The organism is Ornithinibacillus salinisoli, from assembly GCF_042684965.1.
Classification (GTDB): domain Bacteria; phylum Bacillota; class Bacilli; order Bacillales; family Amphibacillaceae; genus Ornithinibacillus; species Ornithinibacillus salinisoli.
Window position 1 is genome coordinate 1 of sequence record NZ_JBHUMI010000018.1, and the last position, 115343, is coordinate 115343.

Consider the following 115343-nt stretch of genomic DNA (forward strand, 5'->3'; position numbering starts at 1 on the left):
AGGTGGAAATCCCCCTACAAAATAGACAAAAAGGAGTAAATTTTATTCAAAGATATTCCTTTTTTCAACTCTTTTTACGTTTTTAAAAAAATAGGTTGTTTTTCAGCAGCCTCGCCTTTCCTCCCGCCGGAGTCTACGTGTATTTCTTCCGCTAGAATAGTGGCCAATACAGAAGAACTCTAAAGATCACTGATATTATGATAAAACCATTCTTTAATCAGAAAAACACCACTAGCGAAGTATTCTGCTGGAGCGGGTTTGTAGGACTCTCGATTCAATAAGATTAAGAGAGAAAAACGTTTCAAAGTTACTTCGCTTTTTCTATCATCTAAGAATTAAGATCCAACCGTTAAAAAGTAACATCTTTAACTTCCTATCGTGTAATAGTTCGTATACCCAAGTCATTTCAATAGTTCAAGGACTTCCTCTGAGCTATTCGTTTTTAGCATTCTTTCATCCATATCAAATACTAGGTAAATTGGTAATTCTTCCTTATCTAAATTTTGGGTTTCTAATTTTGAGTGTGAAATTGAGTGATAAATAAATACTTGGTCTGTATTATCAAAATTTGTGGCTCGCATAATTTCAGTTGCTTTATCACTTTCATTAGATTCAAGTCCATCTAAACCCATAACTAAGTTATACTTCCCTTCTTCTGTTGATAGAAACTCATTTTTTTCAGCCTTTTCATTTACACAACCTATAAGAATAATTACGAATAATGATAATAATAGACTTGCCTTAACGATTTGATTAACTGTTGGAAAAATCATCTAATCCTCCTTAATCGGTTACCTTCTTCTTTAACATGCGTCGTAAATCTATTTATCTCCCTATTTCAATGCTAACATAGTATTCCACGTAAAGAAGCAACTGAAATTTAAACAACAGCCTTTTATTTTTTCCGAAAATAAAGATAGAATATAGGTAGGATATGTGAAGGGAAGTAGGTTATAAAATGAAACAGCCACATGTACATCAAATTTTAACGGGGAAGGTTAAACAATTAGGAAGTCCGACTGCTTCAACTCCAATGGAGAAATTGTGGGAAAGCGGTATGTTTAAAAAAGAATGGCAAGGTCGAATATGGCTAGGGGAAACAGGACTCCAGGGAGATGAGGTTGCCGATAAAAAGAATCATGGTGGTCTAGATAAGGCTGTGTTTGCGTACCCAATTAGCCATTACGAATACTGGAAAAACGATCTAGAAAACGATGCAATTGGAATTGGAGCAAATGGGGAGAATTTTGCTGTTGATCATATGGATGAATCAACGGTTTGTATTGGTGATACATATAAAATTGGGGATGCAGTTATTCAAGTTTCTCAGCCTAGACAGCCTTGCTGGAAGCCAGCACGCCGCTTTCGTGTAGTAGATTTTGCCTTGCGAATTCAAAAGACAGGTCGGACGGGATGGTACTTTCGCGTATTACAGGAAGGAGAAGTTGAATCTAATACAAGTCTCGTGTTAATAGATCGACCATTTCCGCAATGGACAATAAGTAAATGCAATGAAGTCATGCATGTTCATAAGGATGATTTACGCTTAACGGAAGAATTAGCGTCCTGTGAATTACTTGCAGACAGATTGAAAAAGACTCTGCAAAAACGTTTATCAGGTAAAAAATCATCTGTGGAAAAGCGGGTATTCGGTCCGAATAAGTAATGATTTTTGCCCCTTCTCCTACTGTAATCGATAACAATAGTAGAAGGGGCATTTCTTCATAATAATCATTCATCCTCTAACAGACGGACATTAATTCTATTCTTACGACTCGAATCAGAAATCAAGCGGTGAAGTTGAATATATACTAGGCCGTGTTTGTATGTTGCTTTGATTTTGTCAGAGCGTACTGGGAAAGGTAATGCAATGCTACGTTCGAAGGCTCCTTGTAAGATTTCCTCTTTCACAACAGTCCCGCCTCCATGAGCAATGTCTATAACTCCTCTTAGTTCTAATGTTGTGTAATCCACATAAATATCTATTTTCTCTAACTTGACTAATCCTGGTACATTTACAATACATAAGAGTTCATGTTCTGTTTGATAAACATTAACTTGGGGAATGTTAGGTTTAATGATACCTTCAAATTGATCCCAAAATTTCTCGCCGAAAAATTGATCCATGTTATTTTTCCAGTCATTCATTTGTTGAAATGGATCCATGTAAACACCTCTTTTTTTGTAGATGTTTGTATTTTATGCATAGTTTGAAGAATAGGTGATTAGCCTAGATGTAGAATGACATCCTTTCATAAGAAAGCAGTTTAAGGTATTCTAGATGAACAAGGATTTTAGGAGGTTTTAGTTTTGCTCAGTAATGCATTTGTCATGGTAGCCATCATATTCATTATTAATGTCGTCTACGTATCATTTCTTACCATTCGGATGATTTTAACATTAAAAGGTAAGAGGTATATTGCTGGTTTTGTCGGTATGTTTGAAATTGTCGTATACGTTGTTGGTCTGGGGCTAGTATTAGATAATCTAAATCAGATCCAAAATGTTGTTGCCTATGCGCTCGGGTATGGGATTGGTGTCATTGTGGGATCGATGATAGAAGAAAAACTTGCCCTTGGCTACATTACTGTTAATGTGATTTCTGGTAATCCAGATCTAAATTTCACACGGAGACTGAGAGAAAAGGGGTATGGTGTTACGAGCTGGTCTGCTTATGGAATGGACGGTGACCGTTTATCCATGCAAATTTTAACACCACGTAAATACGAATTGCGACTTTATGAAGAAATCCAATCCATTGATCCAAAAGCATTTATTATATCTTATGAACCGAAACAAATTCATGGAGGGTTCTGGGTAAAACAAGTTCGGAAAGGGAGATTATTACATCCAAGGAAAAAAAAGACTCCTGATGCAAAGGCTGCCCCACCTTCTGAAACACCCAATAATTTTCCTAGCTCAAAGCCCCCAAAATAAGCAGAGAAAACCCATTCTAAATCGATCGTAAACGGTTCCGTTGTTAAGTACAAAATAGAAAAAACATTATATTTAGCAGATGAAATAGCAGGACAATTATCCTGCTATTTTTTATTGATATAACAACTTTTTTGGAGTTTTAAGGTTTAAAATAGCACCACTTTTGTTTAACAGAACGACAATAGTTGTTGTCACAGCTTTAAATGGTATGCTAAAAGATGTGCTATTTTGTATGCTAAAACAGATGTTAAAAGATGTGCTAAAACTAATGAATTTTATCGAACCAAAAAACAAAAAAGCTCAAAAAGTTGATTGGATGATTTCCGAGCGTGTAAGGCATATGGTCAAATACTACGCTGAGTATTCGGAGTATAACGAAAGCGAGGTTGTAGATTTATTGCTTTCAAATATTATTGATGATGAAAAGTTCATTGATTGGGTGAAAAATAAACGTAATAATAAGCGAATCGTAAGGGATTTGGAATTAGAAAACATATTGGGAGAGGAAAACGTTGGGTAAATTAAAACGAATCGCACTAAAGGAAGATAACCTGGTATGCATTAAAATTCCTATTTCGACACAAGAATTAAATGAACGTAAAAAGCAGTATGATTTATTGCTGCCTAAAAAGTTCGCTTTCAAATTTAAAAGCTCGTTATTTGAGCCAATTGAGTTATATTGGAAAGGGCAAGGAAATTAAATTCAGTTCAATGTTTGTACAAATGAGATTGCTAACTTGATATTGAACGTGAATGATAACGCGGTAAATAGTTTCATTCAAATCATAAGACGCAGGTTGTCTATCTTAGAAAGACCGCTCACAACTGCGCGAAGAGATGTAAAGAGTTACATCTATTCAAATTTCAATCCTAAGTATGCACAAATGGCTTTAACAATTCTTAGGACGTACTACAATTCCTGTATGCCTTATAAAGGAAAATCACCCGCCCAACGTTTAGGATTGGTAGAAAAGCAATATACTTTGAAAGATATCATTTATTTACGGTAGATTGTTAAAAAAGCGCATGGATTTTACTTCATTTCCAAGCGCTTTACATTATTATTTATTTTTCTGTTGTTTAACTAATGCACACAATAGTTCATAACTGAAGTTTCACTTAAATAGGTTACTTTTTTATCTTTCTATAAATACAAAATGACGATCCCATAGCTTTTGGTAGAATCCTTGATATTTGCTTACTTGCCCAGAGTCTTCAATTTGGAAATCTGAATCACTGATCTCTGCTGAATACTCGCTAAACTCATTATCACTTTCTTCAAGTGTGAATTCTATTTCTAAAGACTCATTTTCATTTTCAAACTGAATCACAAGTTTATCATCTTTCAACTCATAAGTACCCTCTTCATACCCCATCGTATTTTTCACTATATTCCCATCTGAAAATTCTAATCTCATTAAAGGTTTATAGTTATCAGAAGGACTATTAGGTGATGACCACATTACACTAACATCGAACGTTTTTCCCGATAATTCGTCGCTGTTGCTACAAGCTGATAATAGAAGGATAGCTAAGAGCAATAGAAAAATTAACCGCTTTTTCATAATGTAACCCCCTTTCCAGTATATACGAGTGAGTACAGTAAAAAGTTTCAATGAACATAGATAATAAGATTGAATAAGGCTTCTTATAAACATTTTAACAAAAATCTAATTTTCCCTTAGTGAATCATCAATTATTATCAATTGGCATAATAAAAAGGTTCCGTCAAGTACTATGACGAAACCGATGTTAATCGTTAGTTTTTTTGGCTAATCTTTTCAACTTCAAAATGTGACCTATTTGATTCTCTTTTTTTAATGTAAATGCCATTTTGTACTCCATAACGGAACCGTTTAAAATCGATCGTAGGATAGGTTTTTGTGTGTTCGAATAACAAACCCTTATCTCCATGAATACATTACTTTAAATGTTCCATTGTAGGAAGGAGATACAAATGACGTATAATAACTATTTTCATGAAGATCATCATGCAACTAGTAGGGAACAATTCCCGCCCCAACATCAGCCTAGACAACCTGGGATAGAATCTTTAATGGTACCTCGACCGATCGTGGAAGACCTCGATTATAAAGGGTCTGGAAAGCTTACAGATAAAGTCGCCATCATTACTGGTGGTGATAGTGGGATTGGCGCGGCTGTTGCTATTGCATTTGCCAAAGAGGGAGCGGATATCGTTATTCCTTATTATTATGAATATGAGAATGAGGATGCCTATCGAACAAAGCAACGTATTGAAGAACTCGGTAGAAGATGTTTGTTAATTGTTGGTGATTTAAGAGATTCCGAGCATTGTAAACATGTTGTACAACAAACCATTCATTATTTTGGAAAGTTAAATATTTTGGTGAACAATCATGCTGTTCAATTTGTACAGGATAGCTTGCTAGACATCACAGATGAACAATGGGATGCTACATTCCAAACAAATATTTATGCGTTTTTTTACATGACGAAGGCTGCATTGCCATACTTATACGATAAGGATGTTATTATTAATACCGCATCCATTGTTGCATATGAAGGAAATGAAAAATTAATAGATTACAGTGCAACGAAAGGAGCAATTATTGGATTTACTCGATCGCTTTCACAAAATATTATTGGCGATGGGATTCGTGTGAATGCTGTAGCCCCAGGGCCAATATGGACTCCTCTTATTCCAGCCAGTTTTTCAGCAGAATTTGTAAGTGAGCGGTTCGGTAAAGACGTGCCAATGAAGCGTGCAGGTCAACCATATGAATTAGCACCTGCCTACGTTTACCTAGCCTCAAACGATTCTTCTTATGTATCTGGTCAAGTAATACACGTAAATGGAGGGAAGATGGTTAGTTCCTAAGTTAAAAACCGAACAATAACAAAAAATAAAATTAAAACGTTCGATATTTTATTGACATGATAACATGCTATTTGTTATGCTTAATGCGTCAAAATAATACGGTACCTCATATATTTCTTGGGATATGGCCTTGAAGTTTCTACCTAGCACCGTAAATGCTGGACTATGAGGGAAGATGAATCATTGTTAGAGGCAATGGTCTGTTTTTTAATGAGTTTTGAATTGGTCTATTCATCTTCTCTCAAATTTGAGGGAGACGAGTAGACTTTTTTAGTTTTTGATAGTTTCATAGAGGATGTTCAAAAAGTCCGGTAAAAATGACACATCGAATTTCTTCGTTGGCTTGTTTCTGCGCTGCTCATGTATCTATTGCATACATTCCGCTGCTCGAAACTACACTGCCTCGAACTTCTCGGTCCTTTTCATCCTCCTTTTTGGACACATTTTTAGGATAAACAACAGATATTGCCAAAGTATAAAAAATGCGATTCATTATAGAAAGAGGAGATAGAATGGCTTTAGTAGGTGTTATCATGGGGAGTATTTCAGATTGGGAAACGATGCAATACACATGTGAAATGTTAGATGAATTGCAAATCCCGTATGAAAAAGATGTTATTTCAGCACACCGAACACCAGATGAAATGTTTACCTATGCAAAGTCTGCTCGAGAGCGTGGACTTAAAGTTATTATTGCGGGTGCAGGTGGAGCTGCTCATTTACCTGGGATGGTTGCATCACAAACAACCTTACCAGTTATCGGTGTTCCAGTTCAAAGCAAGACACTTAATGGTTTGGATTCCCTGCTTTCCATCGTACAAATGCCAGGTGGGGTTCCAACAGCAACAGTTGCAATCGGTAAAGCAGGAGCTACCAATGCAGGAATTCTTGCTGCAGAAATGATAGGAGCTTTTGATGATTATGTAGCTGCCAAACTTGATACGTATCGCCATTCGATGCAAGAAAAAGTTGCGGAAATGAGGGAACAGCTTGCTAACAAATAATATCATCCTTCCACCACAGACTATTGGAATAATAGGAGGCGGACAGCTAGGGCGTATGATGGCGATTGCTGCCAAATACATGGGATACCAAGTTGCTGTATTGGATCCAACTCCGAATTGTCCGACAGCACAAGTATCAGATCAACAAATTATAGCTGCTTATGATGACATGAATGCGATTCAGCAATTATCGGAAATAAGTGATGTTATTACGTACGAATTTGAAAATGTTGATTTGAATGCAGCATTGTATTTAGAGGAGCAAGGTAAATTACCTCAAGGTGCTTACGCTTTAGAAGTAACACAGAATCGTGAAAAAGAAAAACAGTTGATGAAGGATTTACAACTACCAATTCCAGCATTTCATATCGTGCAACTTGAAAAAGAATGTGAGGAAGCTTTAAAAGGAATTACTTTTCCTGCTGTCATGAAAACATGCCGTGGTGGCTATGATGGGAAAGGGCAGTTGAAGCTTTATTCTAAGGAAGACATACAGGCTGCTACCAATTTTGTGAAACAGCATAAGTATTGCATATTGGAAGAGTGGATCACATTCGATAAAGAAATATCTGTCCTATTTACTCGGTCACAATCAGGAATGATTGAATTTTTCCCGATTGCAGAAAATGAACATAAGGACCATATTTTGTATCAAACAACTGCACCTGCAAATGTCACTGACGTGGTACAAAAGAAAGCATATGAATCAGCAAAAATGATAGCTGATAAAATGAATATTGTTGGAACGTTTGCCATTGAAATGTTCGTAAAGGGCGAGGAAATTTTCATTAATGAAATGGCACCACGCCCACATAATTCCGGTCATTACACAATTGAAGCGTGTAATATATCCCAATTTGCTCAGCATATCCGCGCGATTTGTGGTCTACCACTTATTCCTATTGAACAATTAAAGCCAGCAATGATGGTGAATATTTTGGGAGAGGATATGGATGATGTATTACAATCCATGACAAAAACTCCCCAAGGTTTTATCCACTTGTACGGAAAAGGTGAAGCGAAAGCAAAGCGGAAAATGGGGCATATTACGTATATCGGCAATACAACAGAACAACACATGAGACAGTTTGAGGAGGCCAAACAATGATAGAACGATACACCAGAGAAGAAATGGGATCAATTTGGACAGAGGAAAATAAATTTAAGGCATGGTTAGAAGTAGAAATTTTAGCATGTGAAGCATGGAGCGAGCTTGGAATTATTCCAAAAGAAGATGTAAAAAAACTACGCGAAAATGCTTCTTTTGATATCAATCGAATTTATGAGATTGAGCAACAAACCAGACATGATGTTGTTGCCTTTACGCGAGCGGTGTCAGAAACACTTGGGGAAGAAAGAAAATGGGTACATTACGGTCTAACTTCCACAGATGTCGTGGATACGGCACTATCTTACCTATTGAAGCAAGCCAATGATATTATCCGCAAAGATCTATTTAACTTCGTAGAGATCTTAAAAAACAAAGCAGTAGAACATAAACATACCGTGATGATGGGAAGAACACATGGTGTGCACGCTGAACCAACTACATTTGGGTTGAAAATGGCATTATGGTACGAGGAAATGAAGCGGAATGTCGAGCGTTTTGAGCTTGCTGCAGATAATGTCGAGTTCGGAAAGCTGTCTGGTGCGGTTGGTACATACGCGAATATCGATCCGTTTGTTGAACAATTTGTTTGTGGGAAATTAGGATTATCACCTGCGCCGGTATCTACTCAAACCTTACAACGTGATCGTCATGCGGCATATGTTTCTGCATTAGCTTTAATTGCAACATCCATTGAGAAATTCGCAACGGAAATTCGTAGCTTGCAAAAAACAGAAACTCGTGAGGTGGAGGAGTTTTTTGCAAAAGGACAAAAAGGATCTTCCGCTATGCCACATAAACGTAACCCGATTGGTTCTGAAAACATGACAGGGATGGCTAGGGTGATTCGCGGACACATGGTTACCGCTTTTGAAAATGTATCCCTTTGGCATGAGCGTGATATTTCTCATTCATCTGCAGAACGTGTCATTCTACCTGACGCTACGATTGCATTAAACTACATGCTCAATCGGTTCAGCAATATCGTGAAAAATCTAACGGTGTTTCCAGAAAATATGAAGCGTAATATTGATAAAACACATGGTGTTATTTTCTCACAACGCGTATTGCTTACATTAATTGATAAAGGTATGGCACGAGAAACGGCATATGATATTGTGCAACCAAAAGCGATGGAAGCATGGGAAACAGAGACCCATTTCAAGGAACTTGTGAATGCAGATGAACAGATTACATCTTTACTTACGGAAGATGAAATAAATGCTTGTTTTGACTACACATACCATTTAAAAAATGTCGATGCAATCTTTGATCGCATTGGCTTAAGCTGAGGTGACAGACATGAAGGCAGAGCTTTTGTATGAGGGAAAAGCTAAAAAAGTTTATCGTGCGGAAACAGCGACAAATCAACTCGTTTTATCCTATAAAAATGATGCAACTGCATTTAATGGAAAAAAGAAGGCAAACTTCACTGGAAAAGGGCGCTTGAATAACGAAATTTCAGCGCGGATTTTCCCATATTTACATGAAAATCGGATCAAGAGTCATTTTATCCAGAGATTGAATGAGACGGAACAGCTTGTCTATGAAACAAAAATTATTCCGCTAGAAGTAGTTATTCGAAATCTAGCAACTGGAAGTTTAGTAAAACGACTTGGAATTGCAGAGAAAACATCATTCAATCCTCCTTTAATCGAATTATTTTATAAAAATGATGATTTGGATGATCCATTAATTAATGATGATCATGCATTACTATTAACCGATGTAAGTTATGCAGAATTGAACGAGATAAAAGCAAAAGCGCTAGAAATAAACACTGCCTTACAAGAATTATTTCAATCTATCCATTTAGATTTAATAGATTTCAAGCTAGAATTTGGTCGCTTAGCAGATGGGACGATCGTATTATCAGATGAAATATCACCAGATACTTGCAGGTTGTGGGATAGTCATACGAAGGCAAAAATGGATAAGGATGTTTTTCGTCAAGGTATTGGCGATTTGATTGGTGTGTATGAAGAAATATTACAACGACTGGAGGCAAGATAGATTATGAGAAAAGTGACGGTTTTCATTACATTAAAGCAAGGTGTACTAGATCCACAAGGAAAAGCGATTCAAACATCATTACATTCCTTGGGATATCAAGAGGTCCAAGAAGCACGGGTAGGAAAGTATATGGAGCTACAAGTGGAAGATGGTCCTGATTTAGAAGCACGAGTGAAAGAAATGTGTGATAAATTGCTTGCGAATCCAGTAATTGAGGATTACCGCTTTGATGTAGAGGAGGCTGTTCGCTCGTGAAGTTTGCAGTCGTAGTTTTTCCAGGATCGAACTGTGACCGGGATATGTACCATGCAGTGAAGGATGTATTAGGGGAAGAAGCAGAGCTTGTTTGGTATGAAAATAGCAATCTAGCAGATTATGACGGGATTTTATTGCCTGGAGGGTTCTCCTATGGGGATTATTTACGCTCTGGGGCTGTTGCTGCCACTTCAAATGTCATGAATCAAATAAAAGAACATGCTGCACAGGGCAAACCTGTACTTGGCGTTTGTAATGGGTTTCAAGTTTTGACAGAGTCTGGTCTACTGCCAGGAGCATTAATGCGTAATGAGCGATTATCATTCATGTGCCATCAAGAGACCCTGATTGTTGAAAATAATGAGACATTCTTTACAACTAGTTTTACAAAAGGAGAAGCTGTTCGGTTTCCAATTGCACATGGAGAAGGGAATTACTTCTGTGATACCGATACATTAGCTGATCTCAAAGCGAATAACCAAATCGTATTTACCTACCAAAATAATCCGAACGGGTCTGTTGCGAATATTGCTGGTATCGTCAACAAAGAAGGCAATGTGCTTGGCATGATGCCACATCCAGAGCGTGCCGTAGAGTCATTACTTGGAAGTGATGATGGATTAAAGCTATTTAAGTCGATCGTCAGGAACTGGAGGGAATCCTATTATGTTGCAAACGCATGAAATTAGCCCAAAGCAAATAGAACAAGACAAACTCTATCAAGAGATGGGGCTAAGCGACCAGGAATATGACATGATCATCAAGATCTTAGGGCGTCGTCCGAATTTTACTGAGACAGGAATCTTTTCTGTCATGTGGTCGGAGCATTGTAGCTATAAAACATCGAAACCACTATTGAAAAAATTCCCAACAAAAGCACCACACGTTTTGCAAGGTCCTGGTGAAGGCGCTGGAATTATTGATATCGGTGATAATCAAGCAGTAGTTTTCAAGATTGAAAGCCATAATCATCCGTCTGCTGTGGAACCATATCAAGGTGCCGCAACTGGTGTCGGTGGTATTATTCGTGACGTATTTTCCATGGGGGCTAGACCTATTGCATTAATGAATTCATTACGATTCGGAAACTTAACGACGGACCGTGTGAAATATTTATTTACTGAAGTAGTAAATGGAATTGCTGGATATGGGAACTGTGTTGGTGTCCCAACTGTCGGTGGAGAAGTTCAATTTGATGATAGCTATGAAGATAATCCACTCGTGAATGCAATGTGTATTGGCTTAATCAATCATGACGAAATTCAAAAAGGTATTGCAGCAGGAATTGGCAATACAGTTCTTTATGCAGGTGCTCCAACAGGTCGTGATGGTATTCATGGGGCAACATTCGCTTCCGATGATCTAGCAGAGGATTCGGATAAAGATCGACCAGCGGTTCAAGTCGGTGATCCGTTTATGGAGAAATTATTGATTGAAGCGTGTCTAGAAGTAATTCATTCTGATGCATTAGTTGGCATGCAAGATATGGGAGCGGCAGGATTAACATCATCTGCGAGTGAAATGGCAAGTAAGGCCGGAACTGGTATGGAAATGAATTTAGACCTCGTCCCACAGCGTGAACAACATATGAACGCCTATGAGTTGATGCTTTCTGAATCACAAGAGCGTATGCTAATGGTTGTAAAAAAAGGCCGCGAGCAAGAGATTATCGATGTATTTGAAAAATATGGACTACAGGCAGTGGCTGTAGGGCATGTCGTAGAAGAAAAAGTATTCCGTTTAAAACAGCATGGTGAAGTACAAGCGGAAATTCCCGTTGATGCGTTAGCAGAGGAAGCACCAGTTTACCATTTACCTTCTGTGGAAGCAAGATACTTTAAAGAATTTCAAGCGATGGATGTAGCGGTTCCAGCTGTGGAGGATCATGGCGAAATGCTTAAGAAGCTACTGCAACAACCTACTATTGCAAGTAAGGAATGGGTTTATGACCAATACGATTCGATGGTACAAACAAATACCGTTGTTTCTCCAGGGTCGGATGCAGCAGTTGTCCGAATAAAAGGTGCTGATAAAGCGCTTGCGATTACAACGGATTGTAATTCCCGTTATATTTATCTAGATCCGGAAACAGGTGGAAAAATTGCAGTAGTGGAAGCGGCCCGCAATATCGTATGTTCTGGTGCACGTCCACTTGGTTTAACAGATGGTCTTAATTTTGGAAACCCAACAAATCCAGAAGTGTTCTGGCAAATGGAAAAAAGTGTGGAAGGTATGAGTACGGCTTGTAGGGAGCTTGATACACCTGTCATTAGTGGAAATGTTTCTTTGTATAATCAGTCAAAAGGAAAAGCAATTTTTCCAACACCGATTGTTGGTATGGTTGGTTTGCATGAATCATTAGACCATATTACACCTAGTTTCTTCCAACAGGCTGGTGATGTTATTTATCTTGTCGGTGATACGATAGCTGAATTTGGTGGTAGTGAATTACAAAATGTATTGGAAGGCAAATATACCGGAAAAGCACCATCAATTGATTTACAAGTAGAAGCAAAACGCCAAAAACAACTTCTGACTGCGATTCAGCAAGGTATGGTTGCTTCAGCACATGATCTTGCGGAAGGTGGGCTAGCAGTAGCGCTAGCAGAAAGTGTTTTTCATCCTAAAGGGCTTGGATTAGAAGTAGATCTAGCAGGCGATTTAACAGTTGCCCTATTTAGTGAGACTCAATCTCGTTTTCTCGTATCTATTAATCCAGAAAATAAAGAGCAGTTTGAAGCAGTAGTGGAAGATGCCAATCCAATTGGCATAGTAACTGCAGATGGACGTTTAACGGTTAAATCGGAAGGATCAGAGATTTTGGGAGAAGAAGTTGAGAACTTACGTGAACTTTGGAAAGGGGCTATCCCATGCTTGCTGAAATAAGGGGCTTAAATGAAGAATGTGGTGTGTTTGGTATTTGGGGTCATGAAAAGGCAGCAGAAATTACGTACTACGGTCTTCACGCTCTCCAACATCGTGGGCAAGAAGGTGCTGGTGTTGTTACAACTGATGGTGAAAGCCTGAAGCTCCATAAAGAGCAAGGCCTTGTCAATGATGTGTTTAAGGGAGTAGATTTCTCTCAGCTCAGTGGTCATGCTGCTATCGGGCATGTACGCTATGCAACGCAAGGCGACCGAACAATTGATAATGTTCAACCGCTATTGTTTCGTTCGCAGAAAGGAAGCATGGCATTAGCTCATAATGGGAATATCATGAACGCATACAAGCTGCGTGGTGAATTGGAAAGTGCAGGCAGTATATTACAAACCTCTTCCGATACGGAAGTATTAGCCCATTTAATTAAAAGGAACGGAAAAATGAAAACGGAAGACGCATTAATTGATGCACTATCCAATCTTGTCGGAGCATATGCATTTATTTTATTAGAAGAAAACAAGATGTATGTTGCTCTTGATCCAAGAGGGCTAAGACCGTTATCGATTGGTAGATTAGGAGACGCTTATGTAGTTGCTTCTGAAACATGTGCATTTGATATTATTGGAGCTACTTATGTACGAGAGGTTAAACCTGGCGAGTTAATTACGATTAGTGATGCAGGAATGGAATCCATTCGATTTGCGGAACAAGAACAACGAAAGCTTTGTGCAATGGAATATGTATATTTTTCCCGTCCGGACAGTGATTTAAATGAAGTAAATGTTCATGCATCACGAAAACGAATGGGGATTGAATTAGCAAAAGAATCTCCCGTAGAAGCGGATATTGTTACAGGTGTACCTGATTCTAGTATTTCAGCAGCAATCGGCTATGCAGAACAAAGTGGCATTCCGTATGAAATAGGAATGATAAAAAATAGATATACAGGGAGAACGTTTATTCAACCATCCCAGGAATTGCGGGAACAAGGTGTAAAGATGAAGCTATCTCCGGTAAGGGGAATTGTAGAGGGTAAACGGGTAATCATGATCGATGATTCAATTGTAAGAGGAACAACGAGCAAGCGAATTGTGCGGATGTTAAAGGAAGCAGGAGCAACGGAAGTACATGTACGAATTGCTTCACCGGCTATAAAGAATCCATGCTACTACGGTATTGATATGTCTACCAAGCAAGAATTGATAGCTGCAAATTATTCGATTAATGGAATTTGTGAATTAATTGGTGCGGATAGTGTGGCCTATTTATCTGCAGAAGGATTGGAAAACGCTATCGTTAAGGATGATACGATTGATCAGGGAATCTGTATGGCATGTATGACAGGGGAGTATCCAGTAATAGAGAAGAACCAAAAGGAAATTGCATATACAAGATGTTAAAAGGGGGAGGTGTCAACATGGCGAACGTGTATAAAGAAGCTGGCGTAGATGTAGAAAAAGGCTATGAGGCAGTAGAACGAATGAAAAAGCATATCGCTAAAACAGGACGATCCGAGGTATTAGGCGGGATTGGTGCTTTTGCTGGATTATTCGAGTTAACATCTTTCTCATATAAGGAACCTGTATTGGTTTCTGGGACTGACGGTGTCGGAACGAAACTAAAGCTAGGCTTTCAAATGGATAAACACGATACGGTTGGCGTTGATCTTGTTGCCATGTGTGTCAACGATATCGTTGCCCAAGGAGCGCAAGCCTTGTTTTTTCTAGATTACATTGCATGTGGAAAAAATGATCCAGCGATGATCGAACAAATTGTCGCAGGCATTACGGATGGCTGTGTGGAAGCTGGTGCAGCTTTAATTGGTGGAGAAACAGCAGAAATGCCGGGAATGTATGGAGATAATGAGTATGATCTTGCTGGATTTGTCGTTGGAATTGCAGAAAAAGAGAAGCTTGTATCCGGTGAAGCTATTCAAGCAGGTGATGTAGTGATTGGTTTGCCTTCAAGCGGAATTCATTCCAACGGTTATTCGTTAGTACGCAAGCTAGTGGAAGGATTAGATTTGAAAACTACCTATGACGGCTTATCAAACTCGTTAGGTGAGGTCTTGCTTACACCAACAAAGATTTATGCAAAGCCTGTTAAAGCGGTTCTCGAACAAGTAACGGTAAAAGGTATTTCCCATATTACCGGTGGAGGGTTTTATGAAAATATTCCAAGAATGTTACCAGGTAGTTTAGGAGTGTCATTTGATCGTAATGCATGGGATGTTCCTGAGATCTTCTCGTTTTTACAAGCGAGAGGAAGTATTGCAGAAGAGGAAATGTACGGAGTATTTAATATGGGAATTGGAATGACACTTGTAGTAGAAGAAAGGGATGCCGAAAAAGCTATTTCAATTTTACGGGATGCAGGTGAAAATGCAACTATTATCGGTAATGTTGTCGCAAATGAAGGAGTGCATTTTCAATCATGAGTAAAGTAAAGGCTGCTGTATTTGCATCAGGGACTGGGAGTAATTTTCAAGCAATCATGAAAACGGAAAATTTGTCCTGTGAGATTGTACTTCTTGTCTGTGACAAACCTGGAGCAAGCGTGATTGAAAAAGCGGATAGGTTAGGTATCCCAACATTTGTATTCAACCCGAAGGAATATGACACAAAGCAAGTTTATGAAACAAAGCTATTAGAAGTTTTGGCAGAAGCTGGAGTTACATGGATCTTTTTAGCGGGTTACATGCGACTTGTCGGACCAACGCTTTTAGAAAGTTTCAAGGAAAAAATTGTGAATATTCATCCTTCGCTATTGCCGGTTTTTCCTGGCAAGGATGCGATTGGGCAGGCTTTTCAGGCAGGAGTCCGGACTACTGGTGTTACGGTTCATTATATCGATGAGGGAATGGACACAGGCCCGATTATTGCACAGGAAGAAGTAGAAGTTTTACCAGAAGATACGGAACAGACATTGAAAGAACGAATTCAGGAAGTTGAACATCGGTTGTATCCAGCTGTGATAAATACGATTTTACGGTAATTTTGGTAAATGCTGAATTTCACCTAAAAAACATACAAAATTATACCAAGTGAGGAGTCTTTCCATGAATAAACGAGCACTGATCAGTGTTTCAGATAAACAGAATATCGTAGAATTTGCCCAAGGTCTTGTGAAACTCGATTTTGAGGTGGTTTCCACTGGTGGAACCCTCCGAGTTTTACAAGAAGCCGGTGTTCCGGCGGTGTCTATTGATACCATTACAGGGTTTCCAGAGATATTGGATGGTCGTGTAAAAACATTGCATCCATTTGTTCATGCGGGATTACTAGCAAAACGTGGCAACGAAAATCACAGGCAGCAACTCGAAGATAATAATATTTCCCCAATAGATGTCGTCGTTGTAAATTTGTATCCATTTAAAGAGACGTTACGTAAACAAGATGTTACACATGAAGAAATAATTGAAAACATCGATATTGGTGGACCGACTATGTTACGCGCAGCAGCAAAGAACTATGCTGATGTGACTGTTGTTGTAGATCCAACCGATTATCCAGAGATTCTTGATTCACTTCGCTCAGGTGATCTTGACTACACCAAACGGCAACAATTGGCTGCTAAAGTGTTCCGTCATACGGCTCATTATGATGCGATGATCGCTACCTATTTTACGGAACAAACAGAAGAGGATTTCCCAGAAAACTATACAGCTACGTATGAAAAGGTGCAAACACTTCGATATGGAGAAAACCCACATCAGCAAGCAGCATTCTACAAGAATCCACTTGAAAAAGGTGGGAGCTTAGCAACTGCAAAGCAGTTACATGGAAAAGAGCTTTCCTATAATAATATTCAAGATGCAAATGCAGCTTTAGAAATATTATCAGAATATAGGCAGCCCGCCGCAGTTGCAGTGAAGCATATGAATCCTTGTGGAATCGGGGTTAGAGAATCTATTTTTGAAGCTTTTCAAACAGCATATGATGCAGATCCAGTCTCTATCTTTGGCGGAATTGTTGCGCTGAATAGAGAAGTAGATGCAACTACTGCGGAAAAGCTGAGTGAAATATTTTTAGAGATAGTAATTGCTCCAAGTTTTTCAGAAAAGGCATTAGAAATATTAACAAAGAAGAAAAATATTCGGTTGCTGGAATTAACTTTGGAAGATAACAAAATCACAAATAAGGTAACAACTGTCGGTGGAGGCGTATTAATCCAACATAGTGATGATGGAAGCGTTGATGAAAGTCAATTAACTATAGCAACGAAACGTACACCTTCTGAACAGGAATTAGAAGACTTACTGTTTGCTTGGAAGGCGGTAAAGCATGTGAAATCCAATGCAATCGTTTTGGCGAAAGATAAGCAAACGATAGGAGTTGGAGCAGGTCAGATGAACAGGGTTGGTGCCGCAAAGATTGCTATCGAACAGGCGGGAGAAAAAACAGCACAAGCTGTCATGGCTTCTGATGCATTTTTCCCAATGCCAGACACGGTGGAAGCTGCAGCAAAGGCCGGAGTAACGGCTATCATCCAACCTGGTGGCTCCAAACGTGACCAAGACTCTATCGAAATGTGTGATTCGTACGGAATTGCAATGGTATTTACGGGAATGCGTCATTTCAAACATTAATAAGGGGGACTTCCAATGAACGTATTAGTTATTGGCCGTGGAGGACGCGAGCATAGCATGATTAGGAAACTAGCAGAAAATAATCAAGTAGATCGTCTGTATGTTGCCCCTGGAAATGGCGGGATGGAGAACGATGCAACGTGCGTCCCTATCCAAGAAACGGACGTTGATCGTTTGATTGATTTCGTAAAGGAAAACGCAGTCGATTTTACTATTGTAGGACCGGAAAACCCATTATTGTTAGGGATAGCTAATCGATTCCATGAGGAGAAACTAGCTATCTTTGCTCCGACGAAAGAAGCGGCATTAATTGAAGGTAGTAAAAGTTTTTCCAAAGCCTTTATGAAAAGGCATCACATACCTACTGCCGATTATGAAATCTTTTCGGATGTAGCGAAAGCAAAACAATATATTGATGAAAAAGGTGCACCGATTGTAATTAAAGCAGACGGACTTGCAGCAGGAAAAGGTGTAATCGTTGCTGAAACAAAAGATGAAGCACATCGTGCAATTGATGATATGCTAGTATCCAAAAGCTTTGCAGATGCGGGTGCGACGGTAGTTATCGAGGAATATTTACAAGGTAGAGAATTTTCCTTGATGGCTTTCGTTCATGGGGGAAATGTGTACCCAATGCTGCCAGCAAGGGACCATAAGCGTGCTTTTGACAATGATGAGGGACCTAACACAGGTGGAATGGGTGCGTATGCTCCAGTAACTGATATTACGGAAGCCATGATCGTAAATGCTACAAAAGACATTTTACAAAAAGCTGCTGATGGATTAGTAGAAGAGGGACGCAGTTTTACGGGCATATTGTATGCTGGCTTGATGATGACGGCTTCCGGTCCAAAGGTGATTGAATTTAATGCTCGGTTTGGGGACCCAGAAACACAAGTAGTACTGCCTTTATTAAAAAATGATCTCCTACAAGTGATGATGGATGTAGCTAATGGGCAAAACCCCAACCTAACATGGGAAACGAAATCATGCTTTGGAGTTGTTCTCGCATCAAAAGGATACCCGGGAGTTTACGAAAAAAATATTCCAGTTCCAAAAATGGAAGCAGACGATACATTTACCATTTATGCAGGGGTAAAGAAGGTAGATTCGGGGTACGTTTCTGATGGTGGTCGAGTGTTGCTGGTAGGTGCAAAAGCTAATACGTTAACCCAAGCATCGGAATCCGTCTATCGTACAATATTATCATCTATGGATACGTCTGAATTCATTTATCGAAAGGATATCGGGAAAACCCAGGAAAAGACTGGGACAAAAGTGTTTTAGTCAAAGAGAAATCCAAACTATGATTCAATTCTTTAATTAGAATTCGAATTAGTTTGGATTTTTCTATTGGGTTGTTTTCTTACTTTGTTGCTAATTAGATTAAATATAAATTGAGAAGTAACTTTAAATGAAAAAAGTGGTGAAATCTGAGATTGAATTTACTGCACCAAATCTCGCTCCAGAAATACACTTCGCTTTCCGCGGGCGGCTGGTGAGCCTCCTCAAACTCCGTTCTGCGGGGTCTCACCTATGCCTTTCCTCCCGCAGGAGTCTACGTGTATTTCTTCCGCTAGAATAGTGGATTACAACTTCATTACAATTATTGGTTAGAAGAACTCTTTGAATGTTGATAGCATGGGGTTACTACCAGTCCATAACCAGATTACTACCATCAGCGTAGGCAGAATACGTAGACTCCTGCGGGAACAGCACGTGTCCGAAGACCCCTCAAGAAGTGGTTTTCTTCTGAGGAGGCTGAGGCCGTGCCCGCGGAAAGCGAAGTATTCTGCCGGAGCGGTTGTATAGCAATCCCTTCGAAATGTGTGAAAGAAAGTAAATCCAAGCGAAAGTTACTGCACATTTTACATCAACTAAGAATGAATGTCTTACCGTGGAAAAAGTAACCTTCTAAACCTTATCGAAAATCGTTCATCTTTAGAGTCGAAGGGTTTAGTTATGTCCCAGCCACTTGTTCCTTATTGTCATAAAATCTTCACTTTATTTAATAAAAACTTTACAGTGCTAAAGTATAAAATGTGATACAATTGAGAAAATGATTTACTGGAGAGTTGCCCTATGTTAGCAAATGGACAATGGAGAAATTACGAACTGAGAAAACATGTAAAAGTAGTAGATGGGTTGATTGCCCCGACGCTGTTATTAAAAAACGCTACCTATTTGAATGTATTTACTAAACAATGGTTAACGGCGAATATATGGGTTTATCAAGATCGAATTGTCTATGTTGGGGAAAAATTACCGAAGTATGACACAGAAACAGAAGTAGTTGACTGTGAAGGAAAATATCTTGTTCCTGGTTATATGGAGCCGCATGCCCATCCATTTCAATTATATAATCCAGAAGAATTAGCAAACCATGCTGCCACGTTTGGAACGACGACGTTAATCAACGATAATTTAACATGGCTTTTTTTATTAGAAAAAAAGAAAGCGTTTTCTATAATTGAAGATTTTAATAAACATCCTGTTTCCATGTATTGGTGGTCGCGTTATGATCCCCAAACAGCTTTAAAAGATGATGATGAATTTTTTAATACAGGGGATGTGTTGGATTGGTTATCTCACCCTTCTGTCGTGCAAGGTGGGGAGCTAACTTCATGGCCGAGCCTACTTGACGGGGATGATCGCTTACTATATTGGATTCAAGAGACGAAACAACGTGGGAAGCCTGTTGAAGGACATCTGCCAGGAGCATCGGAAAATACGTTAACGAAAATGAAGCTTCTAGGAGTGAGTGCGGACCATGAATCGATTTCTGGAACTGATGTTATCCAGCGCTTGCAGCTCGGTTATCAAGTAGGATTACGGTATTCATCTATTCGACCAGATTTGCCACAACTACTGGATGAATTATTAGAAGCCAATATTACATGCTATGACAACTTAACGATGACAACGGATGGAGGAACACCTGGATTTTTCGAAAAGGGCTTAATGAATGTATGTATTGATATTGCCATTCAAAAAGGTGTTCCCATCATCGAGGCGTATCGTATGGCGTCCTATAATGTTGCAAAGCATTTTCGATTAGATGAGCAATTAGGAAGTATAGCACCTGGTAGATTGGCAAACATTAATATATTACAGAAACCAGATCATCCGCATCCAGAAAGTGTTTTAGCCAAAGGGAAATGGATCGTAAAAGAAGGTGTAGAGAAAGAGGTTCCTTCTATTATGGATTGGGAATCATACGAGATTAAACCACTTACATTTGACTGGGAAATGACATCGAGTGATTTGCAATTTTCCATTCCTATTGGACTAGATATGGTGAACGATGTGATCATGAAACCATATGCTATTGAAACAGATATTACCCTAGATGTTTTACCAACGACAAGGGAAGATGCTTTTTTAATGTTACTTGATCGAAATGGAGAATGGCGTGTTAATACAACATTGAGAGGGTTCACCAATCAATTAGGAGGTCTTGCTAGCTCTTTTTCCCAAACAGGAGACATTGTTTTTGTCGGAAAAAGTAAGCATGACTTGTTACTAGCCTGGAAAAGATTGAAAGAACTTGGAGGGGGAATTGTCCTCGTTCATCAAGGAGAGGTGTTACTAGAAATCCCACTTACACTTAGCGGTAAAATGTTTGACGGCTCCATGAATGAATTAATTCGTAAGGAAACACAGTTGAAAAATGTTCTCCATCAATTTGGTTATCGCTATCGTGATCCAATCTATAGCATATTGTTTTTATCTTCAACCCATCTACCATATACTAGAATTACACAAGAAGGAATAATAGATGTAAAGAAACGAGAAGTACTCTTCCCAGCTACAATGCGTTCGCATATAATAGAAGGATAAATAATTATGGGAAGGGTTAAGTACCTCTTAACCTTCCTTACTAGAATCTAATAAAGGTGTTGGGAGAAATTGAGAAAGTTATTGTTTATGTTGCTCTTTAGTATATTGCTTGTAGCTTGTTCAGAAGATGTTGAGCAAGCAAAAGAAAATGACGAAGAAAATATGGAGGAAGAACCGGAAGAGGAACCAGTTGAGGAAGAAGAGCCAGAAGAAACTGAATTTGAACATGTTTACCCATTAACAGGAATCGGTACAAATGAAGATATTGATAATCGAGTTGTTGGTGTTATGGTAAATAACCATTCAAAAGCTAGGCCACAAACTGGATTATCACAAGCAGATATTGTCTTTGAAATTTTAGCAGAAGGATCTATAACTCGTTTCTTAGCTCTATTCCATAGTGAACAACCAGAAGTAGTTGGACCTGTTCGAAGTGCACGTGAATATTACTTTGATTTAGCTAATCGCTACGGTGCTTTATATGTGTACCACGGTGCAGCGAAGTTTGTTGATGAAATGATCGTCAATCGTGGCATTAACTTTTTAAATGGTTCCATTTATGATAATGATGGTCACTTATTCAAGCGAGAGGATTTTCGGGTAGCGCCACATAATTCTTATTTACTGTTTAACTCCGTTTACGAAGTAGCAGAAGAAAAGGGGTATGATGTAACAGGAGATTATGATTCCTTACCGTTTCTAAGTGAAGAGGAAGTATCGGAGATTTCCGGTGAAGCTGCAGGTCATGTTGCTATCACTTACTACACCAATCCAATGAATCTGGTGGAGTACGAATACGATCCTGTAACAGAAAAATATTCACGCTATAATGATCATGAACAGACAGTTGAATTAGAAACAGAAGAACCAATTCAATTAGATAATATATTTATTGTAGAAACACCTCATGAAGTAATTGATGATGCTGGACGACGCGAAGTTGATTTACAATCGGGTGGTAATGCATATTTACTTCAAAAAGGGAAAATACAGCAAGTAGAATGGGAAAATAGAGATGGGAAACTGATACCTGTTAAAGATGGTGAACCAATTGGCTTTGTTCCAGGTAAAACATGGGTTAATGTGGTACCAACTAATCCAGGTATGAACCAATCAGTTATTATAACGAATGATTAGGGAGCAGGAGGATTAGTATGCAAATTGATAAATTACGGGGAAAACAGTTAGACCAATTATTTGATGCCATACTCTCATTAAAAGATCGCGAAGAATGCTACCGTTTTTTTGATGACATTGCAACGATGGGAGAGATTCAATCACTGTCTCAACGATTACATGTTGCGAAAATGTTAACCGAAGGCTATACGTATAGTGTGATTGAAAAAGAAACAAAAGCATCAACGGCAACAATATCACGAGTAAGAAGATGTATCAATTATGGTAGTGATGGATATAAAAGTGTTCTGGAGAGAATGTCGGATACAGAAGTAAAATAATTTTAAGCCGCCTCCTGTTTGTTGGTGGCGGTTTTTCTTATATATAAAATATGCGAATATCAGAAATAGCAGGATGAACATCAGTTTCTAATCAAGACATCGGACACATAAGTGAGAACATCGGACACATAAGCGAGAACATCGGACACATAAGCGAGAACATCGGACGCATAAGCGAGAACATCGGACACAAGAGCGGAAATATCGGACACATTGCCACGATCAGAAGGCTCGACGGACACAAACTTCGAAGCACCTTACCCCATTAATCATTCTTTATAAAAATTTCATTCAAATGACTAAATTCATATATCAATTTTTGCTATAATAGACTAATGGATTATAATATTGGAGGTTTAAAACCTTGTATACGAATTATAAAGAATGGAAGCACATATTTAAATTAGATCCTGCTAAAGAAATATCAGATGAAGACCTAGAGAAAATTTGTGAATCAGGTACAGATGCTGTCATCGTTGGTGGGACAGATAATATAACTTTAGATGGTGTATTAGATTTATTATCACGTATCCGTCGTTACACCGTTCCATGTATTTTGGAGATATCTGATATGGATGCCATTACCCCAGGATTTGACTACTACTATATTCCGATGGTGATGAACAGTACGGAGAAAAAATGGGTAATGGGTGTTCAACACGAAGCGATCAAAGAATTCAAGGATATTATGGATTGGAATGAAATATCTATTGAAGGTTATTGTATCGTTAATGAAGAGGCAAAAGCATTCCAAAAGACAAATTGCCAACTTCCGAGTGACGAGGATGTTATCGCCTATGCGTATATGGCAGAGCATGTCTTTCACTTGCCGATTTTCTATTTAGAGTATAGTGGGACGTACGGAGACCCGGAGCTTGTGAGAAAAGTGAAACAAGAGCTTAATGATACTGTTTTGTTTTACGGTGGTGGAATTGAAAATAGTTTCCAAGCAAGCGAAATGAAAGAACATGCAGATGTTATTATTGTAGGGAATAGCATTTATACCGATATTAAAAAAGCGCTAAAAACGGTAAAAGCGGTAAAAGATAAATGATTTTAGGATGGTGTTTTACATGAGTCAAACGATGGATGACTTAATAAAAGGATTGAATAAGGAGCAGCAAGAAGCTGTTAAACATACAGAAGGACCATTATTAATTATGGCCGGTGCGGGAAGCGGAAAAACTCGTGTCTTAACTCATCGAATTGCCTATTTAATGGGGGAGAAGGAAGTTTCACCTCGTAGTATATTAGCGATAACCTTTACGAATAAAGCAGCACGAGAAATGAAGGAACGTGTAAGTAAACTAGTGGGTCCAGAAGGGGCATATATGTGGGTGTCTACCTTTCACTCCATGTGTGTACGTATATTAAGAAGAGATATTGATAGAATTGGGTATAACAGTAATTTTACTATTTTAGATAGTAGTGACCAGTTATCCGTTATTAAACAAATATTGAAAGACTTAAATATTGATCCGAAAAAATTTGACCCGCGTGCAATGCTGGGTCAAATTAGTGCGGCGAAAAATGAACTTATAACTCCGAAGAAGTTTAGTGAAAATGTGGGAGATTTTTATAGTAGACAAGTATCGCAAGTGTATACAGAGTATCAAAAACGTATTCAAAAAAACCAATCATTAGACTTTGATGACTTAATTATGCAAACCATTCACTTATTCCAACGAGTTCCAGAGGTATTAGAATATTATCAACGAAGGTTCCAATATATTCATGTAGATGAGTATCAGGATACGAACCATGCCCAATACTATTTAGTAAAGCAGTTGGCAAGTCGATTTCAAAATTTATGTGTGGTCGGTGACTCGGATCAGTCGATCTACCGCTGGCGTGGTGCAGACATTAGTAATATCTTATCATTTGAAAAAGATTATCCGACAGCAAAAACGGTATTCTTGGAACAAAATTATCGATCAACAAAATCCATTCTAGATGCTGCGAATAAAGTTATTCAAAACAATCCTGGCCGCAAGCCAAAAAAACTGTGGACTGAAAATCCTGATGGGAAAAAGATTACCTACTATCAAGGAGCTACCGAGCAGGATGAAGCCCTCTATATAACCGATAAAATTCAGGAGCTTGCAAGAGAAGAAGGATTTTCAGCTGGGGATATCGCTATTTTATATCGTACCAATGCACAGTCTCGTGCGATTGAGGATACGTTAATGAAATCGAATATTTCCTATCAAATGGTGGGAGGAACCAAGTTCTACGATCGGAAAGAGATTAAAGACATGGTTGCCTACCTACGCTTAATAACGAATCCGGAAGATGACTTGAGCTTCGAGCGTGTGGTGAATGAACCAAAACGTGGAATTGGAAAAACTTCTGTTGATAAGCTACGAGCATATGCAGCAGCGAATGACCTTTCCTTTTACCAAGCTGTTGAAGTGGTTGATTTCACAGGCGTATCGAAAAAAGCAGCTAATGCGTTAGACGAATTTGGGAATTTAATTAAAACATTATCTCAACAACAAGAGTTCCTAACGGCAACAGATATGGTGGAAGCTGTACTGGAAAAAACAGGCTATGAACAAATGCTAAAGAACGAACGGACTATTGAAGCACAGAGTCGTTTGGAGAACATAGAAGAGTTTATGACTGTAACACAGGAATTTGAAAAAACAAGCGAAGATAAGACATTAATCGCCTTTTTAACTGACTTAGCATTGATTGCTGATATCGATAAAGTGGATGAGGAAGATCCTGATAACGAAGAAAAAGTAACGCTTATGACGCTACATGCTGCAAAAGGGTTGGAGTTCCCTGTCGTTTTCCTAATCGGAATGGAAGAAAATGTTTTTCCACATAGTCGTTCATTGATGGATGAAGAGGAAATGGAAGAAGAGCGCAGACTTGCGTATGTGGGTATTACGCGTGCTGAACAACAGCTTTATTTGACACACGCAAAAATGCGTACGTTATACGGTCGAACAAATATGAATCCGATTAGTCGATTTATAAATGAAATTCCTGAAGAATTAATTGAAGGAATTGAACAGGCAAAGACAACTATGTTTGGGTCCTCACCTTTTGGACAACCAAGCACTCGAGCGAAACAACCGCAGCCTGCTCCATTGAAGCGAAAAGCAGAAAGAATGCAAAAAACGACTGGTGCGGAGGATCAAACGTGGCAGCCTGGAGATAAAGCAGTTCATAAAAAATGGGGCGTAGGTACAGTTGTAAAAGTTCAAGGTGAAGGAGAAGCGATGGAATTAGATGTTGCTTTTCCAGCCCCAACTGGCATTAAACGACTATTAGCTAAGTTTGCACCAATTACGAAAGAATAAGGAGTGCTTAGGGTGGATAAAAATCAAGCACAAGAAAAAATAAATGGACTAAAAGAAATATTAAATCGATATGCACATGAGTATTATGTTCTTGATCGGCCGTCTGTTCCGGATGCTGAGTATGACCAAAAACTGCAAGAACTAAGAAGCTTGGAAGAGAATTTTCCTGAACTCATTACAGCGGACTCACCTACACAACGTATAGGTGGAGAGCCGCTGGAAGGCTTCCAAAAAGTGCAACATACTGTGCCAATGCTAAGCTTATCCAATGCATTTAATGAGCAGGATTTACGTGACTTTGCTCGCCGTGCTAGTCAGGGAACCGACAAACCGCTATCTTTTGTTTGTGAATTAAAAATTGATGGTCTGGCAATATCATTAACCTATGAAAACGGACAGTTTGTTCGCGGCGCAACTCGTGGTGATGGTACGACTGGTGAGGATATTACGAGTAACCTTCGAACCATTAGAAGTATCCCTTTGTCTATTAAAGAAAACGAAAAGATTGAAGTGCGCGGGGAAGCATATATGCCACACAAGTCTTTCCTAGCTTTAAATGAAGCAAAAGAAGCGAATGAGGAAGAGCCTTTTGCTAATCCAAGAAATGCTGCCGCTGGTTCATTGCGACAGCTTGACCCAAAAATTGCAGCGTCACGAAATCTTGACGTCTTTTTATATGGCGTCGGTCAATGGGAAGCAGATCCATTAGCTTCTCATAGTGAGCGATTGAAATATATGAAAGAACTCGGATTTAAAACGAATCCAGAGTGGAAAAAATGTGATACGATTGAAGAGGTTTTAGCGTTTGTAGAATACTGGACAAACGAACGACCAAATCTGAGCTATGAAATAGATGGTATTGTTATTAAAATAGATGATTTAGAAACACAGGAGGACTTAGGCTTCACTGCAAAGAGCCCACGCTGGGCAATAGCCTATAAATTCCCTGCAGAAGAAGTTATTACGACTTTAAAAGATATTGAATTAAGTGTAGGAAGGACAGGGGTTATCACACCTACGGCAATTTTAGAGCCAGTTAAGGTAGCTGGAACGACGGTTCAACGGGCTTCCCTACATAATGAAGACTTAATTCGTGCTAAGGATATTCGAATAGGGGATACCGTTGTAATAAAAAAAGCTGGAGATATTATTCCAGAAGTTGTTCGTGTGATTACAGAAAAGCGTTCCGGAGACGAAGAAGTATTCTACATGCCAGAGGAGTGTCCTGCATGTGGAAGTGAACTTGTTAGGCTAGAGGAAGAAGTTGCATTACGTTGTATTAATCCCAATTGCCCTGCGCAATTACAGGAAGGGTTAATTCATTTTGTATCACGAAATGCGATGAATATCGATGGTCTTGGAGAAAAGGTAATCAACCAGCTATTCCGAGAAAAACTAATTCATACAATCGCCGACATCTATCGCCTAGAACGAGAAGAACTACTAAAGCTAGAGCGTATGGGCGAAAAATCAGTGGATAATCTACTACAAGCTATTGAAGTATCGAAACAAAATTCTCTAGAAAGACTACTGTTTGGTCTAGGAATTCGTTTTATTGGATCAAAAGCGGCGAAAACATTGGCATCAGAATTTGAAACGATGGATAATCTTCAGCAGGCGTCCTATGAGGAGCTTATTGCAATAGATGAAATTGGCGACAAAATGGCCGATGCAGTCGTACAATACTTTGCTGAAGAGAAAGTAATCGCCTTACTAAATGAGTTAAAAGATTTGAACGTTAATATGGCATATACAGGACCAAAACGCTCCGGTGTTGCCAATGAATCAAGTGTGTTTGCCGATAAAACAGTTGTCCTTACAGGTAAAATGGAGACATTTACACGCAATGAGGCAAAAGAAAAAATAGAGGCATTAGGTGGCTCTGTAACTGGAAGTGTGAGTAAGAAGACAGATATCTTAGTTGCTGGTGAAGACGCTGGGTCGAAGTATGATAAAGCAGTTAAGCTCGGAATTACGATATGGGATGAAGAAAAACTAGTAGAAATATTGGGGAAATAAGGGGTGAGAGCATGAGAAGAATAAGTATCGGGTTAATATGCACCCTCCTACTATTAACGAGCTGCACACCAAATTTTAACGAAAAAGATGAAGTGTTGCAAAATGATGAAGAGTCAAAAGGACAACCATCAATTGTGCCCAGTTATAGTCTTTCAGATGAAAATTACCGTATGATTCTTCCATATCGTACGAGTGAAGCGAGAGGTGTTATTGTCAATCAGCTAGCAAACCGGCTGGATATTGATGAAATGGAAGAAGGATTACGAAGACACTCGAAAGAATTTTTTGATCCAGAGAAGTATTATTTTGAAGAGGGACAATATTTAACCGATGATACGGTTTATACATGGCTTGGAAGAAACTTGACAGATGAGCAATTGGAGGCACAAGTTCAAGCAGAAATAAAAAGACTTCAAAATGCCCAGATGACAGTTAATGAAGAAAGAATTCGTGATCAATTTACGAGAGGTTTAAATCCACCGATTGAAGACGAAGACAGTAAAGATGAACAGGAAGATAACCCAAGGTATTTATCACATATCCTCGAGCAAAACTTTTTGCGAAAAAAAGAAGATAATACGGTAGAATTAGTTGGTGTTTCAATCGGCCTTGCTTTAAAGTCAGTATATCGTTACCAAACAGAAGTCGGTGGGCCGTACTACTATAAAGAAATATCAGAAAGTAAGATGCTCAAACAAGGTCAAGAGATTGCACAAACCGTATTAGAACGCCTCCGTGAAATGGAAGGGTTGGAGAATGTACCCATTATGATTGCGTTATATCGTGAAGAAGCTCAGGGTTCTTCTACTCCGGGGAACTTTGTTGCAAAGACATTGGTTTCAGAAGGAAATAGAACGATTGGTGATTGGAATAATATTAATGAAGACTACGTGCTTTATCCATCCGATGAAGCAGACAAGAAGTATTATGATGATGCTCAAATTGTCAAAAGCTTTGGAGATGATATTGCACAATTCTTTCCGAACTATGTAGGTGTTATTGGGGAAGGATTTTATGTGAATGACGAACTACAACGAATGACGCTTGAAGTCCCGATTGAGTTTTATGGAAAGGGAGAGATATTGGGATTTGCTCAATATGCTTATTCACTTGTGAAAGAAATGTTTCCAGATTACTACGATTTGGAAGTGAAAATTAGTTCAAGTCATCAGACAGAAGCGGTAATTTATAGAGAAGCTGGCCAAAATGACCCGACTGTCCATATTTTTCATTAAAATGTAAACCTAGATTGTTTGAACACTTTATATATTTCAGTTAGAATAGGGGGTGGATGTATTCCACTCCGTTTTTTTATGAAAAGATTTTATAAAATTTTAACGATTAAATAGTGCAAAGTAGGATTATTTGCCTATTCGAAAAGTTAAAACGGATACATGGAATAAATTGGATAATTTTAAGGAGGTTTTTTCATGGTAGTACCATACAAGCATGAACCATTCACTGACTTTACTGTGGAAGAGAACAAACAATTAATGCTCGATGCCTTACAAAAGGTAGAAGCAGATCTTGGGAAAGAATATCCGCTTATTATTGGTGGAGAAAGAGTTACAACTGAAGATAAAATTGTTTCGGTAAATCCAGCAAACAAGAATGAAGTAGTTGGGCATGTATCGAAAGCAAATAAAGAACTTGCTGAAAAAGCTATGCAAGTAGCGGATGAAACGTTTGAAACATTATGGAGAAAATCAGATCCTAAGTTCCGCGCTGATATCTTATTCCGTGCTGCCGCAATCGTAAGACGTCGCAAGCATGAATTCTCTGCTCACTTAGTAAAAGAAGCAGGTAAACCTTGGAAAGAAGCAGACGCAGATACTGCTGAAGCGATAGATTTCTTTGAGTATTATGGTCGTCAAATGCTTAAAATTAAAGACGGTGTCGAAATAAATAGCCGCCCAATTGAGTATAACCAATTTAATTATATACCTCTTGGTGTTGGACTAGTTATTTCACCATGGAATTTCCTATTTGCAATCATGGCTGGTACAACTGCAGCTGCAATGGTTACTGGTAATACTGTATTACTAAAACCAGCAAGTTCAACACCAGTTATTGCTTATAAATTTATGGAAGTATTAGAAGAAGCTGGCCTTCCAGCAGGAGTAGTTAACTACATCCCTGGTTCAGGAAGCGAAGTTGGAGATTACTTAGTGGATCACCCACGGACACGCTTTGTAAGCTTTACAGGATCTCGTGAAGTTGGTACACGTATTTTTGAACGTGCAGCTGTTGTACACGAAGGTCAAAAATGGCTAAAACGTACGATCATTGAAATGGGTGGTAAAGATACGATTGTAGTCGATAATGAATCAGACTTAGAATTGGCTGCTCAATCTATCGTTCAATCAGCATTTGGCTTCTCAGGACAAAAATGTTCTGCATGTTCGCGTGCTGTAATCCATGAAGATGTATATGATCAAGTAAAAGACCGTGTTGTTGAATTGACGAATGAATTATCAGCAGGTAATCCATATGATAATTCTCATTTCATGGGACCTGTTATTGATCAAGGTGCATATGATAAAATCATGAGTTATATTGAAATCGGTAAAAATGAAGGCGAACTTCTTGCAGGTGGAACTGGTGACGATTCAACTGGTTGGTTTATTAACCCAACTGTATTCGGTGATCTTGACCCGAATGCACGTATTATGCAGGAAGAAATCTTTGGACCAGTTGTTGGTTTAACGAAAGCAAAAGATTTTGACCATGCCATCGAAATTGCGAATAACACAGAATACGGTTTAACAGGGGCGGTCATCACTAATAACCGTTCACATTTAGAACAAGCACGTAGAGATTTCCATGTAGGAAACCTGTACTTTAACCGTGGATGTACAGCAGCAATTGTTGGTTATCAACCATTTGGTGGTTTCAATATGTCAGGTACAGACTCCAAAGCAGGTGGACCAGACTATCTAATCCAACATATGCAAGGTAAAACTACATCTGAAATGTTCTAATGTTATAGTAGTTTATGACCTCTTCTTCGGAAGGGGTTTTTCTTTTTATGAAAGTTAGGAAAAAATAGTAGGATCTTTTTGTATGTATAGCATAATATATATATTTTTCTAGTATTTTCAACAAAAACTTTCCTACTTTCCTCAAATTAGGAAAGTAGGAAAGTTTTTATAGGGTTAAAGGGTACTTTCGCACTACAACTTTCCCAATATGAAAATTCTAAATATATGTTATTATATAACTAAGCAAATAGTAATAGAAACGAGCGGGAGGAATAATGATGGAAATTGGTTCCTTTATCAAATTACAGCGCGTTAAACAAGGGATGACCCAAGAAGATTTAGCTGATGGAATTGTTTCTATGTCCTATTTGTCAAAAATTGAAAACCAGCGTACAGAAGCAAGTCCGGAAGTCATAAGTATGTTATGTACACGACTTGGTATTGAGTTAGATAGCGAAAAAGACATCACAATTAAGGAAAAGTGTGAGAACTGGTTCAATATGCTTTTTGAGGTCAATGACAAGAATGAAATTGTAGAAGCATATAATGAACTAAGTGAATTACTAGCAATAGTCCGTTCTGATAGCTTAATGATGTTTGAGATTCATAAAATAAGATATTTTCTTATTTTAGGAGAGTACGCTAATGCATTGGAACAGATTAATAAGTTGAATGAGGTTTCTGGATCGTTTGATAGTTTGCATTTGTTTTATTGGTATAAGTTTAAGGGGAATTTTAGTTCACTTAATGGTGAATTCTCTCAGGCTATGCGAATGTATAAATTATCTGAAGAAAAGCTCAATCAAATTCAGATATCACAGAATCAATTAGCTGATTTGCAATATACAATATCAGTAACCCACAGTAAACTTAGAAATACATTAGAAACAATTGAATATGCTAATAAGGCAATTGATGTGTTTCAGCGTGAGTATAATTTTGTACGATGTGCACAGTGTCATATTGTTCTGGGGATTGCATATCGTAGAATAAAAATGTATGAAAAGTCTATTAAACACTATAATTTAGCTAGACACTTAGGTGACTTAAATAATAGTAAACAAGTAATTCAACAAACAAATCAAAATTTGGGATATTTATATTCTGCAATTGGAGATTCAAAGGAAGCTATAAAATTTTTTGTTGAAGTTGTAGAAGATGATGAAGTTCAAATAAGTGAAAGACTTAGTGCTATTACAAATTTAATAAAAGAACACTATAAGATCCATAACTTTAATGAGGCTATTAATAATATTGAAAAAGCTAATAAGTTATTACAATTAGCTGAAAACAGTCTCTTTTATGAGTTATATTACTACATAATTCACACATTCACTTATGCAATTAATGAAGAAAATGAAAAATTCACATCGTTAGTTATGGAGGATTTTATACCGTACCTTAGAAAGCAAAAAGATTACGCTAACTTAATAGTGTATTCTAATATGCTAGCTAGACACCTAGAACTCCAAGGGCGTTATAAAGACTCCGTTAAATACTATAAACTTGCTAACCTCACATATGAGGAAGTAGTAAATATATAAAGGAGGGGAGATTGTGAAAAAAATGATTGCAGCTTTAGCACTGGGTACGCTTCTTGTAGGTGGATTTTTATTCTCTCAAGAAAATCTACCAACAGATGTAGCAACTGGAGAAGTAGAACCTAGTATCTTATCAATTAGCAAAACTAATTTTCAGTTTTAATTAATGTAAGCTTGTCAGTAATCCAATTTTTTTTACCCTATTACTTATATATGATAGATTTTCCTGGGATAGCGTGGAAACTATTCCAGGGCTTTTTTTTATTTTTTTTGAATAACATAATAATATACCATAAATAAACTTTTTTTACAAGAATTTTCATATAACCCTCGATATAGGTAGAATTTTAAAGTGGTTATGTTATCATAGTAAAAGTGGGGGCGAATTTTAAATATTATAAAAATTTCATGTAAAGAGAGAAATATGACTAATTCGCTTTTACGGTTTGATGGGGCAGAAATCAACAAAGAAAGGGGATCAGTTATGGAAGAATTTGCGTTAACAGGTGCTACATGGTTCTGGTTGTTAGTACCAATGCCAATATTAATTTTACTGTCAGCTGTTTCATTGTTTACAAAAAGGGGGAATTAACAAATGGATCAAACAGTATTAATTACATTTATAGTATATTTAATAGGAATGCTTGTTATTGGTCTTGTCATGTATTACAGGACGAATAACTTATCTGATTATGTATTAGGTGGACGTACACTCCGTCCAAGTGTTGCAGCATTAAGTGCTGGTGCATCGGATATGAGTGGTTGGTTACTACTTGGTCTACCTGGTGCTGTATATGCATCTGGATTCGGTGGAGCATATGGAGGATGGATGGCAATAGGATTGGCGGTTGGTGCATACTTAAACTGGCAATTTGTTGCAAAAAGATTACGCATATATACAGAAGTATCCAATAACTCCATTACAATACCGGACTTTTTGGAAAATAGATTTAAAGATAATTCGCACGTCCTACGAGTTATTTCTGCGCTAGTTATATTACTATTTTTCACCTTCTATACTTCTTCAGGTATGGTTGCTGGGGCAACATTATTTGAGGCTTCCTTTGGATTCTCTTATCAATCTGCACTATGGATAGGTGCTATCGTAGTAGTTTCTTACACATTCCTTGGCGGATTTCTAGCAGTAGTATGGACTGACTTTTTCCAAGGTATATTGATGTTAGTTGCATTAATCGTTGTGCCGATCGTTGCACTTAACGAACTTGGTGGATGGGATGCAGCAGTTGATGCAGTTGGTGCAATTAACCCAGAACACTTAGATATGATGGCAGGTTTAGGTACGTTTGCTGGAGCAATAGCGATCATATCCGGTGCAGCTTGGGGACTTGGTTATTTTGGCCAACCACATATCATCGTAAGATTTATGGCGTTACGATCTCCTAAAGATGTTCCAAAAGCTAGATTTGTTGGTATGACTTGGATGATTCTCGGGTTATATGGAGCATTATTTACCGGATTTGTTGGGTTGGCATTCATTAGTACGCAAGATGTTGCTATTTTAAGTAATATTGGTATAGAGGTAGTTTCTGAAAATGGCGTTCAGTTACTTGATAACTCAGAAGTAATCTTTATTGCTTTTTCACAGCTACTATTCCACCCAGTAATTGCGGGTATTCTATTAGCTGCTATTCTATCAGCTATCATGAGTACAATTGATTCCCAATTACTCGTATCATCTTCAGCAGTTGCGGAGGATTTCTATAAAGCTATTTTCCGTAAAAAAGCTACAGATAAAGAATTAGTTTGGGTTGGTAGAATTGCAACGATTGCAATTGCGCTTGTTGCAGCAATCATTGCAATGGATCCAGAAGCATCTGTTCTTGAACTTGTCAGTTATGCATGGGCAGGATTCGGTGCAGCATTTGGACCAACGATTATTTTAGCGTTATTCTGGAAACGTGTTACTCGAAACGGAGCGTTAGCAGGTATTATCGCTGGTGCTGTTACAGTTGTTGTTTGGGGTAATTTCTTAGAAGGCGGAATTTTCGACTTATATGAAATCGTACCTGGTTTTGTGCTTAACTTAATCGTTACAATTATTATAAGTTTATTAGGGAAGCCTTTACCTGAGATGGAAGCAGAATACGATGAAACAGTAGCTAAATTAAACGAGTAAAATAAACCTGTAAATGAAAGTCACTTCTCCAAATAAGGAGAGGTGACTTTTTATCATACATAATGGATAAATTTGTTGATTCCTTGCTTATCCACCGTCATTTCTGCTATTATCAATAGTATTGTAGCAGTTTTTTTTATGGTTAAATTTAGTAGGATAATACAATAATTTAGTATATGAAATAGAAGAATCTTGGAGGTGCACTAATTGGCTGAAATTTCAAAGGAACAAGTGAAGCATGTCGCAAACCTAGCACGACTAGAAGTATCTGAGCAGGAAGCAGAAATGTTTACGGAGCAACTAAGCTCAATCATTACCTTTGCAGAACAATTAAATGAGTTAGATACAGAAGGTGTGGAACCTACAACTCACGTACTTGATTTAAAAAATGTGATGCGTAAAGACGAGCCGAAGAAATGGATTACGAAGGAAGAAGCTATAAAAAATGCCCCGGATCAACAAAATGGTCAATATCGGGTGCCGTCAATTTTAGCAGAATAGGTAAGCGTTACACTTTGCAATTCTGCATAAGAGCAACTGAGGCTTTCGCTGTAAAAGGTTGGCGAAACCAAGTTTCCTAAGATTAAGGAGGAGGGTTCCCCATTATGTCGTTATTTGATCATAGTATTAAAGAAATTGAAGAGAAATTACATAATAAGGAAATAACTGTTGAAGATCTTGTAGAAGCTTCTTATAACCGAATTAAAGAAGTGGATGATCAAGTACATGCATTTTTAACACTTGATGAAGAAAATGCACGTGCAAAAGCAAAGGAATTGGATCAAGATCCGGATAACAACACGAAATTGTTTGGTATCCCAAGTGGTATTAAAGATAACATCGTAACGAAAGCATTGCGTACAACTTGTGGTAGTCAATTCTTACGTAATTTTGATGACCCGTTATATAATGCAACGGTTGTTGAGAAATTGCGTGCAGAAAAAACTGTTACAATCGGTAAGCTAAATATGGATGAATTTGCGATGGGATCTTCCAATGAAAACTCAAGCTTCACACCAACACGTAATCCGTGGAACACCGATTATGTTCCTGGGGGATCAAGTGGTGGTTCAGCAGCATCAGTTGCTGCAGGAGAAGTGTTGTTTGCATTAGGGTCAGACACAGGTGGGTCAATCCGTCAGCCAGCAGCATTTTGTGGTGTTGTTGGATTGAAACCTACATATGGACTAGTTTCGCGTTTCGGATTAGTAGCATTTGCTTCTTCTTTAGATCAAATTGGTCCATTGACACGTACAGTAGAGGATAATGCTCGCGTACTTGAAGTGATCGCAGGACATGACAGCATGGATTCGACGAGTGCTAATGTTGATATACCAGAATACACGAAAGCATTAACTGGCGATGTGAAGGATCTCAAAATTGCTGTTCCTAAAGAATACCTAGCAGAAGGTGTTAATCCGGAAGTAAAAGAAGCCGTGATGAATGCATTGAAAGTGTATGAATCGCTTGGAGCAACTTGGGAAGAGGTTTCTCTACCACATTCTAAATATGCGGTGGCTACGTATTACTTATTAGCATCATCAGAAGCATCAGCAAACCTTGCTCGTTTTGATGGTGTGCGCTACGGGGTACGTACTGAGAATGCGGATAACATGATTGATATGTTCAAAAAATCTCGTAGTGAAGGCTTTGGGGAAGAAGTGAAGCGCCGTATTATGCTAGGAACTTTTGCTTTAAGCTCTGGTTACTACGATGCATATTACAAGAAAGCACAAAAGGTTCGCACGTTAATTAAAAATGATTTTGATAAAATCTTTGAAGATTATGATGTTGTTATTGGACCAACTACACCAACACCGGCGTTTAAAGTTGGAGAAAAAATTGATGATCCACTAACCATGTATGCGAACGACATTTTAACGATCCCAGTTAACTTGGCAGGTGTTCCAGGAATATCGGTACCATGTGGTTTATCAGATGACGGGCTTCCAATTGGCTTGCAAATCATCGGGAAGCATTTTGATGAAAGTACGGTATATCGTACCGCGCATGCATTTGAACAAGCAACAGATCATCATACGAAAAAACCTCAATTAGGAGGTGCAAAATAATGAATTTCGAAACAATTATTGGATTAGAGGTCCATGTTGAGTTAAAAACACAATCGAAAATTTTTAGTCCGAGCCCGAACGCATTTGGGTCAGAACCGAATACGAATGTAAACCCAATTGATTTAGGATATCCCGGTGTTTTACCAGTATTGAATGAAGAAGCGGTTAACTTTGCGATGAAAGCTGCGATGGCACTTAATTGTGAGATTGCAACACATACGAAATTTGATCGTAAAAACTATTTCTATCCTGATAATCCGAAAGCGTATCAAATTTCGCAGTTTGACCAGCCGATTGGTGAAAATGGTTGGATTGAAATTGAAGTAAACGGAAAGAAAAAACGCATTGGAATTACTCGTTTACACCTAGAAGAGGACGCGGGTAAATTAACTCATGGTGATGATGGGTATTCCCTAGTTGACTTTAACCGTCAAGGAACACCTTTGATTGAGATAGTATCTGAACCGGATATGCGTTCACCAGAAGAAGCATATGCATACTTAGAAAAGCTTAAAACGATTATCCAGTATACTGGAGTCTCTGATGTAAAAATGCAAGAAGGTTCCTTGCGTTGTGATGCAAATATTTCTTTACGACCAATTGGACAAGATGAATTTGGAACGAAAGCCGAGTTGAAGAACTTGAATTCCTTTACGTTTGTTCAAAAAGGTCTAGAGTTTGAAGAAAAACGCCAAGAAAAAGTATTACTATCCGGTGGAGAGATTCTACAAGAAACACGCCGTTATGATGAAAAAACAAAAGAAACAATTTTGATGCGTGTGAAGGAAGGTTCCGATGATTATCGTTATTTCCCTGAGCCAGATCTAGTTCCACTATACATCGATGATGCTTGGAAAGAGCGAATTCGCAACGAGATCCCAGAACTTCCAGGTGCTAGGAAGAAACGTTATATTGATGACTTAGGACTTCCTGTGTATGATGCTGAGGTATTGACTAGCTCTAAAGAAATGAGTGACTTTTTCGAGGATACTATTCAAAATGGTGCAGATATGAAGCAAGCATCGAACTGGTTAATGGGTGAAGTATCCGGTTATATGAATAAGCATTATAAAGAGTTAGGCGATCTAGCACTTACGCCAGAATCCTTAGGGAAAATGATTCAACTGATTGAAGATGGAACGATTTCATCCAAGATTGCAAAGAAAGTTTTCGCCGAATTAGTTGAAAAAGGCGGGGATCCAGAACAAATTGTAAAAGATAAAGGACTTGTACAGATTTCCGATGAAGGACAACTAAAAGAAGTCATTGGAAAGATATTAGATGAAAATGAACAATCCGTTATTGATTACAAAAATGGCAAGGGTCGCGCACTTGGTTTCTTAGTTGGGCAAGTAATGAAAGCAACGAAGGGTCAAGCTAATCCTCCAATGGTTAATAAGATTTTAGTTGAGGAAATGGATAACCGCTAATATAGAAGGCTAGACTACTATTATTGTTGTAGTCTAGCCTTATTAGTGGTAATTACTTCTCAATTCATCAAAAAAGAGCTATGATAGTGACGGAGTAATATTAAAAGAAGATAATTTCAACATAATATACGCAATTACTTGAATAAGCTATCAATGGGGAGGGGACAAATTGAAAAAGGCCCGAATCATTTATAATCCAACGTCTGGTCGTGAGGCGTTTAAAAGAGAATTACCTGTTGTTTTGGAAAAACTTGAAATTGCAGGATATGAAGCATCTGCTCATGCTACAACAGGTGAAGGTGATGCAATCGAAGCAGCGAAAACAGCTGTCGAACGTAAATATGATGTAGTTATTGCAGCAGGTGGAGATGGAACGATTAATGAAGTAATCAACGGACTAGCTGAGCAAGAATATCGACCAAAGTTTGGGGTTATCCCAGTTGGTACAACAAATGATTTTGCAAGAGCTCTGCAAATCCCACGTGATATTCAAAAAGCAGTAGATGTTATTATAAAAGATCATTCTACTTCACTGGATATTGGTAAAGTGAATGAACAATATTTTATTAATATTGCTGGTGGAGGAAAACTTACAGAGTTAACATATGATGTACCTAGCAAATTAAAAACGATGATCGGTCAATTAGCATATTATATGAAGGGTATTGAGATGCTACCTTCTTTAAAACCAGTACAAGCAAAAATCGAATATGACGGCAATATCATAGAAGAAGATATCATGTTATTTCTTGTTTCCAATTCCAATTCGGTTGGTGGCTTTGAGAAATTAGCACCCGATGCAAAGATGAATGATGGTTATTTTGACTTAATCATATTAAGAAAAACAAACCTAGCTGAATTCATTCGAATTGTTACTCTTGCATCAAGAGGGGCGCATCTAGATGATGACCATGTTATTTACGCCAAAGCAAAACACATAAAAGTAGAACCAGATGATAAAATGCAATTAAATATTGATGGTGAGTTTGGTGGTTTGTTACCAGGTGAATTTATCAATTTACAGCAGCATATTGAATTTTTTATCCCAGAATCATTTTTGGAAAAGGAAGGTTACTAAAACGTAGTAGTCTTCCTTTTTCTTTCATATTCTTGTAACTCAACTACCGAATAAGACAAAATAATAAAAAGCCTCTCAATTCTAAGTGGAATCGAGAGGTAAGTCTGCCGTAATTGAACTATTATTTTTTTACAGCGTGGATATAATGAATTGTTTCGAATGCAGATAAATAATCCGTCCGGTTACGAAAGAAAAGATCTTGTATCTCAGAGGGTGATAAATGTTCATAAATTAGTAACCCTGATTTATCTAACATATTCTCCATTTCATCATAAGTGAAACACGATTTCATTGGTTCTCTGCTTGCTGCTGCCATTTTTACCATATTTTCGACTCTATTGGAAATTCCTGTTTCTTCAAAAAGTTTCTCGTCTGAGTAATCAAAAACGATCGAACTTCCAGATGGAACTTTAGCGAATAAATTAGTTAGCAAGTTTGCATTTTCCTCTTTTGTTAAATAATAAGAAACGCCTAAAAGGCTAAAGAAAGTCTTTTTGTTTTCAAATCCTTCATTAATTAAATCTTGATAAGATAACGTAGTGGTGAAATCCATAGACACAAAATGAAGGTTATCCGGAATGTTATAATTGACATGTTCTAGCCTTTTCTTTTTGAATCGTTGAGTAGCTGGATAATCAATTTCGAATATTTCTATACTGTTTTTTAATTCTGGATGTCGGAATCCAAAAGTATCTAACCCAGCTCCGAGTATGACATACTGTTTTAGTCCTAACAATACTTCATGAAGTAATACTTTTTCGCAATAAGCTGCCCGCGCTAATGGTGTTGGAGAAAGCTGGACTTGTGTAATCCATTTTAAAATTTCTTTTTGATCATCTTGAAACCTTTGAGCAATTTCTTTGTTAAAAAACAGTATTCCTTGAGTCATATGTTCACTGATGTCTAAAAACTCTTTTTTGGTAATTATATCTTTTGCAATAAAATCATCGAAAATTTTTGGTGTGTCATATTTACTGTGGTATGCTCGACCAAAAGCTGATATTAAGGAAGTTAAACTGGACTCATTATCGTTCATACAATTATCCTCCCATATAAATAAAAATAAGATTCCCCTGGCCAGGAGAACCTTATTATACAAAACAATATCATAACTGTAAATTATAGCATAAATAAATTATTTTGTCAACTAAAACGTCTGTTGGGATTTAAATTGATTGTGCGCGAATATAAGGATGGCAAATAAGTGGAGAAGTATAGTAATATCTTTGTTTCATATGAATTCCTGCAGTAAGTTATGATAAGATAAGAACACATATTAGATCGTAAAGGAAGATACATAATGGCAAAACAAACGGCACCAATAAAGAAAAATGAAACCATTACTTTGACATTTGAGGATCTTACGCATGAAGGTAATGGCGTTGGAAAAATAGATGGCTTTCCCTTATTTGTACCATATGCTCTCCCCGGAGAAGAAGCCAAGGTAAAGGTTGTCAAAGTCAATAAAAAGTTTGGATTTGGTAAATTGCTTGAAATCAAAAATCCAAGCCCTGATCGTGTGGAGCCACCATGTGATGTGTTCTATAAATGTGGAGGGTGTCAGATTCAGCATATGAGCTACAAGATGCAGCTTGCGATGAAACAAAATCAAGTGAAAAATGTGATGCGTAAAATTGCACATTTGGACCATGTTCCCGTTCATCCTACGATCGGAATGGAGGACCCGTGGCGGTACCGAAATAAGGTTGCTATTCCTGTTGGTGAAAACAATGGTGAGTTGATTACTGGATTTTATCAGATGAGAAGTCACCAAATTATTGAGGACATGGATACCTGTGTAGTACAGGACGATGCCAATGACCGGATTGTGGAAGGTGTACGGCGAATTGCAGATCGACTTGGAATCAAAGCTTATGATGAGAAAAGTCATCGCGGAGTATTACGTCATATTATGGTTCGGACAGGCCACGAAACAAAGGAAGCAATGGTTGTGTTGATTACCCGGACAAAAGATTTACCACATAAGGACGAATTAATTCGTGAACTAACAGAGACTTACCCTCATATAAAATCAGTAGTCCATAATGTCAATACTAGACGTACGAATGTAATTATGGGAGAACAAACGACAGTATTGTGGGGCGAGGAATATATTTACGATGCGATTGGTAATATTCGTTTTGCGATTTCAGCGAAGTCATTTTATCAAATTAACCCTCCACAGACGAGAAAGCTGTATGATAAAGCGTTGGAATATGCGAATACAAGTGAACATGACACAGTAATCGATGCGTATTGTGGGATTGGTACGATTTCCCTATTTTTGGCACAGAAGGCAAAGAAAGTTTATGGTGTGGAAATCGTACCAGAAGCAATTAATGATGCGAAGATTAATGCAAAAATCAATGGTATTACAAATGTAGAATTTGCTGTTGGAGAAGCGGAAAAGGTTATGCCAAAGTGGAAGGATGAAGGTTTACATCCAGATGTGGTTGTCGTTGATCCCCCACGAAAGGGCTGTGATGAAGGTCTTCTAAACGCGATGATAGAGATGGAACCAAAGCGAATTGTGTATGTTTCTTGTAATCCATCTACGTTAGCAAGAGATTTACGGATTTTAGAAGATGGTGGATATGAGACAAAGGAAGTTCAGCCTGTTGATATGTTTCCACAGAGTATGCATGTTGAGGCAGTTTGTTGGTTGGAGAGGAAATTGTCTAACTAAAACAAACTTCTCTCAGTCATAATAAACACTTCCGATTTCGGGGTCTAATCCAATAATTTCTCGGGTTTTCTTCAATAAGAACCCGGGATTTTTTTGGTTTTTTCAATACCAATCAATATCTTTTCAATAGTTTTTTCATAAATAAATTAGGACTCTACCCATTGTCAATACTGGGTTTGTTCAATATTCTATTCATGCTTTATCTCAATAATAACCCTATTCTGGTTCAATACGGTTCGATGTCTTCTTACGTCTTTTTTGTTCTCTTTTCTCCAATATTCTTCCTTCTATTCCGGGAAGAACTTAGTTACAATGGCAGAATATTCTATACAGCCCAGAAAAAAAAGAGGGGTAATCAGGTGATTTAGGGAAGAACTAAGTTCCATTGCCTTGTGGCATAGATGAGTGGATGAAGTCTTGGGGGAGAAGGGGTAAATAGGAAGTTAGGGGAGATACCAACAAAGTTACAGATACATATAGTAGAAGAAAGAAATCATAAGAAATAAAAGAGTAGAGGTGTGTTATAAAAATTTTGAATATTACGGTAAAGTTGAAAGAGATTAAAGAACTTGTGAACTAACAGTCACAAAGGTATAAGTTCATCATTTTAAAGAGTGACATTCACCAAAACACTGGTGAATGTCACTCTTTATTCATCCTTTTTTATCTTTCTATAAATTCAACATTACGACGTGGTAAATCAAAGTAGAATTTTTGGTATTTGCTTACTTGATCAGAATCTTCAATTTGGAAATTTGAATCACTGATCTCTGCAGAATACTCGCTAAAATCTAGATCGCTTTCTTCAAGTGCGAATTCAATTTCTAAAGACTCATTTTCATTTTCAAACTGAATTATAAGTTTGTCATCTTTCAGTTCATATGTCCCTTCTTCGCCATGAAGATGATGATTGATTACTTTTTTTTCATCTAAAAATTCTAATTTCATTTTAGTATAAAATTTATCAGGATCGTTGGGTGATCCCCCCTCACTAACATCGAACGTTTTTCCCGATAATTCGTCGCTGTTGCTACAAGCTGTGATGATGAGTGCGGATAGAACTGCTATAAGTATCATAAAGCCTTTTTTCATGTGAAATCCCCCTTTATTAGTAATACGATGAATGATGTTTATAAGTTTCAAAAAGTTATCGTATTCCTATTTTTGCTTCAAAAAACCTACCTAATGTGCTTGATGAGAATCAATTATCCTTATCTACATGCTACATCGCAATTTTTAGTTCAGATGATGGAACGGTTAACGTCGCCTATTAATTCCCATTGCTTATACTATTATTATAGCATTCAACATTGAAGAATTTTACCATCCTATTATTGGTCATTATGGTGTTAATTTTGTTTCGAAAGACTTTATAGTGGACATTCATCATGGCATGTTATTTCAACGAAATATTAATGTAATAAATATTCCTAATGCAACACCAGAAAAGTTAAGGTCAAATAGGAATTCACTTTTAAATGAAGGTAAAGGGGATAATATACAATATATCCTATATTTCATAAGTAGTAAAGATCCCATGAAATCAAGTCTTTGTAATTTTCTTTTTTCAATGACTCTTATTTCTACTATGTCTAACTAATTTAAACATGCCCTAACCAAAATAAACATTTCCGATTTCCGGGTCTTTTTTATAATTATCCCTTGTCCTGTCTTGGGTTGTCCGTGTTTCCTATATGCAATAAATTGAGAGAACTTTATTTTAAAACGGAAAAAAAGGTGAAAAAACTGGTGGAAAATAAGTGAAAAAACGGTCATTTTTGATGCGAAAAAGTGGAAAAATAGGGTTTCTATAGGTAAACTTTATTTTAACTCTACAGAAATTGTTTAACTAAAAAATAAAACTGCTAGGTAAAATAAACATTTGCGAATTAAGGTTAGCATTGTTTGAATTTCAAATAGCTTGACCTGGGGCCTCAGTATGCTATGTTGTAATTGAAAGAAAGGAATGATCGAATGAAGAAGATAACTATGATTTTTTGTTGTAATGTTGCTCTACTATTGCTCGTTGGATGTGCAAACGACACGAACGAAGAGTCAGAAAAAGATATTTCAGAGAATGACTCTGCTTTAGAATCTGAAGATGAAAGCAACCTAGACGAGGAGGGAGATGAATCTAAGTCCACAACAGGTTCAGGAGAATCCGCAACGGGCGATTCTAATGATACTTCTTCTCAAGAAACAAGTAACGAGGATTCAAATAATACATCAGAAGAAGATTTATTGTCGGAATATTCCGCTGCGGAAATTGAATATGCTCGAGTTTGGTTGCAACTTGGACCCAATCAAGATTTAGATGAATTGAATGTTCGACATATTCCAGCTGGCGAACAAATCAATCCTAATGATGACACCAGCGCTACTTACCCTGAAGATGTTATCCAGTTAGCAGGTTCTCGCTTAGTAGATGGATCAGTAACTTATAGTGGTAATGGGGATGGTACGATTAATGTATACAACGTTCCTTTACGTTGGGATAGCAATGACTCTGCTGATGTAGATGAAGACTTCATGAAAGAATACACAGAGGGTATTATTGAAGATGCAGAGCTAGTGTACGTTGACCCAAATGACGATGAAGAAATCATAGAACTAATTGATATAATGAAAATTCATTAATCAGAGCGTTTTATTGATTTTACGAAAATGCCATAAAAGAAGGGGGAACGGCTTTGATTTTTATCGGCCTATTCTTTTGTGTTATTGCTCTCATCCTTATATTTATAAAGGTATGGTGCATGGTGACTGGGAAATTAGTAGAAGGCTCAATCGTTGGATATGTCCGTGGGTCCAAAGGATTGTATGGATTTGTAGGATATAATTATAGAATAAGATTAGAATATAATGGTGAAATATATTATTCCACTTCTATAGACGGTGTGACTGTTACTAATGGAACCATACCTAAGAAAAATCTAGGGGCAAAATCCTTCGTATACTTTAACCCTAAATCACCAAAAAGTAGAGTAGCTTTGAAAGGCGTTCATCGATTAGAGTGGATGGCTTTCTTATTACTTGTAATCGGAGTAGTATCCATTTGGTTAGGCTTAATCTTACTGGAATAGGTAATAAGGAAGGTATGAAGAATTAGGAGAAATACTTGAGCATATACATACTATAGAATTTGTGAACGCTGATAGTATAATCAATCCCAGGAATTTGTGACAGAAATAGAATCGAAATACTTTTTGGGCAAGTTTATAAAATGAATAAATTGAAGTTAATTAAATTAGTAATATAAGGTTTCTATGATAATAAAAATTTCTTTCTTAGAGTACGGGTTGTTCAAAAATTGGTAGAAAGAAACACTATTTTAAAAACTTGATCATGGTGATTCGCTCTTTAGACATTCTATTTCCTATGTCAAATTAAATTAATATTTCTATTTTGGCCTGGTTTTCGTGAAAATAAACTTTTCCGAATTCCGGGTTTTATTATGCCATTCCCTTCCCGGTCTGCTTACCGTTTAAGGGTATTCGTTCCACCTTAAACAAATAGTGAGAGCTAGTGTGAATTAAATAAGAGGTGTATTTACTTTAATTATTTAGTATGAAAGGATTAATATAATGTTGAGACTGCTTTTTGTTTGAAGATTACTTCTCTTTATTTAGGAATGTAATAAGGGATGCGAGCAAAAAAACGGTGTTAGGACTACTTTTATCTATAAACAACATACATTTGCTTTGATAAGCTGTGTAATTATATATGAAAAGAGGTTATTTCATGAACCTATATTGGGTATGGATCCTGTTAAATGTTATGGTATGGCCATTTTCGTTGCTTTACTTTAATCATCATATAGATGAGCTAACGGCACGCTTGTTTGGAGCTTTCCTTTATTTTGTTATTTTCTTTATCGTTCCTTTAGTTGAACGAAAACCGAATATATTAGTAACGCTATTGAGTATGAATGCTATAGTTACTGTTATAACTTTGTTTCCTTACGAGGATGGATTATTTAATCCATATATTATTCTAATACTTTCCATTCTTATTGCAGAAGGATTTTATCGATTGCCATTTAGTTATAGCATTATCGTAGGGGGAAGTGGAGCATTGGGGTTAATCCTAACTGTTCTTTATTCCGATTTAGAACCATTTGTTCAGATTTGTATAGGAATTTACAGCGTCCTATTAATCATGGCGATGATGTATTATAAGAAAACAAAGAATCGTTCAGATGATTTGAATGCAAGATATCAAGTGCTTCTGGGTGAATATCGTGAATTGAAGCGAAGGGCTATTTCCGAGGAAGAGATAGCTAGACAGGAAGAACGAGTACTTATTGCACATGAAATCCATGATTCAGTGGGACATAAGTTGACTGCTCTCCTCATGCAACTTGAAATGTTTCGTTTGAAAATTTCTAGTGAATATAAAGAACAAGTGCTGTCCTTTAAGAAACTTGCGAATGCCAGTTTAGAGGAAACTAGAAGGGCAGTAAAATCTCTGAAAGCCAGTGATTCTGGAGGACTTCCTGGAATTTTACGTTTAATACGCAAATTGGAAATGGAAAGTTTTATACGTATTCATTTTTCTGTAAAACATGGTGCATTTACTGCTCCGTTAACCGGAGAGCAATCTTTTGTCATCTACCGTGCTGTGCAAGAGGCATTAACCAATATAATGAAACATAGTCAGGCAAGAGAAGCTGAGATTACATTTGAAGCACCTGGTGGGGGTGTTTTTCGCTTTGAAATTAGTAATCCAATTAGAGATAATAATAAATATCAGGAAGGGTTTGGACTAACTTCCATGCGGGAGCGGTTAGAGAAATTTGGCGGTGATCTTGAGGTTTTTAAAACAGAAGAGCAATTTGTTGTCACCGGATTTATAAAAATTGGATATGGGGGATTAGAATGATTCGGATACTATTGGCGGAAGACCAGGTAATGGTAAGACAAGGGTTGAAAATGATGATTGAGTCGGATAAAGAAATGAAGGTAGTGGGTGAAGCAGACAATGGCAAGGAAGCCATTCTCCTTTGTGAAAAACATTCGTTTGACATTGTGATCCTTGATATTCGTATGCCTGTAATGGATGGAATTGAGACTGCTAAAGTTATTCAATCTCGTTGGCCAAATACAAAAATCTTAATTTTGACAACGTTCGATGATGATAATTATGTGTTGGAGACGTTAAAAATAGGTGTTAGTGGTTACATCCTAAAGAACGGAGATACAGATTCTTTACTTCGCTCTATCCGAAGTGCATTGACTGGAGGTTTGTCCATTGAGGATCATGTGGCAGCAAAAGTCATGCCACTCCTATTAAAGAATGAGGAAAAAAAAGTTCCCGATTCATCCTTAACTCCACGTGAGAGAGAAATTTTAAAGGCCATTGGTGAAGGCCTGAATAATGGAGAAATTGCAGAAAGGCTTGCTATATCAATAGGAACAGTTAAAAATAACACCAGTCAAATTTTGAATAAACTAGAATTAAGGGATCGTACGCAGTTGGCTATTTATGCAATTCGCCATAATCTGGTATAAATAGAATAAAAAATGACGAAAGTAATGGATTAATTAAACTATCATGACTGGAGACAGTGGTGCCACTGTTTCTTTTTTTGTACATTAGAAAAAGACCGGGATGAAAAAGAATGTTATTAATTAGAAATATAAAACGGAAGGAGTGCTTCATAGATGCTTGAAACGGTAAATCTCAGTAAAACATTTAAAGACAATAAAGCAGTAGATGGAATTGATATATATTTAGATAAAGGTGAATCAGTTGGATTACTTGGTCCGAATGGTGCTGGGAAATCAACAACCATTTCCATGATTTCATCGCTATTAAAACCTACCACTGGGGATGTACGATTAAATGGAAAAAGTGCAATTAAAGACCCATCTGAAATTAGAAAGATGCTTGGTGTTGTCCCGCAAGAAATTGCTTTATACGAGGAACTATCTGCACATGAAAATCTTAAATTTTTCGGTGAAATTTATAAAGTTAAAAAAAATATGTTAGAGGATCGAATTCAGGAAGTACTTGAGATGGTTGGATTGAAAGAGCGACAAAAAGAGCTTGTTAAAACATTTTCAGGTGGTATGAAAAGAAGAGTAAACATTGCAGCGGCATTGTTGCATCGACCAGAAATCTTAATTCTTGATGAGCCGACCGTAGGCATTGACCCGCAATCAAGAAACCATATCTTGGAGACAGTTCGAAATCTAAATGAGGAACATGGAACAACTATACTTTATACGAGCCACTATATGGAGGAAGTAGAGCAATTATGTAATCGTGTCTATATTATGGACCATGGGAAAGTAGTAGCGTCTGGCACAAAAACTGAATTACTAAGTATTTTGTCCAGTGAAGATACCATACAAGTGCAGCTTAGTAAAACGAGTGATGCATTAATCGAAAAGATAAAAGTCATGGAACATGTGCGTCAAGTGGATGAAACAAGTGATGGAATCCGCATTATTTCTAAAAAAGGCAGTAATATTCTAAGTGACTTAGTACATGCTGCCGAAAAAGAGGAAAGTCAGATTACGAACTTTCGAGTAGAAGTACCAAGTCTTGAAGATGTATTCCTACATTTAACTGGTAAAACGTTACGAGATTAAAAGGAGGTAATAGAAATGGGCTCATTTTTAAGAAAAGATTTTTTAGTGTTTTGGAGAGACCGCAAAGAGATTCTGTTGGCTCTATTACTTCCGATCGTTATTATTGTTGTATTAAGCATTGCCTTTTCTGGATTATTTAATAACGATTCAGAGTCTGTAAATATTGATATAGCTATTGTTCAGGAAGATGATGAAGCGTTGGGATTGGAACAATTTGAAGAAACCGTGGAAGGTATGGAATTATCCTCGATGGAGAAAGGAGCGATTCTTGAACAAGTTTCACAAGTTAGGCCAATTCGTTTCATCCACGATTTTATTAATAATCCGGAATTGAAGGATTGGTTGAACTCACAGGAATTACCGGAAGCAGAAGCCATAGAATTAGTGGAAGCTGGTGAGTTAGATGCTATCATTAAGGTTCCTAAAGGATTCACGTATGAGGTTTTATCTCAGGTGATGTTAGGGGAGCAATCAGACGTTCCATTAATTATCCACGCTGAGGAGCAATCGAACGAAGTTAGTGTCCTTCAAGATATCGTTTATAATTTCATTAATACGCTTAATTTGCAATTTGCACTAGGAAGTAGAGCAGGTGCTGAATTGGCAGAACCGGATCTGCCCCAAGGGGGAACAGAAATAATGGGGGGCGTTGATGTTGATAATTATAGCATGACTCAATACTTTACGATTGCAATGAGTACGCTTTTTGCTCTATTTATTTCCCAGACGATTGCGTTAAAAACCGTGACGGAGAAGAGGGAAAGAGTTTTTAATCGGATCTTATTGACCAATAGTAATCCCCTATATTATCTAATGGGTAAAACATTTGCAACGTTTTGTTTAGTCTGGTTACAGATGATGATTACGATTACGGTTTCGCAATTAATATTAGATGTCTTTCCCGGAAAATCGCTTGATTTTTGGCTCGGTTTAATAGCTGTCATTACCGTTTATGCTTTATCGGTCGCCGGATTATCTGCGGTATTTACAACCATAACATTAAATCTGCATGACCCAAATGCAGTGAGTGGATTAACTACATTAATTATTATGACGATTGGAGTTCTTGGAGGTGGTTTCTTTCCAATACAAGGGCTTCCCGAGTTTATGCAAAGAATTGGGGAATGGACGCCAAATGGTCTAACACAGACCGTTTTGATCGAGTGGATTCAATATACTGATTTGCAGGACTTAATCATACCAATTATTATCCTTATCGTATTTTTCATTGTCTGTTTGATTATTGGAATGGTGGCCTTTCCAAGGAGGGGGAGAGTATAATGTACCCAGTTTTTATGGCACAGTGGACGAAAGATAGACGAAAGCCACTAACAATTATTTTATTTATTGTATTAAGTATTATAGCAACCGTAATATTTGGAGATAACTCACAGTATGCACAAACATCTGTTGCGATTTTTAGTTCTGAATCAAACGCTCAAGAAATTGAAGGGAAATGGGCAGAATTATTAAATGAGGATAGTGATATTGAATTTGTTATTACGGACGAAAAGAAAGCACGTAAAGATGTTTCTGAAGGAAAAAGAGATGTAGCCATTCGGTTAATGGAGAGCGATTATCGTTTGGTTACTGCATCCGATATGCCAAGTATACAACTTGTTGAGCAGGAAGTTGATAAAGTATTTACAAAAGAGGCAACACTTGAAGCGGTTGCAGGTACAGAGGATACTTCTGAATTACGAAATGAAGTGGACAATTATATGGATCATCCACCAATAAAAGTTGAATCACAAACGCTAACTGGTGGAGAAGTTCCACAGCATAATATGGGGATGCAATTATTATTTGGCTTTACCTTGTTTATGGCAATGTTTACCATTGGGTTTAAAGTAAATGGAATCAATGCAGATAAGGTAAGTGGCATATGGAACCGATTGATTCTTTCTCCGGTAAGTAAGACTAGTATGTATGTAGGACATTTATTTTATAGTTTTTGCGTTGGTTTCTTTCAAATGATAGCTGTTTTTCTCATTTTTCAATATATAATGGGCTATGATATTGGGAACCTTAGAATGATTCTGGTTATTACGGCAGTGTATACACTAAGTATGGTTAGTATGGCGATGTTAATTGCTGGTATCACCAAAACCCCTGAAAAATTTAATATGATCTATCCATCGATCATTCCAATTATACCTATCATCAGTGGTGTTTATATGCCTCCAGGAACAATAAGTAATCCAATCCTTCAATTTATAGGAAATCTATTTCCGTTGTCTCATGCTACAGAAGCAATGATGGATGTAGCTCTGTTTAATGCACACTGGAATGATATTGCTTTATCAATTTCCTTAATGTTACTTATTGGTGTGGTGTGTATGGGGGTAGGAATTAATATGGTTGAACGGATAAGGGGATGAAATAGCGAAGAGTTGTTAAACCCTGATTAAGTTTAAAAATAATATGCGAATTCGGGCTCCTTTTGATATTAAACCCTTATATCTAATTAAACAACTTTTCTGGATTTTTTGTTTCCAAGTGAAACGCTTAATTTGTTCAAGTGAAAAGTACCAATGATTACAAGAACACTGACTCTTTCTAAATTAATGGATCGAGTTCAGTGTTTTTCTATTTAATCACACATCATAACTACTTAGAGTTTTATAGAATGGTCTTTACAAATTCGAACCTCTGATGTATAGTTGGTTACACGAGTATACAACCGAACAATTCGACTTCATGTACAAATCGAGAAAAAGAAAGGAGTGTTCTTGTTGAAGCCAATATTAGACGAGTCACTACCGATCTTTCAGCAAATTGCACAAATCATAAGAAATGACATTGTTGAAGGACATTTAAAAGAAGAAGAAAAAGCTCCATCTGAAAATGAACTGTCAAATTTTTATAACATTAATAGGGCAACGGTGAGAAAAGGATTACAAACCTTGGTTGATGAAGAAATAATATACAAAAAACGTGGGATTGGGATGTTTGTTGTGAAAGGGGCAAAAACAAAATTGTTAAATGAAAGGAAAAAACAGTATAAAAAAGAATATATTTTGCCACTGCTTGAAGAAGCAAAGCGGTTGGATATGAGTGTTGATGCAGTATTGGAATTAATAAAAGAGGAGGAAAACAAATGATACAGGTTGAGAATGTTACCTATGGTTACGGAGATGCACCAGTACTTGAGGATATTTCCTATAGCGAACAGGAGTATGGTATTACTGCAATTTGGGGACGAAATGGGGCAGGAAAAACCACATTAATGAAACTTCTTGCTGGTCATGAAAAGCCTAGTAAAGGCAAAGTTGAAATTATGGGAATGGCTCCCTATAACCATGCAGAAGCTGTTCAGTATGTATGTTATATGCAAGAGGAACACCCATTCAGTAGCATATGGAGTGTAAAAGATGCCCTGCGATTTGGTAAGTATTATTATTCCAATTGGGATGAGGATTTGGCTAAACGACTTTTAAAGACCTTTCGGTTAGATGAAAAGAAGAAAATATCTAAATTGTCAAAGGGAATGAAATCAGCTTTGCAATTTATCATAGGTATTTCTAGTCATGCAGAAATTACGATCCTTGATGAACCTAGTAATGGATTGGATGCAAGCATGCGTAAGAAAATGTATCAGTCTTTACGTGAAAGTCACGAGGAACATCCACGATTGATTTTGCTGTCTACGCATCATATTGAAGAAATACAGCCTATATGTGAATCACTAGTTGTTGTTCATGACAAAAAAGTATTCATACATGAATCCATGGATGAGATGAGGGAGTATGGAGTATGGTTAGCAGGAGAACAAAACAAGATAGAAAAAGTGGTTGATGGATTAAGTATCTTAGAAAAAAGTGGATTAGGGTCAAGATTAAAAGTGATGGTTGATGTACCTTTTAATGATGAGTGGAAAGACATTGCATCACATCATGGACTTTCTATAGAAAAAGCTAAGCTACAGGATTATTTACTAAATAAGACGGAGGAGGCAGAGTAGGGATGAATTCATTATATGGAACAATTCGTTTAGTATCGGAGGATGCCCTATATTTTTTGGGTAAAATGGTGTTTCTCTACATTACCATTCCATTGACGGTGTTTTGGCTCCTTATTGGATATATATTTGGGATTGGAAATGATGTAGTTGCTTCGATTTCAGGTCCCGCATATTTCTTTATTATGTTATTTTCCATAGGTGGGTATAAATCACTGTATCCAATTGCGATCGGTTTGGGAAGTACGAGGGTTCAATTACTCAAGGTATTTTATGGTATTGGTATATTAGCCGTTGTCATGAGTATTATATTTTTAAATGTATTACAATTTATTTTAAAAACTGTATACCTTCAATGGGAAATCGGAGCGAATATTTTACATCCGGGGATTTTCTTAGTAGGTGATTACCATTTCTTTGCTTATTTATGGATTGATCTTATGTTTGGACTCTTTTTGTTCGGAGTACCTTTCCTACTATATAGTATTAATTTTCGGTTGGGGATGCGAAAAAGTATAATCATCCTCATGTTGTTGTCGATCATGGTTATGTTTTTGTATTATGGTGGTTATTTAAACAATAGTATGGAGTGGTTTTTAGGATTGGATTTAGATGCTCTGGGAATGACATTAATTACTTTACTAGGTTTATGTAGCATTGGCGCATTATTATTATCATATCCAATTTTACGAAATGCTCCGTTGAAGGCAAAGACTAGAAAGGATTAAACTGGGAATATTGCTCCAGCAGATTACTTTGCTTTCTGAGTGCACGGACATAGCTTCTTCGAAAAAAAAATCACTTTCTTTACCAGTAGCGATTCGCTCGCAATCAGGTGCAGTGAAGATTGTAAAGTACATTACTAGTGGAAATTTACGAAGACTCGTTGAAAAGCTACAGTTCGTAAAATAAATATAAATATCATATTGATTCATAGGCATTTTCAGGGTATGATATACAGAAATATTTGTAAATTAAATAAAACTATAAGTAATGATAGAAATTAGTAGTGACTTATCTCCCTGTTCCAGAGAGCTGATGAATGGTGTAAATCAGTACAAAGATAAGCGCGAATTACCTTCTTGAACTTTCTTTACGAAGTTGCATGTAGTAAAGAACGGGCAAACCGTTATCGTTTTGAGTGGAAGAGTAATCTTCAATAAGGGTGGTACCACGTTAACCACGTCCCTTTTTTAGGGACGTGGTTTTTTAATACTTGGAGAAATGGAGGAGATATGTTTGGAAGAATTTTTAGAAAACCTTACAAGTGAACAATTAGCTGAAGTCAAGAGGCAATATGATATTTATAGTAATGGAGCAAATGAGATAATTCCTGAAATAGAACTGAAGAACAAGATCGCTAGGTCATTATTAAAAAATAGTCCGTTGAAAATAAAGCTAGGATTAGATCCATCTGCCCCAGACGTTCATTTAGGTCATACCGTTGTGTTAAATAAACTTAAACAGTTTCAAGAAAACGGACATATTATCCAAGTTATCATTGGAGATTTTACTGGTAAAATAGGTGATCCAACTGGAAAGTCGACAGTAAGAAAACAACTTTCTATGGAGGAAGTTAAGAAGAATGCTAAAACATATTTTGATCAATTTAATAAAGTTTTAGATATGGAAAAAGTAGAATTGCATTATAACTCAAAATGGCTAAGCAGACTTAACCTAGAAGAGATTATTAATTTATCTTCAAGTATCACAGTAGCACGTTTACTTGAGAGAAATGATTTCTCAGAGCGTTTTTCTACCGGAAAACCAATTTCTTTGCATGAATTTTTTTACCCACTCATGCAGGGATATGATTCCGTTGAGCTTGAAAGTGATGTAGAACTTGGTGGTACTGATCAGCATTTTAACGTATTAATGGGTAGGCATCTACAAGAGCATTTTGGAAAAGAAAAACAAATTGTTATGTTACTTCCTTTACTTGAAGGTCTTGATGGTGTAGAAAAAATGTCTAAATCCAAAAAAAATTATATAGGGGTTGATGATAAACCAAGTGAAATGTACGGAAAAGCAATGTCCATACCCGATGAATTAATTATAAAATATATTGATCTCATCACGGATTTATCACTTGAAGAAAAGAATCTAACGAAAGACCAATTAGAGAATAGAAAGCTTCATCCAAAAGATGCAAAGATGTTGTTAGCAAGGACTATTGTACGGATGTATCATGGCGTTGAGGATTCTGAGAAGGCTGAAGAAGCCTTTAAAAAAGTGTTTCAGAATCGTTCACTACCTGATGAAATTCCAGTAGTGAAATGGCAAGGAGAACTACTAGTTCCATTAGTAGATCTACTTGTAGAACTAAAATTAATAAGGTCAAAAACGGAAGCACGTAAAATGATACAGAATGGCGGGGTAAGGGTAGATACAGTTAAGGTTAATGACATACAATTACAAGTAAATACGATGGATCAGCCTATTATTCAAGTTGGGAAACGTAAATTTATAAAATTGCAGGTAAAGTTAATTTAAATAAGTGGATACCATTGAGGAGTCCAAAAGAGAGCATTCGAACGGAACAACAATGACATGTTAGATAGAGGTGCTGATAATCAAGGGGAGTATTTGATTGTTGAACATCTAAAACAAAACCGGCATTAAATTGAACAAAACACTCCTCAAATGTATCTATTTTAAGGTAATTGTGTTACAGTATAAATGCCTATAAATATAATTTATAGGCAATTTTTATTAGAGACTCTTAGACGGTTCATTAAATCTAATTATGTTCCATATAGGTATCTTGTGAATGCCAAAGATTATTGCATTTGTACCAATTATTTGGTTTTAATAGGTAAAACTGTAAATGTAATAACATAGTCAAACTGTTGTTTTTGCCCATTATAGGTATGCTCCAACATTCGTCCTTTTACATTATTAACTTCATCCCACCAGTCATATTGAACTAATACTGATTCATCCTTATAAAAAACTCTAATTGTTTTGCTAATTTTATTATTAAATTGCGACAATACTACAATACATACTGGTCAAAAATTTGGTCTTTTCTTTTTCCTTATTGTTAAGATGTTATGTAAAAATTTTACAGGTGCCTGGCACCTTAAGTTAACGGATTTTCATATTAATTGAAGCATATATATCTTATATAAATAATAATGAGTGGCTGCTTAGTCATGGGAGGGGGAGGCTTTTATGAATTTCAATTTGGAAGAAGCAATTGAGGTTTTGGAGCGCACACCGAAAACGTTGGGGTACTTTTTGTCTGATTTATCAGATGGCTGGCTACAATGTAATGAAGGGGAAGGGACATGGAATGTAACAGAAGTAGTGGAGCATCTTATTGAAGGAGAAAAAACGAATTGGATTCCAAGATTAGAAACGATTCTTCAAGATGGGGAAAGCAAGCCTTTTCCACCGTTTGACAGATTTGCTCACTTAAATGAAACGACTGAAAAGTCAATGGAACAGAAGCTGGCTGAATTCACTACAATTAGAGCTTCAAACATAAACAAACTGAAGACGATCGTTGATTCGGATTCCCAGTTGGAATTAACAGGTATACATCCTGCGTTTGGTGTAGTAAAGCTAAGAGAATTACTTTCAACATGGGTTGTACATGATTTAACACATATTAATCAATGTGTACGGGTGATGGCAGAGAGATACAGAACAGATGTTGGTCCATGGAACGAATATTTAGGCATTTTAAAAAGGTGATGTATTAGTGGACCAATTTGTGGTATTTCAATCTCTCCGCATGAAAATAGTCACTTTTAATAACAATAATAATGCTAATGTAAAAAGGAGAGAGAATAATGACAGAGGAAATGAATTTAGATCAGAGTACATCTAATATAAAAAAAGCAAATCAAGGAGATACAATTCAAGTAGAAAAAGGCGAATATAAAGGTTCAAAAGGAAAAGTGCTTACTGTACGAGATAATACAGTCATCATTCAAATCGGTAAAAACCCAAAAACAGGTGAACCGATTAAAACGGTTGTTAATCATAAAAATTATAAAAAAGTAAAATAAGTAAAGGTGAGAGGTTGGTAAATAATCTCTCACCTTTTCATGGTTAAAGACCTCGTTGTTCACAAAAATTTTCTACAAGTTGTTCAATTTTGGCAGGCTCAGGGGAGTTCCCTGAAAAGGAAAATTTTAATTCCTCAACAAACTCTCCTTCATGATAGACATGGATTGCTCCATTTTGTTCAATTACACTATACTCAGGCTCAAAACGATAACCACTTCTTTCTATTGCACCCATAAATATTACCAACTCCATATCATAAATGAATATAATCTTTAGTATTTCACTACATGTTAATAATATTTCACACCTATTTAAGGCAACCTTTAAATAACGGACATATATTTCTTAATACATATCTAAAAATAGTACAAAAGAACTATATAATTCATCTGCTGAATGGTAATATAATATTGAATTTGTACCTTGTCACTGGAAAGGAAGGAAAGATGAAACTTAAAGCAAAAACTCTTTTGGTATTATGGGTTACGACGGCTGTCTTTATTGCACTTATATATATCGTTTTCAGGCCCATTATGCTAGAAGATTCCATTGAATTAGACCGTAGTAGTGCATTAAAAAATCTGGAGAGAATAAATAACATTCTAATAGGACAAATGGAGAGTCTAAACCGAACAAACCGTGATTGGTCCGTTTGGGATGATACGTATTTATTTATCAAACATGAGTATCCAGCATATCCAGATGTAAATCTTCAAGGTGATACATTTGAAAATAATATCTTGAATTTTATGATATATTTAGATCGAAATAATGAAGTGGTTGATCAAAGAGGATACGATTTAGAAAAAAGAATAAATGTGGACTTAGATCCAAATTTTCACTCAAATTTTTTACCATTATTCCAATCTTCCAATCAAATCGATGATACTTTTCTTATTTCAACTTCCTATGGATTAACGATGACGTCCCTACAGTCGGTATACAAAAGTAGTGGTGATGGACCATCAGCAGGAACTTTAATAATGGGGAGATTTATTAATCAAAGATCCATTACGAAGATAGGGGAACGTCTCTCCTTATCTCTTTCATTAAATCAATTAGATTCTGGGGTGGATCAAGCAGGACCAATTGTGGATAACATTAGTGAATCAGAGTTAAAAGGGTCATTATTTTTAGAAGATCATTTAGAAGAAGCAATTTATGAAATTAGTTATACTGATGAGAGAGAGTTTTATTTGCAAAAAAAGGAAGACATATCCCGGTTATTAGGATATCTTATTATCATTGGTATGGTTTTAACTTTCTTAGTCATTTTTTTCTTAAATCGGTTTATTTTAACGAGAGTAGAAAAGTTATCTCTACAATTAAATAAAATACAACAAAGTAAAAATCTACAAACTAGAGTTAGTTTGGGAAATGGCAGTAAAGATGAAATTACAGCCCTTTCCTATTCCATCAATGAAATGCTTTCTTCCCTTGAAGATAAGCAAAATGAAATAACAAAATTAGCATACTCTGACCAATTAACATTGCTTCCTAATCGATATTTATTTAGGAAGGAATTTGAAAGATACAAAAAAGAAGGACAAGAAAAGATGTCTTTGTTGTTTTTTGATATTAATGATTTTAAAAGGGTCAATGATTTACTTGGTCATAATATTGGCGATTCATTGATTAAAGAAGTATCAGGAAGGGTCTTGCCAATTATAAAGGAACAAGATGGGTTACTGGCTCGATATGGTGGGGACGAATTTGTTATTTTAATAATTAATAAAGATATGGCTACTATTCGTACGATCATTGAAACTATTCTACATGAAGTAGATAAAGAGTACAGAGTAGGGCCATTTAAGACCTTTGCTACTGTAAGTATTGGCGTCAGTAATTATCCTCAGGATGGTGAGACACTAGAGGAATTGCTACAAAAAGCTGATATCGCTATGTATGAAGCGAAAAAGAGTGGGAGGAACCAGTATATCTACTACGAGGATCTTACTAGTGCTAGTAGTTATAGGGACTTGTTAGAACTAGAAAATGATTTGAATTTTGCTTTGCAGAATAAAGAGTTTGAATTGTACTACCAACCAATTTATTCAGGATCGGAGAGAGAAATGGTTGGTGTAGAGGCACTTCTAAGGTGGAATCATCCAACAAATGGCCAAATTTCTCCAACAAGATTTGTACCAGTGGCCGAAGAAATGGGGTTAATGCCATCCATTGGTTTATGGATTTTAGAGGCTGCAATCGATCAAGCGAATAAGTGGTATCAAAAAGGTTTAATTGGGTTTGTCTCCATTAATATTTCAAAAACGCAGATGAAAGATAGTAGCTTTATTGACAAACTAGATCAATTAATTAAGAAGTATCCATTTATGCCACCAATGATCCATTTTGAAATAACGGAAAGTGATATTACACATTATGTAAGGGAAGTTGTTGCATTTGCAAAAGAACTTAAAAAGCGCAAAGTCAAAATTGCTCTAGATGATTTCGGCGTAGGAACTTCATCCCTTTTATATTTGAAGGAATTGCCCATTGATGTAATAAAAATCGATCGAAATTTCATTAAAAATGTACCAGAAGATCATTATGATTCGGTTTTGTTAGCTGGTATTTTAAAGATTACTAAAGAGCTTAACTTGGAAGTGATCATTGAAGGAATAGAATCACCTGAACAAATCGAGTATATTACCTCAAGATCAGATGCGAAACTACAAGGGTATTACTTTAGCAAACCAAAACCAGCTTATGAGCTAGAAAAAACACTTCGTTTGGAGTAAAGTTGCAAAAAAATATTTCATAAGAAAGGTCCTCCATTCCTAGTAAAGAATGGAGGACCTTTTATGTATTGAAAGGAAAACAAATGTTCGATTATTATAGCAGTTAAACTAAAGAGGTCATTTCCATGACGTCTATAATATTATTATAAATCAAAGTTCATTATAAGTCTATATTTTTTCAGAAAATTATTTTAATGTAAGAGTACTTGATAGCAGTAGATATTGTGATAGGAGGAATTTAAATTTGAGATGGCTTTCTTGGGATCGAAATTTGAAAGTACGACTCGTTGGTGAAACACTTTTTAATATGTTGTTCTGGATGTATTTTCCTTTTCTGACGATTTATTTCAGCGAAGCTTTAGGAAAGGCAACAGCAGGTATGATGATGACTGGACCGTCTCTTATTAGTATTGTCGGAAGTATGTTAGGGGGATACTTTACCGATCGATTTGGCCGTCGTCCAATGATGCTTCTCGGTTCCTTTATTCAGGTAGTCATGTTTGTCGTGTTTGCCCTTTCCATTTCACATTGGATAGACTATGTTGCTTTTATCACAATTAGTCTCGGAAAATCGTTGTATAGACCAGCTAGCTCAGCAATGGTAGCTGATTTGGTATCTGATACCAACCGACGTAGCGTGTTTGCAACATTTGTAACGGCAAATAACCTTGGGGCAGTTTTTGGTCCAGTAATTGGCGCAGTTTTATTCTTTAACTATCGTAGTGAACTATTATGGTCTTGTACGTTCGTTACACTTTTATATTCGATTGCAATCTTCTTTATGATTCGAGAAACGATGCCAGAACCGATGGAAAAAAAGGTACAATCATACAATGCGCTGACAGTTTTAAAGGAACAGTGGATGAACTATGTGGTGATTTTCCGTGATAAAGCTTTTTTTCTTTATATATTAGCTGGTGTTTTCATCACGATTTCTATTATGCAGTTGGATCTATACTTAGCGGTATATGTGAAAGAGTATGTACCTTCACAAGTATTACTTACCTGGAAGGACTGGTCCTTTATGCTAAGTAGTGAAGAAGTATTCGGATGGATGATTGGATTAAATGGGCTGATGTTTGTACTATGCGTAATCCTTGTCACAAAGCTATTTGAAAGGTGGAGTGATCGTAATACGTTGATTTTATCTGCAATGTTGTCTGGAGTGGGAATGTTTTTAGTAGGATTTACATCCAATGTATGGCTATTATTCGTATTTACGGTAGTACTGACACTTGGGGAGATCATACACGGTCCAGTTGTTCAAAACTTTGTTAGCAAGTACGCTCCTAAAAATGCAAGAGGTCAATACATGGGGGCTGCAGATTTACAATTTGCTATTGGTAGATTCATAGCACCCCTAACAGTGATTCTATCCGTTTCCTTATCACCGTTAGTCGTATTCGGATTTATATTGCTATGTGCCATATGTAGCGCATTACTCTATATACAACTCTTCCGGATTTTGTAAGGTGCCAGGCACTTGTAAAATTTTTACAAGTGACTGGCACCTATAGGCTTTTTAGTAATAGCTTTTTTAGGAGTGGTGTGAAGTGTTCGGGTAGTTCGGATACGCTTGGGATCATGAGGCGTTCTTTGCCATAGATGTTCTTCATGGTGAGATCGTCATGTTCTTGGATTTCTCCGTCAGCTAAGAACATACCGATGACATCAATCCCACGTTTGCGAGCTTCTGCTACAGCTTCATTGGTGTCGACAATACCATTTTGTTCATAGTTGGAAGCTGCTGGTTCCCCATCAGAAAAAACGAGCAAGAATTTATTCTTCTCTCTTCTAGCCTGAAGTTCCTTTGTAGCCACGCGAATGCTAAATCCATCTCGATTATCTTCCTCAGGCTCTAATTGCATAATTTTAGCACCATTTTTTTCATAAAATGAGTCCGAAAAGGAATGAACACGATGAAAATAATTTGGTTGATATCCCTCTTTTACTTCATTCGCATCTTCCCAGAACCCCGTGATCCTGTGCGGGATTTTTAACTCCTGGAGCACTTCATGGAATAAGACAATTCCTTTTTTTGTCTCATCCATCTTGTTATGCATGGAAGCCGAACAGTCTACTAATAAGGTAAATACTGCATCGATTTCATTTGACTCATTATTTTTTTTGTAAAAAACTCTCCGGCTGTCATCTATTACAATAGGAAGTAATTTTTTGGATAATCGACCAAATACTAGATCCTTCCTTGGTGAATTTTTCTTATGCTCTAGCGTTTTTTCGATTGTTTTTGAAAGTTTTCTTTTATAGGGTTCAACAGCTAATACAAAATCTTGATATTGTTTCAGATCTTCCATGGACGGACTTTCAGCTTCTTTATCTATCTTAACTGCATTACGATTTTCTTCACCGTATATCGCTTCATCCGTGTTGCTCCCACGGTTAGATTCTTGTTTATCCATAGATTCCATCTCAGAGTAATCATTTTGTTTACTTTCACCAGATGCTCCTTGAATGGAGGCCATTGCCTGATCACCCTCCTCGGTTTCCCTGGCTCCATCTCCAAGTAGACTCGTTTTCGTTCCTTGCTCTAATTCAAATTGCAAAAAGGTTTGATTGCTTTCTCCATTTTTATTTTCCCGATGCCAGGTAGAGAACTTTTCATCGAAATACTCACTATTTTCTTCATCTACTTCTTCAAAATCATCATTCATTAATTTATCTGTTCGCGTCAGTTCATCAAATAGTGTGTTTCGTGTATATTGCTCCATGTGCACGATGGGGAAAATAAAATATTCATTCAAGGAATCTCCGTCATACCTGCTTTCTACTTTAAAAACAATTTGCTCTGTAACTCGCGTAATATCAGCGGTCGAGTTCGCCTCAAAAATAGTGTAAATAAGAGGCTTTAACGTATCTAATAGATCGAGCTGTGCTTCGTTTGCCTTAGGAAACCTTGGATCCGGTTGATCGGATTGAATCAACAAATAGATGAGACAAAATAGCTCATCAAGCGGATAACTTCGATTAACATTTGAAGCCAACTGCCTTTCAAAATAATGCTTATGGTAATTTCGTCGAACGGTGAATACATTCTTTGTACCTGGCCGTTCTTTTTTGATTAGTTCCTCCAACCGAATGTCTTCCAATAATGCTATCAATTGTGTCGCGAATTTTGGAATGGATACTTGTTGGATATTCGTTAAAAACATTTTCATGTCTGGTATACTCGTGTATTTTAATGTACCAATCGTTCTAAGGTAAACATCCGTTTTTAGCCCTGCTTCTTTAATATTATCTTTTGTATTGTCCCAAAAGAAACGACTTGCAGTTACTTTGTGATCCACCATATCGATAAATGAACCATAGTTATATTCAAAGGCGATATCAGGATTATTAGATAATACGGTTGATAAGTCTTGCAGTTGTAAAAATAGGTTGGTATCAACTTTTTTATCATTAAATCGATACATCTATATTCTCCTAACTAGAAAAGAGTTTCGGTTAGATTTTTAATAAATTCTCTTTCTCTTTCTTCATCTAATTTATCAATTATCGATCGTTGAATAGCTCTTTTTGATGGTATTAACACAGCTAAATCACAAGCATCTAGCAAAGCGCGAATGGAAGCAGCATCTTCTGATAACTTCCCTTGAGATACCGCATTAATTAAGTCGCTGGATAATTTAACGAATAAATCGATTGTCGCTTCGTCTGCTAATTTGGTATTGGTTTGAATCAAGTTCTTTAGCTGTTCCCCTTCAATATATGGAACTTCAATCACAACAAAACGATTTTTCAATGCTTCATTCAGTGGAACAGTACCAACATATCCTTCATTAATTGCTGCAATCACATTGAATCCACCTTCTGCTGTTACGATCTCGTTAGTAAATGGATTTGTAATGGTTCTACGATAATCGAGTACCCCATTGATGAGTGGCAATGTTTCTGGTTTTGCCATATTCACTTCATCAATATATAAGAAGTTCCCGTGCTTCATTGCATGAATTACTGGTCCAGGGATAAATTCGATTACTTGCTTTTCCTCTTCATATGTCAACGTTTTAAACCCTAATAAACTCTCTGCATCTAAATCAACGGAACAGTTTACACTAAACATTGGTTGATTAAATAAATGAGATAATGTCTCAGCAAACTTTGTTTTTCCCGCACCCGTTGGTCCTTTTAATAAAATGTTTTTCCCCATACTTAAGGCAGAAATAGCATCAACTAATAAATCCATATTAGGTGGGACATAGCCACCATCCCTGATTAATTCTACAAATGAATCAGGATTATTTTTGTTTTCTTCTAATATGTTAACCATATTTTCAGGTAACTGATAGTTTGTATTCATGTTGCCAAACTCCTTTCTAACACATTGTAAGCTTCTTTTACTATAATCTCAAAAAATTATTATTGAAAAGTACTATATGAGGATAATTCATTCATTCGATTGAATGAATAAACATTTACAAATAGTTGATAATTATCATTATAGATAATAGAATTAACTACGGACGAAAGAAATAAAGCTTTTGTCTAAAAAAGAGGATGTTTAACTTGAATACCGATCAAGTTCAAAAAGAACTGGCTAGTTATATTGGAAAGCTGTTGCGAGACAATTTTGGTCGAGGACCGGAAACAGTTTTTGTTTCCATCAATCAACCTTTCATTTGCGTGTATTTACGAAAATTCCTATCCCCAATGGAGAAAGTTCTAATTAGTGATAATCATGAATCATTTATCCAAACATCTAGGGATATATTAATGAAAAATTTAATACCAGAGATTAATGCATATATGACAGTATTAACTGGTTTAACGATGGAAGAATTTTATTATGACTGGAACTTACATAATCAATCAGGGATGTTTGTAGCTATTTCCAACAACAGAGCTAATATCGAACAACCATCCGAGCTAAATTACCCTGGAAAAGATGAACTTCATCAAGAAATTATACAGGTCAGTCAACAAGCCCAAAAAGTTCCTCAAGAGGTCTTATCCTATAAACTGAATGAAAGAACAATAATTGTTATACGAAACGGGATTTTTATTACGATTGAAAGAGAACTGATTCGGATGGGACAATTAGAAGTATTAAGAACTGCAAAAAGGCGAGTAGAAAAAAGACTATTACATAACAGTATGCGGTTAGAATCCATTTTCGATGCGAAAATAGATGATTCATTTGTATCCTGGGATTTTGATCGTGACAGAAGTGTAATACTATTTATAGTAAATCCAAAACAAAACGGCCGTAATGGGCTAGACTAATGAGCTAGACATAAGCCAAAAGGAAAGTAGCTACCATGCATACTTTCTTTTTGGCTTTTTTTATTGTCCTTTAAAAATATATACAAGGTCCCCAAGAGTAAACAGGGTGAGAGGAAGAATGAACTTGAACAGAAAAAACTTTTATGACAAACTATCAAATGAATTACTTGGCTGTTTTTATTGCTATATTCAGGAGAAATTACATCAAGGTGTACATGTAAAAACAATGCAATATGAAAATGCTTTAATCAAAAAAGTAGCAAAGAAAAGAGGAATATCTTTAATGGAATTACGAATGATTGGTTATTGGGTAATGCAAAAAGAAAGAAATCTTACCGAAGATGAAAACAGTTCAAAGTGATAATCATAAAATATGATAAACTAATTGTATAATGACTATGAGCCTAAGCTAAAAGGCTTAATATTGTAATGATGTGAAGGAATAGATCAGCATTGGGGAGTGTTCTGTTGAAGTGTAAGTTATTTTTTATGTCACTTATGGTTTGTGCTTTCATTATTATCATAATTATATTCCAAAATACAAGAAGTGAACAGGCATCGATTGTCTCGCAAATCGCACTGGAAGATATGAATCAGGAAAAAGGAAGTAACATAGAAATAAATGAAATTATGCTGCCATTGGAAAATTCCAAAGTTCGTACATCTTCTATTACACATGTGATGATTCACTATATGAGTAATGCCATGGAGAAACCACATGATCCTTATCGTTTGGAGGATGTATACACCATTTTTTTGCAAAATGGTGTATCTACACACTATATAATTGATCGCAAAGGAAATATTTATCGGTTAGTACCAGAGGATCGTGTAGCTTACCATGCAGGCAAAGGGAGCTTTGATCACTTCCCATCTTATGATAATGAAATGAATGACTATTCGATAGGTATTGAATTATTAGCTATCGGAACAAAAGAAGAAATGATTCCATTGATCCCGGAGGATACGTATGATTCCATCCAGTCAATGTTTATCGGTTATACAGAACATCAATATCAATCATTACGAACATTGCTGCATGATATTTATGAGCGAAATCCCATGGTAATGAGGAATAGACAGCATATAATAGGACATGATGAGTATGCACCGGAAAGAAAGAAGGATCCGGGTGCTTTGTTTGACTGGGGAAAAATAGGATTTTAAGCCAAACTTAATGAACTAAGGAGGAATTCTAGTGCATACGATTAAAAAAGGAACCAATAAATTTTATATTGGTGAAACGGAAGAGCGGTCGAAGGCAGAAATCACATTCAATGAACAGGATGGGTCAGTCATTGTGATTGATCATACATATGTAGCCGATGATTTACGTGGGCAAGGAGTTGCAGGCGAGTTAGTAGATAGGGTTGTATCATATGCCAGAGAGCATGGGAAAAAAATTAATCCGGAATGCAGCTATGCGAAAAGTAAAATGGAAAAAACATCGACTTATCGTGATGTTTTGGTATAGGTACTTTGAATGAAATAGTTAGAAATCTACTAACATGAGAGACTTAAAGCAGGTATCCTAAATGGAATTCCTGCTTTTTTTCATGGATTATTAGTACAGTAGAAAGTTTGTATTTTAAACTATACGATCATTTAGAAAAATGGTAGAATTGAACCAGATGTTTTTCGACAAAATTCGCTGTTTTCCAACAATAATGATTAATTAAATGGAATAACTGCTAGAAGTTATTTTCCACCGGGAGATAACTTTTTTTGTAATAGGATGTGATGATGCTCATGGTTAATTCTCAACGTAAAGGATTCATATTATTAATGGTAATTATCGTATTATTTTATGGATGGATTTTTTTATTTTGGGAAAATAGTTTTCTGCGATCACTAGGTGCCACTATATTTCCTATCCTTGCTGGCGGGATAAGTTGTGTCTGGTTAATTAGAGCATACGTAAAGAACTCCAAAAAAATAAGATATTTTTGGCTTATTCTAGCTATGGGAATGTTAATATATACGATATCGCATAGTAGTTGGTTGTACGTTGTCATTACAGAACAAGCTGTTGAGCGGAAAATTATTTCAAGTATATTATGGTGTAGTGCCTATTTCTTATTCCTCGTTGCATTAATTTATCGAATAATAATATTGCGTACATCCTTACTGAACAGACACTATATTTTTTATACTTTTATATTCATGATTGTCGTAACGACAATAAGTATCCATTACGTTGTAACGCCAATTGTAATGTCACCACATAATACACCACTGGAGAAGTCTCTTACACTTGTATATACAATCATTGATATCGGTATTCTTTTTGCGATTACAAGTCTGTACTATTTTTCTCGGAATAGTAAAGACAAAATAATTCTATCATATGTTGTTTTAGGGTTCTTTTTACTCATATTTGCCGATGTATTATTTGGATATATTGATCTGAAATTTGCCTCTTCGTATGGGGGATTAATTGATCCATTATGGGTAGCAGGATTAATTATTATAGGTTTATCTGCCCTCCGATCAGAGGTGAATCACGTTGAATCAGGTATGGAGAGAATCCTTTTCTTTAAAGGTGTAGAGAATATATTTCCATATTTAAGCATTCTGATTCTAACTTTTTTAACATTAAAGAGCTTACATTGGAATTTTAATGTGTTGGCTATGGGATGGATCCTTATATTTTTTCTGGTGTTAGCAAGGCAGTTCATCGTTATTAAGCAAAATGAAAAATTAGTCGATGAATATAGGTATTTAGCATATCACGATCCGTTAACGAAATTACATAATCGCACACAATATAAGTTGGATATTAATAAGATTATGAAGTTGGCGAAAGAGTTGGATAGGAAAGTCGCTATACTCATTATCGATTTGGATCGTTTTAAAGATGTTAATGATACTTTAGGACACTATATTGGTGATTGTTTGTTAGTAGAAGCTTCCAAACGATTACAAAGCATATTACATCCAGATGAAAAAATCTATAGAATTGGTGGAGATGAATTTATTATCATTCTTCCTCATATTAAAGAAGGGAATTTAGAGGAGAAAGCAACCACTATTTTAAAGCAATTTGAAGAAGCATTTTCGGTTAGGGAATATGAAATAAATATCACCCCGAGTATAGGAATAAGTCTATATCCTCAAAATGGAGAAGACAGTGAAACCTTAATGAAAAATGCGGATTCTGCGATGTATTTAGCAAAAGACAGAGGCAAGAATAATTTTCAATATTATAATGCGAAATTAAATAAATATATAACCAGAAAGATTATCATTGAAAATGCCTTACGAAAGGCCATGGAGAATGAAGAACTTTATCTCGTTTATCAACCTAAAATTGATCTACATACAAGAGAAATGCGTGGAATGGAAGCTTTGTTGCGCTGGGAAAGTTCGGAGTTAGGGACTATTTCACCCGCAGAATTTATACCGATCGCTGAGGAAACTGGACAAATAATAGCAATCGGAAAATGGGTATTAAAGACAGCCTGTAAAAGAAATAAAGAATGGCAGCAAAAGGGACTACCATTTCAATGTGTTTCTGTGAATGTTTCTGTTCGTCAATTTCAGCATTCGGATTTCGTGAATACGGTGGAAGGTATTTTGCATGAAACAGGGTTGAACCCAAGATTTTTAGAACTAGAAATTACCGAAAGTATTATGCAAAATATAAATGAATCAACTACGGTTCTCAAAGGTCTTAGGGAATTAGGGGTAAAAACATCGATTGACGATTTCGGAACTGGATATTCTTCTTTACACATACTTAGAGAGTTACCTATCGATACAATTAAAATCGATAAGTCATTTATCGATGATGTTGCTGATTCAGCAAAAAGATCTATGGTCAGAACCATTATTGATTTAGGTTTAAATCTGAATCTGAGTGTTGTAGCTGAAGGGATAGAGAATGAACAACAAGCTAAAATACTATCTAGATATAAATGTAGATTTGGTCAGGGGTATTTATTTTCCAGACCAGTGAAAGAGGATGAGTTTGAAAAACTACTTCATACCCAATCTTGAGAGAGTCAGTAATGATTAGGTAAAACAGACAAATGACGTGTTAACGTTATTTTGTCTGTTTTTTATTAATTAAGAAATTGTAATGATAGTGTAATGATAAGGAGACTACAATTAATATAGTAAAAGTTCAAGAGTTGATTGTGTAATATAGGGGGTTTTGTTATGGGGAAACAGCGCAAATTATACAGTCGGTACAGTAAAGAAACAAAATTAGAAGCTATTCGTCGAGTGCTTGTGGGGGATGAGCCAGTTCAACAGGTGATAGCGGATTTAGGTATTAGACATCGCGACAATGTATATGAGTGGATCAAGAAGTATAAGGAACATGGCGTGTCTGCCTTCGACCGTAAATTAAAAGAAGAGTCCACAGAATCTCAATTGAAAGAGTTAAAAGCCGAAGTAGCGGCTTTAAAACGCTATGTAGAAATAGTCGTGCAAGGGGCAGAAGAGAAGTATCAAGCGGTTGATGAATTAAAAAGTCAATTTTCGGTTGAAACATTATGTAATGCATTAGATATTTCTACAGAGGAGTTTATGCAGTATAAAATGCAGCAACAAAATTGTATGGAAGATGAGGCAAGAAGAAAGAAGGTTTATCTTCACAGAAATTCGTGTAGGGTATCGGGACATTAAAAAACCTGCCACTCCTTGAAGTGGTAGGTTGAGACTAATTTCTTTCTAGATCTTCAGAAATTTGTTCGAATAGAAGATCTATTTTACGTTGTACTTCTACAATCCAGTCATCGTAAAGAGGGATGACCAATTTCTGATCCGATTGCCAAATTAAGTCATCATAAAATTTTTCTTTCTGAGTAAAGTCTTTTTCTATCCAGCACACTTCAAGTTTCTGCATATAATTTGTTAAATCACATGAAATGTTTCCTGTTAATGCAACATCCTCCCGATTTATAGTTAAAAATCTATCCAGATTATGCCGTTTGAAAATAGACCTTAAATGATTAAGAGCTACTCGTAAACTATTCTGCGCTTGAGTAAGGTTGCTTTCATACCAAAATTCATTCATAAGTTGTTCTCTCGTAGTGTTTTTATGAAAAGCAAGGTAAGCTAGTAAATTTTTTGCTTTTCGTTGATTCCATTTATCTACTATTTTCTGCCCCTTATACGTAACTGTAAAATCATGAAGTACATTAATTTCTAATGGTTCATCACTTAGATCGGGGTAATATATTTCCAAACTCTGTGAAAACTGTTCTTCGATAACATGTGAAAAAGAGTCAGAGATTCCTTTTTCAATAAAGTGTATGATTAAGAAAAGGAATGTTGTAGGGTTATCTAAGAAAACGAGATTAGATGAATTTGGCACAACATAGCTAACGGATTGCTTTAAATTATTTTGGTAAAGACTCGTTTGTTGAATTGGAAAAAGCGGATCACGATCTCCCTGAATTAATAGAACCTCATTTTCAATATGGTTTAAATCTTTTAATGAAACAGTTTCTGTAAGCATTTTAAATAGTTCATAATACGTAATTTGATTGATGTTCCGATATGCCTCAATCAAAAGGTTTTCTTTCTCTGGTGTTAAAGAGACACAAATTTGTGGAATCATTTGCTTTGCTAGTTTCGACATCTTTCCACTAGTTAGCAAGCTTTTTCTTCGTTCTATTTCTTTCTTTGTAATACTCTCAGGGAAATGCATAAAGACAGATGCGAGAATTAGCTTTTGAACTTTATTTGGGTAGTATTCCTCGATTTTTAACCCTAAATTACCACCAAATCCTAACCCAACGATATGGAAACGCTCGATGTTTAAGTGATTAATCAGCCGATTAAAATCATCTACTAAAATGTCCCACGTAATATTGTCTTCATTTCCTGTTGTTTTTCCGTGGCCACGTATATCGAACAGAACGATGTTAAAATGATTTTGTAAATGGGGAGTAAGAAATCCCCATGTGGTTAAATCTAAACCTAATCCATGAATCATAACTAAATATTCCGCATTATTTTTGCTGGAAGGATAAACGTTGTAATTAATCTTTATATCATGTAACGTTAAATACATAGGTGTACAGTTCTCCTAGAGAGTATTGGTAATTATGATAATAAGTAGCATAATTATATAATACATAGGTCAATTTTACTATTGAAAATCTTAGTCAATTTAGGATTGGTTCGAATTGGAAGGGAGTTTTCTTACATGTATTTGTCGATTGATGAAGCAGCAGAATATCTTTCAATGGAAGTCTCAAAAGTCAGTGCATTAGTGCTTCAAGGGCGTATTCGTGCGATTCATGATGGTGCGCAATATCTTATTAATAAAGACCAATTTACTACTCATTTTGAGCAAGTTGAAAAATATAGGAAAATTATTCAAGAATATTTAAATGAGCCAATACCCGAAGACATCGATGTGAATGATGAGGATTAGGCTATTGAATAGGAGCATTCTCATATGAAAAATAAACATAAAACAAATAATAACTCACTACATTTTACTGTGAAGGAAGCAACAGAATTACTACCATTTCTGTTAGAGGTTATGCCAAATCGTAGTCGTAACTCCGTTAAATCAATATTAACGCGTGGTCAGATTACGGTAGATGATCACTTAGAAACAAAGCATAATTACCCACTGAAACCTGGACAAACGGTAATCGTTCTTAAGAATAAAGCAGCAATCAAACAGGATCAATTAATCGGTATGTCTATTCTGTATGAGGATAACGACATTATTGTTATTAATAAAGAAGCTGGGTTGCTTTCTATTGCAACCAAAAAGGAAAAGCAGCAAACAGCTCATAACCAACTCATGGAGTATGTTCGTAAGCAAGATCCACAAAATCGCATTTTTGTAGTCCATCGTCTCGATAAGGAAACATCTGGTGTGATGATGTTTGCGAAAAGTGAGAAGATAAAACGGAAAATGCAGGACGATTGGAAGCATGTGGTAAAGGAACGTACATATGTTGCATTAGTTGAGGGGAAAGTAGAAAAACAAGCTGGAACGATATCTTCTTGGTTGCGAGAAACGAAAACACATCTTATGTATTCCAGTAATGATAAAAACGGACAACATGCAGTTACCCATTACAAAGTGACTCAATCGAATAACGAATTTTCCTTACTAGAAGTACAATTAGAAACAGGAAGGAAAAATCAGATTCGTGTTCATATGAAAGACTTAGGTCATCCGATCGTTGGAGATAAGAAGTACGGGGCAACTTCAAACCCATTACGACGCCTAGGACTACATGCCAAAATTCTGTCCTTTCATCATCCAGAAACCAATCAATTACTATTATTTAAAGCAGATGTTCCGAAATCATTTTTGGTGAAAGCGAAATAAATAAGCGATGAAGAATCTAACTTTGATTGAAGTAGATTCTTCTTTTACGTTAATCAGTTATTTAATGGTGCTTTCTCAACAACCCTCCCTTTTTTTCCTTCTGTAGTCTCCGCATTTTGAAGGGAGCTGATAATTGCTTCCTCCGTAGATTCAATAACTGCTTGAAAGAGTTGATTCATTACCTTATGACTATCTCGAATGTAGGTGATGGATTCTGTATGACCGTTTGCTTGATGACTATGTTTATTGGCAGTCGAAAAGGCAATGGCTATATCGCCACTACCATTGGCGATATGACTTCCTGTTCTAGCTAATCCAGCGGTTGTGTGTTTTGCCAAGCGTTTTAACTGCCTGTCATAGAGGGGTGCGTCTGTTGCAATAACCATCATGATCGAGCCGTCGGGAGTAGGTATCTCTAGCTTGGGAAAGTCGGCAAACAATGCTTGGTCCCGTTTCCCAAAGTTTGTTAAAACGAGACAACCGACCGTGTACTTTTCATCAGCCGCTGTAACCACTCGAGAGGCGGTTCCAATCCCACCTTTATAACCAAAACACATCATCCCTTTCCCTGCACCAATTGCTCCTTCTTCTACTTTGCCTGAGCTTGCTTTTTGGATTGCTTCTATGGCATGGCTCGGTGTAACTGCTTGTATTCTAATTGAATTCAAGTGACTATCATTGCACTCACCAACAACAATATTGATAGTTCCGGCAGATTCACCGAGTTCTTTATTTTGAGCTAACATGAATTGTAATGTTCCTTCCATAACAGGTCCGACACTAAATGTATTCGTTAACATAATTGGTGACTCTAGTAATCCCAATTCATCCAATTGTATTAACCCACTCGCTTTTCCATATCCATTGATTACATAACTTGCGGCATGGACTTTTTCCGTAAACAGATTTCCTTTATGAGGGAGAATTGCAGTTACGCCCGTACATATGGTTTCCTCATTATTTAATTTTTCGTATAGCGTCACATGGCCAACTTGTACTCCTGCTATATCTGTTATGCAGTTGTTTTTTCCTTTTTGTAATGGCATTTATTACACTCCCTGACAAATTTAATCGTACCATTATTCTATAAGTATTATTTTCTTTAATCAATGTTTTGTATTTTCCCATTACACATATAAAGTGGACTAACCTATGGAATTATATGCTTCCAGAAATAGGTTTAGAATTACCAAACATTCGTTTAGTGTAAGGGAAATTGAACATAATAGTAGTAATAATATCCATATTAGTATATCCAAGTCTACTAATTTAGGTTAGCATGGAGGTATTTTCATGAGAAAACATTTATTCATCGGGCTTGTTGCTGGGATAATTTTTGGATCCGTTTATAATTTTGCGACGCAATCAAGTAGTCGTAATCAAATGGAACCCCCTAAACATTCTGAAATAGAATCGAATACAAGTGATAACGATGAAGCGGAGATCGATGTAATGGCTGAATCGGATGAGGAAAAAGTCGGTTTAAATCGTGGTAATATAGCACCAGATTTCGAGATCACTACATTAACAGGAGAAACGGTGAAATTATCCGATTATCGAGGAGAGCGTGTCATGTTGAATTTTTGGGCTAGTTGGTGTGGACCATGTCGTACGGAAATGCCTGCTATGCAAAAATTCTATGAGGAAAAAGATGTGACAATATTAGCGGTTAATGTAACGGATTCAGAACTAAGTACGAACAATGTGACTGAATTTATAGAGGAGCTTGAATTATCTTTCCCTATTTTAATGGATGAAGAGGGCAAAGTATCAGACCTTTATCGGATAAAACCAATTCCAACTACATATTTTATCAATAGTGATGGACTTGTTCATAATGTCGCTTTTGGTACGATTAATTATGATTTAATGGTTCAAGAATTCGAAAAGATGGATTAGGATTAAATCCTATAGGAACTAACACTATTCCTTTTACAATCCAATTAATTGATTTTCGCTAAAATCGTTGGTAAACTATAAAAAATTAATAGTTTGTTATTCCTTCGGGGTCGGGTGAAATTCCCAACCGGCGGTGATGAAGTATATGCTTCTAAGTCCGTGACCCGCGTGGTTTTTAACCACCGGTGGATCTGGTGAGATTCCAGAGCCGACAGTAAAGTCTGGATGGGAGAAGGAATTTTGGAACGCAAGTATGTTTATATAATTTACACGGGGCAATCGTTTAGATGCTTATTTTGCCTTTAATTATTTTTAGATATAAACCACTTGCCTATAAGAAATTCTGCCCTTATGCCTCTGAAGCCTATTCAGAGGTTTTTATTTTGGCTTTTTTTATAGTTTGTCGTTATTGATGTGAATTGAGAATTACCTTGTGCTCCCGACACCGCTACGGAATTACACTACGCTTTCCGCGGGCTCGCGATAAGCCTCCTCGCTCGCAAAGACCGCTCCCTGTGGGGTCTTATCGTCTTCGCTTTCCCGCAGGAGTCTCCGTGTATTTCCTTCGCTAGGATTGGACCTTTGTCAAGTGGTAGGGTAGTCGACTCCATGAATAGACATCTTTGCTTTCTAGCGCCTAGGAAGCATAACCACGAAGCGTTGCTAGAATACGGAGGCGTAGTTACCGAATTATCCGTGAGGAAGCTAAGGTAGTCCTGCGGAAAGCGAAGTATTCTGTAGGAGCGGTTGTACAGTTATCGATTTAATAAGAGTGGAAGAGAACAAATTCCTGAATAAGTTTCATTACTTAGCAAAATGCGACAATCTATAAAAAAGACCTTACTTTTTAACAAGGGGTGAAATACATGTTTACAGGAATAATTGAAGAAAAAGGTACGATAAAAAATATTAAATATATTTCAGAGCAATCCATTCAAATGACAATTGGAGCGAAAAAGGTATTAGATGATGTAAAGCTAGGAGACAGTATTTCCGTGAATGGAATTTGCCTCACAGTAACCCAATTTTCGGCCGATGATTTTCAAGTAGATGTCATGCCAGAAACAGTCAAATCAACCTCATTAAACGGTTTAACGTCAGGTTCTTCTGTAAACCTCGAACGGGCCATGGCTGCAAATGGGAGATTTGGAGGTCATTTTGTTTCTGGACACGTAGATGGGATAGGTACGATCGTCAAAAAGCAAAAGCAGGAAAACGCAATTTACTATGATATACAAGTGCCACAAGAACTTGCTCGATTTATCTTACTTAAGGGATCAATTACGGTTGATGGAACGAGTTTAACCATTTTTGCTATCGAAGAAAATATATTTACGATATCCCTCATTCCACATACCGTATCCGAAACGGTACTAGGTGAAAAGAAACGAGGGGATATTGTTAATATCGAATGTGATATGCTCGCCAAATATGTTCAAAATATGCTTAACCAACAGCTTACAGAAAAACAAGGGAATATCGATAAAGATTTTTTAATGAATAATGGATTTATGTAAAGGATGTGAACGTTAATGTTTCATACTATCGATGAGGCTATTGCAGATTTAAAAGCAGGTAAACCAGTTATCGTTGTGGATGATGAAAACCGAGAGAATGAAGGGGACTTCGTAGCGCTGTCGGAAATGGCTACCCCAGCAATAATTAATTTTATGATTACGCATGGAAAAGGCTTAGTTTGTACGACTATAGAAAAAGACTTAGCAACAAAATTAGATTTATCAATGATGACGAGTAACAGTACAGATCCACTTCATACAGCCTTTACGATAAGCATTGATCATCGTAGTACAACTACTGGAATTAGTGCGGAAGAAAGATCAAGAACGATTCAAGCAATGATAAGTCCCGAAGCAAGATCAACTGATTTTAAAAAGCCTGGCCATATGTTTCCGTTAATTGCAAAGGATGGAGGAGTTCTTACTCGCCCAGGTCATACCGAGGCATCTGTTGATCTAGCAAAGCTAAGTGGAGCATATCCATCTGGAGTTATTTGTGAAATTATTAAGGAAGATGGTACGATGGCTCGATTACCTGATTTAGAAGTGATGGCTAAAGTATTTGATCTGAAATTAATATCTATTGAGGATGTCATCACGTATCGTAAAACACAAGAAAGTCATGTCGCATATTAAGAATGATAGTAAAGACAAGGAGATGGAGTAATGGGTAAAACATTTGAAGGTAATTTAGTAGGTAGTAATTTAAAGGTCGCTATTATTGTAGGTCGCTTTAATGAATTTATTACGAGTAAACTATTGGATGGAGCAGTAGATACCTTGAAAAGACATGGTGTCGATGAAAGTAATATTGATATTGCTTGGGTACCTGGTGCATTTGAGATTCCACTGGTTGCCCAAAAGATGGCGAATAACCAAGAGTATGATGCTGTTATTACGTTAGGAACAGTAATCCGAGGATCAACACCACATTTTGATTATGTATGTAATGAAGCAGCAAAAGGCGTATCACAAGCTGCTATCCAATCTGGTAAGCCAGTAATCTTTGGAGTGTTGACAACAGAAACGATTGAACAAGCTATAGAGCGTGCTGGTACAAAGGCGGGGAATAAAGGATCTGAAGCAGCAGTATCCGCAATTGAAATGGCTAACCTTGTAAATCAGCTTTAATTATAGTGAAAAAAGGGTAATTGCTTCTTTGTAGAAGTTCTTACCCTTTTTCTTTGAATTGAACAAATGGAAAAATAACGAATTGTACGGTACACTATAGGTTGAGTTAATTGAATGTTTGGAGGAGACTTCAATGAAAATATTTTTATATCAAATTATAGCAATAGGTGTTATTTGGATTGGAATGGCTATTTTTTATTCTGAGATGTCTGATATGAGTAGAACAATCTTCTATGTAGTTACGTCATGGCTCTTATTTTTAATTGTTTTATTCGTAAAGCAAGTATTGAAAAATCGGAAAGAAAAATAACCACGGTTAAACTTTTGAAGTAAAGAAGGTTTTGAAATGCTTACAATTGATAATTTACATAAATCATTTGGCGAGAAAATATTATTTAATCATGTTTCGTGTACAATTACATCAAATGATCGAATTGGATTAATTGGTGTAAATGGTACTGGTAAATCAAGCTTTTTAAAAGTAATTGCAGGATTAGATACGGCGGAGACTGGAGAAATAAGTGCTCCAAAAGATTACCGTATCGAATACCTTGTACAAGACCCTGAACTAGACCCTAATTTAACTGTGATAGAGCAAATTTATTATGGGGAATCTACGATCATGAAAGTCATGCGGGAATACGAGCATGTTTTGCAAAAGCTGGAAAAAGATCCAGCCAATGAGCGTATCCAGGAGCAACTGATGAAGGTTCAACAAAAGATGGATGAGCATGAAGCGTGGGAAGCTAATACAGCTGCGAAAACTGTCTTAACGAAGTTAGGCATTACGAACTTTGATCAAGATATTACTTCCTTGTCAGGTGGACAAAAGAAGCGGATTGCGATTGCCAAGGCACTTATTCAGTCTGCTGATTTGTTAATCTTAGATGAACCAACCAACCATTTAGATAATGAAACGGTGGAGTGGTTAGAAAAATATTTATCTAGTTATAAAGGTGCATTATTACTCGTCACGCATGATAGATATTTCTTGAATCGCGTCACAAATAAAATATACGAATTGGATAAAGGTAACCTTTATATTTATGAAGGAAACTATGAAATATTTCTGGAGAAAAAAGCAGAACGAGAAGCTTTGGAACAGAGTAACCAACAAAAACATGCAAATACACTACGTAGAGAATTAGCCTGGTTGAAACGAGGAGCGAAGGCACGTTCCACTAAACAGAAGGCAAGAATTGATCGCATTCACGATATGAAGGAACAAACCTTCGATACGAATAATCAAAATGTTACGTTTCAGGTTGGCTCCAAACGTCTAGGGAAAAAAGTAATCGAAGTAAGTGATTTGGAAAAAACGTATGAAAACAAATTACTTCTAAAGGATTTTAGCCACTTAATTATACCTGGTGATCGTATAGGTATCATTGGACCGAATGGTTCTGGTAAGACAACATTGTTGAATATAATGGCCAAACGAATCCAACCGGATCGTGGAGAAGTATCTGTAGGGGACACGGTGAAAATTGGTTATTATACGCAGGGTGATGAAGAACTCGATGGCAGCATGCGTATGATCGATTATATTAAAGAAGTTGCAGAAGTTATCCATACAAACGATGGATCCATTATTACTGCCGAACAGATGTTAGAGCGCTTTTTATTTTCTAGGTCTGAACAATGGACCTATATTCGTAAGTTATCGGGTGGAGAGAAAAGGCGTCTATATCTGTTAAAGGTATTGATGACAGAGCCGAATGTTCTATTCCTTGATGAACCTACGAATGACTTGGACACGCAAACACTTAGTGTATTAGAGGAATATTTAGATCAGTTTCCTGGTGTCGTTATAACCGTATCCCATGATCGATATTTCTTAGACCGCGTTGTCGATAAATTATTAGTCTTTCAAGGGCAAGGCAGGATAAAACCCTATTTCGGTAACTATAGCGAATATATAGAGCAAAACAAAAAACAGGATGTGAATTCCAGCAAGCTAAATAAGCCGGAAGAAAAGCCGAAAAAACAAAAGAAAAAGTTATCCTATATGGAACAAAAAGAATGGGATGAAATTGAAGACCAAATTACATTGATAGAACAAAAAATCGAGGAATTAAAAGAGGGCATTGCAGAAGCAGGCAGTGACTCAGAGAAAGTGCAGAAACTCTTTTCCGATCAAAATGAGCTGGAAGTACAACTAGAGGAAAAGATGGAGCGTTGGGAAGAGCTATCCTTGTTGGTAGAGGAATATAATAATATATAACGACTAGCTGGACATAAGGGAAAATCCTTGACCAGCTAGCCTTTTTTATCCTGTTTCATTAAAAAGTACTAAAAATGAGGGACAAAGTGATGAAGCAAGTATATAGTGATATCATTCAATTTCGAGGCAGTCATTATGATTTTGGGTATATGCAAGGTGAGATACTTAAAGATTCCCTAACGATAGCAAATCGCAAAAAACAATGGAAGATTCGAAGGCCACGTTTTTCCATTGATGAGCAGGAAGTAAAGGCGGCAATTATGCCTTTTGCTCCGCAAATTTGGCATGAGCTGTTGGGATTGCAAGATGCACTGGAATGGTCGATGAATGAAGTCCTGCAAGAGTTTGGAGGGTATCGTTTAGCTTATATGAGGAGCGGGTGTTCCATTTTTACACGTTCGGATTATATGATTCGTAATTATGATTATCATCCGAAAACCTATGAAGGACGATATACATTTTTCCAACCAGATGATCAAGGCTATGCTGTAGTTGGTCCATCACAACGAATTACAGGTAGAATGGATGGAATGAATGAAAATGGCCTTGCAATGGGGTATAATTTCATGCACCGAAAGAAGCCAGGTGATGGATTCATTTGTAACATGATTGGCAGAATCGTACTTGAAGCCTGCGCCAATGTGGATGAAGCGATTCAGTTATTAAAAGAAATTCCACATCGTCATTCCTTTAGTTACATTGTTTTGGATAGGAGTGGAGAATCGTATGTTGTTGAGGCGACACCGAGAAGTGTAGAATTGCGTCAATCTAACGTTTGTACCAATCACTTTGAATTGTTACAGCATGAAAATCGCCATCATTTAGATGATTCTTACAAGCGAATGGAAGCCATTCAACGACAACAAGCGAATGCGACAGATGCTTATCAATCGTTTCGGATGTTGAATGATATAGATAAAGGTGTTTTCTCGAGCCAATACAAAAATTGGTCTGGGACAATACATACATCAGCATATTTCCCAAAAGAGAGAAAAGCTTGGTTTGCTCTGGGCGGAAATCGGAAGCCCATTATTTTTGACTTCAATAAATGGCTCCAGGGGGAACGAATAACTACAAAACGCATTTTAGGTGAGATAGATACAGATTTGCCTTTTGTTCATATGGATGAAAATGTGCGCTAAATTGCATGGATTTTTAGTCAAAATGTTGATAAGGATATGAAAAATCTTCCTTATGACTAGAATATTCCCTACTTTCATGTTTAAATGTAGTATAGTTAAGGGAACATAAGTATAATGATCGGTGATTATTGTTAAAATATATGTGAACTACATATGTATAAATAAGTATTTTTACTAGGAGGATATAAAATGAAACTTCTTCAAGTTAGGAAAGGTCAATTTGTTTTTTATGAAAATGAACTCCATCAAGTATATTCTGTTAAACCTATGTTTAAAAAATCAGTTCATTTATATCGTTTGAAAGACATGAAACAGGTATTAACGAGAGCTAGCGAGATAAACTTATATAAACCACAACATAATGATACGTTTATCTTTTATGGCAAACGATATACTATTGATAAAAATAAAAAACCTGAGCCTGGTGATTATATTTTAATTATTAAACCTGCGCCAGACTTTTTGGATCATTACTCGCTAAATGCGATTGAAAAAGTAGAAAGTGTGGAAGACGGAAACGTAGTGACGACGAGAGATAATGGTGTGAAACATCATGAGTACGTTGTTATGGTTCCAGGGCGTTCAGACGCGAGTCAGGAAATTGCTTATTATGATAAGAGTTTGGTACCGGAATCACAACAAATAGAAGATGAATCTATCTCTTACTTAGCCGAGAGTGATGAGAGCATTGCACCAGCTGTTGGTGATATTTACTTAGATGTTCAACAAAATACGAAGGCGATGATAGTAGCTATGACTGAGGATGAAGTTGTATTTGGTCATGGTGTACGAGTGCATGTTGCGGATCTAATAGACGAAAATAAATATAAGCTAGTATTTCGCATAGAAGAGGAATTATAAAAGCGATAACCAAATTATATGACGAACACCCCCTCCAAGTTTAGGTGGGGGTGTTTTTGCATGGAAAATTACCTATTCTGCATGGTAAAAAAGTTGCGATTTTGTCCATAAGCAACAAAAAAAGACATAAAACTATCTAGCTGTGCGAATGGTTTTATTGCAATAATTCATACAAGGAGGAAATTATGTTGAAATTATCAAGAAAATTAGTACGAAAGCTAACAAGCACTATCATTGTAGGGACGGTTATCGTTTCCTCGGGAATTGGAACAGTTCATGCAGAAGTAAACGGAGAAAATGATCTTGTTATTAAAGAAAGTGAAATGAAAAATGATAACGAGAATTCTTCTACAGAAGAATTGGATGAAAATCCTAATCTAATTCCTGGAGACTTTTTCTATTTTGTAAAAGTAGTCAAGGAGAACATTCAGCTTGCTCTAACATTTAATGACTTTAAAGAAAGTCAGCTTTTGGCTGAATTTGCTGCTGAGCGTATTGCGGAAGCCAATGCATTGATTGAGGCAGGAAAAACAGATGAAGCTAGTGATCTACTTCAAGAGGCAATAGAAATACAGGAGCAAGCACAGGAAGTATTGGGTGAGGACGAGAATACAACGGAAGAGGAATCTGCATTAGAAGAAACAGAAAATGAAGAGGCTACCAGTGAAGAAGAAGCAGGCGAAGAAGAAACGGTGGAAGAAGACGCTAACATGGAAGAAGATGTAGCAATAGAGGAAGAGAATACCGATGAAGAGGATAAAGATAATGAGGAACGTCAAAAAGTTCAAGTGAAGCTTGCGAACAATATTAATGCTTTATCTCTCGTATTAACAAAAATAGATAATCCGAAAGCCCAACAGGCAATCATGAAAAATATCGAAAAGGCATTTGAACATGTTGCGAAGAAAATTGAGAAGAAAGCAAGTAAAGTAGAACTAGACGAAGAAAATAGCGATCTAGATGAAAACGTAGAACGTGAGGAAACTTCTGACGAGACCGAAGAGGTTGTAAACGAGGAGGATTCGGAACAAGAACAAACGGAAGCTGAAGAAGATGAGCAGGACAAAACAGAATTAGAGCAAGCTGCTAAAGAGAGTAAGAAAAAGGATCAAAAAGTAAAAAAAGAAGCGAAAAAAGAAGTAAAGAAACAAGCTAAAAAAGAAACAAAAAAAATTGAAAAAACATCTAAGAAGAACAAACCAAATAAGGATAAAGGTAAGTCTCTAAAAGACAAAGGGAAAAAAGGAAACAAAGGGAATAAAGAACACAAAAGCAACAATGGAAAAAAAGGAAATAACGGTAAACATTAATATAAAACAATGAGGCTGAGACAAATGTGTTTTAGTCAAAAAAATCCGAACTGATTCAAAATTCTTCAATTAGAATTCGAATTAGTTCGGAATTTTCTTTTGGAGTGTTTTCGTAAACTTTGTAGCTAATAAAACATAGACTGCGACATAACTTATGCATAGATTTACTTGGACAGTTTAATTCAATATAGTTTGCTACAAAACCGCTCCGGCAGAATACACGCCAAGAAATTGAAACGCACTATTCTAGCGGAAGAAATACACGAAGACTCCTGCGGGAGGAAAGGCATCGGTGAGACCCCACAGTGCGCCAGCACGAGGAGGCTCACCAGCCGCCCGCGGAAAGCGAAGTGTATTTCTGGAGCGAGGTAAAGGCACCAACCAACATATTAAGTTACTGCGCATTTTACATCAACTAAGAATTAAAGTCTTAACGCTAAAAAGTAATATTCTAAACTTCCTATCGTATAGTTGTTCGATATTAGAGTTTATGTCCCAGCCCCAGGCTTCTCACTTAAACGATTCCTAATGATCCTAAAAAGACGATAACGATGGTGGCAGGAACGAGCCACCGCATGAGTTGGAACCAAATAGGAAACATACCAATTGGTAAGCTATTGCCACTATAAAATTCTTTTTTCATCAAAGCTCGGTCCATTTTAAAACTGATAAACAATGCAATTAGTAGACACCCACCAGGTAATAAGATATTACTTACTAAAAAGTCGGTGGCATCAAATACGGTTAATCCGAAAATTTTCACATTAGCCATATGACTAGATGATAAGGAAGCAGGAATACCTGCAAAAAACACTATAATCCCTATAATCGATGCAATCTTAACTCGTGAACGTTTTTTCTTTGCTGTAAATGCTGATGTAATGATTTCCAGCATACTGAATGACGATGTCAAGATTGCAAATAAGAATAATAGTAAAAACAAGCTTAGAAAAACTTCACCAAATGGCATTTGTGAAAAAGCCTCAGGCAATACCATGAATAATAAACCAGGTCCTTCTGCTGGTGTCAGTCCAAATGAAAATACGACTGGAAAAATAGCTAGTCCAGCTAACAATGAAATAACAATATTCATTAAGGATACAGAAGCAGCCGACATTGGCAAACTAACATCTTTACCTAAATAAGAGCTGTATGTTACCATCGTGGAAAAACCTACTGCAAGAGAAAAGAAGGATTGACCAAGTGCATAGAGTATACTTTCACTAGTGATTTGTGAAAAATCAGGTTGAAGGAAAAATTGAATTCCTTCCATCGCACCCTCAAATGTAACTGCTCGAATAACAATAATAATAAAGAATACGAATAGAAGCGGCATTAAAATTTTACTTGCTTTTTCAATACCACTTTTTATACCAAAGGATATAACGATAACGTTAATGACTAGAAAACCAGCCAAACCGAGTAGTGTAATTAACGGGCTTTCCGTAATGGTACCAAAAAGCTGTTGGTAACTTGCTTGATCTTTAATGATCATTCCTGTTACAGATAAAATACTGTAAATGAGTACCCACCCACCAACAACACAGTAAAAGGACATCAGTAGAAAACAACCTACTACTCCCCATTTACCGATGATGGACCAACCACTTTTAGGTGCTAAAAATTTATAAGCACTAACTGCTTCCCGTTGAGCACCTCGTCCGATAATGAATTCTGCAATAAGAATTGGTAAGCCAATTAGTAAAGTAAATAAGATAAAAAGAAAGAAAAAGGCGCCTCCACCATTCATTCCTGTCATATATGGGAATTTCCAAATGGCTCCAAGTCCAACAGCAGCACCTGCAGAGGATAAAATAAATCCTAATTTGGAGGTCCACTGGTCATTTTTTTGATTTTGCATGCTGTATGCCTCTCTTTCTCTTGTTGTTTAAAATGTATATTTTCCTAGTATAGCATAGCTGTCAATCTATAATTTTGTTCGAATTTCCCATAATTCGGGGAAGAAGTAATGATCCAACACTTTCTTTAAATAACCTACCCCAGAGGATCCTCCAGTACCAACTTTATGACCAATAATTCGTTCTACAGTTTTCATATGACGGAAACGCCATTGCTGGAACCAATCTTCTAGATCAACTAGCTTTTCAGCGAGCTGGTATAAGTCCCAGTATTTTTCCTTGTTCTTATATACTTCGAGCCATGCCTGTTCAACAGAGGCATCTTTATTGTACGTTTGAGAGAAGTCTCGGTTTAATATCTCTTCGCTTATGGTAAAACCATTGTCTGCAAGGGCTTGTATCGAGACATCGTAAAGACCAGGGTTATGGTAAGCCTCCTCTAAAATATGAAACAGCTTTGGATCCTTTTTATATATTTTCATAATATGGGGTGTTTTATAACCAAGGACAAATTCTACCAGTCGGTACTGATACGATTGAAATCCAGATGCATTGCCTAACTTATCGCGAAACTCCATATATTCAGCAGGTGTCAATGTTGATAAAACATCCCAAGCTTGTATAATTTGTGACTGTGTTTTTGATACACGGGAAAGCATTTTGAATGAAGATTGAAGCTCGCCCTTTTGAATCGCTGCAGTAGCTGCTTGTATCTCATGAATAATTAACTTCAGCCAAAGTTCACTGACTTGATGAATAATGATAAATAACATTTCATCATGATGGGTGGATAATCTTTTTTGACTACTTAATAAAGTATCCAGTTGTAAATAATCCCCATAAGTCATCTTTTCTAGAAAATCTGTATGGATCCCCTTTTCAGCCTGAAACGCATTTTTGTCTTTTTCACTCATTTGGAGTCACTTCCTTTCATTGGTCGTAAAACTGCTCGTACTGGACTTCCATCTGCGCCTGGTATGGATAGTGGCAAGGCGATGAGTTCATATATCCCTTCATCTACATGATCCAGCATAATGTTTTCTAAAATATTAACTCCATGCTTGTGTAAGGCATGATGGGTAGCGAGATCCTTACTATCCGGTGCATCTACAGATGGCATATCAACCCCTAGTAAATATACACCGATTTTCTGTAAAAATGGCGCAATGCTAGGATCTAAATGAGGCATCTGTTCAGGAAAGCGCTTGGGATCATTTGGTAAGGAGGTACGTAATAATAATCGTTCCACATTTTTTAGGTTGTAAGCTTCTAGTACTGCAGGCGTAATGGCCTCTACATGGCTGACATTAATAACCTTTGCTTTACCAATATAGCGATCAAGATGTAATTGATCGATTGTAGCTCCGTTAGAATCAAAATGAAAAGGAGCATCAATATGGGTTCCTGTATGCAAACTACTAGTCATTTGACCAATATTAACGGATCCTGTTTGTTCCTTTGTATACGTTAAGGAATAGGAAAAGGGGGTATCACCGGGCCAATGAGCCATATCATTTGTTAGGGCTTGAGAAATATCGATCCATTCTGACATCAGGCAATTACACCTCGTTTATTTTCATATTTTTTATAACGTTCTTCCGTCATAATCGTTTTTAATACTTGCACTGTCTGCCATACTTCTTCAAACGTATTGTATAGTGCAACAGGAGCAAGCCTAATTCCATTAGGGTTCCGGAAATCAGGTATAATGTTTTCTGCTTTTAATGCTTTACATATACGTGCAGCCTCTGGATGTTCTAGAAAAACATGTCCACCACGGGTTTTATCATCACGAGGATTAGCAATGGTAAAATCATAATCTGCTAACTCGGATTCAATTAACGCCATGAGATAATGTGTTAATTGAAGAGATTTGTTTCGAATCCGATCGATTCCTGCTGCATCAAAAATCTCTAGGGAACCTAATAAAGGTGCAGTACTTAACACATGTGGTGTACCGATTTGGTATGCACCCGCGTTTGCTGCAGGTGTTAATGTATGCTCCATATCAAATTGTTTGTCTTTGGCAGAACTAAACCATCCAGCAAGCCCCGGTTCCTTGCCGAAATGCTTATTATTTACATAGAGTCCACCAACACTTCCCGGGCCACCATTTAGATGTTTATACGTACACCAGAAGGCGAAGTCCACATCCCATTCGGTCAACTTATGTGGTATAGAACCGATAGAGTGACACAAATCAAATCCAATCATAATATTGCGTTTATGTGCTTCCTTCGTTAACGTCTGCATATCTAATATTTGTCCACTACGATATAAAATACTTGGTAATACGATTAAAGCAACATCGTCTTGCATCATTTCAACGATATCTTTAGTTTCCAGCGTGTTTCCATTCTGACTCTTCACTTGAATAAGATGTTCTTTCGGATCTAGTCCCTTCAACTGAAGCTGACTTTTTAACGCATATATATCTGACGGAAAATTTAATTCATCTGCTAAAATTTTATATCTTTTTTCTGTTGGTTTGAAAAAGGTAGCTACGAGTTGGTGAAGATTTGTTGTTGTTGACCCTGTAATGATCACTTCATCAGGATTAGCTCCTATAAGTGGCGCAGAAAGTTCACCTAGTTGTTCTGACAAGTAGTACCAGGGGTGTTTACCTTCAGTCCAGCCATCAATGCCATAATTTTTCCATGAATTCATGATTGTCTGAACTGCATTTTCAGCACGTTTTGATAATAACCCCAGTGAATTGCCATCCAAATAAATGGTTTCATTGGAGATGTAAAACTCATTTCGATAGGCTCGTAAATCATCTTGTTGATCTAATTGTAATGCAAAATCTTTGTCTGTTTTCATTTGATATCACCTCTCTACACCATTCTAACAAATTTTAACGAATAAATGACATGGATTAAAAATAGAGTGAAAATGAAGTAGTTTTTTTATGTTTAGTAGTCTTTTTGACTCAATTGTTTTCAGTTTTTTAAAAACAATTGAAAACTTTAGACTACTATCATATACTAATAATAAGCATATGAAATGACATTTCATATACTGAAACGGAGGATGAAGTGGGATGCATGTATCAAATAAGGTAAGGAATTTACCACCATATTTGTTTTCTGAGTTTCAAAAGAAAAAAGAAGCGCTACAAGCACAAGGTGTGGATGTTATCGATTTGGGAATCGGTGCGCCAGACTTACCTACACCTGACTTTGTTGTTGATAAGCTAATAGAAGCAGCACGAATACCTAGTAACCATCGCTATTCGAGCTATGGAGGTATTCCTGAATTTAAAGAAGCAGTTGTAGCACATTATCAAACACGTTATGGAGTAACGTTGGATCCTGATAAAGAGGTATTAACGCTTATAGGATCAAAAGAAGGGATTGCCAACCTCGTACAGGCAGTAATTAATCCAGGAGATACCGTATTGATTCCTGACCCTGGTTATCCTGTTTATCGTACTGCAGTACACCTAGCTGGTGGAAAGAGTGAGTATGTACGATTGGATCCCCAAAATAACTATGTACCACAATTTAATCACGTAAATGAAGAAGTAAAGAAAAAGGCAAAGCTACTTTTTTTAAACTATCCAAGCAACCCAACTTCAGCTACGGTAGATATGCACACATTTTTGGGAGCGGTTACATTCGTGAAAGAAAACGATATGATTCTTGCCCATGATGCGGCATATGATCTTGTGACTTTCGATGATTACAAAGCACCTAGTGTACTACAGGTTCCTCATGCCAAAGCGTATGCAATTGAGTTTGGCTCATTATCAAAAAGCTTTAATATGACTGGTTGGCGGATAGGGTATGTAGTAGGAAATGAAACAATTATAAAGGCAATTGCAACGTTGAAAAGTAATATGGATACTTGTCAATTTATTCCGGTCCAACAGGCCGCCGCTACGGCACTACGTAGTGATCTTACTACGGTTACACAAAATAATTTCGTGTTTCAGGAACGTATGGAAAAATTACACCATGCATTACAACAGCTAGGTATGGAAGTACAAAAACCAAAAGGAACCATTTTCCTTTGGGCAAAAGTTCCAGACAATTTTACTTCAAGGGAATTTTCTAGCTTTTTATTAGAAAAAGCTGGAGTAATCGTGACACCAGGAGTAGCTTTTGGTCCTTCTGGTGAAGGTTATATTCGTATTGCATTATCGGTTACAACAGAACGTATAGATGAAGTGATTAATCGGTTAAAAAAGTTATTTATGTAGGAGGTGAGAGTCGGATGCTTGCAAACAAAACGAGTCAACAAAAACAAAAAATGACAGCAGCTCAGGCAATTGTGGAATGTATACGAAGAGAAACGATTCATCATGTTTTCTGTGTTCCTGGTGAAAGTTATTTGCCCGTTTTAGATGCATTGTACGATGAACCGTCAATTAGCGTTATTTCTACGCGACATGAGGGTGGAGCAGCTTTTATGGCAGAAGGCTATGCGAAAGCATCCTTAAAGCCTGGAATTGTGCTTGCTACAAGAGGGGTAGGAGCTGCCAACCTGTCCATTGGTGTCCACACAGCCTTTCAAGATTCTACACCGATGTTAGTGTTTTTGGGCCAGGTCCATAGTAAGTTTAGAGGCAGAGAAGGATTTCAAGAAGTTGACTTAGATCAATTTTTTAAGCCAATTGCGAAATGGGCTGTGGAGGTAAAAGATCCTGAAAGAATGCCCGAAATGGTTCAACGTGCCTTTCGAGTTGCACAGTCGGGAAGGCCAGGTCCGGTTATTGTATCGTTACCAGAGGATGTATTGCCAGTAGAAACAGAAATGTATTTCGGTCCTGTAATAGAACGCCCAAAACCGGCTCCGTCTGAAACGGAACTTATTCAAGTTGAGCAGCTTTTAGCTTCAGCAAATGCCCCCTTAATCATTGCGGGTGGGGGCGTAAAGTTGTCACAGGCAGAGGATAGATTAATGCGATTTGCAGAGAAATTTAGTTTACCAGTAATGGCCGCATTTCGCCGGCACGATGTTTTTCCAAATAATCATCCATTATACGCCGGTCATTTAGGGCTGGGCACAAATAAGCAGATTCTTAGAAAAGTAGAAGAAGCTGATCTGATATTGGCACTTGGGACCAGATTATCGGAGGTAACGACACAGGATTATACGATTATTAACAGTGAGAAAACGTTAATTCATATTGATATTGAACAGGATATTATTGGTAAGGTTTACCCACCGCAGCTTGGGGTCGTTGCAGATGTCAACGAAGCATTACAACTACTGCTTCATCGGAATATCCAGCCTTCTTGGTCAGAATGGGCAACGGCATGTCATGCGACTTATGTAAAAGTAAGTGATCTTCAAACGACCCAAGATGACGTAATAAACTTGGATATTATCAAAATGTTAGCCAAAAAGTTACCATCCGAATCTATTCTTACAAATGATGCGGGGAATTTTGCAGGCTGGTTACATGCGTTCTATCCATTTATTAATAAACATTCCTATGTTGGTCCGACATCGGGTGCAATGGGTTATGGAATGCCAGCCGCTCTTGGTGCTAAGCTTGCCTACCCAGATAAAACAGTCGTATCTCTTTCTGGTGATGGTGGATTTATGATGACAGTGCAAGAGTTAGAAACGGCTGTAAGAGAATCGATTCCAATCATTGCACTCGTCTTTAACAATAATATGTACGGGACAATTCGAATGCATCAAGAAATCCATTACCCGGAAAGGGTGATGGCTACGGATTTAGGAAATGTTTCATTTGCTAATTTAGCAGCGAGTGTTGGAGCTCAAGGCGAACGCGTATATACCATTGGTCAATTTGAAACTGCTTTGGATCAAGCATTGCTTTCAAATAAACCATGTGTCATAGAAGTCATGACGAATAAAGAACAAATTTCTGTTTCAACAACGATTACACAACTTCGTAATCGATAACATACTTAATTTTTAGGAGGGATTTATTATGTCAGAAGCATTACTTAACACGAAGAAACTAGCAAATTTTTTACATGGAAAATGGGTAGAGGTTGAAAAAACAACACCTGTTATCAATCCAGCAACGGGAGAAACGGTTGTGGATGTCCCATTATCAGATGCTTCTAGTGTAGATGAAGCAGTAGCTTCAGCAAAAGTAGCACAAAAAGAGTGGGCACTTGTACCGGCTCCACAACGTGCAGAAGTACTATATCGTGTTGGTAATTTGATGAAAGAGCGCAAGGAGCGACTATCTCAGCTATTAACAATGGAAAATGGGAAGGTCATTGAAGAAGCGCGTGGAGAAGTGCAAGAAGGCATTGATATGGCATTCTATATGGCGGGGGAAGGTAGAAGATTATTTGGGCAAACAACACCTGCAGAATTAAAAGATAAATTCGCGATGAGTGTCCGTGCACCGATTGGGGTAGTAGGGATCATTACACCATGGAATTTCCCGATTGCCATTGCAACATGGAAGTCATTCCCGGCAATTGTTGCTGGAAATGCAGTGATTTGGAAACCAGCTACAGAAACGCCAATAATGGCCTTCGAATTAGCGAAAATATTTGACGAAGCTGGTTTGCCAAAAGGTGTATTAAATGTCGTATTTGGTTCCGGTTCAACAGTTGGAGATGCGATGGTCCATCATGATGATATTCGCGTGATTTCCTTTACTGGTTCAAATGAAACGGGGCGCAATATTGCCAGTGAATGCGGTCGCCAGCTGAAAAAAGTATCCCTAGAAATGGGAGGAAAGAATGCAGTGATTGTCATGGATGATGCCGACCTTGATTTAGCTGTCGAAGGTATTTTATGGAGTGCATTTGGCACTAGTGGACAGCGTTGTACGGCATGTAGCCGTGTCATTGTTCATGAAGATGTGAAAGCAAGCTTGGAAGAGCGTTTGCTTGTTGAGATGGATAAATTAACAATTGGTAATGGCTTGGATGAATCTATTAAGGTTGGTCCAATAATTAACAAAGCAGGATTGGATAAGATCAAGAATTATATTGAGATAGGTAAAAATGAGGGGGCAAAGCTACTTGCAGGTGGATATGAGTTAGCAGAAGATGACTTAGGGAATGGACATTATTTTGCACCGACATTATTCACGGATGCAACAGCAGATATGCGTATAGCACAAGAGGAAATTTTCGGCCCTGTTGTTTCTCTTATTCCAGTTAAAAGCTTTGAAGAAGCAATTGAAGTCAATAATGGCGTCACGTATGGGCTATCAAGTTCAATTTTCACACAAGATGTAAATCGCGTCTTTAAAGCACAACGTGACTTAGATACTGGAATTGTTTATGTAAATGCGGGGACAACAGGTGCTGAGATTCACTTACCGTTTGGAGGAACAAAAGGAACAGGTAATGGTCATCGTGATTCTGGAGTACAGGCGCTAGATGTATTTACCGAATGGAAATCAGTTTACGTTGATTTCAGTGGAAAATTGCAACGTGCACAAATAGATGTGGAATAGTAGATTGCTATATTGTAAAGGAGTGGTTGATTTTGAAAATTGGTGTATTAGGTTCTGGACTAATGGGGAAAGAAGCAGCTCGTGACCTTGTAGCAAGTGAAGGAGTGACAGCAGTAGGTCTGGCTGATATTGATTTAGCGCGCGCACAGCAGGTTTGTGACTCACTTCATTCTCCGAAACTAACAGCATATCAAGTAGATGCTAGTGATGAACAAGAATTAGCAAATTATATGCGTCAGTTTGATGTTATTATTAATGCGCTATTCTATTCTTTTAATGAGGTTGTTGCGAAAACAGCAATTGAAGTTGGCGTGAATTCCGTTGATTTAGGTGGCCATATTGGTCACATGACAGATAAAGTATTGGCTATGAAAGAGGAGGCAGCTTCCGCTAATGTAACGCTAATTCCAGATTTAGGCGTAGCTCCCGGTATGATTAATATTTTATCAGGCTATGGAGCTAGTAAACTAGATACTTTGGAGTCTATTAAGATTTATGTTGGTGGAATTCCCGTGAAGCCTGAACCTCCACTAGAATATAATCATGTTTTCTCCATGGAAGGTGTCTTTGACCATTATTCGGATCCATCATTAATTATCCGAAATGGGATGAAACAAGAAGTTGATTCCTTGTCAGAAGTTGAACGGATTCACTTTGAAAAATTTGGTCCCTTAGAGGCATTCCATACTTCTGGTGGTACGTCGACACTTCCATTGTCCTATCCGCATGTGGATACATTGGAATATAAAACGATTCGATACCCGGGCCATGCGGAGAAATTTAAATTATTAGTAGACCTAAACCTTACGAAAAAGGATTATGAAGTAGAGGTAAATGGGCAAAAGGTAAGCCCACGAGAAGTATTTTTAAAAGTTCTTGATCCAATCGTAGAATTGGGAGATAAAGACGACGCAGTTTTATTACGTGTGATTGTTTCTGGCCAAAAAGATGGTGTTCTAGCAACCTATGAATATGAAATGACTACTTATAAGGATCGAGCTACAAATGTTACGGCCATGGCTCGAGCTACAGCTAACACGATCTCTGTTGTAGCACAAATGATTGCAGAAGGGAAAATTGAGAAAAAAGGTGTTTATCCACCTGAAAAAATTGTTCCTGGAAAGCTTTATATTGATGAAATGGCTAAACGAGGCGTCCATATCATCGAAACAGAAAAACATGAGAAAAAGCACGTGAATATTTAAGAGCAAAAGCGGAAGCGCCCGTTCAGCGACGTACGAACTGGACTGAGCCGAAGGAGATAAAGGAAACACGGGGAGCGAAGGGATTAAGGATGTTCGACTATGTCGAACTGTTATCGTACGGAGGTGAGGGAAGTTGCGTTAGTCGCTGGGCGCTGGAGCTGGACGAGGCTGATGCGGTTGTTCAGTTTTCAAAAAGTATTTAATTATTTGTATTGAGAACCATGGAGAGTCCCTCTACAGTTCATGTAGGGGGACATTTTCCTTAATAAGGGGAATGGTCATGAATCAAAGTGTGGTCAAAGCATTAAATCTATTAGAATTGTTTTCAGAGGATGTCCATGAATTAACCTTAAAAGAAATTGCATTTCGGTCAAACCTTCCGAAGCCTACCGCATATAGACTGTTATCTTCTTTAGAGGAGATGGGTTTCTTATATAAATTAAAGGATACCGAACACGATAGTCGCTATCGGCTAGGCCTAAAACTATTGGAATTAGGTCAACTCGTAGCAGATCAACTAGAAGTAAGAAGAGTTGCGTTACCATCTATGAAAAAGCTAGCAGAAGAAATCAATGAAGCGGTACACTTAGTGGTTGTGAATCATCAACAGGCTACTTATATTGAAAAAGTGGAAAGTAACAAGGCATTACGGTTATATACAAGAATTGGCAAAAGCTCACCACTCTATATAGGTTCCGGTCCGAAATTATTACTCGCATATTTGGAAGAAGATCAACAACAAAATATTTTGCGTGAAATGAATACGAAGTCATTAACAGAAAAGACCATTCAAAAAGAAAAATTAATGAAGGAATTAACCTTCATTCGAGAACAGGGATATGCTTACAGTGTTGGGGAGCAGGATACCGATACTACAGGGATCTCTTATCCGATTTTTGACCACCGAAATCGAGTGATAGCAGCTCTTACTGTAAGTGGCTTGTCTAGCTACTTTACTGGAGAAGGCTTACAGAAGATAAAAACAGAAACATTGCAGACAGCAATGACAATATCCGAAAAATTAGGCTATCGTGGACAGCTAAGAAGGGATTGATGCTGAATGAATACTGTATTTATAGCAGGACATGCCCGACTTCCATCAGGTATGGCAGCAAAAAGTATCTATGATACGCTAACAATTACAGCTGAAATTGATAAAAAATATGGTGTAATCGTAACAGCTGGTTGTACTTTAGCTACAGTGCACGGGCGTGAGTTTGTTCAACAACTTCTAAGGGGATATAGCTTACAGGAAGGTATTGAACAGCCGGTGGAGCAGGTAAAACAGCATTATTTAGGAAAAGCAGGAAATGCATTAGTTTCTGCCCTAAAGGATTTATATAAGCAATATGAATCGTATTTAGAAAACTAGAGAGGGTAAAGGATCGGAAAAAAATAGCAGGGAAATCCCTGCTATTTTTTATGTTCGAGGTTATGAAGTATAAAACTATGTCAGATACTAAGCGATCAGCCACCAAAGTTGATCCACACCCTCCAAAGTTGAGCGATCAAACTCCAAAGTTGATCCACACACTCCAAAAGTTGAGCGATCAAACTCCAAAGTTGATCCACACACTCCAAAAGTTGAGCGATCAAACTCCAAAGTTGAGCCACACCCTCGAAAGTTGAGCGATCAGCCACCAAAGTTGATCCACACACACCAAAGTTGAGCGACCAGCCACCAAAGTTGATCCACAGACTCCGAAGTCAACCAAGACCGTATAAACTTCCTATGTTATAATCTATCGTCTTTAGACTCGAAGTTTTTAGTTTTACCCCAGCCTCATATGATTTTCGCTTTAAATTATTCTATTCCAATCGATATAAACTTTTTCTCTAAAAATTCATCCATGCCGTGGTGGCCACCTTCTTTTCCATGACCGGATTGTTTAATTCCTCCAAATGGTGCTTCTGGTACTGCTGGGAATACATCATTAACACCGACGATTCCATAGTCTAGCTTTTCAGCGACTCGTAATGTTCGTGAAGTGTTTTCTGTGAAAATATAAGCAGCTAAGCCATAATCTGTATTATTGGCTTTTTGGATTACACTGCCTTCATCCGAGAATGTTTGAATAGGGAATAGTGGCCCGAAAGTTTCTTCACGCATGACGACCATATCGTCTGTTACATTCGATATTACTGTAGGTGGGTAAAAGTAACCTTGTAAATCGCCATCCCATTTGCTTCCTCCACAAACAATATTTGCTCCTTTTTGAACCGCGTCATCTAAATGGGCTTGCACTTTTTTAGCTGCATTCTCACTGATTAACGGTCCAAGGTCGGTTCCCTGGTCAAATCCTGATCCAACTTTTAGTTGTAAGACTTTTTCTTTTAACACGTTAGTAAATTCTTCAGCTATGGATTCATGCACATATAGCCTATTCGCACAAATACAAGTTTGCCCATTGTTTCTGAATTTACTTCCAAGTGCTAGTGTTGTAGCTTTCTCGATATCCGCATCTTCAAATGCAATAATTGGTGCATGACCACCTAGTTCAAGCGCAACTTTTTTTACATGATTCGCGCTTTCCCGCATCAAGTATTTTCCTACTTCGGTAGAGCCGGTAAAGGTGATAAGCTTTACTTCTTTATTTGATAGCATTTCTTTCCCAATTGCTTCGGCATCACCTGTTACGAGGTTAACTACTCCAGCTGGCATGCCAGCTTTTTCAAAAATTTTAACGATCTCGATTGCTGATAGTGGTGTCTCTGGTGATGGTTTTAATACAACGGTACATCCGGCAGCAAGTGCTGGGCCTAACTTCCGGGTAATCATTGATGATGGGAAGTTCCATGGCGTAATAGCCCCAACAACACCAATTGGTTTTGGTATAACTAACATACGTTTTGTTTTAACCGATGAAGGAATCCACTCACCATAGCCCCTGCTAGCCTCTTCTGCATACCATAATAAGAATCCAGCAGCACCTTTTACTTCTCCAATTGCTTCATTCAATGGTTTTCCTTGTTCTCGTGTTAAAATCTTTCCTAGTCGTTCGGCATCTTTCCGCATAAATTCAGATGCTTTATACAAGACTCGTGAGCGCTGTCTGCCAGTCATTTCACTCCATGTTGAGAAAGCTTGAGATGCGGCATCAATTGCCTCTTTAGTTTCTTGTGCACCACCATAAGCTACTTCAGTTATCGGTTCCAGTGTAGCTGGGTTGTAAATCACTTGTGTCTGAGAAGATTCAACCTCTTTCCATTTTCCGTTAATATAAATGCTTTCGGTTAACGTTTGAATCATTTGTCATTTACCTCCTCATATTTTTTTGGTAGTCGTACAAAAGAAGATAGATAGATTCGCACGACACTTGGAAAAATTACTTAAGTTAAGCATATCGCACCTACCCTTTCCTATCAATTAGTACTGGTTGGTTATTTCATGAATTCTTTCTCATCCGACTCCCAAGCAGGAAGCATTTTATTTAATGGCTTATCCTGTCGATAACCAAGTACATACTCAGCCTGCATGATGGTGTGTATTTCACGTGTTCCTTCGTAGATTACAGGTGCTTTCGAGTTACGCAAATATCTTTCCACTGGATATTCATCTGAATAGCCATATGCACCATGAACCTGCATCGCATCATCAGCAGCTTTATTAGCAAAATCACAGGCCTGCCATTTAGCGAGCGAGGTTTCTCTTGTATTGCGTTTCCCCTCATTTTTTAATTCACCTGCACGATAGACTAGTAGACGGCTCATCTGTAATCCAGCTTCCATTTTGGCAATCATTTGCTGAACGAGCTGATGTTTTCCAATAGGTTTGCCAAATGTATCACGTTCGTGGCAGTAATTTACACTCGCTTCTAAACAAGCCATAATTTGCCCAACAGCACCGGCGGCAACGGTAAAACGTCCATTATCTAATGCAGACATGGCAATTTTAAATCCCTCCCCTTCTTCTCCTAGAAGATTATCTGCAGGTACCTTAACATCTTCAAAAAATATTTCTCCAGTGTTTCCAGACCGGATTCCATGCTTTCCTTTAATTGCTTTAGAAGAAAAGCCTTCCCATGTTCGTTCTACAATGAAAGCAGAAATTCCATGATGTCTCTTTGATTTATCCGTATAAGCGAAGACTAGAAAATGATCAGCCGTATCGCATAAAGAGATCCATGTTTTTTGTCCATTAAGAATATAATGATCACCATCTTTTACCGCAGTGGATTGAAGGGCGGCTACGTCTGACCCGGCGCCAGGCTCTGTCAGTCCGAATGCACCAATCTTTGTTCCTTTTGCTTGAGGAACAAGATACTTTTGTTTTTGTTCCTCCGTACCCCATTGTAAGAGTGTCATACTATTTAAGCCGGTATGCACAGAAACAGCGGTACGAAAAGCGGTGTCTCCTCGTTCTAATTCCTCGCAAACAATAGCAAGCGAGTTATAATCCATTCCACTCCCGCCATAGTTTTCTGGTATACAAACTCCCATTAACCCAAGGTCTGCTAACTTCGGTATGATAGCTGGGTCAAACTTACCTTGCCGATCCCATTCTGTTATATATGGCATAATCTCTTTATCTACAAAACTTCTAACTGTGTCCCTTAGCATCTTTTGCTCTTCTGAAAAATGAAAATTCATTGTTTCATCAACTCCTAATTTTTATTCCGTAATTTTGTGAAAATATCATGATTGTGCTCACCTGCATCAGGAGGGTGATGCCTCATCGTTACAGGTGTTCTAGATAGTTTTAATGGACTACCAATCATTTTTATCTTCCCTGCTGTTGGATGTTCCATATCCATAAACATATGTCGCGCATGTAGTTGAGGATCGTGAGTTACTTCTTCAAGATTTTGAATTGGTCCGCATGGTATGTTTTTTTCTTTACATTTTTCCTGCCAATAGGACGTCGGTTTTGTGAGGAAAACTTCCTGTAATAATGGAACTAATACCTCTCGATTTGCCACACGATCTGGATTTGTTTTAAACCTGTCATCTTCACTATATTTAGGTTTATCTAAAATAGTACACAAAGTCTTAAACTGATTGTCATTTCCAACAGCAATGACCATTTCTCCGTCCATCGTTTGAAATGTTTGATAAGGAACGATATTGGCGTGATGATTACCTAATGCAGTTGGAATTTTTCCAGACATTAGATAATTGCTCCCAATATTAACAAGTGCACTGACAGCAGAATCATAAAGTGAAATATCTATTTTTTGCCCTTTGCCCGAATGATATCGCTCCAGTAACGCTCCTTGAATACCGATACAAGCATACATGCCGGTTAAAATATCGGTGATGGCTACTCCAAATTTTTGTGGGCCGGAGCTCTCATCACCTGTTATACTCATTAGACCGCTCATCGCTTGGATAATAAAATCATAACCAGGCATGTCTTTATATGGACCTGTTTCACCAAATCCTGTAATGGAACAGTACACAAGCTTTGGGTTAATTTCAGCAAGTGTTTCATAATCCAAACCGAAGCGTTCCATTGTTCCGGTTTTAAAGTTATGAATAACTACATCACTTTCTTCAACAAGCTCTTTAATTACTTCAATGCCTTCATCTGTTTTTAAATCAATCGTAATGCTTTTTTTGTTTCGGTTCGCACATAAGTAATAGGCACTAACATCCTGTTGGAAAGGGGGACCCCATTTTCGCGTTTCATCACTGCCACCAGGTGCTTCTACTTTTAATACTTCTGCACCGAGATCACCTAGGACCATCGTACAGTAGGGGCCAGCAAGGACCCGTGATAAATCAAGAATTCGAATATGACTTAAGGCACCAGTCACTGTTTCACTCCTTTCTTTTTTCATAGAAAAAAGCCAGTTCAAATAGACCACAGGTAGCTGTAAGTCAAGATGAACTGGCTTTTACTTGTTGGATCAGACCTGGCGTTGGACTGTAAACAAGTTAGGCAGTATATCATATTATTTAGGAAGGTCATGAGAGGTAGTGTTGTGGCACTTCATCATGACTTATTACTATTAGTTTAATGTATTCCGAATAATTTGTAAACGCTTTACAGTAAAATGATTCGTTTTCCTCACTGGATTGGGTAGGTGTAATTTACTTTCATCGATAGGTTTTTAAATAGAATAATCATGTCAGAATCTTATGTTAGAATAAAGCTAGAACGAAGCAATGAATTTGATATTTTATGGTGGTGTTTTTACATGGAAGGTAAAGTTGAATTAGTAGTAGATGCCAAAGCAATCTTAGGTGAAGGTCCTTGTTGGGATGTTGAACAACAACGATTGTATTGGGTGGATATTGTAGAGAAAAAGGTTTTTATGTTTAATCCACTTACAAAAGAAAATCGATCAATCCAGTTGGAACAGCATGTTGGAGCAATTGTTCCAAGGAATGATCAGGAGACAGTAGTAGCGTTAGAGGATGGATTTTATTTATTAAACATAGAATCAGAAGAAATTACCCAAATTCATGAAATAGAAAGCCATTTACCAAACAATCGTTTTAATGATGGTAAATCAGATGCTTATGGGCGATTTTGGGCAGGTACAATGGCTAAAACAAATGCCATGGAACAAGGCGCGCTCTATTGTTTGGAAACGAATGGAACCGTAAAAAAGAAAGTTAATCAGGTCAGTATTTCCAATGGAATCGCGTGGTCCAGTGATCACAAGTATATGTATTACATAGACACACCTACCCAAAAAGTAGTGCGTTATAACTTTCATATTCACACGGGTGATATGGAACATCCAACCGATATAATCGACTTTACGAATGAAGTAGGATTTCCAGATGGTATGACAATTGATGCGGATGGTATGTTGTGGATTGCCCATTGGGGAGGAGCAAAAGTATCCAAGTGGAATTCGAATACGGGTGAAAAATTGTCTGTTGTGGAAGTACCGGCATTACATGTTACTTCTTGTGCATTTGGGGGCATCGATTTAGAGGATTTATATATTACAACCGCAAGAGAAGGAATGGATGATAATCAGCTAGCAAAATACCCAAATGCAGGGGGCCTGTTTAAAGTTAATTTAGGCGTGAAAGGAATGCCTGCTAACTACTTTAAAGGGTAAGTAGACAAAAGGAATGAGAAAGTAATGGAAGCTAATATATATAAGATTTTGCAGGATTATTATCATTTGAAGGTACAGAAGATTACCTCGCAACAAGGAGGATGGGCAGCACTCGCATATAAGGTGATTACGAATAAAAGTAATTTTTTCCTTAAGGTATATGAGAAAAAAAGAGCTTCCACTAAAGAGTTAACGGATGTAATTGATTACTACATGCCATTAGTGTTAGAGATTGCTGAAAATGATGTGTTAACAGGCAGAATACCTAAACCTATAATGACAAGTGATAATGCATATAAATGTGAAGATGAACTTGCTTTATATATGCTGTATCCGTATATAGATGGTGAGACTATTGGCAATCAACCACTTCAACCAATCGAAGTTACACAATATGCTGAAATGATTGCAGAACTTCATCAAATAAAAAGTATGAATATTAATGAAAAATTGAAGGAGAAATTTGAGGTTTCCTTTGCAGAAAATCTGAAACAAAGGCTTACACAGAAACAAGACCAAGAATTAACAACCTTCCTTTATCCATACAAAGTCCAATTAATTGAGTTAATCGATCAATTGGTTCACCTAGGGATGGAATTAAAGCAACAACAACTTCCTTTTTCATTGGTTCATACAGATCTTCATCATTGGAACTTGATGAGAGAAAATGATCGTCTAATCATTATTGACTGGGAGGGACTGCAGTTAGCTCCTGCAGAGGCAGACTTAATGTTTGTCATGGACCAGTCTTATAAAACCAAGTTTTTAGAAACATATGTGGAGAATCGTCCGGATTATACTATTCATAATGATGTCCTAAGTTACTACCAGTTGAAAAGAAAGCTTGAAGATATATGGGAATTTATCGTACAGCTTCTAGAAGAGCCTTTGACGTTGAAGGAACGAAGGAAAGTGTTTGATTATATTCAAGAAGAACTATATGACGTAAAAGAAAAGACACAGGATCCTGAAAAATGAAATTATCTTGTTTGTATTGACATTATAAACAAACTAAAAACAGGAACATATGTTTGTGTAAATAGATCGGTTGGTGTAGAATAAATAGTGTACAATTCGATTAATTAATGGGGGAAAGCATTATGAAGAAAACTTTTCGTCAGTTTGAGAAAACAATAGAAGAGATTTTAAAATTAAAAGATGCATCTGAAACAGAATTAGGTAAGCCTATAAGCAAGGGGAAATGGTCAATTAGGGAAATTGTGGGACATTTACTTTATTGGGATAAATATAATCTTGAAAAGATGGTTCCATTAATGGCGGAAGGTGCTAATTTGCCAGAATTTCCAGACCACGACGAGCATAATCGCGAAGCTATAACCTTTTTAAAAGACTATTCAGTTGAAAAGATCATCGATCATTTTGCAATGACACGAAGAGATTTATTAAAAAGTATAACAAACCTGGATGGAGATATTCGATTTACGATTGGTGGAGGTAAAAGAAAATTTTCGGTAGAAAGCTTTATAAAAATATTTTTAGAACATGATATCCACCACTTAAAACAGATTAATAACTTATTAATAGACTGAACTTGTCTTCTCAGTTTAAAAAGGAGGTGAATGAATTGTCCACTGTATTAAAAACGAACGACCATTTACGTGCTGACTGTGAAAACTGTTTTGGTTTATGCTGTGTTGCATTGCCATACGCTAAATCTACTGACTTTGCTTTTCATAAAGATGGTGGAACTCCGTGTAGAAACTTGCAATCAGATTATCGTTGTGGGATTTATAAGAACCTAAGGAATGAAGGATTTAAAGGCTGTACAGTATATGAATGTTTTGGAGCAGGTCAACACGTATCAAATGTGACTTACGAGGGAAAGAGTTGGCGAAACAACCCAGAAACAGCTAAGGAAATGTTCGACGTATTTCCTATCATGCAACAACTTCATGAAATGCTTTATTATGTGAATGAAGCACTCGGTTTAGAACAAGCTCGACCGATACATAATGATTTGAAGCAAGTATTTGAGGAAACAGAACTTCTAACGAAATTAAGTCCCAAATCTATTTTGGAACTGGATGTGCCTAGCCATAGAGCGATTGTTAATGAGCTACTATTACGAACCAGTGAATACGTTAGAATGGAAGTAAAGAATGATCAAAATCAACTAAATCAGAGCGAAATAAAGGACCTTATCGGTAAGGATGTAAGTGGTGTAAATCTTAGCGGTTTCAACTTCCGAGGAGCATTGTTAATAGCTGCGGACCTTCGAAGATCTGACTTAAGGATGGTTGATTTCATTGGTGCAGACTTGAGAGATGCTAACATAAGCGGAGCAAATTTAACAGGAAGTATATTTCTAACCCAAGCACAAGTGAATGCAGCTAAAGGGGATAAGAATACCGAACTACCACCACATTTAAGTATTCCCAAACATTGGTTGGAATAGGGAATAAGGAGCATGGAATTACATACTCCTTATTCGCTATTCCTATATTGTCCTTTGAAGGAGTCCTGATAATGAAAAATCTATTTTACAGCTTTTTCTAATTTAGAAATCATTTTTATTGCTTTCCCAGTTCCAATAGCCACAGACTCTAATGGATTTGGAGCTAAATGTACGGGAACAACTAATTCATTAGACAACCATTCTTTCATTCCTTTTAGTAAGGAGCCACCACCAGTAATAACAATTCCGTGGTCAACGATATCGCCACTTAATTCCGGTGGACAGTTTTCAAGCGTATTACGAATAGCTTGTAAAATTTGTTCTAACGATTCTTTAATTGCTTCATAGATTTCTTTTGATGTGATCGAAATAGTTTTAGGTAAACCAGTAACCATATCACGCCCACGTACATCCATTACTTCTTCTTTATGATTAGGATGCGCATACCCTAATTCCATCTTGATATTTTCCGCCGTACGCTCACCAATTAGGATATTGTATTTTTTACGAATATATTGGATAATTTCCTCGTCCATCTTGTCTCCGCCAACGCGAACAGAGCTTGAGGATACGACACCACCCAATGAAATAATACCAATTTCTGCCGTACCTCCACCAATATCTACAATAACATTGGCGATTGGTTCATCTACAGGCAAATCAGCGCCGATTGCAGCTGCAACAGGTTCTTCTATCAAGTGGACATTTTTAGCTCCATAGCTAGTGATAGCATTATGGATTGCTCTACGCTCTACAGTTGTACTTCCAGTTGGTGTACAAACAACAACCGTAGGCTTACGCATCGACATACCCATTTTTTTACTCAGTCTTCTTAAGAATGCTTTTAGCATTTGCGCAGTAACGTCATAGTCAGCAATAACACCATCTTTTAGCGGTCGAATTGGCACAATATTACGTGGTGTTTTACCTACCATTTCTTTTGCTTCCGTACCTACTGCTACTACTTGTTTTGTATGAATATCTATTGCTACAACTGCTGGCTCATTTAGTACGATTCCTTTATTTTTAGCATATATTAGTATATTTGCAGTACCTAGATCAATACCTATTTCTGCATTAGAAAACATAATTAGTTCCTCCAATGATGACTATTTTCAATATATTCTTCTATCTTTGCCTATCAATTCTGGGGGTAGATAACTTGATTTAACAAACTTGTTACTAACAATCTTTCCCAGAAACAGTTTATAAAAAACATCTACTATCTAAAATAGAGCAAATCCTTGTCAAAGACAAGTAACATTTCAATTACAAAATGGTGAAATTTGTAACATAATGTACCTTTTCGTTCTTATCCACTCATTGACCACTATTTGGGATTGTAATCTATTCCATAAAATTTACTATAACCGATAGATGGGAAAATATAAAACTATTTGAACATCGTTTTTAAATAGGTATAATAAATGTTGGAAAATGGGGGGAGCAACATGTTTTTTACAATACGAATTTATATATATGCTGGAATACTTGTGGTTGGCAGTATTTTTAACTTGCAAAAAGCAAAAAAACGATTTCATCAATCCAATAATCAAGTGGTTATGGAGGAAATATTTACTACACCACAGCGTGTATCTCAAAAGGTAATTCAACGAACAGGTACAACGGTCCAAGTAAACGGGAGAGAAAAATTATTGGATGAACCGGTCTTATATGTAGCTAATCATCAAGGTTTGTTTGATATTTTAGCTTTCCTCGGCTATTTAGGTAGACCGATAGGCTTTATTGCTAAAAAGGAAATAAAAAAACTTCCAATTATCCGTTCATGGATGGAGCTATTATATTGTGTCTTTATTGATCGTAAAGATCGTAGACAGTCTATGAAAGCCATTCAACAAGGTATTGAAAACTTAAAGGCAGGTCATTCACTTGTTATTTTTCCTGAAGGAACGAGAAGTAGAGGAAGTAAAATAGGCGAATTTAAATCTGGAAGTTTACGGCTTGCAATGAAAGCAAACGTACCGATTGTACCAGTAGCTATTGATGGAACCTATCACATGCTGGAGGAAAAAGGTCGTGTTCAAGCGTCCGATATTACGATGATAATAAGTGATCCAATCTATCCGATTGATTATCAGAGTTTGAAAAATGCAGAGTTGGCACAGCGTATTCAACATACGGTAGAGCAATTACTAGATGGATGTAATAATAAGGAATTAAAAAAAGCTGATATAACCAAATAGAAGCTACGGTCTCTACATATAATTAATAGAGACTGTAGCTTTTCATTTTTGGTGATTTTCCTGTAGATGGATATGCTACTTTATAGGAGTAATAAACAATGATGGAGTGATAAAATTGGTACAGGGAACAGCGAATTGGAATACCGAATTAAATCAAGAATGGCTACAAGGTTATGTAGAAGATTGGGTTTCATTTTATCGCAAACATACAAAAGAAGGGGAAGTTGCATCTTATATTCCATTATTAAAAAAGGCAAATCCTGACCACCTTGGTATTTCAATTTATGGTTCGAATGGAATGATTCTTCGTGCGGGTGATACGGATGTTTCGTTTACCATCCAAAGTATTTCCAAGGTTATTAGTTTTATCGTAGCTTGTATGGAACGTGGTGTTGCATATATGCTTGATAAAGTAGACGTTGAACCTACTGGAGAAGCATTTAACTCCATTATGCATTTAGAGATGAGGAAGGTTGAGAAGCCCTTTAATCCGTTCGTTAATGCCGGTGCCATAAGTGTAACATCGATGCTTCCTGGAAAAACATCGGATGAAAAAATGGAGCAAATGCTTCAGTTATTAGAAAAAATACTTGATCATCGTCCACAAATAAATGTTGATGTTTACGAATCAGAAAGAGACTCTTCAATGAGAAATCGTGCTATTGGGTATTATTTATTAGAAACAGGCTTCTTGGAATCTGATTTAAATATTACATTGGAGACTTATTTTAAACAATGTTCCATTGAAGTAACGGTAGATGACTTAGCAAGAATTGGACTAATTCTTGCAAACGACGGTGAAGACCCGAAGAACCAGCAAGAAATTATTCCACGACGAGTTGCTCGTATTGCGAAAGCATTAATGTTAACATGTGGTATGTACGATGCTTCAGGAAAATTTGCCACGTATGTCGGTGTTCCAGCAAAAAGCGGCGTGTCGGGTGGTATCATTGCTGTTGCACCCCCACGTGTACGTGAAGAAGATCTACCTTTCATTGGCGGTTGTGGGATTGGTGTATTTGGACCTGCTTTAGATGATAGAGGAAATAGTATTGCTGGCATTCGATTATTAAGGCATATAGCTTCACAGTGGGATTTAAGTATCTTTTAATAGAAATATTTGGAGGGCTGATTCTATGTGTGGAAGGTATACATTACTTGCAGATGAATTGGAAATACTGCAAGCATTTGAAATTGACCATCCGATTGATGGTTATTACCCAAGTTATAATATTGCACCAGGACAAAATGTTTTAGCAATCATTCATGACGGCAAGGAAAAGCGAGCAGGCTATTTACGCTGGGGACTTGTCCCATCATGGGCAAATGATGAGAAAATAGGGTATAAAATGATTAATGCAAGAAGTGAAACAGCGCATGAAAAGCCTAGCTTTAAAAGATTGATGTCCAGAAAGCGTTGCTTAATTATCGCGGATAGCTTCTATGAATGGAAACGTGAAGGAAAAGAAAAACAACCAAAACGAATTCAATTAACCGATCGAAAGTTATTTGCTTTTGCAGGCCTATGGGATAAATGGAGTAATGGGGATAACGACCTTTTCACATGTACCGTCCTTACAAAAGAGGCTAATCCATTTATGCAAGAAATACATCATCGCATGCCAATTATTTTACCGAAATCAAAAGAAGATAACTGGATTATCCCTAATAAATGGGACGCGCTTGAAGCACATCAATTTTTACAAACAGTGGATGAAGAGGAACTATCTGCTTACAATGTAGCACCATATGTGAATGCAGCGAAAAATAATGATGAAACCTGTATTGCGCCATTAGCATAATTACATATATATAAAGCCTCTTTCCGTGTTGAAAGAGGCTTTTCAGATTATTTATTTGTTGTTCTTTAATATGTTAATAAACTTTTCGGCTTTTTGTTCTGGAGCTTTGGTAGCTAAACTCACTCCGACAAATAGAATTGTTGAAATAAGTAATCCCCAAATTCCAGAAGCTAACCCAAGTGGTTTCGTACTAGTGAATTCTAATACAAGTACGACTATTGCCCCTATTGTTACACTAGAGATTACTCCGGCAGCCGTTCCACGTTTCCAAAAGAACGTTCCAAAGAAAGCTGGTACTGAAACAATTAAACCAGACGATGCAGCTACAGATAATACAGCAATTAAGTTTAACTGTAATTCTGCAAATCCATATGCTAGAACTGCGATTACTGGAATGACAATTTTACCAATTTTTAATTGTTTGGCATCATTGGGACGGCTTTTCCTATTTCCATATACATCCCTAGCAAACATTGACGACAATGTCAGCATAATCGAATCAATCGTGGAAATTGCTGCTGCCATAATTCCAATCATGACTATTACCCCAAGTACAGGTGGTATTAAGTCAGACGATAACAATTGTGGTGTTGCTAAGTCAGCAGTTTCCAGGTTTGGAAACATTTGCAGTGCTGAAAATCCCCATAGTACAGATACAAACGTATAGATTAATCCAAAGACAAGGAACCCAATGAGCATTAGTCGTAGTCCTTTTAAGGAAGACGGCATAAACATTCGTTGACTAACTTGCGGATTTGATAAGCTAAAGAAAAACCAAGGCAATGTCAATCCAAGGAAGGTTAAGAAGCTAAAAAATCCATTTCCAGGTACTGATAGTGATTCGGGATGGCTTGTTTTTAGGTTATCAAAGAATTGACCAAAACCACCTAACCCATTAATTAGTAATAATACAACAATAGTTGATGTAATAATCATAAAGACAGCTTGAAGTGCATCGGTCCATACGACAGACCGAATACCGGCTGCATAAGAAAAAAAGATAGCTAAAACAGTTGCAATGATTACACCAGTTGTAAATGGAATAGCGTTATTAGTAATTCCTTGTAAGAGGTAACCAACTCCTGCTAGCTGTACAGCAGAGTATGGAATAAGAAATAAACAACTTACAAGTGCCATTGATGATGCCGCCGTCTTACTTTCAAATCGATCACCAACCATTTCCGAAGGTGTAACATAACCATATTTCTTTCCTGCTGTCCAAAATCGTGGACCAAATAACGCAATAAGAGAAACTCCCGCAAAATAAACAATTTCAAAGCCTAATGCACCAACGCCACCTTGGTATGTTAACCCCGCAAGACCAACCATCATAAAAGCACTATACGTGGTGGCACTATAACTAAGAGCGGAAAGTACACCGTTTAATTTTCGTCCACCTAGATAATAACCGGACATTCCAGTTCGGTCACCACGGCGTGATAATATGGCGATAAATGAAGCTATTACAATGTATATGATAATTCCCCAAACTACTAAACTCGTATTCACGTTATTTCCCCCAATCCCTTGTTACCATAATGTTTGCAATAATAATGAGTACACCAATAATTCCCCATAAAAGAAAACTTCCGTACCAATCATTAACAGTTGAAAGAACGGTGTAGGGAAGAATATAGGCTAGTAAAATTAGTAAGACAATAAGTGCACCCCACACTAGCTTTACCTTATTTTTTTTCATGAAATCCCCTCCTCTTGTGAAATGATGAACATTATAACTAAAGGCATTCAATCAATAATTTACATGTGTCTTTACACATAAGTTTACACAATAAATGATAAAATGCAATGCTTTTATCTAGAGTGTGTGGGATTTTTACCTTCATATACAGTCAAATTTTGAGCTAAGTAATGCGTTTTAGTGGAAATTTGATATAATTAACAATAAATAAAGAAATAAATAGAGTAACTATCCTATAAATTAATCCTTAGGTGTAAAGGAGAGGAGGGCCGTTATGCAAGAAGATGGAACAAAAATGCTAGGTGAAAATCGAAGGAAATTAATTTTAGAATGGCTTCAAGAAAACGAGGAACCAATAACAGGTAAAGCACTTTCAGATCGCACGAATGTTAGTCGACAGGTGATTGTACAAGACATTTCCTTGTTAAAAGCAAAAGGGGAACCGATTATTGCAACATCTCGTGGGTATGTATACTTCAAGGACAATAACGAGTCTCCCCAAAAATCTAGAATTATTGTCGTTTCCCATCGTTCAGAGGATACTGCCGATGAGTTGTATACGTTAGTTGATCTTGGTGTAAGCGTAAAAAATGTCATGGTTGAGCACCCAATCTATGGTGATCTTACAGGATCATTAATGTTAAAAAATCGGAGAGATGTGGATGCCTTTCTTCACGAGATGGAAAAAACAAAGGCCTCCTTACTATCGAAGCTTACAGAAGGGGTTCACTTACATACGATTGAAGCAGATACAGAGCAGCAATTGGACGAGGCGTGTGAAGCGTTACGAACAAAAGGATATTTATTGGAGTAAAGGTTGACTAAGGGAAACTAGAAAAGATTTTGAAAAGTATTCCCGTTTACTGAGATGAGATGCAAAAGGAATTACATTAGAAAATTTTCACCTATAATTCATAATCTTTAAGGCAAAGGTGTTTTAGTCAAAGAAAAATCCATACTATGATTTAAAATTCTGTAATGAGAATTCGAATTAGTTAGGATTTTTCTTTTATAGTTTTTTCGTAATCTTTACATTCACTGAGATAAACCCGTTAAATAATTCCTTGTTCTTTGTTAACTTATTCAAGTTAACTCTATCGTTCCATAATGAAACAGCGATGTTTTTCGCTTCAGTTGCATAAAACCATGTTGTGTGAATCTTTTACTTTTCCAATGGTCTTTAAGTACAACACGTTTTTTAGCTACCCGTTTTGCTTCGCTAATAACTTCTGCGCTAATGTCTGTAAAAAGTGCCTGGCCACGAATCGAATTTATTCCACTTGAAGTGTCAATGCTTGCTTGAAACATTGGGTCAAAATATACAACATCTACAGAATCAGAAGCTGCTTGTTGTAAAAATGAATAATGATCCTGATGTACGACTTGAACCTTCCTCATCGCTTGATCAATATTTTTGTTCCCACTAGTAAATGATGCAAGTCCATCTTTTGCTAAAAGATATAATAGAAGATTTCCTTCAATGCCTATAACTAAGCCACTATTCCCAACGGCAATGCTCGCGATAATACTATCGGATGCTAAGCCTAATGTACAGTCTAAAAACGACATCCCTTCCTTTAGTTTTATAGCTTGAATCAGCGGATCTACTTCTCCTTTAAGCATTCGTTTCGCCCTGACCATTGCTAAATTAGGATGGAAAAATATATTTGTCTCCTTCTTTATGGGAGCGATAATTAATCCATCTTTCCCTACTACGACAATGTCATCCTTATACCGTTCCTTTAAAGCCTCAATTGAAAATCCGTTTCTTTCAATGTATGGCAAATCAAAAGAATTTGCTAGTTTATTTGCTCTTGATACTAATTCACTTTGTGACCGTCTTGCTGTTGTAATGATCATGTTTATTCGTTCCTATTCGTCAATTTTTTTGCCAAATATGTAAAGGTATGAGGTTCACCACAAAGTCTCTCTAACCGCTGATTCCAAGAGTAGAGCTGGTTGGGTCCAATAAATTTATCAATAAGTTCTTGAAATAAGTCTGTTTCTTTGTAGAGACTTGTTACAGCGAACTTTTCACGAATCATGTCTCGAATAGCCAAAGCATAGTTATAATCTTGGAAAAATACTGGGTTTTCGATGTAAAACATCTCACTAGCTGGGTGGAATGTTTCACCCTCATACCCGAATACACGTAAATAGCACTCATTTGCGATCTCTTGAAATGATTGCTCAGGACTATTATATAATTCGAATTCAACTAAACAGTAATAGTAGTTCATTTTAAACATCTTTAAATCTGTTAATTGATTGATTTCTCTAATCTGAGAATAAACTTCATCTTGAATGTCGAAGTTATTCTTCAAAAAATGTTGGTCAGTAATAATTGTTTGGAATAACTCTGCAATTGCTTCGGCAGCTATACTTGAATAGAAGCGATATAGCTCTGGGTATTGATAGGAACTATAATGACCATCAAGTGCGTGACCTAACTCATGTATCCCTGACAAAAACACTGAATAGGAATCTCGTTTGTTCACAACTAGTCGAAGATCATTTGGATTGATGTTTAAGCAGAATCCGCCATACGGGATTTCCATACTCTCAATTTTAACAGGTAATTGGTCCATAGGTATTCCTAGACTATTAACAATATCGCTTAACATTTCTTCCATCCGATTGGTTGTAAAAGCACTGCTTTGAATTTGATGGAAATTAAAAGTAGAAAAATATTGGTCATAATAATGTATCTTTTCCCAACCGAATTTTTCTTTTATCCTATTATCCCAATGGTTAAACGTTTCTTCTGATTGTTCTATTAAATCACTCATTCCTTCCATAAATGCATTGATGTTAATTTCCTTTAGACTACACCTAAAATGATAGTAGTTAGAAAACCCTTGGTCTTTTGCTAGTTTGTTTCTTTTTTGGATCAACGCTCTAAATAATTCCTCATGATTTCTACCGATTTCCTTTGCTTCGAAGAAAAGCTGCTTCCGAAGTTCTCGGTCTGGATTTTCCATTATATTGGAATGAACTGTTCCAAGATTATACTCTTTTCCGTTTAATATAAATCTACTTTCTAATAAATTAGATTGTAACTTTTGTTGTAACTCTTTAACCTCTGGATGACTATCCAGTTCTTCTTGTTTCATTTTAAATAACAATACATCTAATCGTCTTTTCCATACTTTACTATCACTAAGGGTATTTCTCCACGATAATATAGCTTTATAAAGCCTTTTGTTTGTCATTAACGTATGTTTAATCCTTGTTATTTCATCAATTCTTTTAGATTGAGTTCCTTCTGTATACATTTCATAATATAATCGCTCTTCCTCTTGATAAAGCTGGTCTAGCTTTTCAATTTCTTCGATATAAGCTTTTTTCCATTCTTGTTTACCCGTTATTACTATTAGTCGTTCAAAGTTAAGCATATTTCATCGTCTCTTTCTATAAGTCATTTTATTCTATTTATAATTTATACCCCTGCATAGAGTCTTAAAATGTGAAGGTATAATGAATGTAGATTTCTAATTTTTATTTTATCTTTATTCTAACATAAGATTCTGACTTTTGAGTATTCACAATGAACACTTCATATAGACAACAACTTTTTCGAAAAAAACTGGCATAAAAATTTTTGGATAGCAAAAAAACACACAGTGAATTCGATTATGATTCACTGTGTGTTTCCGTATTTTATAGGTCTTTAAGATGCTTTCGCTCTTTCTTGTTCTTTTTCTTCTTTCGCAACCTTTAAGAATCTATTTGTTTCATATACAACCACTCCAGATAGTCCTAGGAGGCCGATTAAGTTAGGGATCGCCATTAATGCGTTCATAATATCGGAGATTCCCCAAACGACGTCTAGTGTTTGAACAGCACCGAAAAGAATCGCAAAAACAAAAATCACACGGTAAATTGGAATTGCCTTGTCATTGAATAAATATGCAAAACATTTCTCGCCATAGTAAGACCAACCGACGATGGTAGAAAAGGCAAAGAACACAATTCCGATTGTAACAATGTAACCACCCGTATCACCTAGGAATGCGGCAAATGAAGCAGTTGTTAGTGGTCCACCTTCAAGTCCACTTCCAGCAAGGTCAGCCATAACAATCGTGATACCTGTGATCGAACAAACGATGATTGTATCAATAAATACTTGTGTCATCGATACAAGTGCTTGACGCCCAGGGTAATCTGTTCTAGCAGCAGCTGCAGCGATTGGAGCAGAACCTAAACCAGCTTCGTTCGAGAACACGCCACGTGCAACTCCGTAACGAATCACAGTACCTAGAAGTCCTCCACCAAGAGCGTTTGCAGTGAACGCGTCAGAGAATATTAATCCCACTGCAGCAGGAACAATATCAAAGTTCATGATAATAATAATTAGTCCACCTATAACATAGAACAATGCCATAATTGGAACGAAAAATGCTGTAACCTTACCAATGCTTTTAATCCCCCCAAGAATAACTAATCCTGCTAATAGCGTCAGAACGATCCCAGTGATCCATGGGTTAATATTAAAGGAATCATTTAAAGCATCAGAAACCGAATTGGATTGAACCATATTTCCGATACCAAAAGCAGCACATGCACCAAATAATGCAAATAATACACCTAGCCATTTCTGTTTTAATCCTTTTTCAAGGTAGTACATCGGTCCACCTGACATTTCACCTTTGCTGTTTTCAACGCGGTATTTAACAGCAAGAATAGCCTCTGCGTATTTCGTAGCCATTCCGAAAAATGCTGTAATCCACATCCAAAACACTGCACCTGGTCCACCAAGTACAACGGCCGTAGCTACCCCTACGATATTCCCTGTACCGATGGTGGCAGCCATCGCGGTACTTAATGCTTGATAGTGACTAATGTCACCTTTGGATTTTTTGTCCTGCCGTCTAGGGCTAAATGCTAATCGTAACGCATATGGCAGTGTTCGAAATTGCAAAAATCCTAAACGTAAGGTTAAGTAAATACCTGTACCGACAATCAGAATGAGTGTAGGTGGTCCCCAGACAAAATCGCTAATATTACCTAAAATTTCGTTCATTCCTCTTCCCCCTTTTTATAAAGTACTATATTAAATATTTCGAATATTACATGAAATGTCAAGCCTTTTTTAAAATATTTTTGTGCCTATAAGATATTTACCAACATTACCACTTTAGGGGAATAAATGAAAAAATCACCATTTTACTTAAAGGTCGTACATATTTTGATTATAATAAAGAGGAAAGGTGGGAACTTTAACATGATACGCGTGTTATTTATTTGTTTAGGGAATATTTGTCGGTCTCCTATGGCTGAAGCGGTTTTTCGTAATTTTGTAATAAAAGAAGGCTTGTCAGACAAAATAGAAGTAGACTCAGGTGGAATAGGGGATTGGCATGCTGGAAATCTTCCTCATAAAGGTACGAGAGCTTTATTAGATAAACATAATATGGAATATAGTGGCATGAAGGCTAGACAAGTTGTGAAGAAGGATTTGGATGATTTTGATTACATGATTGCGATGGATGATCAAAATTTACAGGATCTAGCTAAAATAAATGATAAAATTGAAAATATTACTATTGCTAAATTAATGGATTTTGTTGCAGAGCCAGAAACACAGAATGTCCCTGATCCGTATTTCACGGGGGATTTTGATTATACATTTCAATTAGTATCAGAAGGATGCAAAAATCTATTTACGTATATTAAGAATAAGCACAACATATAAAAAAGGAGAGGTATTTGATGGGTAGAAATAGATTATTAGCAAGTATAGCAATAGGAGCTGCGATCGGTGGATTAACAGCATTATGTGATAGGGATACGAGGTATTACACAAAGAATAAATTCGCAACGTTACAGCAGAAAACGTCATACTGCATCCAACATCCGTCTGAAACGGTACATAATGCAAAAATTGCTTTTGACCGATTTAATAAATCATTTACGTATCAGATCGAAAATGCAACGAATGCTTTAGAACAGGTAGAAAATACATTAGATAAAGTGACGAAAAAGACGAAGCAAATCGAGCAGTAAAGGATAGATAGGGAGAGTGATCGCATGAAGTCAATTATGACATTTGGTAAGCAATTATACATTCGAGTATTTGAAGCGGATGTATTTGGATTAGCTGCCCAGCTTGCCTACTTTTTTTTGTTATCACTATTTCCCTTTTTACTTTTTTTAGTGACGCTTATTGGTTACTTACCATTTGATGAGCATAATTTAATGAACATGGTAGCTTCCGTAGCGCCAGATGAAACGATGAGGTTGATAAATGCAAACCTTGATCAGCTGGCACATACGAGAAATGGTGGTTTATTATCATTTGGGTTGATAGCGACGCTTTGGGCAGCATCCAATGGTGTGAATGCAATTATGTGGGCTTTCAACAAAGCCTATGAAGTAGAAGAAAATAGATCCTTCATTATATCAAGGCTGATTGCTGTTGTTCTAACCATTGGAATGGTTGGTATTATCGTTATCGCTATCATATTACCTGTTTTAGGTCGCATGATTGGTAACTATATTTTTTCATTATTTGGTCTTACGGAGGATTTTCTTACATTTTGGGAAATGCTTCGTTGGGTCATTTCGTCTAGTGTGTTTTTTATCGTATTTTTATTTTTATACAAATTAGCACCGAATAGAAAGATTTATTTTAAAAATGCTATTTGGGGAGCGCTATTTGCAACGTTAAGTTGGCAGGTTGTTTCTTATGCGTTTTCCTATTATGTAGAAAATCTTGGGCATTACTCTGCAATGTATGGAAGTTTAGGGGCAGTCATCGTATTAATGGTCTGGTTTTATATTTCTGCTGTAATTATTCTTATTGGTGGAATAATCAATGCGGTGATTCGTAAAAACAAATTAGAAAAAAATCCCCATACGTAAACATGCATGGGGGGATGGATCTATTTAAGTAACCGTAGTCCATTTAGGATAACTAAAATTGTACTTCCTTCATGACCGATCACACCAAGGGGTAAGTCGATAATTTGAAAAAAGTTGGAACAAATTAAAATAGTGATCACAGTTAAAGAGAAAAAAATGTTTTGTTTCACGATCCGATTCATACGTCGAGATAAACGAATAGTGCCGGTTATTCTATCTAAATTATTTTTCATCAAAACAACATCTGCAGTTTCTAAAGCTACATCTGTTCCTTCACCCATAGCAACCCCGAGATTGGCAGTGGCTAAAGCTGGAGCATCATTTATACCATCGCCAATCATGGCAACATTACCAAATTGATGTCGTAGCTTTTTCACGTGTTCTACCTTGTCCTCTGGTAAACAGTCGGCAATATAATCATCTATCCCAGCTTCCTCTGCAATTGCTCTGGCAGTAATCTCATTATCTCCAGTAAGCATAATCGTATGAATGCCGTTTTTACGTAACATGTGAATGGCTTGCTTAGCGTCTGATCGTATCGTGTCTTTACAAGCAAATAATGCTACGATTTGTTCGTCTTTTTCTGCAAATATGACTGTTTTCCCTTGCTTTGCTAGATGTTCGAGCAATCCATCTTGAAACGATTGCGCTTCTTGGAGATTTACAAATTCAGGTTTACCAATTTTCCATACATGATCATCAACACATGCACTTACGCCGT

General features: G+C 37.0%; 106 protein-coding genes, 2 pseudogenes, 2 riboswitches and 1 other annotated feature (1 of these 111 running past the window's edge). Of the genes and pseudogenes, 84 read left to right on the top strand and 24 right to left on the bottom strand.

Annotation, left to right across the window (positions count from 1 at the left end; translation table 11 throughout):
* Positions 1–401: 401 nt before the first annotated feature.
* A complete protein-coding gene (locus ACFSTA_RS15960) occupies positions 402–773 on the bottom strand; it encodes a hypothetical protein (protein ID WP_377557815.1) in 372 nt (123 codons plus the stop codon).
* 185 nt (positions 774–958) lie between these two features.
* Here ACFSTA_RS15960 and ACFSTA_RS15965 point away from each other — a divergent pair, with 185 nt between their 5' ends.
* Positions 959–1666: an MOSC domain-containing protein gene (locus ACFSTA_RS15965; protein ID WP_377557816.1), complete on the top strand. Its 708-nt coding sequence runs from the start codon at positions 959–961 to the stop codon at positions 1664–1666.
* A 65-nt stretch (positions 1667–1731) separates the two neighbouring features.
* On the opposite strand, the gene ACFSTA_RS15970 is transcribed toward ACFSTA_RS15965, so the two are convergent.
* A complete protein-coding gene (locus tag ACFSTA_RS15970; RefSeq protein WP_377557818.1) occupies positions 1732–2166 on the bottom strand; it encodes an Hsp20/alpha crystallin family protein in 435 nt (144 codons plus the stop codon).
* Between the two features lie 144 nt (positions 2167–2310).
* On the opposite strand from ACFSTA_RS15970, the gene ACFSTA_RS15975 reads away from it, so the two are divergent.
* The 4 genes and pseudogenes from ACFSTA_RS15975 to ACFSTA_RS15990 all read left to right on the top strand — a co-directional run.
* On the top strand, positions 2311–2937 hold the full coding sequence (locus ACFSTA_RS15975) for a DUF2179 domain-containing protein (RefSeq protein ID WP_377557819.1): 627 nt from the start codon (positions 2311–2313) through the stop codon (positions 2935–2937).
* Between the two features lie 163 nt (positions 2938–3100).
* Positions 3101–3457 (top strand): hypothetical protein, encoded by a 357-nt coding sequence (locus ACFSTA_RS15980; RefSeq protein WP_377557820.1) that lies wholly within the window; start codon positions 3101–3103, stop codon positions 3455–3457.
* The gene (locus ACFSTA_RS15985; protein WP_377557821.1) at positions 3450–3638 is read left to right on the top strand and encodes a hypothetical protein; all 189 of its coding nucleotides are present in this window, start codon (positions 3450–3452) and stop codon (positions 3636–3638) included. The genes ACFSTA_RS15980 and ACFSTA_RS15985 overlap by 8 nt, the downstream gene beginning before the upstream one ends.
* 21 nt (positions 3639–3659) lie before the next feature.
* Positions 3660–3947 (top strand): annotated as a pseudogene (locus ACFSTA_RS15990) (insertion element protein); the annotation flags it as partial.
* 126 nt (positions 3948–4073) lie between these two features.
* Here ACFSTA_RS15990 and ACFSTA_RS15995 read toward each other — a convergent pair.
* Positions 4074–4502: a hypothetical protein gene (locus ACFSTA_RS15995; RefSeq protein ID WP_377557822.1), complete on the bottom strand. Its 429-nt coding sequence runs from the start codon at positions 4500–4502 to the stop codon at positions 4074–4076.
* A 392-nt stretch (positions 4503–4894) separates the two neighbouring features.
* Here ACFSTA_RS15995 and ACFSTA_RS16000 point away from each other — a divergent pair, with 392 nt between their 5' ends.
* The 29 genes from ACFSTA_RS16000 to ACFSTA_RS16140 all read left to right on the top strand — a co-directional run bounded on the left by ACFSTA_RS16000 (position 4895) and on the right by ACFSTA_RS16140 (position 39511).
* Positions 4895–5797 carry an SDR family oxidoreductase gene (locus ACFSTA_RS16000; protein WP_377557823.1) on the top strand — a complete coding sequence of 301 codons (903 nt, stop codon included), beginning with the start codon at positions 4895–4897 and terminating at the stop codon, positions 5795–5797.
* Positions 5798–5883: 86 nt separating this feature from the next.
* Positions 5884–5983: riboswitch (purine riboswitch) on the top strand.
* A 326-nt stretch (positions 5984–6309) separates the two neighbouring features.
* Positions 6310–6801: a 5-(carboxyamino)imidazole ribonucleotide mutase gene (gene purE / locus ACFSTA_RS16005; RefSeq protein ID WP_377557825.1), complete on the top strand. Its 492-nt coding sequence runs from the start codon at positions 6310–6312 to the stop codon at positions 6799–6801.
* Complete coding sequence (gene purK / locus ACFSTA_RS16010; RefSeq protein ID WP_377557826.1) at positions 6788–7909, top strand: 5-(carboxyamino)imidazole ribonucleotide synthase; 1122 nt, start codon at positions 6788–6790, stop codon at positions 7907–7909. The genes purE and purK overlap by 14 nt, the downstream gene beginning before the upstream one ends.
* Positions 7906–9201, top strand: a complete 1296-nt coding sequence (gene purB / locus ACFSTA_RS16015; RefSeq protein ID WP_377557827.1) for an adenylosuccinate lyase — start codon at positions 7906–7908, stop codon at positions 9199–9201. The genes purK and purB overlap by 4 nt, the downstream gene beginning before the upstream one ends.
* A gap of 10 nt (positions 9202–9211) precedes the next feature.
* Entirely contained in the window at positions 9212–9922 is a 711-nt protein-coding gene (gene purC, locus ACFSTA_RS16020; protein ID WP_377557829.1) for a phosphoribosylaminoimidazolesuccinocarboxamide synthase, read from the top strand.
* A gap of 3 nt (positions 9923–9925) precedes the next feature.
* Positions 9926–10177, top strand: a complete 252-nt coding sequence (gene purS, locus ACFSTA_RS16025; RefSeq protein WP_377557831.1) for a phosphoribosylformylglycinamidine synthase subunit PurS — start codon at positions 9926–9928, stop codon at positions 10175–10177.
* Positions 10174–10860 carry a phosphoribosylformylglycinamidine synthase subunit PurQ gene (purQ, locus tag ACFSTA_RS16030; RefSeq protein WP_377557833.1) on the top strand — a complete coding sequence of 229 codons (687 nt, stop codon included), beginning with the start codon at positions 10174–10176 and terminating at the stop codon, positions 10858–10860. The genes purS and purQ overlap by 4 nt, the downstream gene beginning before the upstream one ends.
* Complete coding sequence (gene purL, locus ACFSTA_RS16035) at positions 10844–13063, top strand: phosphoribosylformylglycinamidine synthase subunit PurL (protein ID WP_377557835.1); 2220 nt, start codon at positions 10844–10846, stop codon at positions 13061–13063. Before purQ ends, purL begins: the two co-directional genes overlap by 17 nt.
* Entirely contained in the window at positions 13048–14457 is a 1410-nt protein-coding gene (gene purF, locus ACFSTA_RS16040) for an amidophosphoribosyltransferase (RefSeq protein WP_377557837.1), read from the top strand. The genes purL and purF overlap by 16 nt, the downstream gene beginning before the upstream one ends.
* Positions 14458–14474: 17 nt before the next feature.
* Positions 14475–15494 carry a phosphoribosylformylglycinamidine cyclo-ligase gene (gene purM / locus ACFSTA_RS16045; RefSeq protein ID WP_377557839.1) on the top strand — a complete coding sequence of 340 codons (1020 nt, stop codon included), beginning with the start codon at positions 14475–14477 and terminating at the stop codon, positions 15492–15494.
* On the top strand, positions 15491–16051 hold the full coding sequence (gene purN / locus ACFSTA_RS16050) for a phosphoribosylglycinamide formyltransferase (RefSeq protein WP_377557840.1): 561 nt from the start codon (positions 15491–15493) through the stop codon (positions 16049–16051). The genes purM and purN overlap by 4 nt, the downstream gene beginning before the upstream one ends.
* A gap of 64 nt (positions 16052–16115) precedes the next feature.
* The gene (gene purH / locus ACFSTA_RS16055) at positions 16116–17645 is read left to right on the top strand and encodes a bifunctional phosphoribosylaminoimidazolecarboxamide formyltransferase/IMP cyclohydrolase (RefSeq protein ID WP_377557841.1); all 1530 of its coding nucleotides are present in this window, start codon (positions 16116–16118) and stop codon (positions 17643–17645) included.
* Between the two features lie 15 nt (positions 17646–17660).
* Positions 17661–18932 carry a phosphoribosylamine--glycine ligase gene (gene purD, locus ACFSTA_RS16060; RefSeq protein WP_377557842.1) on the top strand — a complete coding sequence of 424 codons (1272 nt, stop codon included), beginning with the start codon at positions 17661–17663 and terminating at the stop codon, positions 18930–18932.
* A gap of 795 nt (positions 18933–19727) precedes the next feature.
* Positions 19728–21485, top strand: a complete 1758-nt coding sequence (locus ACFSTA_RS16065; protein WP_377557843.1) for an adenine deaminase C-terminal domain-containing protein — start codon at positions 19728–19730, stop codon at positions 21483–21485.
* Between the two features lie 69 nt (positions 21486–21554).
* On the top strand, positions 21555–22622 hold the full coding sequence (locus tag ACFSTA_RS16070; RefSeq protein WP_377557844.1) for a DUF3048 domain-containing protein: 1068 nt from the start codon (positions 21555–21557) through the stop codon (positions 22620–22622).
* Between the two features lie 17 nt (positions 22623–22639).
* Positions 22640–22942, top strand: a complete 303-nt coding sequence (locus tag ACFSTA_RS16075) for a YerC/YecD family TrpR-related protein (protein ID WP_377557845.1) — start codon at positions 22640–22642, stop codon at positions 22940–22942.
* 364 nt (positions 22943–23306) lie between these two features.
* Positions 23307–23996, top strand: coding sequence for a heptaprenylglyceryl phosphate synthase (locus tag ACFSTA_RS16080; protein ID WP_377557846.1), 690 nt, complete (start codon positions 23307–23309; stop codon positions 23994–23996).
* 19 nt (positions 23997–24015) lie between these two features.
* Positions 24016–26253, top strand: coding sequence for a DNA helicase PcrA (pcrA, locus tag ACFSTA_RS16085; protein ID WP_377557847.1), 2238 nt, complete (start codon positions 24016–24018; stop codon positions 26251–26253).
* Between the two features lie 12 nt (positions 26254–26265).
* Positions 26266–28272 carry an NAD-dependent DNA ligase LigA gene (ligA, locus tag ACFSTA_RS16090; protein WP_377557848.1) on the top strand — a complete coding sequence of 669 codons (2007 nt, stop codon included), beginning with the start codon at positions 26266–26268 and terminating at the stop codon, positions 28270–28272.
* A gap of 11 nt (positions 28273–28283) precedes the next feature.
* Entirely contained in the window at positions 28284–29507 is a 1224-nt protein-coding gene (locus ACFSTA_RS16095; RefSeq protein ID WP_377557849.1) for a CamS family sex pheromone protein, read from the top strand.
* A 195-nt stretch (positions 29508–29702) separates the two neighbouring features.
* Entirely contained in the window at positions 29703–31253 is a 1551-nt protein-coding gene (gene pruA / locus ACFSTA_RS16100) for an L-glutamate gamma-semialdehyde dehydrogenase (protein WP_377557850.1), read from the top strand.
* 278 nt (positions 31254–31531) lie between these two features.
* A complete protein-coding gene (locus ACFSTA_RS16105) occupies positions 31532–32797 on the top strand; it encodes a helix-turn-helix domain-containing protein (protein WP_377557851.1) in 1266 nt (421 codons plus the stop codon).
* 13 nt (positions 32798–32810) lie between these two features.
* Positions 32811–32957, top strand: a complete 147-nt coding sequence (locus ACFSTA_RS16110) for a hypothetical protein (protein ID WP_377557852.1) — start codon at positions 32811–32813, stop codon at positions 32955–32957.
* A gap of 261 nt (positions 32958–33218) precedes the next feature.
* Positions 33219–33386, top strand: coding sequence for a hypothetical protein (locus ACFSTA_RS16115; protein ID WP_377557853.1), 168 nt, complete (start codon positions 33219–33221; stop codon positions 33384–33386).
* A 3-nt stretch (positions 33387–33389) separates the two neighbouring features.
* Positions 33390–34931 (top strand): sodium/proline symporter PutP, encoded by a 1542-nt coding sequence (putP, locus tag ACFSTA_RS16120; RefSeq protein WP_377557854.1) that lies wholly within the window; start codon positions 33390–33392, stop codon positions 34929–34931.
* A 207-nt stretch (positions 34932–35138) separates the two neighbouring features.
* On the top strand, positions 35139–35432 hold the full coding sequence (gene gatC / locus ACFSTA_RS16125) for an Asp-tRNA(Asn)/Glu-tRNA(Gln) amidotransferase subunit GatC (protein ID WP_377557855.1): 294 nt from the start codon (positions 35139–35141) through the stop codon (positions 35430–35432).
* A gap of 104 nt (positions 35433–35536) precedes the next feature.
* Positions 35537–37003, top strand: coding sequence for an Asp-tRNA(Asn)/Glu-tRNA(Gln) amidotransferase subunit GatA (gene gatA / locus ACFSTA_RS16130; protein ID WP_377557856.1), 1467 nt, complete (start codon positions 35537–35539; stop codon positions 37001–37003).
* Complete coding sequence (gene gatB, locus ACFSTA_RS16135; protein WP_377557857.1) at positions 37003–38433, top strand: Asp-tRNA(Asn)/Glu-tRNA(Gln) amidotransferase subunit GatB; 1431 nt, start codon at positions 37003–37005, stop codon at positions 38431–38433. Before gatA ends, gatB begins: the two co-directional genes overlap by 1 nt.
* A gap of 169 nt (positions 38434–38602) precedes the next feature.
* Positions 38603–39511 carry a diacylglycerol kinase gene (locus ACFSTA_RS16140; protein ID WP_377557858.1) on the top strand — a complete coding sequence of 303 codons (909 nt, stop codon included), beginning with the start codon at positions 38603–38605 and terminating at the stop codon, positions 39509–39511.
* A 121-nt stretch (positions 39512–39632) separates the two neighbouring features.
* On the opposite strand, the gene ACFSTA_RS16145 is transcribed toward ACFSTA_RS16140, so the two are convergent.
* Positions 39633–40547, bottom strand: a complete 915-nt coding sequence (locus ACFSTA_RS16145; protein ID WP_377557859.1) for a class I SAM-dependent methyltransferase — start codon at positions 40545–40547, stop codon at positions 39633–39635.
* A gap of 264 nt (positions 40548–40811) precedes the next feature.
* Here ACFSTA_RS16145 and rlmD point away from each other — a divergent pair, with 264 nt between their 5' ends.
* A complete protein-coding gene (gene rlmD, locus ACFSTA_RS16150) occupies positions 40812–42197 on the top strand; it encodes a 23S rRNA (uracil(1939)-C(5))-methyltransferase RlmD (RefSeq protein WP_377557861.1) in 1386 nt (461 codons plus the stop codon).
* Positions 42198–42860: 663 nt separating this feature from the next.
* On the opposite strand, the gene ACFSTA_RS16155 is transcribed toward rlmD, so the two are convergent.
* A complete protein-coding gene (locus ACFSTA_RS16155; protein WP_377557862.1) occupies positions 42861–43289 on the bottom strand; it encodes a hypothetical protein in 429 nt (142 codons plus the stop codon).
* Positions 43290–44171: 882 nt separating this feature from the next.
* Between ACFSTA_RS16155 and ACFSTA_RS16160 the strand changes: the two genes are divergently transcribed.
* From ACFSTA_RS16160 to ACFSTA_RS16220, 13 genes are all read left to right on the top strand, one after another.
* Positions 44172–44834: a hypothetical protein gene (locus ACFSTA_RS16160; RefSeq protein ID WP_377557863.1), complete on the top strand. Its 663-nt coding sequence runs from the start codon at positions 44172–44174 to the stop codon at positions 44832–44834.
* A gap of 53 nt (positions 44835–44887) precedes the next feature.
* Positions 44888–45280: a DUF3592 domain-containing protein gene (locus tag ACFSTA_RS16165; RefSeq protein ID WP_377557864.1), complete on the top strand. Its 393-nt coding sequence runs from the start codon at positions 44888–44890 to the stop codon at positions 45278–45280.
* 658 nt (positions 45281–45938) lie between these two features.
* Positions 45939–47078 (top strand): sensor histidine kinase, encoded by a 1140-nt coding sequence (locus tag ACFSTA_RS16170; RefSeq protein ID WP_377557865.1) that lies wholly within the window; start codon positions 45939–45941, stop codon positions 47076–47078.
* The gene (locus ACFSTA_RS16175) at positions 47075–47707 is read left to right on the top strand and encodes a response regulator (RefSeq protein WP_377557866.1); all 633 of its coding nucleotides are present in this window, start codon (positions 47075–47077) and stop codon (positions 47705–47707) included. Before ACFSTA_RS16170 ends, ACFSTA_RS16175 begins: the two co-directional genes overlap by 4 nt.
* Before the next feature lie 153 nt (positions 47708–47860).
* A complete protein-coding gene (locus ACFSTA_RS16180) occupies positions 47861–48793 on the top strand; it encodes an ABC transporter ATP-binding protein (protein ID WP_377557867.1) in 933 nt (310 codons plus the stop codon).
* Between the two features lie 15 nt (positions 48794–48808).
* Positions 48809–50074 carry an ABC transporter permease gene (locus ACFSTA_RS16185; RefSeq protein WP_377557868.1) on the top strand — a complete coding sequence of 422 codons (1266 nt, stop codon included), beginning with the start codon at positions 48809–48811 and terminating at the stop codon, positions 50072–50074.
* Entirely contained in the window at positions 50074–51174 is a 1101-nt protein-coding gene (locus tag ACFSTA_RS16190) for an ABC transporter permease (RefSeq protein ID WP_377557869.1), read from the top strand. The genes ACFSTA_RS16185 and ACFSTA_RS16190 overlap by 1 nt, the downstream gene beginning before the upstream one ends.
* Positions 51175–51519: 345 nt before the next feature.
* A complete protein-coding gene (locus ACFSTA_RS16195; protein ID WP_377557935.1) occupies positions 51520–51897 on the top strand; it encodes a GntR family transcriptional regulator in 378 nt (125 codons plus the stop codon).
* Complete coding sequence (locus ACFSTA_RS16200) at positions 51894–52757, top strand: ATP-binding cassette domain-containing protein (protein WP_377557870.1); 864 nt, start codon at positions 51894–51896, stop codon at positions 52755–52757. Before ACFSTA_RS16195 ends, ACFSTA_RS16200 begins: the two co-directional genes overlap by 4 nt.
* Positions 52758–52759: 2 nt before the next feature.
* Positions 52760–53482, top strand: coding sequence for a hypothetical protein (locus ACFSTA_RS16205; protein ID WP_377557871.1), 723 nt, complete (start codon positions 52760–52762; stop codon positions 53480–53482).
* A 256-nt stretch (positions 53483–53738) separates the two neighbouring features.
* Positions 53739–53947: a binding site (T-box leader), on the top strand.
* A 46-nt stretch (positions 53948–53993) separates the two neighbouring features.
* Positions 53994–55247, top strand: a complete 1254-nt coding sequence (gene tyrS, locus ACFSTA_RS16210; RefSeq protein ID WP_377557872.1) for a tyrosine--tRNA ligase — start codon at positions 53994–53996, stop codon at positions 55245–55247.
* 681 nt (positions 55248–55928) lie between these two features.
* Positions 55929–56453 (top strand): DinB family protein, encoded by a 525-nt coding sequence (locus ACFSTA_RS16215; RefSeq protein ID WP_377557873.1) that lies wholly within the window; start codon positions 55929–55931, stop codon positions 56451–56453.
* A gap of 98 nt (positions 56454–56551) precedes the next feature.
* Entirely contained in the window at positions 56552–56770 is a 219-nt protein-coding gene (locus ACFSTA_RS16220; RefSeq protein ID WP_377557874.1) for a DUF2187 family protein, read from the top strand.
* Positions 56771–56813: 43 nt separating this feature from the next.
* On the opposite strand, the gene ACFSTA_RS16225 is transcribed toward ACFSTA_RS16220, so the two are convergent.
* Positions 56814–57005 (bottom strand): YbxH family protein, encoded by a 192-nt coding sequence (locus ACFSTA_RS16225; RefSeq protein WP_377557875.1) that lies wholly within the window; start codon positions 57003–57005, stop codon positions 56814–56816.
* 212 nt (positions 57006–57217) lie between these two features.
* On the opposite strand from ACFSTA_RS16225, the gene ACFSTA_RS16230 reads away from it, so the two are divergent.
* Both ACFSTA_RS16230 and ACFSTA_RS16235 read left to right on the top strand, forming a co-directional pair.
* Positions 57218–59512 carry an EAL domain-containing protein gene (locus ACFSTA_RS16230; RefSeq protein ID WP_377557876.1) on the top strand — a complete coding sequence of 765 codons (2295 nt, stop codon included), beginning with the start codon at positions 57218–57220 and terminating at the stop codon, positions 59510–59512.
* A gap of 244 nt (positions 59513–59756) precedes the next feature.
* Positions 59757–60983, top strand: coding sequence for an MDR family MFS transporter (locus ACFSTA_RS16235; protein WP_377557877.1), 1227 nt, complete (start codon positions 59757–59759; stop codon positions 60981–60983).
* Positions 60984–61023: 40 nt separating this feature from the next.
* Here ACFSTA_RS16235 and ACFSTA_RS16240 read toward each other — a convergent pair whose 3' ends face one another.
* Both ACFSTA_RS16240 and ACFSTA_RS16245 read right to left on the bottom strand, forming a co-directional pair.
* Positions 61024–62943, bottom strand: a complete 1920-nt coding sequence (locus tag ACFSTA_RS16240) for a vWA domain-containing protein (RefSeq protein ID WP_377557878.1) — start codon at positions 62941–62943, stop codon at positions 61024–61026.
* A gap of 14 nt (positions 62944–62957) precedes the next feature.
* The gene (locus ACFSTA_RS16245) at positions 62958–63830 is read right to left on the bottom strand and encodes an ATP-binding protein (protein WP_377557879.1); all 873 of its coding nucleotides are present in this window, start codon (positions 63828–63830) and stop codon (positions 62958–62960) included.
* A gap of 206 nt (positions 63831–64036) precedes the next feature.
* On the opposite strand from ACFSTA_RS16245, the gene ACFSTA_RS16250 reads away from it, so the two are divergent.
* From ACFSTA_RS16250 to ACFSTA_RS16275, 6 genes are all read left to right on the top strand, one after another.
* Positions 64037–64753 (top strand): Na-translocating system protein MpsC family protein, encoded by a 717-nt coding sequence (locus tag ACFSTA_RS16250; protein ID WP_377557880.1) that lies wholly within the window; start codon positions 64037–64039, stop codon positions 64751–64753.
* A gap of 124 nt (positions 64754–64877) precedes the next feature.
* Positions 64878–65114 carry a hypothetical protein gene (locus ACFSTA_RS16255; protein ID WP_377557881.1) on the top strand — a complete coding sequence of 79 codons (237 nt, stop codon included), beginning with the start codon at positions 64878–64880 and terminating at the stop codon, positions 65112–65114.
* A gap of 107 nt (positions 65115–65221) precedes the next feature.
* Entirely contained in the window at positions 65222–65920 is a 699-nt protein-coding gene (locus ACFSTA_RS16260) for an N-acetylmuramoyl-L-alanine amidase (RefSeq protein WP_377557882.1), read from the top strand.
* A gap of 31 nt (positions 65921–65951) precedes the next feature.
* Positions 65952–66227 carry a GNAT family N-acetyltransferase gene (locus ACFSTA_RS16265; protein ID WP_377557883.1) on the top strand — a complete coding sequence of 92 codons (276 nt, stop codon included), beginning with the start codon at positions 65952–65954 and terminating at the stop codon, positions 66225–66227.
* 275 nt (positions 66228–66502) lie between these two features.
* Positions 66503–68752 carry an EAL domain-containing protein gene (locus tag ACFSTA_RS16270; RefSeq protein WP_377557884.1) on the top strand — a complete coding sequence of 750 codons (2250 nt, stop codon included), beginning with the start codon at positions 66503–66505 and terminating at the stop codon, positions 68750–68752.
* Positions 68753–68914: 162 nt separating this feature from the next.
* Positions 68915–69385, top strand: coding sequence for a transposase (locus tag ACFSTA_RS16275; protein WP_377557885.1), 471 nt, complete (start codon positions 68915–68917; stop codon positions 69383–69385).
* Between the two features lie 34 nt (positions 69386–69419).
* Here ACFSTA_RS16275 and ACFSTA_RS16280 read toward each other — a convergent pair whose 3' ends face one another.
* A complete protein-coding gene (locus tag ACFSTA_RS16280; protein WP_377557886.1) occupies positions 69420–70778 on the bottom strand; it encodes an alpha/beta fold hydrolase in 1359 nt (452 codons plus the stop codon).
* Positions 70779–70913: 135 nt separating this feature from the next.
* Between ACFSTA_RS16280 and ACFSTA_RS16285 the strand changes: the two genes are divergently transcribed.
* Positions 70914–71144, top strand: a complete 231-nt coding sequence (locus ACFSTA_RS16285; RefSeq protein WP_377557887.1) for an excisionase family DNA-binding protein — start codon at positions 70914–70916, stop codon at positions 71142–71144.
* A 24-nt stretch (positions 71145–71168) separates the two neighbouring features.
* Positions 71169–72062: an RluA family pseudouridine synthase gene (locus ACFSTA_RS16290; protein ID WP_377557888.1), complete on the top strand. Its 894-nt coding sequence runs from the start codon at positions 71169–71171 to the stop codon at positions 72060–72062.
* Positions 72063–72115: 53 nt separating this feature from the next.
* Here the strand turns inward: ACFSTA_RS16290 and ACFSTA_RS16295 are convergent, their stop codons facing one another.
* Positions 72116–73108: a DmpA family aminopeptidase gene (locus tag ACFSTA_RS16295; RefSeq protein ID WP_377557889.1), complete on the bottom strand. Its 993-nt coding sequence runs from the start codon at positions 73106–73108 to the stop codon at positions 72116–72118.
* Positions 73109–73355: 247 nt separating this feature from the next.
* Between ACFSTA_RS16295 and ACFSTA_RS16300 the strand changes: the two genes are divergently transcribed.
* From ACFSTA_RS16300 to ACFSTA_RS16340, 9 genes and pseudogenes are all read left to right on the top strand, one after another.
* Positions 73356–73961 carry a peroxiredoxin family protein gene (locus ACFSTA_RS16300; RefSeq protein WP_377557890.1) on the top strand — a complete coding sequence of 202 codons (606 nt, stop codon included), beginning with the start codon at positions 73356–73358 and terminating at the stop codon, positions 73959–73961.
* Positions 73962–74057: 96 nt separating this feature from the next.
* A riboswitch (FMN riboswitch) is annotated at positions 74058–74202 on the top strand.
* A gap of 625 nt (positions 74203–74827) precedes the next feature.
* Positions 74828–75478 carry a riboflavin synthase gene (ribE, locus tag ACFSTA_RS16305; protein WP_377557891.1) on the top strand — a complete coding sequence of 217 codons (651 nt, stop codon included), beginning with the start codon at positions 74828–74830 and terminating at the stop codon, positions 75476–75478.
* Positions 75479–75493: 15 nt separating this feature from the next.
* Positions 75494–76105 (top strand): annotated as a pseudogene (gene ribB / locus ACFSTA_RS16310) (3,4-dihydroxy-2-butanone-4-phosphate synthase); the annotation flags it as partial.
* A 39-nt stretch (positions 76106–76144) separates the two neighbouring features.
* Positions 76145–76609: a 6,7-dimethyl-8-ribityllumazine synthase gene (gene ribH / locus ACFSTA_RS16315; RefSeq protein WP_377557892.1), complete on the top strand. Its 465-nt coding sequence runs from the start codon at positions 76145–76147 to the stop codon at positions 76607–76609.
* 133 nt (positions 76610–76742) lie between these two features.
* Positions 76743–76919, top strand: coding sequence for a hypothetical protein (locus ACFSTA_RS16320; protein WP_377557893.1), 177 nt, complete (start codon positions 76743–76745; stop codon positions 76917–76919).
* Positions 76920–76955: 36 nt separating this feature from the next.
* The gene (locus tag ACFSTA_RS16325) at positions 76956–78833 is read left to right on the top strand and encodes an ABC-F family ATP-binding cassette domain-containing protein (RefSeq protein WP_377557894.1); all 1878 of its coding nucleotides are present in this window, start codon (positions 76956–76958) and stop codon (positions 78831–78833) included.
* Positions 78834–78922: 89 nt separating this feature from the next.
* The gene (locus tag ACFSTA_RS16330; RefSeq protein ID WP_377557895.1) at positions 78923–79975 is read left to right on the top strand and encodes a C45 family autoproteolytic acyltransferase/hydolase; all 1053 of its coding nucleotides are present in this window, start codon (positions 78923–78925) and stop codon (positions 79973–79975) included.
* A gap of 189 nt (positions 79976–80164) precedes the next feature.
* Positions 80165–80836 carry a hypothetical protein gene (locus ACFSTA_RS16335; RefSeq protein ID WP_377557896.1) on the top strand — a complete coding sequence of 224 codons (672 nt, stop codon included), beginning with the start codon at positions 80165–80167 and terminating at the stop codon, positions 80834–80836.
* A gap of 188 nt (positions 80837–81024) precedes the next feature.
* Positions 81025–82146 carry a DUF5667 domain-containing protein gene (locus ACFSTA_RS16340; RefSeq protein ID WP_377557897.1) on the top strand — a complete coding sequence of 374 codons (1122 nt, stop codon included), beginning with the start codon at positions 81025–81027 and terminating at the stop codon, positions 82144–82146.
* A 514-nt stretch (positions 82147–82660) separates the two neighbouring features.
* Here ACFSTA_RS16340 and ACFSTA_RS16345 read toward each other — a convergent pair.
* The 4 genes from ACFSTA_RS16345 to kynU all read right to left on the bottom strand — a co-directional run bounded on the left by ACFSTA_RS16345 (position 82661) and on the right by kynU (position 86828).
* On the bottom strand, positions 82661–84007 hold the full coding sequence (locus tag ACFSTA_RS16345) for a sodium-dependent transporter (protein ID WP_377557898.1): 1347 nt from the start codon (positions 84005–84007) through the stop codon (positions 82661–82663).
* A 66-nt stretch (positions 84008–84073) separates the two neighbouring features.
* Complete coding sequence (gene kynA / locus ACFSTA_RS16350) at positions 84074–84919, bottom strand: tryptophan 2,3-dioxygenase (protein WP_377557899.1); 846 nt, start codon at positions 84917–84919, stop codon at positions 84074–84076.
* On the bottom strand, positions 84916–85557 hold the full coding sequence (gene kynB / locus ACFSTA_RS16355; protein ID WP_377557900.1) for an arylformamidase: 642 nt from the start codon (positions 85555–85557) through the stop codon (positions 84916–84918). Before kynB ends, kynA begins: the two co-directional genes overlap by 4 nt.
* Positions 85557–86828: a kynureninase gene (gene kynU, locus ACFSTA_RS16360; protein ID WP_377557901.1), complete on the bottom strand. Its 1272-nt coding sequence runs from the start codon at positions 86826–86828 to the stop codon at positions 85557–85559. Before kynU ends, kynB begins: the two co-directional genes overlap by 1 nt.
* Positions 86829–87048: 220 nt before the next feature.
* Between kynU and ACFSTA_RS16365 the strand changes: the two genes are divergently transcribed.
* The 6 genes from ACFSTA_RS16365 to ACFSTA_RS16390 all read left to right on the top strand — a co-directional run bounded on the left by ACFSTA_RS16365 (position 87049) and on the right by ACFSTA_RS16390 (position 93990).
* On the top strand, positions 87049–88209 hold the full coding sequence (locus ACFSTA_RS16365) for an LL-diaminopimelate aminotransferase (RefSeq protein WP_377557902.1): 1161 nt from the start codon (positions 87049–87051) through the stop codon (positions 88207–88209).
* A gap of 14 nt (positions 88210–88223) precedes the next feature.
* Positions 88224–89888 (top strand): thiamine pyrophosphate-binding protein, encoded by a 1665-nt coding sequence (locus ACFSTA_RS16370; RefSeq protein WP_377557903.1) that lies wholly within the window; start codon positions 88224–88226, stop codon positions 89886–89888.
* A gap of 28 nt (positions 89889–89916) precedes the next feature.
* Entirely contained in the window at positions 89917–91413 is a 1497-nt protein-coding gene (locus ACFSTA_RS16375) for an aldehyde dehydrogenase family protein (RefSeq protein WP_377557904.1), read from the top strand.
* 32 nt (positions 91414–91445) lie between these two features.
* Entirely contained in the window at positions 91446–92618 is a 1173-nt protein-coding gene (locus ACFSTA_RS16380; protein ID WP_377557905.1) for a saccharopine dehydrogenase family protein, read from the top strand.
* A gap of 280 nt (positions 92619–92898) precedes the next feature.
* A complete protein-coding gene (locus ACFSTA_RS16385) occupies positions 92899–93672 on the top strand; it encodes an IclR family transcriptional regulator (RefSeq protein WP_377557906.1) in 774 nt (257 codons plus the stop codon).
* Positions 93673–93678: 6 nt separating this feature from the next.
* On the top strand, positions 93679–93990 hold the full coding sequence (locus ACFSTA_RS16390) for a DUF3870 domain-containing protein (protein ID WP_377557907.1): 312 nt from the start codon (positions 93679–93681) through the stop codon (positions 93988–93990).
* Between the two features lie 432 nt (positions 93991–94422).
* Here ACFSTA_RS16390 and ACFSTA_RS16395 read toward each other — a convergent pair whose 3' ends face one another.
* The 3 genes from ACFSTA_RS16395 to ACFSTA_RS16405 form a co-directional block, all read right to left on the bottom strand.
* A complete protein-coding gene (locus tag ACFSTA_RS16395) occupies positions 94423–95868 on the bottom strand; it encodes an NAD-dependent succinate-semialdehyde dehydrogenase (protein WP_377557908.1) in 1446 nt (481 codons plus the stop codon).
* Positions 95869–95999: 131 nt separating this feature from the next.
* Complete coding sequence (locus tag ACFSTA_RS16400; protein ID WP_377557909.1) at positions 96000–97208, bottom strand: acyl-CoA dehydrogenase family protein; 1209 nt, start codon at positions 97206–97208, stop codon at positions 96000–96002.
* A gap of 14 nt (positions 97209–97222) precedes the next feature.
* Positions 97223–98374, bottom strand: coding sequence for a CaiB/BaiF CoA transferase family protein (locus ACFSTA_RS16405; protein WP_377557910.1), 1152 nt, complete (start codon positions 98372–98374; stop codon positions 97223–97225).
* A 384-nt stretch (positions 98375–98758) separates the two neighbouring features.
* Here ACFSTA_RS16405 and ACFSTA_RS16410 point away from each other — a divergent pair, with 384 nt between their 5' ends.
* From ACFSTA_RS16410 to ACFSTA_RS16425, 4 genes are all read left to right on the top strand, one after another.
* Positions 98759–99637, top strand: coding sequence for an SMP-30/gluconolactonase/LRE family protein (locus tag ACFSTA_RS16410; protein WP_377557911.1), 879 nt, complete (start codon positions 98759–98761; stop codon positions 99635–99637).
* A 24-nt stretch (positions 99638–99661) separates the two neighbouring features.
* Positions 99662–100615 carry an aminoglycoside phosphotransferase family protein gene (locus ACFSTA_RS16415; protein ID WP_377557912.1) on the top strand — a complete coding sequence of 318 codons (954 nt, stop codon included), beginning with the start codon at positions 99662–99664 and terminating at the stop codon, positions 100613–100615.
* Positions 100616–100737: 122 nt separating this feature from the next.
* The gene (locus ACFSTA_RS16420) at positions 100738–101187 is read left to right on the top strand and encodes a DinB family protein (RefSeq protein WP_377557913.1); all 450 of its coding nucleotides are present in this window, start codon (positions 100738–100740) and stop codon (positions 101185–101187) included.
* Between the two features lie 35 nt (positions 101188–101222).
* On the top strand, positions 101223–102053 hold the full coding sequence (locus tag ACFSTA_RS16425; RefSeq protein ID WP_377557914.1) for a pentapeptide repeat-containing protein: 831 nt from the start codon (positions 101223–101225) through the stop codon (positions 102051–102053).
* Positions 102054–102133: 80 nt separating this feature from the next.
* Here the strand turns inward: ACFSTA_RS16425 and mreBH are convergent, their stop codons facing one another.
* Positions 102134–103141 carry a rod-share determining protein MreBH gene (mreBH, locus tag ACFSTA_RS16430; protein ID WP_377557915.1) on the bottom strand — a complete coding sequence of 336 codons (1008 nt, stop codon included), beginning with the start codon at positions 103139–103141 and terminating at the stop codon, positions 102134–102136.
* Positions 103142–103504: 363 nt separating this feature from the next.
* Between mreBH and ACFSTA_RS16435 the strand changes: the two genes are divergently transcribed.
* From ACFSTA_RS16435 to ACFSTA_RS16445, 3 genes are all read left to right on the top strand, one after another.
* Complete coding sequence (locus ACFSTA_RS16435; RefSeq protein WP_377557916.1) at positions 103505–104257, top strand: lysophospholipid acyltransferase family protein; 753 nt, start codon at positions 103505–103507, stop codon at positions 104255–104257.
* Between the two features lie 115 nt (positions 104258–104372).
* On the top strand, positions 104373–105368 hold the full coding sequence (locus ACFSTA_RS16440) for a glutaminase (RefSeq protein WP_377557917.1): 996 nt from the start codon (positions 104373–104375) through the stop codon (positions 105366–105368).
* 25 nt (positions 105369–105393) lie between these two features.
* Entirely contained in the window at positions 105394–106059 is a 666-nt protein-coding gene (locus ACFSTA_RS16445) for an SOS response-associated peptidase (RefSeq protein WP_377557918.1), read from the top strand.
* Between the two features lie 51 nt (positions 106060–106110).
* On the opposite strand, the gene ACFSTA_RS16450 is transcribed toward ACFSTA_RS16445, so the two are convergent.
* Complete coding sequence (locus tag ACFSTA_RS16450) at positions 106111–107568, bottom strand: sodium:solute symporter family protein (RefSeq protein WP_377557919.1); 1458 nt, start codon at positions 107566–107568, stop codon at positions 106111–106113.
* Between the two features lies 1 nt (position 107569).
* Positions 107570–107758, bottom strand: coding sequence for a hypothetical protein (locus ACFSTA_RS16455; RefSeq protein WP_377557920.1), 189 nt, complete (start codon positions 107756–107758; stop codon positions 107570–107572).
* A gap of 274 nt (positions 107759–108032) precedes the next feature.
* On the opposite strand from ACFSTA_RS16455, the gene ACFSTA_RS16460 reads away from it, so the two are divergent.
* Positions 108033–108572, top strand: coding sequence for a transcription repressor NadR (locus ACFSTA_RS16460; protein WP_377557921.1), 540 nt, complete (start codon positions 108033–108035; stop codon positions 108570–108572).
* 269 nt (positions 108573–108841) lie between these two features.
* Here the strand turns inward: ACFSTA_RS16460 and ACFSTA_RS16465 are convergent, their stop codons facing one another.
* The 3 genes from ACFSTA_RS16465 to ACFSTA_RS16475 all read right to left on the bottom strand — a co-directional run bounded on the left by ACFSTA_RS16465 (position 108842) and on the right by ACFSTA_RS16475 (position 112781).
* The gene (locus ACFSTA_RS16465) at positions 108842–109618 is read right to left on the bottom strand and encodes a class I SAM-dependent methyltransferase (RefSeq protein ID WP_377557922.1); all 777 of its coding nucleotides are present in this window, start codon (positions 109616–109618) and stop codon (positions 108842–108844) included.
* Between the two features lie 2 nt (positions 109619–109620).
* Entirely contained in the window at positions 109621–111153 is a 1533-nt protein-coding gene (locus ACFSTA_RS16470) for a hypothetical protein (protein WP_377557923.1), read from the bottom strand.
* A 275-nt stretch (positions 111154–111428) separates the two neighbouring features.
* Complete coding sequence (locus ACFSTA_RS16475; RefSeq protein ID WP_377557924.1) at positions 111429–112781, bottom strand: alanine/glycine:cation symporter family protein; 1353 nt, start codon at positions 112779–112781, stop codon at positions 111429–111431.
* Between the two features lie 201 nt (positions 112782–112982).
* On the opposite strand from ACFSTA_RS16475, the gene ACFSTA_RS16480 reads away from it, so the two are divergent.
* From ACFSTA_RS16480 to ACFSTA_RS16490, 3 genes are read left to right on the top strand one after another with little or no spacing between them, the layout of a single operon-like run.
* Positions 112983–113453, top strand: a complete 471-nt coding sequence (locus tag ACFSTA_RS16480; protein WP_377557925.1) for a low molecular weight protein-tyrosine-phosphatase — start codon at positions 112983–112985, stop codon at positions 113451–113453.
* Positions 113454–113470: 17 nt separating this feature from the next.
* Complete coding sequence (locus ACFSTA_RS16485) at positions 113471–113764, top strand: YtxH domain-containing protein (RefSeq protein ID WP_377557926.1); 294 nt, start codon at positions 113471–113473, stop codon at positions 113762–113764.
* Positions 113765–113788: 24 nt separating this feature from the next.
* The gene (locus tag ACFSTA_RS16490) at positions 113789–114622 is read left to right on the top strand and encodes a YihY/virulence factor BrkB family protein (RefSeq protein WP_377557927.1); all 834 of its coding nucleotides are present in this window, start codon (positions 113789–113791) and stop codon (positions 114620–114622) included.
* 20 nt (positions 114623–114642) lie between these two features.
* On the opposite strand, the gene ACFSTA_RS16495 is transcribed toward ACFSTA_RS16490, so the two are convergent.
* Positions 114643–115343, bottom strand: partial view of a heavy metal translocating P-type ATPase gene (locus ACFSTA_RS16495; protein ID WP_377557928.1) — the final stretch only. It continues 1240 nt past the right edge of the window; only the last 701 of its 1941 coding nucleotides appear in the window; its start codon lies beyond the right edge, outside the window; it ends in the stop codon at positions 114643–114645.

What these genes read in the sequence shown, in the direction of transcription:
- ribE (WP_377557891.1), top strand. Translation starts at nt 74,828, where the DNA reads ATGTTTACAGGAATAATTGAAGAAAAAGGTACGATAAAAAATATTAAA.
- ACFSTA_RS16320 (WP_377557893.1), top strand. Translation starts at nt 76,743, where the DNA reads ATGAAAATATTTTTATATCAAATTATAGCAATAGGTGTTATTTGGATT.
- ribH (WP_377557892.1), top strand. Translation starts at nt 76,145, where the DNA reads ATGGGTAAAACATTTGAAGGTAATTTAGTAGGTAGTAATTTAAAGGTC.
- ACFSTA_RS16105 (WP_377557851.1), top strand. Translation starts at nt 31,532, where the DNA reads ATGGAAATTGGTTCCTTTATCAAATTACAGCGCGTTAAACAAGGGATG.
- ACFSTA_RS15995 (WP_377557822.1), bottom strand. Translation starts at nt 4,502, where the DNA reads ATGAAAAAGCGGTTAATTTTTCTATTGCTCTTAGCTATCCTTCTATTA.
- ACFSTA_RS16155 (WP_377557862.1), bottom strand. Translation starts at nt 43,289, where the DNA reads ATGAAAAAAGGCTTTATGATACTTATAGCAGTTCTATCCGCACTCATC.
- pruA (WP_377557850.1), top strand. Translation starts at nt 29,703, where the DNA reads ATGGTAGTACCATACAAGCATGAACCATTCACTGACTTTACTGTGGAA.
- ACFSTA_RS16170 (WP_377557865.1), top strand. Translation starts at nt 45,939, where the DNA reads ATGAACCTATATTGGGTATGGATCCTGTTAAATGTTATGGTATGGCCA.
- ACFSTA_RS16435 (WP_377557916.1), top strand. Translation starts at nt 103,505, where the DNA reads ATGTTTTTTACAATACGAATTTATATATATGCTGGAATACTTGTGGTT.
- ACFSTA_RS16465 (WP_377557922.1), bottom strand. Translation starts at nt 109,618, where the DNA reads ATGATCATTACAACAGCAAGACGGTCACAAAGTGAATTAGTATCAAGA.
- purL (WP_377557835.1), top strand. Translation starts at nt 10,844, where the DNA reads ATGTTGCAAACGCATGAAATTAGCCCAAAGCAAATAGAACAAGACAAA.
- ACFSTA_RS16445 (WP_377557918.1), top strand. Translation starts at nt 105,394, where the DNA reads ATGTGTGGAAGGTATACATTACTTGCAGATGAATTGGAAATACTGCAA.
- pcrA (WP_377557847.1), top strand. Translation starts at nt 24,016, where the DNA reads ATGAGTCAAACGATGGATGACTTAATAAAAGGATTGAATAAGGAGCAG.
- ACFSTA_RS16095 (WP_377557849.1), top strand. Translation starts at nt 28,284, where the DNA reads ATGAGAAGAATAAGTATCGGGTTAATATGCACCCTCCTACTATTAACG.
- purM (WP_377557839.1), top strand. Translation starts at nt 14,475, where the DNA reads ATGGCGAACGTGTATAAAGAAGCTGGCGTAGATGTAGAAAAAGGCTAT.
- ACFSTA_RS16335 (WP_377557896.1), top strand. Translation starts at nt 80,165, where the DNA reads ATGAAACTTCTTCAAGTTAGGAAAGGTCAATTTGTTTTTTATGAAAAT.
- rlmD (WP_377557861.1), top strand. Translation starts at nt 40,812, where the DNA reads ATGGCAAAACAAACGGCACCAATAAAGAAAAATGAAACCATTACTTTG.
- ACFSTA_RS16215 (WP_377557873.1), top strand. Translation starts at nt 55,929, where the DNA reads ATGAATTTCAATTTGGAAGAAGCAATTGAGGTTTTGGAGCGCACACCG.
- ACFSTA_RS16415 (WP_377557912.1), top strand. Translation starts at nt 99,662, where the DNA reads ATGGAAGCTAATATATATAAGATTTTGCAGGATTATTATCATTTGAAG.
- ACFSTA_RS15965 (WP_377557816.1), top strand. Translation starts at nt 959, where the DNA reads ATGAAACAGCCACATGTACATCAAATTTTAACGGGGAAGGTTAAACAA.
- purC (WP_377557829.1), top strand. Translation starts at nt 9,212, where the DNA reads ATGAAGGCAGAGCTTTTGTATGAGGGAAAAGCTAAAAAAGTTTATCGT.
- purD (WP_377557842.1), top strand. Translation starts at nt 17,661, where the DNA reads ATGAACGTATTAGTTATTGGCCGTGGAGGACGCGAGCATAGCATGATT.
- ACFSTA_RS16190 (WP_377557869.1), top strand. Translation starts at nt 50,074, where the DNA reads ATGTACCCAGTTTTTATGGCACAGTGGACGAAAGATAGACGAAAGCCA.
- putP (WP_377557854.1), top strand. Translation starts at nt 33,390, where the DNA reads ATGGATCAAACAGTATTAATTACATTTATAGTATATTTAATAGGAATG.
- ACFSTA_RS16200 (WP_377557870.1), top strand. Translation starts at nt 51,894, where the DNA reads ATGATACAGGTTGAGAATGTTACCTATGGTTACGGAGATGCACCAGTA.
- ACFSTA_RS15960 (WP_377557815.1), bottom strand. Translation starts at nt 773, where the DNA reads ATGATTTTTCCAACAGTTAATCAAATCGTTAAGGCAAGTCTATTATTA.
- ACFSTA_RS16230 (WP_377557876.1), top strand. Translation starts at nt 57,218, where the DNA reads ATGAAACTTAAAGCAAAAACTCTTTTGGTATTATGGGTTACGACGGCT.
- ACFSTA_RS16240 (WP_377557878.1), bottom strand. Translation starts at nt 62,943, where the DNA reads ATGTATCGATTTAATGATAAAAAAGTTGATACCAACCTATTTTTACAA.
- ACFSTA_RS16185 (WP_377557868.1), top strand. Translation starts at nt 48,809, where the DNA reads ATGGGCTCATTTTTAAGAAAAGATTTTTTAGTGTTTTGGAGAGACCGC.
- purB (WP_377557827.1), top strand. Translation starts at nt 7,906, where the DNA reads ATGATAGAACGATACACCAGAGAAGAAATGGGATCAATTTGGACAGAG.
- ACFSTA_RS16245 (WP_377557879.1), bottom strand. Translation starts at nt 63,830, where the DNA reads ATGAATACAAACTATCAGTTACCTGAAAATATGGTTAACATATTAGAA.
- ACFSTA_RS16325 (WP_377557894.1), top strand. Translation starts at nt 76,956, where the DNA reads ATGCTTACAATTGATAATTTACATAAATCATTTGGCGAGAAAATATTA.
- ACFSTA_RS16295 (WP_377557889.1), bottom strand. Translation starts at nt 73,108, where the DNA reads ATGCCATTACAAAAAGGAAAAAACAACTGCATAACAGATATAGCAGGA.
- purN (WP_377557840.1), top strand. Translation starts at nt 15,491, where the DNA reads ATGAGTAAAGTAAAGGCTGCTGTATTTGCATCAGGGACTGGGAGTAAT.
- kynB (WP_377557900.1), bottom strand. Translation starts at nt 85,557, where the DNA reads ATGTCAGAATGGATCGATATTTCTCAAGCCCTAACAAATGATATGGCT.
- ACFSTA_RS16000 (WP_377557823.1), top strand. Translation starts at nt 4,895, where the DNA reads ATGACGTATAATAACTATTTTCATGAAGATCATCATGCAACTAGTAGG.
- ACFSTA_RS16145 (WP_377557859.1), bottom strand. Translation starts at nt 40,547, where the DNA reads ATGAACGATAATGAGTCCAGTTTAACTTCCTTAATATCAGCTTTTGGT.
- purH (WP_377557841.1), top strand. Translation starts at nt 16,116, where the DNA reads ATGAATAAACGAGCACTGATCAGTGTTTCAGATAAACAGAATATCGTA.
- gatB (WP_377557857.1), top strand. Translation starts at nt 37,003, where the DNA reads ATGAATTTCGAAACAATTATTGGATTAGAGGTCCATGTTGAGTTAAAA.
- ACFSTA_RS16300 (WP_377557890.1), top strand. Translation starts at nt 73,356, where the DNA reads ATGAGAAAACATTTATTCATCGGGCTTGTTGCTGGGATAATTTTTGGA.
- ACFSTA_RS16285 (WP_377557887.1), top strand. Translation starts at nt 70,914, where the DNA reads ATGTATTTGTCGATTGATGAAGCAGCAGAATATCTTTCAATGGAAGTC.
- ACFSTA_RS16270 (WP_377557884.1), top strand. Translation starts at nt 66,503, where the DNA reads ATGGTTAATTCTCAACGTAAAGGATTCATATTATTAATGGTAATTATC.
- purE (WP_377557825.1), top strand. Translation starts at nt 6,310, where the DNA reads ATGGCTTTAGTAGGTGTTATCATGGGGAGTATTTCAGATTGGGAAACG.
- ACFSTA_RS16365 (WP_377557902.1), top strand. Translation starts at nt 87,049, where the DNA reads ATGCATGTATCAAATAAGGTAAGGAATTTACCACCATATTTGTTTTCT.
- kynA (WP_377557899.1), bottom strand. Translation starts at nt 84,919, where the DNA reads ATGAGTGAAAAAGACAAAAATGCGTTTCAGGCTGAAAAGGGGATCCAT.
- purF (WP_377557837.1), top strand. Translation starts at nt 13,048, where the DNA reads ATGCTTGCTGAAATAAGGGGCTTAAATGAAGAATGTGGTGTGTTTGGT.
- ACFSTA_RS16395 (WP_377557908.1), bottom strand. Translation starts at nt 95,868, where the DNA reads ATGATTCAAACGTTAACCGAAAGCATTTATATTAACGGAAAATGGAAA.
- ACFSTA_RS16385 (WP_377557906.1), top strand. Translation starts at nt 92,899, where the DNA reads ATGAATCAAAGTGTGGTCAAAGCATTAAATCTATTAGAATTGTTTTCA.
- ACFSTA_RS16485 (WP_377557926.1), top strand. Translation starts at nt 113,471, where the DNA reads ATGGGTAGAAATAGATTATTAGCAAGTATAGCAATAGGAGCTGCGATC.
- purS (WP_377557831.1), top strand. Translation starts at nt 9,926, where the DNA reads ATGAGAAAAGTGACGGTTTTCATTACATTAAAGCAAGGTGTACTAGAT.
- ACFSTA_RS16115 (WP_377557853.1), top strand. Translation starts at nt 33,219, where the DNA reads ATGACTAATTCGCTTTTACGGTTTGATGGGGCAGAAATCAACAAAGAA.
- kynU (WP_377557901.1), bottom strand. Translation starts at nt 86,828, where the DNA reads ATGAAAACAGACAAAGATTTTGCATTACAATTAGATCAACAAGATGAT.
- ACFSTA_RS16375 (WP_377557904.1), top strand. Translation starts at nt 89,917, where the DNA reads ATGTCAGAAGCATTACTTAACACGAAGAAACTAGCAAATTTTTTACAT.
- ACFSTA_RS16290 (WP_377557888.1), top strand. Translation starts at nt 71,169, where the DNA reads ATGAAAAATAAACATAAAACAAATAATAACTCACTACATTTTACTGTG.
- ACFSTA_RS16470 (WP_377557923.1), bottom strand. Translation starts at nt 111,153, where the DNA reads ATGCTTAACTTTGAACGACTAATAGTAATAACGGGTAAACAAGAATGG.
- ACFSTA_RS16460 (WP_377557921.1), top strand. Translation starts at nt 108,033, where the DNA reads ATGCAAGAAGATGGAACAAAAATGCTAGGTGAAAATCGAAGGAAATTA.
- ACFSTA_RS16345 (WP_377557898.1), bottom strand. Translation starts at nt 84,007, where the DNA reads ATGCAAAATCAAAAAAATGACCAGTGGACCTCCAAATTAGGATTTATT.
- ACFSTA_RS16275 (WP_377557885.1), top strand. Translation starts at nt 68,915, where the DNA reads ATGGGGAAACAGCGCAAATTATACAGTCGGTACAGTAAAGAAACAAAA.
- ACFSTA_RS16400 (WP_377557909.1), bottom strand. Translation starts at nt 97,208, where the DNA reads ATGAATTTTCATTTTTCAGAAGAGCAAAAGATGCTAAGGGACACAGTT.
- ACFSTA_RS16065 (WP_377557843.1), top strand. Translation starts at nt 19,728, where the DNA reads ATGTTAGCAAATGGACAATGGAGAAATTACGAACTGAGAAAACATGTA.
- gatA (WP_377557856.1), top strand. Translation starts at nt 35,537, where the DNA reads ATGTCGTTATTTGATCATAGTATTAAAGAAATTGAAGAGAAATTACAT.
- ACFSTA_RS16220 (WP_377557874.1), top strand. Translation starts at nt 56,552, where the DNA reads ATGACAGAGGAAATGAATTTAGATCAGAGTACATCTAATATAAAAAAA.
- ACFSTA_RS16160 (WP_377557863.1), top strand. Translation starts at nt 44,172, where the DNA reads ATGAAGAAGATAACTATGATTTTTTGTTGTAATGTTGCTCTACTATTG.
- ACFSTA_RS16075 (WP_377557845.1), top strand. Translation starts at nt 22,640, where the DNA reads ATGCAAATTGATAAATTACGGGGAAAACAGTTAGACCAATTATTTGAT.
- ACFSTA_RS16420 (WP_377557913.1), top strand. Translation starts at nt 100,738, where the DNA reads ATGAAGAAAACTTTTCGTCAGTTTGAGAAAACAATAGAAGAGATTTTA.
- mreBH (WP_377557915.1), bottom strand. Translation starts at nt 103,141, where the DNA reads ATGTTTTCTAATGCAGAAATAGGTATTGATCTAGGTACTGCAAATATA.
- ACFSTA_RS16390 (WP_377557907.1), top strand. Translation starts at nt 93,679, where the DNA reads ATGAATACTGTATTTATAGCAGGACATGCCCGACTTCCATCAGGTATG.
- ACFSTA_RS16480 (WP_377557925.1), top strand. Translation starts at nt 112,983, where the DNA reads ATGATACGCGTGTTATTTATTTGTTTAGGGAATATTTGTCGGTCTCCT.
- ACFSTA_RS16175 (WP_377557866.1), top strand. Translation starts at nt 47,075, where the DNA reads ATGATTCGGATACTATTGGCGGAAGACCAGGTAATGGTAAGACAAGGG.
- ACFSTA_RS16370 (WP_377557903.1), top strand. Translation starts at nt 88,224, where the DNA reads ATGCTTGCAAACAAAACGAGTCAACAAAAACAAAAAATGACAGCAGCT.
- ACFSTA_RS16475 (WP_377557924.1), bottom strand. Translation starts at nt 112,781, where the DNA reads ATGAACGAAATTTTAGGTAATATTAGCGATTTTGTCTGGGGACCACCT.
- ACFSTA_RS16225 (WP_377557875.1), bottom strand. Translation starts at nt 57,005, where the DNA reads ATGGGTGCAATAGAAAGAAGTGGTTATCGTTTTGAGCCTGAGTATAGT.
- ACFSTA_RS16455 (WP_377557920.1), bottom strand. Translation starts at nt 107,758, where the DNA reads ATGAAAAAAAATAAGGTAAAGCTAGTGTGGGGTGCACTTATTGTCTTA.
- ACFSTA_RS16490 (WP_377557927.1), top strand. Translation starts at nt 113,789, where the DNA reads ATGAAGTCAATTATGACATTTGGTAAGCAATTATACATTCGAGTATTT.
- ACFSTA_RS16330 (WP_377557895.1), top strand. Translation starts at nt 78,923, where the DNA reads ATGAAGCAAGTATATAGTGATATCATTCAATTTCGAGGCAGTCATTAT.
- ACFSTA_RS15970 (WP_377557818.1), bottom strand. Translation starts at nt 2,166, where the DNA reads ATGGATCCATTTCAACAAATGAATGACTGGAAAAATAACATGGATCAA.
- ACFSTA_RS16410 (WP_377557911.1), top strand. Translation starts at nt 98,759, where the DNA reads ATGGAAGGTAAAGTTGAATTAGTAGTAGATGCCAAAGCAATCTTAGGT.
- ACFSTA_RS16180 (WP_377557867.1), top strand. Translation starts at nt 47,861, where the DNA reads ATGCTTGAAACGGTAAATCTCAGTAAAACATTTAAAGACAATAAAGCA.
- ACFSTA_RS16205 (WP_377557871.1), top strand. Translation starts at nt 52,760, where the DNA reads ATGAATTCATTATATGGAACAATTCGTTTAGTATCGGAGGATGCCCTA.
- ACFSTA_RS16280 (WP_377557886.1), bottom strand. Translation starts at nt 70,778, where the DNA reads ATGTATTTAACGTTACATGATATAAAGATTAATTACAACGTTTATCCT.